General features: G+C 41.7%; 88 protein-coding genes and 1 tRNA gene (1 of these 89 running past the window's edge). 46 read left to right on the top strand and 43 right to left on the bottom strand.

The window, feature by feature from the left end:
• Positions 1 to 214 precede the first annotated feature (214 nt).
• The 19 genes from L1077_RS11955 to L1077_RS12045 all read right to left on the bottom strand — a co-directional run bounded on the left by L1077_RS11955 (position 215) and on the right by L1077_RS12045 (position 23,057).
• Positions 215 to 1,072 carry a tetratricopeptide repeat protein gene (locus L1077_RS11955; protein WP_237137060.1) on the bottom strand — a complete coding sequence of 286 codons (858 nt, stop codon included), beginning with the start codon at positions 1,070 to 1,072 and terminating at the stop codon, positions 215 to 217.
• A 76-nt stretch (positions 1,073 to 1,148) separates the two neighbouring features.
• On the bottom strand, positions 1,149 to 3,086 hold the full coding sequence (locus L1077_RS11960; RefSeq protein WP_237137061.1) for a DNA topoisomerase III: 1,938 nt from the start codon (positions 3,084 to 3,086) through the stop codon (positions 1,149 to 1,151).
• 136 nt (positions 3,087 to 3,222) lie between these two features.
• The gene (locus L1077_RS11965; protein WP_237137062.1) at positions 3,223 to 5,283 is read right to left on the bottom strand and encodes a methyl-accepting chemotaxis protein; all 2,061 of its coding nucleotides are present in this window, start codon (positions 5,281 to 5,283) and stop codon (positions 3,223 to 3,225) included.
• A 321-nt stretch (positions 5,284 to 5,604) separates the two neighbouring features.
• The gene (locus tag L1077_RS11970; RefSeq protein ID WP_269199996.1) at positions 5,605 to 5,931 is read right to left on the bottom strand and encodes a Na+/H+ antiporter subunit G; all 327 of its coding nucleotides are present in this window, start codon (positions 5,929 to 5,931) and stop codon (positions 5,605 to 5,607) included.
• Positions 5,932 to 5,943: 12 nt separating this feature from the next.
• Positions 5,944 to 6,213, bottom strand: coding sequence for a K+/H+ antiporter subunit F (locus tag L1077_RS11975; RefSeq protein ID WP_023397675.1), 270 nt, complete (start codon positions 6,211 to 6,213; stop codon positions 5,944 to 5,946).
• Entirely contained in the window at positions 6,207 to 6,743 is a 537-nt protein-coding gene (locus tag L1077_RS11980; protein WP_063361748.1) for a Na+/H+ antiporter subunit E, read from the bottom strand. The genes L1077_RS11975 and L1077_RS11980 overlap by 7 nt, the downstream gene beginning before the upstream one ends.
• Positions 6,744 to 8,255 (bottom strand): monovalent cation/H+ antiporter subunit D, encoded by a 1,512-nt coding sequence (locus tag L1077_RS11985; protein WP_063361749.1) that lies wholly within the window; start codon positions 8,253 to 8,255, stop codon positions 6,744 to 6,746.
• Entirely contained in the window at positions 8,252 to 8,623 is a 372-nt protein-coding gene (locus L1077_RS11990) for a Na+/H+ antiporter subunit C (RefSeq protein ID WP_046356586.1), read from the bottom strand. The genes L1077_RS11985 and L1077_RS11990 overlap by 4 nt, the downstream gene beginning before the upstream one ends.
• Positions 8,623 to 11,415: a monovalent cation/H+ antiporter subunit A gene (locus L1077_RS11995; protein ID WP_046356587.1), complete on the bottom strand. Its 2,793-nt coding sequence runs from the start codon at positions 11,413 to 11,415 to the stop codon at positions 8,623 to 8,625. The genes L1077_RS11990 and L1077_RS11995 overlap by 1 nt, the downstream gene beginning before the upstream one ends.
• Positions 11,416 to 11,653: 238 nt before the next feature.
• Entirely contained in the window at positions 11,654 to 12,826 is a 1,173-nt protein-coding gene (locus L1077_RS12000; protein WP_237137063.1) for a hypothetical protein, read from the bottom strand.
• Complete coding sequence (nlpI, locus tag L1077_RS12005; protein ID WP_237137064.1) at positions 12,827 to 13,720, bottom strand: lipoprotein NlpI; 894 nt, start codon at positions 13,718 to 13,720, stop codon at positions 12,827 to 12,829. It abuts the gene before it with no gap.
• A 106-nt stretch (positions 13,721 to 13,826) separates the two neighbouring features.
• Complete coding sequence (pnp, locus tag L1077_RS12010; protein WP_237137065.1) at positions 13,827 to 15,956, bottom strand: polyribonucleotide nucleotidyltransferase; 2,130 nt, start codon at positions 15,954 to 15,956, stop codon at positions 13,827 to 13,829.
• A 244-nt stretch (positions 15,957 to 16,200) separates the two neighbouring features.
• Positions 16,201 to 16,470 (bottom strand): 30S ribosomal protein S15, encoded by a 270-nt coding sequence (gene rpsO, locus L1077_RS12015; protein WP_036975065.1) that lies wholly within the window; start codon positions 16,468 to 16,470, stop codon positions 16,201 to 16,203.
• A gap of 103 nt (positions 16,471 to 16,573) precedes the next feature.
• Positions 16,574 to 17,509, bottom strand: coding sequence for a tRNA pseudouridine(55) synthase TruB (gene truB / locus L1077_RS12020; protein ID WP_237137066.1), 936 nt, complete (start codon positions 17,507 to 17,509; stop codon positions 16,574 to 16,576).
• Complete coding sequence (gene rbfA, locus L1077_RS12025; protein WP_046356591.1) at positions 17,509 to 17,913, bottom strand: 30S ribosome-binding factor RbfA; 405 nt, start codon at positions 17,911 to 17,913, stop codon at positions 17,509 to 17,511. The genes truB and rbfA overlap by 1 nt, the downstream gene beginning before the upstream one ends.
• A 106-nt stretch (positions 17,914 to 18,019) precedes the next feature.
• Entirely contained in the window at positions 18,020 to 20,698 is a 2,679-nt protein-coding gene (gene infB, locus L1077_RS12030; RefSeq protein WP_237137067.1) for a translation initiation factor IF-2, read from the bottom strand.
• Positions 20,699 to 20,724: 26 nt separating this feature from the next.
• Positions 20,725 to 22,224 carry a transcription termination factor NusA gene (nusA, locus tag L1077_RS12035; RefSeq protein ID WP_063361757.1) on the bottom strand — a complete coding sequence of 500 codons (1,500 nt, stop codon included), beginning with the start codon at positions 22,222 to 22,224 and terminating at the stop codon, positions 20,725 to 20,727.
• A 39-nt stretch (positions 22,225 to 22,263) separates the two neighbouring features.
• Positions 22,264 to 22,719, bottom strand: a complete 456-nt coding sequence (gene rimP / locus L1077_RS12040) for a ribosome maturation factor RimP (protein WP_237137068.1) — start codon at positions 22,717 to 22,719, stop codon at positions 22,264 to 22,266.
• A 261-nt stretch (positions 22,720 to 22,980) separates the two neighbouring features.
• Positions 22,981 to 23,057: transfer RNA gene (locus tag L1077_RS12045), tRNA-Met, on the bottom strand.
• 204 nt (positions 23,058 to 23,261) lie between these two features.
• On the opposite strand from L1077_RS12045, the gene L1077_RS12050 reads away from it, so the two are divergent.
• From L1077_RS12050 to L1077_RS12060, 3 genes are all read left to right on the top strand, one after another.
• Positions 23,262 to 24,047 (top strand): delta-class carbonic anhydrase, encoded by a 786-nt coding sequence (locus L1077_RS12050; protein WP_237137069.1) that lies wholly within the window; start codon positions 23,262 to 23,264, stop codon positions 24,045 to 24,047.
• Positions 24,048 to 24,290: 243 nt separating this feature from the next.
• Entirely contained in the window at positions 24,291 to 24,764 is a 474-nt protein-coding gene (locus L1077_RS12055; protein WP_237137070.1) for a globin, read from the top strand.
• Between the two features lie 66 nt (positions 24,765 to 24,830).
• Positions 24,831 to 25,337 (top strand): hypothetical protein, encoded by a 507-nt coding sequence (locus L1077_RS12060; RefSeq protein WP_237137071.1) that lies wholly within the window; start codon positions 24,831 to 24,833, stop codon positions 25,335 to 25,337.
• 44 nt (positions 25,338 to 25,381) lie between these two features.
• On the opposite strand, the gene L1077_RS12065 is transcribed toward L1077_RS12060, so the two are convergent.
• The 3 genes from L1077_RS12065 to dapE form a co-directional block, all read right to left on the bottom strand.
• Positions 25,382 to 25,774 (bottom strand): DUF3019 domain-containing protein, encoded by a 393-nt coding sequence (locus tag L1077_RS12065; RefSeq protein WP_237137072.1) that lies wholly within the window; start codon positions 25,772 to 25,774, stop codon positions 25,382 to 25,384.
• Positions 25,764 to 26,585 carry a MipA/OmpV family protein gene (locus tag L1077_RS12070; RefSeq protein ID WP_237137073.1) on the bottom strand — a complete coding sequence of 274 codons (822 nt, stop codon included), beginning with the start codon at positions 26,583 to 26,585 and terminating at the stop codon, positions 25,764 to 25,766. Before L1077_RS12070 ends, L1077_RS12065 begins: the two co-directional genes overlap by 11 nt.
• Before the next feature lie 459 nt (positions 26,586 to 27,044).
• Positions 27,045 to 28,214, bottom strand: coding sequence for a succinyl-diaminopimelate desuccinylase (dapE, locus tag L1077_RS12075; protein WP_237137074.1), 1,170 nt, complete (start codon positions 28,212 to 28,214; stop codon positions 27,045 to 27,047).
• Between the two features lie 300 nt (positions 28,215 to 28,514).
• On the opposite strand from dapE, the gene L1077_RS12080 reads away from it, so the two are divergent.
• Positions 28,515 to 29,165 (top strand): OmpW/AlkL family protein, encoded by a 651-nt coding sequence (locus tag L1077_RS12080; RefSeq protein WP_440589545.1) that lies wholly within the window; start codon positions 28,515 to 28,517, stop codon positions 29,163 to 29,165.
• A gap of 31 nt (positions 29,166 to 29,196) precedes the next feature.
• Here the strand turns inward: L1077_RS12080 and L1077_RS12085 are convergent, their stop codons facing one another.
• Positions 29,197 to 29,736 (bottom strand): thioesterase family protein, encoded by a 540-nt coding sequence (locus L1077_RS12085; protein ID WP_237137076.1) that lies wholly within the window; start codon positions 29,734 to 29,736, stop codon positions 29,197 to 29,199.
• A 165-nt stretch (positions 29,737 to 29,901) separates the two neighbouring features.
• Here L1077_RS12085 and L1077_RS12090 point away from each other — a divergent pair, with 165 nt between their 5' ends.
• The gene (locus L1077_RS12090) at positions 29,902 to 30,396 is read left to right on the top strand and encodes a hypothetical protein (protein WP_063361767.1); all 495 of its coding nucleotides are present in this window, start codon (positions 29,902 to 29,904) and stop codon (positions 30,394 to 30,396) included.
• Positions 30,397 to 30,412: 16 nt separating this feature from the next.
• Here the strand turns inward: L1077_RS12090 and tyrR are convergent, their stop codons facing one another.
• Positions 30,413 to 31,969 (bottom strand): transcriptional regulator TyrR, encoded by a 1,557-nt coding sequence (gene tyrR / locus L1077_RS12095; protein ID WP_063361768.1) that lies wholly within the window; start codon positions 31,967 to 31,969, stop codon positions 30,413 to 30,415.
• 248 nt (positions 31,970 to 32,217) lie between these two features.
• On the opposite strand from tyrR, the gene L1077_RS12100 reads away from it, so the two are divergent.
• The 13 genes from L1077_RS12100 to L1077_RS12160 all read left to right on the top strand — a co-directional run bounded on the left by L1077_RS12100 (position 32,218) and on the right by L1077_RS12160 (position 58,514).
• Positions 32,218 to 34,425: a CapA family protein gene (locus L1077_RS12100; RefSeq protein ID WP_237137077.1), complete on the top strand. Its 2,208-nt coding sequence runs from the start codon at positions 32,218 to 32,220 to the stop codon at positions 34,423 to 34,425.
• A 10-nt stretch (positions 34,426 to 34,435) separates the two neighbouring features.
• Positions 34,436 to 36,406 carry a hypothetical protein gene (locus L1077_RS12105; RefSeq protein WP_237137078.1) on the top strand — a complete coding sequence of 657 codons (1,971 nt, stop codon included), beginning with the start codon at positions 34,436 to 34,438 and terminating at the stop codon, positions 36,404 to 36,406.
• Positions 36,406 to 39,519 (top strand): poly-gamma-glutamate biosynthesis protein PgsC/CapC, encoded by a 3,114-nt coding sequence (locus L1077_RS12110; RefSeq protein WP_237137079.1) that lies wholly within the window; start codon positions 36,406 to 36,408, stop codon positions 39,517 to 39,519. Before L1077_RS12105 ends, L1077_RS12110 begins: the two co-directional genes overlap by 1 nt.
• Positions 39,506 to 41,797 (top strand): hypothetical protein, encoded by a 2,292-nt coding sequence (locus L1077_RS12115; protein WP_237137080.1) that lies wholly within the window; start codon positions 39,506 to 39,508, stop codon positions 41,795 to 41,797. Before L1077_RS12110 ends, L1077_RS12115 begins: the two co-directional genes overlap by 14 nt.
• Entirely contained in the window at positions 41,784 to 42,548 is a 765-nt protein-coding gene (locus L1077_RS12120) for a hypothetical protein (RefSeq protein WP_237137081.1), read from the top strand. The genes L1077_RS12115 and L1077_RS12120 overlap by 14 nt, the downstream gene beginning before the upstream one ends.
• The gene (locus tag L1077_RS12125) at positions 42,527 to 46,795 is read left to right on the top strand and encodes a hypothetical protein (RefSeq protein ID WP_237137082.1); all 4,269 of its coding nucleotides are present in this window, start codon (positions 42,527 to 42,529) and stop codon (positions 46,793 to 46,795) included. The genes L1077_RS12120 and L1077_RS12125 overlap by 22 nt, the downstream gene beginning before the upstream one ends.
• Positions 46,785 to 50,885 (top strand): poly-gamma-glutamate synthase PgsB, encoded by a 4,101-nt coding sequence (locus L1077_RS12130; protein WP_237137083.1) that lies wholly within the window; start codon positions 46,785 to 46,787, stop codon positions 50,883 to 50,885. Before L1077_RS12125 ends, L1077_RS12130 begins: the two co-directional genes overlap by 11 nt.
• A gap of 174 nt (positions 50,886 to 51,059) precedes the next feature.
• On the top strand, positions 51,060 to 52,268 hold the full coding sequence (locus L1077_RS12135) for a DUF642 domain-containing protein (RefSeq protein ID WP_237137084.1): 1,209 nt from the start codon (positions 51,060 to 51,062) through the stop codon (positions 52,266 to 52,268).
• 270 nt (positions 52,269 to 52,538) lie between these two features.
• The gene (locus L1077_RS12140; RefSeq protein WP_237137085.1) at positions 52,539 to 53,975 is read left to right on the top strand and encodes a peptide MFS transporter; all 1,437 of its coding nucleotides are present in this window, start codon (positions 52,539 to 52,541) and stop codon (positions 53,973 to 53,975) included.
• A 431-nt stretch (positions 53,976 to 54,406) separates the two neighbouring features.
• Entirely contained in the window at positions 54,407 to 55,453 is a 1,047-nt protein-coding gene (gene hppD, locus L1077_RS12145) for a 4-hydroxyphenylpyruvate dioxygenase (RefSeq protein ID WP_063367536.1), read from the top strand.
• A 133-nt stretch (positions 55,454 to 55,586) separates the two neighbouring features.
• Complete coding sequence (fahA, locus tag L1077_RS12150) at positions 55,587 to 56,900, top strand: fumarylacetoacetase (RefSeq protein WP_237137086.1); 1,314 nt, start codon at positions 55,587 to 55,589, stop codon at positions 56,898 to 56,900.
• Positions 56,901 to 57,022: 122 nt separating this feature from the next.
• A complete protein-coding gene (locus L1077_RS12155; protein ID WP_237137087.1) occupies positions 57,023 to 58,138 on the top strand; it encodes a M23 family metallopeptidase in 1,116 nt (371 codons plus the stop codon).
• A complete protein-coding gene (locus L1077_RS12160; protein ID WP_063361778.1) occupies positions 58,128 to 58,514 on the top strand; it encodes a bactofilin family protein in 387 nt (128 codons plus the stop codon). Before L1077_RS12155 ends, L1077_RS12160 begins: the two co-directional genes overlap by 11 nt.
• Here the strand turns inward: L1077_RS12160 and L1077_RS12165 are convergent.
• A complete protein-coding gene (locus L1077_RS12165) occupies positions 58,511 to 58,978 on the bottom strand; it encodes a hotdog fold domain-containing protein (RefSeq protein ID WP_237137088.1) in 468 nt (155 codons plus the stop codon). The two genes, L1077_RS12160 and L1077_RS12165, sit on opposite strands and share 4 nt — an antisense overlap.
• A 286-nt stretch (positions 58,979 to 59,264) precedes the next feature.
• Here L1077_RS12165 and L1077_RS12170 point away from each other — a divergent pair, with 286 nt between their 5' ends.
• From L1077_RS12170 to L1077_RS12180, 3 genes are all read left to right on the top strand, one after another.
• Positions 59,265 to 60,443 (top strand): multidrug effflux MFS transporter, encoded by a 1,179-nt coding sequence (locus L1077_RS12170; RefSeq protein ID WP_237137089.1) that lies wholly within the window; start codon positions 59,265 to 59,267, stop codon positions 60,441 to 60,443.
• Positions 60,444 to 60,696: 253 nt separating this feature from the next.
• A complete protein-coding gene (locus tag L1077_RS12175) occupies positions 60,697 to 61,335 on the top strand; it encodes a LysE family translocator (RefSeq protein ID WP_237137090.1) in 639 nt (212 codons plus the stop codon).
• 8 nt (positions 61,336 to 61,343) lie between these two features.
• Complete coding sequence (locus L1077_RS12180; protein ID WP_237137091.1) at positions 61,344 to 61,802, top strand: methylglyoxal synthase; 459 nt, start codon at positions 61,344 to 61,346, stop codon at positions 61,800 to 61,802.
• Here the strand turns inward: L1077_RS12180 and yegD are convergent.
• The 6 genes from yegD to sixA form a co-directional block, all read right to left on the bottom strand.
• Positions 61,799 to 63,160, bottom strand: a complete 1,362-nt coding sequence (yegD, locus tag L1077_RS12185) for a molecular chaperone (RefSeq protein WP_237137092.1) — start codon at positions 63,158 to 63,160, stop codon at positions 61,799 to 61,801. The two genes, L1077_RS12180 and yegD, sit on opposite strands and share 4 nt — an antisense overlap.
• A gap of 74 nt (positions 63,161 to 63,234) precedes the next feature.
• Positions 63,235 to 64,077 carry a DNA ligase gene (locus L1077_RS12190; protein ID WP_237137093.1) on the bottom strand — a complete coding sequence of 281 codons (843 nt, stop codon included), beginning with the start codon at positions 64,075 to 64,077 and terminating at the stop codon, positions 63,235 to 63,237.
• A 112-nt stretch (positions 64,078 to 64,189) separates the two neighbouring features.
• Positions 64,190 to 64,843, bottom strand: coding sequence for an HAD family hydrolase (locus L1077_RS12195; RefSeq protein ID WP_237137094.1), 654 nt, complete (start codon positions 64,841 to 64,843; stop codon positions 64,190 to 64,192).
• Between the two features lie 24 nt (positions 64,844 to 64,867).
• Positions 64,868 to 65,167 carry a hypothetical protein gene (locus L1077_RS12200; protein WP_063361786.1) on the bottom strand — a complete coding sequence of 100 codons (300 nt, stop codon included), beginning with the start codon at positions 65,165 to 65,167 and terminating at the stop codon, positions 64,868 to 64,870.
• Between the two features lie 134 nt (positions 65,168 to 65,301).
• Positions 65,302 to 67,620, bottom strand: a complete 2,319-nt coding sequence (locus L1077_RS12205; protein ID WP_237137095.1) for a TonB-dependent receptor — start codon at positions 67,618 to 67,620, stop codon at positions 65,302 to 65,304.
• 657 nt (positions 67,621 to 68,277) lie between these two features.
• Entirely contained in the window at positions 68,278 to 68,745 is a 468-nt protein-coding gene (gene sixA / locus L1077_RS12210) for a phosphohistidine phosphatase SixA (protein WP_237137096.1), read from the bottom strand.
• 144 nt (positions 68,746 to 68,889) lie between these two features.
• Here sixA and L1077_RS12215 point away from each other — a divergent pair, with 144 nt between their 5' ends.
• From L1077_RS12215 to L1077_RS12235, 5 genes are all read left to right on the top strand, one after another.
• The gene (locus L1077_RS12215) at positions 68,890 to 71,598 is read left to right on the top strand and encodes an insulinase family protein (protein WP_237137097.1); all 2,709 of its coding nucleotides are present in this window, start codon (positions 68,890 to 68,892) and stop codon (positions 71,596 to 71,598) included.
• Between the two features lie 327 nt (positions 71,599 to 71,925).
• Positions 71,926 to 74,010, top strand: a complete 2,085-nt coding sequence (locus L1077_RS12220; protein WP_237137196.1) for a bifunctional diguanylate cyclase/phosphodiesterase — start codon at positions 71,926 to 71,928, stop codon at positions 74,008 to 74,010.
• Between the two features lie 791 nt (positions 74,011 to 74,801).
• On the top strand, positions 74,802 to 75,200 hold the full coding sequence (locus tag L1077_RS12225; RefSeq protein ID WP_237137098.1) for an MmcQ/YjbR family DNA-binding protein: 399 nt from the start codon (positions 74,802 to 74,804) through the stop codon (positions 75,198 to 75,200).
• Positions 75,201 to 75,359: 159 nt separating this feature from the next.
• Complete coding sequence (locus tag L1077_RS12230; protein WP_237137099.1) at positions 75,360 to 77,192, top strand: choice-of-anchor I family protein; 1,833 nt, start codon at positions 75,360 to 75,362, stop codon at positions 77,190 to 77,192.
• Between the two features lie 69 nt (positions 77,193 to 77,261).
• A complete protein-coding gene (locus L1077_RS12235) occupies positions 77,262 to 78,254 on the top strand; it encodes an ATP-dependent 6-phosphofructokinase (RefSeq protein ID WP_237137100.1) in 993 nt (330 codons plus the stop codon).
• 11 nt (positions 78,255 to 78,265) lie between these two features.
• Here the strand turns inward: L1077_RS12235 and nhaD are convergent, their stop codons facing one another.
• Both nhaD and L1077_RS12245 read right to left on the bottom strand, forming a co-directional pair.
• Positions 78,266 to 79,711, bottom strand: coding sequence for a sodium:proton antiporter NhaD (gene nhaD / locus L1077_RS12240; protein WP_237137101.1), 1,446 nt, complete (start codon positions 79,709 to 79,711; stop codon positions 78,266 to 78,268).
• Positions 79,712 to 79,998: 287 nt separating this feature from the next.
• Positions 79,999 to 80,928, bottom strand: coding sequence for a DUF368 domain-containing protein (locus tag L1077_RS12245; protein ID WP_237137102.1), 930 nt, complete (start codon positions 80,926 to 80,928; stop codon positions 79,999 to 80,001).
• A 127-nt stretch (positions 80,929 to 81,055) separates the two neighbouring features.
• On the opposite strand from L1077_RS12245, the gene L1077_RS12250 reads away from it, so the two are divergent.
• Positions 81,056 to 81,928 carry a DUF3530 family protein gene (locus L1077_RS12250; protein ID WP_237137103.1) on the top strand — a complete coding sequence of 291 codons (873 nt, stop codon included), beginning with the start codon at positions 81,056 to 81,058 and terminating at the stop codon, positions 81,926 to 81,928.
• A gap of 5 nt (positions 81,929 to 81,933) precedes the next feature.
• Here L1077_RS12250 and djlA read toward each other — a convergent pair whose 3' ends face one another.
• Genes djlA through L1077_RS12265 form a run of 3 tightly spaced genes read right to left on the bottom strand, consistent with a single transcriptional unit; the run spans position 81,934 to position 84,510 of the window.
• The gene (djlA, locus tag L1077_RS12255) at positions 81,934 to 82,806 is read right to left on the bottom strand and encodes a co-chaperone DjlA (protein ID WP_237137104.1); all 873 of its coding nucleotides are present in this window, start codon (positions 82,804 to 82,806) and stop codon (positions 81,934 to 81,936) included.
• A complete protein-coding gene (murU, locus tag L1077_RS12260) occupies positions 82,796 to 83,473 on the bottom strand; it encodes an N-acetylmuramate alpha-1-phosphate uridylyltransferase MurU (RefSeq protein WP_237137105.1) in 678 nt (225 codons plus the stop codon). The genes djlA and murU overlap by 11 nt, the downstream gene beginning before the upstream one ends.
• A complete protein-coding gene (locus L1077_RS12265) occupies positions 83,470 to 84,510 on the bottom strand; it encodes an aminoglycoside phosphotransferase family protein (protein ID WP_237137106.1) in 1,041 nt (346 codons plus the stop codon). The genes murU and L1077_RS12265 overlap by 4 nt, the downstream gene beginning before the upstream one ends.
• Positions 84,511 to 84,606: 96 nt before the next feature.
• On the opposite strand from L1077_RS12265, the gene lptD reads away from it, so the two are divergent.
• From lptD to L1077_RS12300, 7 genes are all read left to right on the top strand, one after another.
• A complete protein-coding gene (gene lptD, locus L1077_RS12270; protein ID WP_237137107.1) occupies positions 84,607 to 86,862 on the top strand; it encodes an LPS assembly protein LptD in 2,256 nt (751 codons plus the stop codon).
• A 14-nt stretch (positions 86,863 to 86,876) separates the two neighbouring features.
• Positions 86,877 to 88,169 (top strand): peptidylprolyl isomerase SurA, encoded by a 1,293-nt coding sequence (surA, locus tag L1077_RS12275; RefSeq protein ID WP_237137108.1) that lies wholly within the window; start codon positions 86,877 to 86,879, stop codon positions 88,167 to 88,169.
• Between the two features lie 11 nt (positions 88,170 to 88,180).
• Positions 88,181 to 89,173: a 4-hydroxythreonine-4-phosphate dehydrogenase PdxA gene (pdxA, locus tag L1077_RS12280; RefSeq protein ID WP_237137109.1), complete on the top strand. Its 993-nt coding sequence runs from the start codon at positions 88,181 to 88,183 to the stop codon at positions 89,171 to 89,173.
• On the top strand, positions 89,170 to 89,976 hold the full coding sequence (rsmA, locus tag L1077_RS12285; protein WP_237137110.1) for a 16S rRNA (adenine(1518)-N(6)/adenine(1519)-N(6))-dimethyltransferase RsmA: 807 nt from the start codon (positions 89,170 to 89,172) through the stop codon (positions 89,974 to 89,976). The genes pdxA and rsmA overlap by 4 nt, the downstream gene beginning before the upstream one ends.
• Positions 89,960 to 90,349 (top strand): Co2+/Mg2+ efflux protein ApaG, encoded by a 390-nt coding sequence (gene apaG, locus L1077_RS12290; RefSeq protein ID WP_237137111.1) that lies wholly within the window; start codon positions 89,960 to 89,962, stop codon positions 90,347 to 90,349. Before rsmA ends, apaG begins: the two co-directional genes overlap by 17 nt.
• Positions 90,350 to 90,351: 2 nt before the next feature.
• A complete protein-coding gene (locus L1077_RS12295; RefSeq protein WP_237137112.1) occupies positions 90,352 to 91,152 on the top strand; it encodes a symmetrical bis(5'-nucleosyl)-tetraphosphatase in 801 nt (266 codons plus the stop codon).
• Between the two features lie 115 nt (positions 91,153 to 91,267).
• Complete coding sequence (locus L1077_RS12300) at positions 91,268 to 93,283, top strand: methyl-accepting chemotaxis protein (protein WP_237137113.1); 2,016 nt, start codon at positions 91,268 to 91,270, stop codon at positions 93,281 to 93,283.
• A 126-nt stretch (positions 93,284 to 93,409) separates the two neighbouring features.
• Here L1077_RS12300 and tkt read toward each other — a convergent pair whose 3' ends face one another.
• The gene (gene tkt / locus L1077_RS12305) at positions 93,410 to 95,401 is read right to left on the bottom strand and encodes a transketolase (RefSeq protein WP_237137114.1); all 1,992 of its coding nucleotides are present in this window, start codon (positions 95,399 to 95,401) and stop codon (positions 93,410 to 93,412) included.
• A gap of 262 nt (positions 95,402 to 95,663) precedes the next feature.
• Here tkt and metK point away from each other — a divergent pair, with 262 nt between their 5' ends.
• On the top strand, positions 95,664 to 96,815 hold the full coding sequence (gene metK / locus L1077_RS12310; RefSeq protein ID WP_237137115.1) for a methionine adenosyltransferase: 1,152 nt from the start codon (positions 95,664 to 95,666) through the stop codon (positions 96,813 to 96,815).
• Between the two features lie 41 nt (positions 96,816 to 96,856).
• Here the strand turns inward: metK and L1077_RS12315 are convergent, their stop codons facing one another.
• Both L1077_RS12315 and L1077_RS12320 read right to left on the bottom strand, forming a co-directional pair.
• A complete protein-coding gene (locus L1077_RS12315; RefSeq protein ID WP_237137116.1) occupies positions 96,857 to 97,702 on the bottom strand; it encodes an HDOD domain-containing protein in 846 nt (281 codons plus the stop codon).
• Positions 97,703 to 97,950: 248 nt separating this feature from the next.
• Positions 97,951 to 99,468 (bottom strand): CYTH and CHAD domain-containing protein, encoded by a 1,518-nt coding sequence (locus tag L1077_RS12320; protein WP_237137117.1) that lies wholly within the window; start codon positions 99,466 to 99,468, stop codon positions 97,951 to 97,953.
• A 328-nt stretch (positions 99,469 to 99,796) separates the two neighbouring features.
• Between L1077_RS12320 and L1077_RS12325 the strand changes: the two genes are divergently transcribed.
• Positions 99,797 to 100,420, top strand: coding sequence for a TIGR04211 family SH3 domain-containing protein (locus tag L1077_RS12325; protein ID WP_237137118.1), 624 nt, complete (start codon positions 99,797 to 99,799; stop codon positions 100,418 to 100,420).
• 34 nt (positions 100,421 to 100,454) lie between these two features.
• On the opposite strand, the gene L1077_RS12330 is transcribed toward L1077_RS12325, so the two are convergent.
• The 4 genes from L1077_RS12330 to L1077_RS12345 form a co-directional block, all read right to left on the bottom strand.
• A complete protein-coding gene (locus L1077_RS12330) occupies positions 100,455 to 100,784 on the bottom strand; it encodes a hypothetical protein (protein ID WP_237137119.1) in 330 nt (109 codons plus the stop codon).
• A 103-nt stretch (positions 100,785 to 100,887) separates the two neighbouring features.
• A complete protein-coding gene (locus tag L1077_RS12335; RefSeq protein ID WP_237137120.1) occupies positions 100,888 to 101,367 on the bottom strand; it encodes an FKBP-type peptidyl-prolyl cis-trans isomerase in 480 nt (159 codons plus the stop codon).
• Positions 101,368 to 101,375: 8 nt separating this feature from the next.
• Positions 101,376 to 103,787 (bottom strand): Lon protease family protein, encoded by a 2,412-nt coding sequence (locus L1077_RS12340; RefSeq protein ID WP_237137121.1) that lies wholly within the window; start codon positions 103,785 to 103,787, stop codon positions 101,376 to 101,378.
• A gap of 46 nt (positions 103,788 to 103,833) precedes the next feature.
• Complete coding sequence (locus L1077_RS12345) at positions 103,834 to 104,292, bottom strand: zinc ribbon-containing protein (protein WP_237137122.1); 459 nt, start codon at positions 104,290 to 104,292, stop codon at positions 103,834 to 103,836.
• A 343-nt stretch (positions 104,293 to 104,635) separates the two neighbouring features.
• On the opposite strand from L1077_RS12345, the gene leuS reads away from it, so the two are divergent.
• From leuS to L1077_RS12395, 10 genes are all read left to right on the top strand, one after another.
• Positions 104,636 to 107,224, top strand: a complete 2,589-nt coding sequence (gene leuS / locus L1077_RS12350) for a leucine--tRNA ligase (RefSeq protein WP_237137123.1) — start codon at positions 104,636 to 104,638, stop codon at positions 107,222 to 107,224.
• A complete protein-coding gene (locus tag L1077_RS12355; protein ID WP_237137124.1) occupies positions 107,224 to 107,784 on the top strand; it encodes an LPS-assembly lipoprotein LptE in 561 nt (186 codons plus the stop codon). The genes leuS and L1077_RS12355 overlap by 1 nt, the downstream gene beginning before the upstream one ends.
• Positions 107,784 to 108,842, top strand: a complete 1,059-nt coding sequence (gene holA, locus L1077_RS12360) for a DNA polymerase III subunit delta (protein ID WP_237137125.1) — start codon at positions 107,784 to 107,786, stop codon at positions 108,840 to 108,842. Before L1077_RS12355 ends, holA begins: the two co-directional genes overlap by 1 nt.
• Positions 108,842 to 109,471, top strand: coding sequence for a nicotinate-nucleotide adenylyltransferase (nadD, locus tag L1077_RS12365; protein WP_237137126.1), 630 nt, complete (start codon positions 108,842 to 108,844; stop codon positions 109,469 to 109,471). Before holA ends, nadD begins: the two co-directional genes overlap by 1 nt.
• Before the next feature lie 87 nt (positions 109,472 to 109,558).
• Positions 109,559 to 109,876, top strand: coding sequence for a ribosome silencing factor (gene rsfS / locus L1077_RS12370; protein ID WP_063361819.1), 318 nt, complete (start codon positions 109,559 to 109,561; stop codon positions 109,874 to 109,876).
• A gap of 1 nt (position 109,877) precedes the next feature.
• Positions 109,878 to 110,348: a 23S rRNA (pseudouridine(1915)-N(3))-methyltransferase RlmH gene (rlmH, locus tag L1077_RS12375; RefSeq protein ID WP_063361820.1), complete on the top strand. Its 471-nt coding sequence runs from the start codon at positions 109,878 to 109,880 to the stop codon at positions 110,346 to 110,348.
• 7 nt (positions 110,349 to 110,355) lie between these two features.
• The gene (gene mrdA / locus L1077_RS12380) at positions 110,356 to 112,227 is read left to right on the top strand and encodes a penicillin-binding protein 2 (protein WP_237137127.1); all 1,872 of its coding nucleotides are present in this window, start codon (positions 110,356 to 110,358) and stop codon (positions 112,225 to 112,227) included.
• Entirely contained in the window at positions 112,224 to 113,330 is a 1,107-nt protein-coding gene (rodA, locus tag L1077_RS12385; RefSeq protein ID WP_237137128.1) for a rod shape-determining protein RodA, read from the top strand. The genes mrdA and rodA overlap by 4 nt, the downstream gene beginning before the upstream one ends.
• A 3-nt stretch (positions 113,331 to 113,333) precedes the next feature.
• On the top strand, positions 113,334 to 114,089 hold the full coding sequence (locus L1077_RS12390) for a septal ring lytic transglycosylase RlpA family protein (protein WP_237137129.1): 756 nt from the start codon (positions 113,334 to 113,336) through the stop codon (positions 114,087 to 114,089).
• Positions 114,090 to 114,236: 147 nt separating this feature from the next.
• On the top strand, positions 114,237 to 115,343 hold the 5' portion of the coding sequence (locus L1077_RS12395; protein ID WP_237137197.1) for a serine hydrolase. The gene runs 57 nt beyond the window's last position; 1,107 of the gene's 1,164 nt are visible here — the first part of the coding sequence; the start codon lies at positions 114,237 to 114,239; its stop codon lies off the right edge, out of view.

Raw genomic sequence — 115,343 nt, forward strand, 5'->3', positions numbered from 1 at the left:
CATAACTTTGATCAAGTGTTTTTTTGAGAAAACTTTTAAAAAACACTTAAACGGTTAAAATTCAGCCCGAAACGTTTAAAAACACAAGCATTGTCATCATTTTTTAATCAAAATGTCATGACTTTTCGAAAAAGGAATTTAAGTATTGTACATATTTGAGAAGTTGCAAGAAATTTATTGGCGCGATCTTCACCACGCCAACATATCAAGGAGATTAGTAAAGAAGACTATATAATTTTCTACGGAAGCTGGCCGCTGCTGCGTCACCTTCCGGTAAAGATGCAATAATATCTAAAAAGCCTTTTCTTGCTTCACCAAACGCTAAGTCTTTGCTCAGGACTTTAAACAGTGAGTCTAAAGCATCTTCTTTTTTCCCTGCATCAACTTGTGCTTGAGCTAGTTCGCATAATAAAGCTAAATCTTCAGGGTTTTGTTCAACAGCTTGCGTCAATCTTTTTATTTCAGGAGATTCCTGCGCCTCTTGCGCTTGGATCAGCTTAGCTTGCAAGTTATTGTAATAAGCGTCATGTTGATCTTCTGGAATCGTCGCAAGTAATGCTGCAGCGTCCTCTGTTTTTTGTATTTGAATGCAAATGTCTGCAAAAACCAAATTTACTCTAGGGTTACCTTTAGCAATATCATATGCCTGCTTAGCATGTGAGTACGCAGTATTTAAATCCCCTGCTGTTAAAGATTGTTTTGCTTGATCTAGCAAAATCAACTCTGGCGAAGGTAAGTGCTCGGTAAGTACTTTCGTAATTTCTTCCTTTGTCTTAGCGCCAGCCAACACATCTACAGGCGAACCTGCCTTTAAAACAACTATAGTAGGTAGGGCTTGTAAACCAACTTGCTGCGCTAACTGCCCTGCTAACGCCTGCTGAAGATCACAATCCAATGTCGCAATGGTAATGCTACTTTTATACTGTGTTGCTAATTCATCTAATATAGCAGCTTGAGCCACGCAATCAGGGTGCTGAGCACTATAGAAGCTCAATAAGACAAGATGATCTGCAGAGGAAGATGATAGTACCTGTTGGATATTTTCAGGCGTTAATGTAATTTTGTTTTCCATAAATAAGGCATTCTTAATTTAGATTCTAATAGCTATATAGTGTCTTGTTTTTACTTTACAAGGTAATTATCACTAACTATTTACTTTTTCCTTTCGTATATGCTGACTTACGACGGGTTTTACGGTAGCTGCCTTTCTTTTTGAAAGCACTTGTTGTTGAGATCCCTTTTAATGCGTCTGTATTAATTGTTTGAGATAGCCCCACGAGTTCCGATAGCTCATTTTGCAGCGGTAACATAAACTGATTATACGAAGCCGTTTTTTGTGCAATGTTTGTTAATTGCGATTCCCACAGCGCTGTTCTATCAGGCAGTGATAGGTTATTGGGGATTGTGTTAATAAGCCCCCGTCCTAGCTCTGTAGACTTTATAGACTTCCCTTCTCTATTTAAAAAGTTCCTTTTAAAAAGAAGCTCTATGATACCTGCACGTGTAGCTTCGGTTCCTAAACCATCTGTTTCCTTCAGCACTTTTTTAATATCACTGTCTTTTACATAACGAGCAATACCCGTCATGGCACTTAATAATGTCGCCTCTGTATAAAAGTTTGGGGGTTGTGTATGTTTTTCAATTACTACACCATCTGTGCAGTGTAATGGCTCACCAACTTCAAGCATCGGTAGTTGCTTTTTATCCTCTGGCTCTTTTTTATTTGATTGATACAAAACCTTAAAGCCCATATCGATCACTGTATCTGCTTTGGCTATAAACTTACCACCAGAGATCTGTATATGCGCTTTAGTTTGAGAATATAAGTAAGCAGGGTAAAACTGTGCTAAATACTGCCTACAGATCAATCCATAAACTTGCTGCTCATGATGACCCAGCTGGGCTGTTTTTAGTTGTTTCTTTGTTGGTATAATTGCATGGTGAGCTTCTACTTTTTTATCATTCCAACATTTACTTTTTAAGCTTAAGTCCGCATTGTTGATATGCGACTCTTTTTCACCTTTGTTGTTCAGCATTGCAGCTAATATGTCATTGCGCTCACTGTAATGATCTTTAGGTAAGTATCTATTATCTGATCTAGGGTAAGTAATTAATTTATGCTTTTCATATAAGGATTGGCAGATGTCTAATACTTGCTTGGCTGACATAGCAAACCGCTTATTTGCATCGATTTGCAAAGCTGATAAGTTATATGGTAACGGCGGATTTTGCTTTTTTGGTATTTGCTCGAGTTCAGTTAAGTTTGCCGGTTTATCTTTTATTCTACTCGCTACATTCTCTGCCAGTGATTTCAATAACACCCGCTTTTCTTCATCCATGTAAGGTAAACATGCCTCACTGGGGATCCACTTAGCTTCAAACTGCTCACCAGTCTGCTTTTGAAGTATTGCTATCACTTCATAAAACGGTTTTGAGACAAAGTTTTCAATCTCTTCATCACGGCGCACAACCAAACCCAATACGGGCGTTTGTACTCGTCCAACTGATAGCACACCTTGAATACCTGCTTTTTGTCCAGCTAAGGTAAATGCACGAGTCAAATTCATACCATACAGCCAGTCTGCTCTTGCCCTAGCTAACGCTGAGATGCTTAAAGGCATGAATTCAATGTTAGATTTAGATTGGTTAAGCGCTTTTTTTACTGCACTGGGGTTTAAATCACTTATTAGTACACGCTCAACTGATGATTTTTTTGCTTGTGAAAGTTTAGCCTCTTGGATCACTTCATCAACAAGTAGCTGACCTTCTCTATCTGGATCTCCTGCGTGGACTAAAACACTCGCCTTTTTTATTAACCGCTTAACAGTAGATAGCTGTTTTTTTGTTTTTGGTTTAGCTTTAAATTTCCACTCTGAAGGCACAATGGGTAAATCTTGGATCAACCACTTTTTATAGCGCTCATCATAATCTTCTGGTTCAGCTTGCTCTAACAGATGGCCAATACACCAAGTAACGCAATCACCATTGCCTAACTCTATAAACCCATCCTGCTTTTTATGCGGTTTTGGTAGTACATCGGCAATTGCTCGCCCAAGTGAAGGTTTTTCTGCGATATAGAGCTTCATAAAATTCATTTACTGTATATAATTACAGTCATTCTAGCCAACTCATTTAAACAAATCTAGGGTCTACATATAATTGCGTCTTTTACTAAATAAGAAACTCGCTGTTTTTATCAAAAACAGCCCGTACTAGTGGGAGTTATGTCTTCAGCAAATTTAACTGCCCATGTTTTTGCTCGACCAATTGAGTCATCATACTCGCTGCCAGCTCGACTTCATCAGCAAACTGCGATAACTCACGAGCTGCATCAGCAATACTCGTCGTATTTGTATTAACTTCTTCTGTTACCATACTTTGCTCTTCAGCAGAGGTTGCTATTTGAGTCACTTCATGGGAGATAGTATGTAGTTCAGCCACAAGTCCTTTCATAGTGCTTGCTGCCTCCCGGCTTAAAAGTGTTGCATCACGGCCCTTGTTCACCGTATGTTCGATTATCTCTTCAGACCCTTTAATTTCGCTTTGTAAATTTTCAATCAATTTTGCAATGTCATCGGTCGACGCTTGTGTTTTAGATGCTAAAGAACGTACTTCATCTGCCACCACTGCAAACCCTCTGCCCTGCTCTCCAGCTCGCGCAGCTTCTATCGCTGCATTTAATGCCAGTAGGTTCGTTTGCTCTGCTATCGCTCTGATCACATCCAAGATTTGTGAAATATCATGACTGCGTTTAGCAACCTTATTAAATGCAGACTGAGCGATTGAAACTTGATCGGCAATCCCTTCAACCGTACTCGTTGTTGAAACGATTCTGCGCTCACATTCATTGACTGTTCCAACAGCTTTATCTGTTGTAGACGCTGCTTGTTCACAAGCTCTGGCCACTTCATTGGCCGTCGCGCTAAGCTCATTAATCGCTGTCACAACACTATCGATTTCAATATGTTGATTTGATACTTTATTTTTTATATTGATTGCCGCCTCTGTCGTAACATATGACTGTTGATACGACTGCTGGGCAAGCCCTTTTAGATCCTCGATCATGTGCCTTAATTTATTTGTAAATAGATTAAAGCCATTCGCCAAAGAGATTAATTCTGCGTGATGAGTGACATCTAGCTTATGTGTTAGGTCCCCTTCATTGGAGGCAAGATTAGAAACCCGAGATTGGATATATGAAAGAGGCTTAGTGATCGTATTGATCAAAAAGATACTCAAAGCCAAAGCCACAGTGACAATCACTATTCCCAGCATCAACATCCAGATCCCAAGGTCTTCAGTGGACTGATGCAACTGCTTCTCAATCATAAAGGCTGAAGATAAAACCTCTTGCTTTGGGACTTCAATAACTAAAGACCAGACCGCATTTGCCAATTCAATCTTGATTGGACTAGCAACAAAAATGGAGCTGCCAACTTCTTGATAGCCTTTATTCATATGCAAAGATGTGAGTTGCTCAGCAAGTGTGCCCTCTAAAATTTCAGAGAGAGGTTTACCCAAACTATCATGATGATGACTTGCACCTGCAACCAAGCCAAGTTCACTGAGTAATAATACCTTTCCTTGTCCCTGATAAAGCTGACTTGAAAGTTCTTGCACTAATCTCTGTAGACTTGGCAAGTTGACATCCACACCAATAATTCCCTTAAATCGTCCATGTTGTGTAATAGGCACAGTCAGTGATGTCATCAACATTTCATTGCCTTTGGAAATTTCGTATAGATACGGCTCCATAATGCATGGCAATTTACTTTCTTTTGCACATAAATACCATTCAGCCTCACGTATACCATAGCGATTGAGCGCTTCTGAATATTTTGCTGAGGAGGACATGACGCTATGTTGAGTAATACCCACATTATCCTGAGTAAAATACATTTCAAGTGCGCCACTCCCTAAAACCGAGTGCGCAGCATCATTAGTAAAATGCGCATCTTTCTGATCATAGGCATTTTCTTCAAAATGCACATATACAGAAGAAATATCTGGGCTTGCTTTCAAGGCACCTTTAAGCATTGATTGAATATCACTACGAGCAAGAGGAGCTGTTAATGTCGACTCTAATGCACCCACCAATGTATTTGGTACACGATATGCGGAGTTTAAAAACGCAGCAATTTTCTGTGCGTAATAATCTCCTTGAGCAGCCAAGCGGCTATTAATTTCCGATAGAATTACAGATTGTATTTGCTCACTTTGTTTTTTATTTTCATCTTGTAAATGCAACCATGTTGTTATCACGAGCATTGCTATTACTGCCATTATTATCGTAATAACAAAGCACATGAGTTTGTATTTAATTGAGATTTGTCGCATAAATGACCTTGTAATTCTAATTTGACTAACCACAGGTGAGTCTAAAAACGCACGAAGAGTGAACTGTTAGAAGTTGGTTCTTTAATTTCTAGAATTGATTATGCTACAGAAATATTAAAGATTAATTGACAATAAGTGTTTAAATTGAAATGTGCAAGAATAAATTAATCTGGATTAATTGCTTATTAAGAATATAAATATTTAAGAATAAAGTGATAGGGTAAGAAATAAAACTGGGTGCCGACACACCCAGCTTAATATAAGGGTTTAATCTTCTTCTATGTTGTCTTTGCCAGTCGTCTTATCAGTAGAATCAATTCGGTGGTGAATTGCAGACTTAATCAACATATAACCACTGATTGGCGCGGTAATAAGTAAAAACAAAGAAATTAGAATCTCTTTTAAACTAAGCCCATCACCATATTCACTGTAATGTGCCATCGCGGCAAAAAGCAAACATGCCATGCCTAAAGTGGTTGCTTTAGTCGGCCCATGTAGGCGCATGAAAAAGTCTGGCATTTTTACCAAACCGATTGAGCCTACTAGTACCAAAACCCCACCCATTAAGAGCAAAACTGAAATTACAATATCCACTTACATGGCCTCCTATTCAATAATATCGCCACGAAGCAGGTATTTACACACGGCAACCGTACTAACAAAGCCAAGTAAAGCAATTAACAACGCAGCTTCAAAATACAGCGACGTCCCCATGTTCATTCCATATAGAATAATTAACGCAATGGTATTAATGTACATGGTATCCAGTGCCAAAATTCTGTCTGGCACTGATGGGCCAACGACTAAGCGCCATAAGTTCAACAGTAGCGCCAAACCAATCATGGCAAAAACAATTAAGATGATCGTGTCTAACATTCAAAGATCTCCTTCAAAGGCGCCTCATAACGAGATTTAATGGTATTGATCAACGCTTGCTCATCATCCAAATCTAAAACGTGGATAAGTAAGTATTTTTGACAATTCGGTGCTTCACCCTCAACTGTCTCTGGCCAAGGGTATACCTCAGCACTAACAGTACCTGGCGTTAACGATACCGTGCTCGCTAGAATTGTGATAGGCATAGCCTCATTTAAATCTAGTGGCACTTTTACAAAACCCGGCTTCAGCTTTTTAGTCGGACCTAAAATCTTAATCGCAACTTCAATATTTGCAGTCAAGATATCATACAAAACCAACATTAAGTGGCTCAGCGCTCTAAACGGTCTCACAACCAGAGGTTGCTTGGTTCTAAAAGGGTGTGTGATCAATGGGATCACAATCGCCAAAATTAACCCTAAAATAACATGACCGAGGGCAACAGTATTATTGAGTAATAGCCATACCGAAAATAACAGCAAACTTCTAAACGGAGTAGGTAACCATTTGTATTTAGCTTCTAATCTCATTTACTTGCCTCCTAATACATGTTGGATAAGGCCGTAAAAGTTGTGCAGTTCAACTGCTGCAAACTGAGCATAGTCAGTAACTGGGCCTGCAAAGATAACCATCAATGGAGACGCCGCAACCAACATCAACACGGCAACCATCTGCACAGGATGTGCCTTTTCTTCGGTATTCGCTTCACCTTTACCGGTGTGATGCCAAAAAACAGTACTACCGGCTTTTGATACGGAAACCAATACTGCTAGACTAGCAATTAAGTAAATTGGCCAGAACCAATGTCCGTGTGCTGACTCCAACGTTGATTCTAAGATCCAAACTTTACCAATAAAACCTGACAACGGAGGCATGCCAATGACGGTTACTGCCGCAAAAATAAATGCACCACCAAGGAACAACGGCTGCGCTACAGGACGACCCGCTGTTATCCGGTCGCTCACTTTACCCCTTTGCTTACCCACTAAATCAGCAATTAAGAATAAAGCTGCTGAGACAAGTGTTGAATGAACTAAGTAATAGATTGCTGCGGCGCTGCTATCAACTGTTTGTGCAGCGACAAGTGCCACCAAGGTGCCAACAGAAACTACCACTAAGTTTGCAACCATCTTACGAAGATCTTGGCTTGCAAGCACACCGATTGCGCCCATTACGATAGTTGCCAGCGCAAGCCACCACAACCAATGTTGTGCCATATGGCTCAACTCTCCTGCTTGCTCACCAAAAATTAAGGTGTAAACGCGCATCATTGAATACACACCAACCTTAGTCATGATAGCAAACAAAGCAGCAACAACTGGCATTGCTGTCGAGTAAGTATTTGGTAACCACAAATGAAGCGGTAATAAAGCACCTTTTAGAGCAAATACGACCAGCAACAACAAGCCACCTATTTTAGCCAGATATACATCATCGCCTTGTAATTCCATCACGCGTGTTGCCATATCGGCCATATTTAATGTACCCAAAGTACCGTATAAAATACCAAGGGCAATTAGAAACACAGATGAACCAACCAAGTTTAAAATAACATATTGCAATGCTGCACGGGTATTGCGTTTATCGCCACCATGCATCAGCAATGAATAGGATGCAATCAACAATACTTCAAAGAAAACAAATAGGTTGAATGCGTCTCCCGTCAAGAAGGCACCGTTCACACCTAAAATTAAGAAGTGTAAAAGCGGGTGGAAAAAACTACCTTGCTCGTCATCACCAGCACAGCTATAAAGCGCACAAACTAAGCCTAAAAACGACGTAAGCGAGACCAGTAAAGTTGAGATAGGATCCGCAACCAACACAATACCAAATGGCGCTGACCAATCACCAATAGCGTACACTTGCGTCCCATTAACTTTTACATAAGCAAGCAACGACACAGATACCACTGTCGTTATCAAGCCCATCAAAACAGAGACGTAACGCCTAATTTTTAAATTTTTTCCACATGGCGGCATCAGCATAAGCACTGCCGCCAACATAGGTAATAAAACAGGTAAAGAAGTTAAATGTTGACTCATGCTTTACCCTGCTCCTTCACCTGACGAGAATTTGTTTTTGATTTATCAGGTACTACCCCATTGACGTGATCATTACCTAAATCAGCACGACCACGGATCGCTAAAATCACCACAAATGCAGTCATCGCAAAGCCAATTACGATGGCTGTTAAAACTAATGCCTGTGGCAGCGGATCTGCATAACTTTCGCTGTAACCAAGCACAGCGGCTTGGTTCATAGACAAACGTCCTGATGCAAATAAAAACAAATTAACTGCGTACGAGAGCATGGTTAAACCAAGGACAACCGGGAACGTTCTTGCACGTAAAATCAAAAATACACCGCAGGCCACTAAGAGGCCCACGCATGAAGAATACAAAAGCTCCATTAAATATTCACCTCTTCTTTGGGTGCATTTGCAGTCACTTTACCAAGACTTGCTAGTATCATCAGCGTTGCGCCTACAACGGTGATGTAAACACCTAAATCAAATACTAATGCACTGGCAAGCTCAATCTCACCAATCAATGGAATATCAAAATAATCAAACCACGTAGTCAAAAATGGACGTCCAAATACCCAACTACCTAAACCAGATAACATCGCTATCGCAATACCTGATGCGATAATCTTTCTGTAGTTCAAGGTAAATCGCTCTGCAATCCAATTTGAGCCATGTGCAATGTATTGCAAAATAAAGGCTATTGCTGTGACTAGACCTGCGATAAAGCCTCCACCTGGTAGATTATGCCCTCTCAAGAAAATGTAGAACGACACTAACAACGCGAGTGGTAACAAGCTTTGAGAAATTGAAGCCAATAGAAGCGGATAGCGCTCTTTCGCCCAAGGTCTACCCTCAGAGTCACTGCCTGGCATAAACAATGGTAAATGAATAATCAGTTTGTATATACCCAGAGCTGCAATCCCCAATACAACGATTTCACCAAGCGTATCAAAGCCCCTGAAGTCAACTAGGATAACGTTTACGACATTAGTACCACCGCCGCCCGTTTTCGCGTTAGCAACGAAGAAATCAGAGATAGAAGTCAAAGGTCGTGTGATCAGGGCATAACAAATACTGCCGATAATGACACCAATCGCTGACGCGATCCCCAAGTCTCTCAGCGTTCTAATCGAGCTAGACTCTTTTGGTGTTTTCTGCGGTAAGAAGAACAAAGCCAACATCAACAGAATAATGGTCACCACTTCAACCGTTAACTGTGTTAACGCAAGATCTGGTGCAGAGAAGCGCGTAAAGGCAACAGATACCATCAAACCTACAACTGAGATCATAAGCAAGGCAACCATACGCGTGCGGTGCCAAATCACAGTGCTAATCGCACCAATCATTAATAGTCCAGCGCCAATACCATTATGAATATCAACAGGTGTAAGTGTATTCTCACCCACTAATTGACTCATCTCAAATAAAGGCCAACCTGCGCTGACAAGCACAACCAACAGCATCAGCATTAAATAACGCTGCAATGAGCCATTTTCAATAGCGCTAATTTTGTTTTGACTCCAGATCACCACAGAGTGCATGGTCTTCTCAAAACCTTTTTTGGCATTAATTGGTGGAAGAGATGCTTGGAATTGGAATAGGTATTTGCGCTGAGTATATATCAGTAAACCACCACAAACAGCAATTGCACTCATTAGCAGGGGTAAGTTCAAGCCGTGCCAAATTGCGATGTAGAACTCAGGCGGCTCGCCACCTAAAACAGCGCCAGAAGCCAGTCTTAAAATGCCGTCGACAATAAAATTCGGGAACATGCCCACAATCAAACATAGCGCCACCAATATCTCAATAGGTACTCGCATATAACGCGGTGCTTCATGAGGCTCTTTTGGTAAATCAACCGGATCGCCATTAAAGAAAACATCGTGAATGAATCGTGCAGAATAAGCCACAGAGAAAGCAGCAGCAATGGTTGCTAAAATAGGGATAAGCCATGACATTGAACCCAGTAACTGCTGGTGCAATGTTTCTGCAAAAAACATTTCTTTCGACAAGAAACCGTTTAACAGCGGAACACCGGCCATCGATGCAGCAGCAACCATCGCCAATGTAGCGGTATAAGGCATAAAGCGCCACATACCATTGAGTTTACGCATGTCTCGGGTGCCAGTTTCATGATCAATAATGCCGGTCGCCATGAAGAGCGACGCCTTGAACGTAGCATGGTTAATAATATGGAAAATAGCCGCGACAGTAGCAAGCTCGGTATCCAAGCCCAGTAGCAGGGTGATAAGACCAAGGTGACTGATAGTCGAAAATGCCAGTAGACCCTTTAAGTCATGCTTAAATAAAGCGATATACGCACCAACAAGTAGCGTTATCAGACCTGTCAAACCCACTAAGATGAACCAAATTTCTGTGCCCGCCAAAGCTGGGTAAAAACGTGCAAGTAAGAAAATACCCGCTTTAACCATAGTTGCAGAATGTAAGTAAGCACTTACAGGTGTTGGCGCAGCCATAGCGTGCGGTAGCCAGAAATGGAAAGGGAATTGCGCGGATTTAGTGAATGCGCCTAATAGGACAAGTACTAATGCCACTTCATATAAATCATGAGATTGGATAAGCTCACGACTAGCCAAAATAATGTCTAAATCGTAACTTCCAACGATATTACCGAGTAATAGTAAACCAGCCAATAATGCTAAACCGCCGCCACCGGTAATTGCCAGCGCCATTTTTGCGCCTTTACGCGCTTCTGATTTATGCCACCAATAACTTATCAGCAAAAATGAACTTATACTGGTTAATTCCCAAAATACCCACAATTGCAAGACGTTGTTAGACATTACAATGCCTAGCATGGCTGTCATAAATAACATTAGATAAGCATAAAGCTTGGGCATTGAGTCATTTTCACTCAGGTAATAGCGTGCATAGAAAATAACTAATATGCCAATACCTAAGATCATAAATACGAATAAAAGTGCCAATCCATCCAAACGGAAAGACACGTCAAGATCGAGTATTGGTACCCAATCTAGCGTTGCGCGAACAGCTTCCCCAGCAAACACTGCGGGAGCTAAATCAATGGCTAATAAAAGAGCCACAGTAGGTGCAATCAAGGTGATTGCAGTAGACTGATTGCGAGAGAGTTTACCTGTTAACGATGAGAGTAAACTACCTAACAAGGATATCAATGGTATCCAAAGCAAAGTCATAAAGAAGCCTTATATCTTCGATGCCGTTCATCACTATTAAATGCACGTTATGATTACGTCATGGCGATCGTGTTCTGTTTATTTTTTACGTGCATTTTTATCACACATAACGTCTACCAGTTATACTTTATTAGTGTTTGACTTGTCTAGGGTTTCACGTACTGGCTGTTTAAATTGTAGACAAGATTAACAAACAATTCAGATCCTGTTCATAAAAGGTACGCTCATTTAACTCAGATCAATGCTTAGCATTTAGCTCGTTGAGATAAACTTGATAATCGCTGGGCACTGATAAAGTTCTATTTAATGACTTTAACCATAATCCTAAATAGTGGTTTGACAAGTGAATTTCGTGATATTGCATTTTTGATGCGATATGTTGCGGTTTGTACGACGCTAGCTGCCCAAACTTACAAGTCTCGCTCTTATACCATCCTTTTGGGGCACTTGTACCAACATATAAATTGGGGGCTTTATAGCCTGATGTTTTACATAGCCAATCAGCTTTTGCTTGAGGCACTGGATACTCATCTTCAAAATGAGCGAAATGCATCATTTCGTGTACAAACAGCTCATATTGGCTCTTATTATGAAGCCTCATCACACCATTATATACATTTGCCAAGCCTTGTTTATTTGTCATGATCACTAAATGTCTGGCTTGTTGCACTGATGACTCTTGAAGTAAATGATCAATATTGCATTTGATGAAGTTAGACTCTCCTCCTGAGCACTGTGTCAGGTCTCCAACATACAAAGGTTCAGATAAGCAATACGGAAGCAATTCAGATAATTGGCTTTGATTGTACTGTGCACTTAGGCGTTTAAGTTGCTTAATACCAGATAAGGTCTCCGCTAATAACATAATAGAATGTTTACAACTGACTGTTGGAGTATGCCAACCAAATACAGACACCCCTAAATCATCAACACTGGCCTTATTCAGGGTACTTATCGAGTTGCCGACTTCAAGACTGTATACAGAAACATAAGGCTCTACGACCTCTAGGTGCTCAAATATACGTATCATGAGTGCATACTCTCCTTGCTCCTCTAATAGTTCTAACAACCGAATACGTGCTGAAGATGTGCTCTGGTGCCAATATTTTTCGATTAAAAGCCACGCTTGCTCATAATGACTGTTTGCTATAAGCCTAATAGCCCATTCAAAAGCAAAAATAGGATAGCCAGTGCGCCTTAGCGATTGAACTTGCTCATCGGTGAGTTGCTCGGGGATTTGCTTGAGTCGCAGATAAGCATAGTTTGAGGGGTTGAAGTTTTGCGCAGCACGGGTGACGAGTATATTCAAATGAGGGCCTTTCATCTCGGCCAAGCCTGCTATATGTTGGCTGCTACTCGGAACAGCCATCAACAAAAAGACAATACCTGTCAGGTACTGACGTAACATCACTTAGCTAGCACTTGCTTTTAGCAATGCTTCCCGCAAAAGACGCAGCTCTAATTTAGCATATTTATGTTCGACAAATTCGTATACATTGGTTGCTAAAGTTAACCTAAAATACTCTGCAGCTTTCACATAACTACCTGTACTCAAGTGCCTTTTTGCAATGTAGAAATATGCTTCGCAGAGTCTTTCTGCATACTCTTTTTGAGTTTTCACACCCACTGCTATGCCATCTAAGAATTGCTCTTCACTTATCTCATTTAAATAAAACTGTACAATTTGCGTTGACCAAGCTTCGTGATTGAGTTGCTGACTGTTGGCTTTTAATTGCGCTTGCGCAGTAATCGGGTCTACAGAACTATGTGCTATATATAGCCAGAGCATCCTGTATGCATCCTCTGGTGAGCTTGATAAAAAGCGCTCAAAATCAGTGACTGCTATCTCTTTTCTACCACCATAATACAACGCAATACCGCGATTTAAATAGGCATATTCATAGCTTTCATCTAACTCAAGCACCGAACCAAAGCTTTCGTAAGCCTCACTAAACTCCTGGCGCAATGTATGATGTATACCAATGAAATTATATGTTTCAGCAAGATCTGGTCTGAGTTTCAGTGCACGATTGAAATCTATTTGTGCCAATTGCGCTAAACCCAAACTGTCATATAACTTACCGCGTATGTGGTATAACTCCGCTCTTTGATTACGAGTAAGCTCAGCACTATTTAATAATTCACTATAGCGGGCAACTTCAATTTGAGCGCGAGGGTTAGGTTGCATTGGCTCGGTGAAAGGGATTGGTAGCAGTGGTTGCAGTTTATCTTCAACATTCGCCTGCTGAGTGCTTTGGCAGCCCAATAAGCTCAATCCAAGTAAAGGTAATAGTAAAAATCTCAAGGTATATCCCTCTTTGGGCCAGATAATTATAGTGTCAGCCATTAAAGCACAAAAAAAGGGGCCATTCAGCCCCTTTTAACGAAACTTATTGTTTCTTTACATAAAATTACTCACCTTTTGGTGCTTGCTCTGCAGCAGGCTCCGACGGCTCTAGCGCTTCTTTAATACTTAGACGTACACGGCCTTGGCGATCTACTTCTAGTACTTTAACTTTAACTTCTTGGCCTACCTTCAGGTGGTCAGATACGTTATTTACACGCTCTTTGCTGATTTGAGAAATGTGTACAAGGCCATCTTTACCTGGTAGTACATTTACAAACGCACCAAAGTCAACGATACGGTTTACTTTACCATTGTAGATAGTGCCAACTTCTAGCTCAGCTGTCAGTGCTTCAATACGTGCAATCGCTTCTTTAGCACTGTTACCATTAGTTGCAGCAATCTTAACAGTACCGTCATCTTCGATTTCGATAGTTGTGTCAGTTTCTTCTGTTAGCTGACGAATTGTTGCACCACCTTTACCGATTACGTCTGCAATCTTCTTCGGTGGAATGTTCATCGTGTAAATACGCGGAGCGAATTCAGATAGCTCTTGTGAAGGTGCAGCAATTGCTTGGTCCATTACGCTAAGGATATGCATACGGGCCGCTTTAGCTTGTTTAAGTGCGATCTGCATGATTTCTTTCGTGATACCTTCAATCTTGATATCCATCTGAAGTGCAGTTACACCAGCGCTGCTACCTGCTACTTTAAAGTCCATGTCACCTAGGTGGTCTTCATCACCTAAGATATCAGAAAGAACAACGAACTCTTCGCCTTCTTTAACTAGACCCATTGCGATACCAGCAACAGAAGCCTTAACAGGTACACCTGCGTCCATCAGAGCCAAAGAAGTACCACATACAGATGCCATTGAAGATGAACCATTTGACTCAGTGATTTCAGAAACAACACGCACTGAGTAAGGGAATTCTTCTAAGCTTGGCATTACAGCTTGAACACCACGCTTTGCAAGGTTACCGTGGCCGATTTCACGACGCTTTGGAGAACCGATGAAACCAGTTTCACCTACACAGAATGGAGGGAAGTTGTAATGAAGCATGAAGTGGTGCTTGTGAGTACCAACTAGGTCATCCATCATCTGTGCGTCACGCTCAGTACCTAAAGTAGCAGTAACTAATGCCTGAGTTTCACCACGTGTGAAGATTGATGAGCCGTGTGTACGTGGAAGTACACCAGTCATTACGTCAAGTGCACGAACCATATCTGGTTCACGACCATCGATACGTTTCTCACCTGCAATGATACGACCACGAACAATTTTCTTCTCTAGAGAGCTGAATAGCTTACCAACTTCTTGCTCGTCTAGCTCTTCGCCTTCAGCAAGCTCAGCAGTTAGCTTTTCAAGTACTTCTGCTTTTGCTTCAGATAGAGACTCTTTACGCGCTACTTTGTCAGTAATAAGGTAAGCCGTGCCTACTTTTTCTTCTGCAATTGCAGCTACTTTGTCTGCTAGCGCAACGTTTTTCTCGGGTGCAGTCCAATCCCAAGCTGGTTTGCCAGCTTCAGCCTTAAACTCTTCAATAGCTTTAATAATAGCTTGAGACTGATCATGACCGTATACAACAGCACCTAGCATCTCTTCTTCAGTTAAGATTTCAGCTTCTGACTCAACCATCAGTACCGCATTTTCAGTACCTGCTACCACTAGGTCTAGCTTACTTTCAGCTAACTCTGTTACAGTTGGGTTAAGTACGTATTGACCATTGATGTAACCAACACGTGCTGCACCAATAGGACCATTGAATGGCACGCCCGAAATAGCAAGTGCTGCAGAAGTACCGATCAACGCGACCATATCAGGCTGAACTTCAGGATCTGAAGAAACAACTGTCGCGATAACTTGAACTTCGTTCACGAAGCCATCTGGGAATAGTGGACGAATTGGACGGTCAATTAGGCGCGCTGTTAGTGTTTCTGAATCAGAAGGACGACCTTCACGCTTCAAGAAGCCACCTGGGATACGGCCAGCTGCGTACATTTTTTCTTGGTAGTTAACCGTAAGAGGGAAAAAGTCCTGACCAGGCGCTGCTTCACGCTTACCAACAACAGTCACTAGTACTGATGTGTCACCGATGCTTGCCAAAACCGCACCGTCAGCCTGACGTGCGATTGCACCTGTTTCCAGAGTCACTGTATGTTGACCTAACTGGAATTCTTTAATTATTGCTTGCACAAAAATATTCCTTAAAAAATATATTAAAACGCCAACAACAACCAATTACAGTCTTAAATAGAACAACCAAAATTACTGGCTACTCATATAGTTCTACTTAAGCACTACAATTGGCAGAAGTATCGGCGCTTGCTCAGCACTATGCATGAGCGAGGGTAAGTATACTGCTAGTACACGCACAAAAAAAGGGGCGAATTCGCCCCTTTTTTATTGTCGGATAAAAATCCAACAATTCATCAAATTCTTAGCGACGTAGGCCAAGCTCTTTGATCAACGCAGCGTAACGTTCAACGTTCTTACCTTTAAGGTAGTCAAGAAGGTTACGACGTTGGCTAACTTTACGTAGTAGACCACGACGAGAGTGGAAGTCGTGTTTGTGGTCAGCAAAGTGGCCTTGTAGTTTGTTGATATCAGCAGTTAGAAGTGCAACTTGAACTTCTGGAGAACCAGTGTCGCCTTCTGCGCGTGCGAATTTTGCTACGATTTCTGCTTTTTCTTTGTTGCTTAGTGACATAATAAACTCCAATTTAAATAAATTTAATGCTTCAGCCGATCACTAATTCAGCCAAAGCGACAAAGCGGCGGCATTGTATCAGTAATTGATGCCGCTGACAAAGCTATTGTGCGCTAGATAGTGCTCTTTTTGCTTTTAGATGGCCATGCTTGTTACGTTCGCCAATACCGATAAACGTATCTTCAGCCATCACCTTTATAACGCCTTCAGGTACTTCACCCACCACCACAGTTTGCCCATGGCTAAAAGCAACGCCTTGCTCTTTGGTTAAAGTGATCGTCGGTAAGTCAACCAGAGCAGTATCCATCGGAAGAAGTAGCTCATCAATATATGTTGATGGCTCCACACCATCGACTTTAGCTTGTTGCAACTTTTCTTCTAACGCTTCAATGGTGATCATCTTTTCTGCTGGGTAGTGACCAACGCCACTGCGATGAAGCATGATCACATGTGCACCACAGCCAAGCTTTTCACCCAGGTCGTCAACAATAGTGCGAATATAGGTACCCTTTGAAACGTGCACGGTCATCTGGATCTGTTGATTGTCGCCATCGTATTCATCAAGCGTGATGCTATATACGTTTATTTTTCTGCATTTACGCGGCACTTCAATGCCTTCACGTGCATACTTATATAATGGTTGGCCTTGATATTTAAGCGCAGAATACATCGAAGGGTATTGATCAGACTCACCTAAAAAACTAGCAACTTCCTGCTCTAATTGCGGTTGCGTAATTTCCACAGGGCGTGTCTCAACGATTTCACCATCCGAGTCTGACGTCGTTGTACGTTCACCTAACTGTGCACGTACAACATAAGTTTTATCAGTATCCAATAGAAACTGCGTAAACTTTGTAGCTTCACCAAAACAGATTGGCAGCATACCTGTTGCAAGCGGATCTAGCGCACCAGTGTGACCCGCTTTTTGTGCAAAGTAAATACCTTTAGCCTGTTGCAAAGCTTTGTTAGATGAGATCCCTTGTGGCTTGTGTAAAAGTACAATGCCATCAACTGGGCGACCTTTACTACGACGGGCCATTACTCTTCACCACCTTCAACTGAATCCGTATCTTCACCACGCTTTTCTTTATCAGTGCGGATCACTTCATCAACCAAGTTAGAAATACGCATACCTTCCATCAGTGAGTTATCAAGTACAAATCGTAACTCTGGCATAATGCGCGCGCGGATACGCTTGCCAAGCAATGAACGGATATAGCCCGTTGCATCATTCAGAATTGCTAGGTTTTGCTTTGTATCCTCATCGCTTTTACTGTTTAAAACAGTTACAAAGATTTTTGCGTAGGATAAATCGCGAGATACTTCAACTGCTGATACAGTCACCATACCTAATCTTGGATCTTTAATTTCTCGTTGCAAGATTACCGCAATTTCTTTTTGAATTTGCTGTGCAACGCGATCCGTACGAGAAAATTCTCTCATTGTCACCACTTATATAAACTATTGATTTTTATGTTATAAAAATCCAAAAAACACAAACACAAATGGGGGCGAATGCCCCCATTTCAAGGTTTAGACCCTGTGAGAATTACAGTGAACGCTGTACTTCAACAGTTTCGAATACCTCAATTTGATCGCCAACTTTAACGTCGTTGTAGTTCTTAACGCCGATACCACATTCCATACCGTTACGAACTTCTTGTACATCATCTTTAAAGCGACGAAGTGACTCAAGTTCACCTTCGTAGATAACCACGTTTTCACGTAGTACACGAATTGGAGCGCTACGCTTAACGATACCTTCAGTTACCATACAACCAGCAACAGCACCAATCTTAGGCGACTTGAACACGTCACGTACTTCAGCAAGACCAATGATCTCTTGTTTGAACTCAGGCGCAAGCATACCAGCCATTGCTTGTTTCACTTCTTCGATCAGGTCGTAAATAACACTGTAGTAACGAAGGTCAAGGTTTTCAGCTTCAATCACTTTACGTGCTGATGCATCCGCACGGACGTTGAAACCAACGATGATAGCATTTGAAGCCGCAGCAAGTGTTGCATCAGTTTCAGTGATACCACCTACACCACTACCTACAATCTTCACTTTAACTTCGTCTGTAGACAGCTTAGTTAGTGAATCAGAAATTGCTTCGATTGAACCTTGAACGTCTGCTTTAAGTACAACGTTAACTTCAGAAATATCGCCATCAGTCATGTTAGTGAACATGTTTTCAAGCTTCGCTTTCTGCTGACGTGCAAGCTTCACTTCACGGAACTTACCTTGACGATATAGAGCAACTTCACGTGCTTTACGCTCGTCTTTAACAACCGTTGCTTCATCACCTGCCGCAGGTACACCTGAAAGACCTAAAATCTCTACAGGAATTGAAGGACCAGCTTGTGAAATTTCTTTACCGTTTTCGTCTCTCATCGCACGAACACGACCGTACTCAAGGCCACAAAGTACAATGTTACCTTGCTCCAGCGTACCGCCTTGCACAAGTACAGTTGCAACTGGACCACGACCTTTGTCTAGACGAGATTCGATAACAACACCTTGTGCCATACCTTCTTGAGGCGCTGTAAGCTCTAATAGCTCAGCTTGCATCAAGATAGCTTCAAGTAAGTCGTCAATACCTAGACCTGTTTTCGCTGAGATATGAACAAACTGCGTGTCACCACCCCACTCTTCTGGAATAACATCCAATTGAGCAAGCTCGTTTTTAACGCGATCTGGGTCGATGCCCTCTTTATCCATTTTGTTTACAGCGATGATAAGCGGTACTTCAGCAGCTTTTGCGTGCTGCACAGCTTCTTTAGTCTGAGGCATTACACCATCATCAGCAGCTACAACTAGAACAACGATATCCGTTGCTTTTGCACCACGTGCACGCATTGATGTAAACGCCGCGTGACCCGGAGTATCTAGGAACGTGATCATGTTACCATCAGTTTCAACATGGTATGCACCAATGTGCTGAGTGATACCACCAGCTTCGCCGTCTGCTACTTTCGCTTTACGAATATAGTCTAGCGTTGACGTCTTACCGTGGTCAACGTGACCCATAACAGTAACAACCGGTGCACGTGGACCAACACTCTCGTTGTCACTGCGATCGTTTAATACTTTCTCTTCAAGTTCATTCTCTTTAACAAGAACAACTTTATGACCCATTTCCTCTGCAACATACTGTGCAGTTTCTTGGTCAATCACTTGGTTAATCGTTACCATTTCACCAAGCTTCATCAGTGTTTTTACAACCTCAGCACCTTTCACAGCCATGCGTGATGCAAGCTCAGATACTGTAATTGTTTCACTAATGCGAACTTCTTGTTTAACTTCTGCCGCTGGCTTTTGGAAACCGTGCTGTAGAGAAGTAGGCGCTTTTAGCTTACCTTTTCTACCACGTGACTGTGCGTTAGAATCGCCTTTCGCCTGTGGCTTTTTCTTTTTCTTACGACGTGCACTTTTCTCTTCACGTGCGTCAGATTCGTCTTCTGCTTCACGTGCATATGTAGAAGTCGTCATATGGTGATCTGCAGAAGCTTCGCGTTTTTTGCGCTCTTCTTCTTCAGCTTTCCAACGTGCTTCATTCTCTTCCGCTAGACGACGAGCTTCTTCTGCTTGACGTTTTGCTTCTTCTTCAGCCTTTTTCACAGCTGCTGCTTCTGCTTCTGTACGAAGACGTTCTGCTTCGATTTTCTCTTGCTCTTGTTGGGCGCTATCCACTTCTTTACTCTGCTGTTCTTTCGCTTGACGTTCTGCTTCTGCTTTACGTTTGGCTTCTTCTTTAGCTTTGCGCTCAGCTTCCTCTTTGGCTTTTCGCTCTGCCTCCTGTTGGGCGTTGCGTTCAGCTTCTTCTTTCGCTTGTTGCTCAGCTTCTTGTTGAGCTTTCAATTCTGCTTCTTTGCGCGCAGCTTCCTCTGCAGCTAAGCGTTCTTGCTCTTTTTGCTGCTCGATTGCGCTCTTTTTAACGTAAGTGCGCTTTTTACGTACTTCTACCTGAACCGATTTAGCTTTACCAGTAGAACCAGTAACACTTAATGTACTCTTGCTTTTACGCTGAAGAGTCATGCGCTCAGGACCATCTGAACCTGTGCCACCATGTTGCTTACTCAAGTGGTCAAGTAACTTGGCTTTTTCAGATTCACTTACCTGATCGCCTTTGGCTTTGGTGATCCCTGCATCTGTTAACTGCTGTAGTAATTTATCGACAGTTGTACCAATGTTCTCGGCTAGTTTTTCTATGCTCACTTCTGCCATGCTATGCGTTACCTCCCGTTAATAAACTACTCTTCACTAAACCAGCAAATATTACGTGCAGCCATAATAAAGTCGCCCGCTTGCTGTTCAGATAATTCAGTGATCTCAACTAATTCGTCGATACCCTGTTCTGCTAAATCTTCTAGGGTGATAACGCCTTTGCTCGCCATCACAAATGCTAAGTGACGATCTAAACCTTCTAAGTCTAGTAGGTCTTGAGCAGGTTCAGCACCTTCTAAAGACTCTTCATCACGAAGTGCTTTCGTTGTTAAAGCATCTTTTGCACGTTTACGTAACTCTTCAACTGTGTCTTCGTCTAGCCCCTGAATTTCAAGGAACTCAGCTACTGGCACATATGCCACTTCTTCAAGCGTAGAGAAACCTTCGTTGATTAAAAACTCTGCAAAGTCATCATCAATATCTAGGTTATCAGTAAATAGGCTTATCAGTTTATCAGATTCTTCAGCGTTTTTACGCTCCATATCTTCAACTGTCATTACGTTCAGTTCCCAACCAGTTAACTGGCTAGCAAGTCGAACGTTTTGCCCGTTACGACCAATCGCTTGTGCAAGATTATCTGCTTCAACAGCGATTTCCATTGTACGTGTATCTTCATCCATCACAATTGATGCAACTTCTGCTGGAGCCATTGCATTAATTACGAACTGAGCTGGATTGTCGTCATATAGTACTATATCAACGCGCTCTCCGCCTAGCTCTGTAGACACTGCTTGTACACGTGCACCACGCATACCTACACATGCGCCTACTGGGTCGATACGCTTGTCATTTGATTTAACCGCAATTTTTGCACGTGAACCAGGATCACGAGCTGCACCTTTGAGCTCGATCATCTCTTCACCAATCTCTGGTACCTCAATGCGGAATAATTCCATCAGCATCTCTGGCTTAGAGCGAGTCACAAATAATTGCGCGCCGCGCGCTTCAGGCTTCACTTCATACAATAGACCACGAACACGGTCACCTGGACGGAAGCTTTCACGTGGCAGCATATCTTCACGATAAATAACCGCTTCAGCATTGTTACCCAGATCAATCACAACTGTATCACGAGACGCTTTTTTAACTACGCCCGTAACAAGTTCACCTTTTTGATCTTTATATGCATCAACGACGAGTGCACGCTCAGCTTCACGTACTTTCTGTACGATAACTTGCTTTGCCATTTGAGTTGTAATGCGGTCAAACTGAATAGACTCAATTTGCTCTTCAACATAGTCACCCAGTTGTAACTCTGGCTCTTCTACTTGTGCAGCTTCGATGGTAATTTCAGAATATGGATTTTCTAATGAACCATCTTCTAGCGGCTCTGCAACCTGCCAGCGACGGAACGTATCGTATTCACCCGTTTTCCTATCAATAGAAACGCGTACTTCAATTTCACCGTCATGTTTTTTCTTTGTTGCAGTCGCCAGTGCGAACTCTAACGCCTCAAAAATTTTCTCTCTTGGGACTGCTTTTTCGTTGGATACAGCTTCTGCAACCAACAAGATCTCTTTTGCCATAGGTTTTGCCTCGCTTGCCCTGGTCCTTCGCACTTAATCTTAAAATTTGGCGATAATATTAGCTCTCTCGACGTTACTAAGCATAATGTGATGCTCGTGTCCGTCGACAGTTAGCGTAATCATATCGCCTTTAACTGCTACTAGGTCGCCTTTAAAGTTGCGACGACCATCTTGTGGAAGTTTAGTGCGCAAACGCACCTCTTCACCTTGCGCGTCCTCATAATGAGCTTGTTTGAATAATGGTCTATCCACACCCGGTGAAGACACTTCTAAGTTATATTCATTTGTAATGGGATCTTCTACATCCATAATCGCACTAATTTGGCGACTTACTTCTGCACAATCGTCAACATTAATGCCATTCTCATGTTCAATGTACACTCTAAGTGTAGAATGACGACCAGCTTGCACAAACTCTAGACCGAGTAGCTCAAAACCGCACGCCTCAACAGCGGGTTCTAGCATTGCGGTTAAATCTTGCTCGAGTTTTGACACAAATTACCTCCATACAAACAAAAAAAGGGCTCATGGCCCCATCAATTCAGCTGCATGTTCTTGGGCCTACTTTGCTAATATCTAGCACCAGACACAACAACGCCCCGAACCAAGCGGGGCGTCACACCAAAAACAAACTGTGTGGCCAAAGGCCGTGCTTGGTTGCGGACTGTACCAGCCTAAATTAAGCTTGCGCTTAAACGCAAAACGCGCATTACCATGAATGCGCGACCTTTAAGAAATATAGAAACTTCTTAATATTGGTTGCGGGAGCCGGATTTGAACCGACGACCTTCGGGTTATGAGCCCGACGAGCTACCAGGCTGCTCCATCCCGCGTCCACATGCAGCAATAAGCTGCTCAATTGGCGTGTATTATAGAGATTGTTCCATTAATACGCAACCACTAACTAGATAAATTAGCTAGCCATTCTAATACAGTCCAATTACCGATTAGTCCTTTAACAATCATTAACATACAGCGCTTGTACCTATTTTAGTTTTCTTTATACTTCACATTTCTTACAATTAGGAGACAATAAAATGAATAAAAGGTCATTTCAGGCAACAATCGCTGCACTCTCGACATTAATTTTTAGTGGTGTCGCAACAGCAAACTCATGTGCGAAGGCTGGCCCACAAACTCCACGCGATATTGATAACCTAGCAGGTGAAAATAAGCGCATCTTTAGTCTCGCTCCTCCTTCATCACAAATGAATCTTTGTAATATCCACTTTCACAAAAATGCAGAGCACAAAGCAAAAGACTTTTCGGTATTTGCGGGCGATGGAAAATACGGCGGTTATCAGTGTAATGCGACTTCAAGCCTTACACCTGCTGAACTAAAAGCGCCAAAAGGCAAAGTATGTAAAAATGTCAAACCCGGTGACACTATCGAAGTACATTGGGTACATAGCTCATGTGATGTCAAACCAGGTAAAGGATTAGGATCATGCCTTAATGAGCAATGTGCAAACCCAGATCTACGTGTAGAAACGCAAGTATTCTTGGTCGTAAATGATAAAAATGCGCTTGATTTTAATGACTTAAGCTATGACGGAAATATCGTTAATGGCTATCACCAACCAAAACATATTCCAAATACAACGGGTAAGCCGGTTGAGTTTTTAGGTTCGACAACTGGACCAAGTTACAATGACAAGCAATGTTCTCCTCTACAAGTGACTTGGAGCGTCCGCCCAGCTTGCGCGAAAGTTGACATCAACAGTTTAGCCGAGTGGTGTGAAGATAACGCCTTTGAAGAAGATCACGCACATGGTGTTAGACAGCTAGTTACAGATCCTAAGCTATTGTCTCCAATTAAGTAAAATTAGTTTGTTATGCAGAAGTGGGCTATTCTCATTTCTGCATTAATGATAAATAAGTTTGCAATCATAAAAGTCTCATGGCTATACTTAAGAAAAGTGTGCTTTTTAAACAAAATTGAATGCGCACGAATTGTAATTACCCAAGTTTAATTTGTTTTGTTTGTTGTATCAGTTGAGTGATGGCAAAGCAGATTTGATTAAAAACTTGAGCATGGATCCGCTCTAATCGTAATTGGAGCGATTATGAGTATTTCACCCTATCAATATCAACTGCTAAGTCAGTCTTTTGCGACTATTAAACCTAACTTTCACTGCTTTTGTGTCAGTTTCAACCATCGCCTAAAAATGCATCCTATGTCGATGGCCATACCCAACGCCGAATCACAAATTTTGACAATCGAATATCAGTTACGAGCTTTTATCCAACAAAGCTTGATCAGAATGGCAAATCAAAAAGAGCTTTGCCGATATATCACAGATAATATCACCACTATAAAATCACTGCGACCATCCGCATGTGATATCAGAGTTTTGTGTAACTGCTTTTTAGATACCCTTAAAGTACACCTTGGTAAGCAATTCACACTCGCTGTCAGAAATGCTTGGAAACGCGCTTTACATATCGTTGCAAATGTTCTTAAAGCGGAGCTGTTTGGCATGTCAAATATTGTTTACTTAGATCAAATTAGACAACAAAAGCAAATCGGCCATTCCTGAAGTTATAATGACAACCATAGCACTAATGAGTAAACTGGACCTAATTTAGGTTAATTAGGTGAGTTTATGAAACGTATCGCTGTTTTAATGGGATTGAGTGTATTTTTTACCACTGGATGTGATGTATTTGAAAACTCTAAAGCTCAAATAGAAGCGCAATATTTGTCGGAGAACCATGAACTTCAAGCGGTTATTGAACAAATCCGTGAGCAAGGACTTGAAGCTATGGCACAAAGTGCACAAGCTGGTACTATGGCCAGTTGTGTTGCAAGCAAACTTGATGGCGACCCTATGGGTGCATTGGTTGAAGTAGAAGGTGCTCTGCAAGATGGCGCAAGCGTCGCGGAATTAGCAAATTCAATTGCCAGTTTGACAGAACAAGAGATCAGTTTGGAGAGCATCCCCGAATTACTTAAAGCAGGTGCTGAGACAGTTACTTATTTAAGAACTTTATTAGAGACGTATGACTTGGCTGAGCTACAAACACAGTTCGCAACAATCCTTGAGCAAGGTCAAACAAAAACAGAAGATATCGGCACACACTTACGTGGATTAATAGAGCAGTGTAATTAAGTACGGCAGTGGACATGCATAACGCATGACCACTGCTTATCAGGCTAGAAGAGACGCCAGCGTCTTTTCTTAGTACGCACCTTATGTACCCAATTGACTTCAATTGTGGTCACTGCTAAAACATCACTATGCGTTTTAGCAATCAACTCATAACTTACGCTCTCTACAGAGCCGAAGTTCAGTGTATATGTGAAGTTGTCAGTATTAGCCCAACACTGCAAAATGCGTTTAGATTCACTTTCTCTAAGGCAATAGTCCCCTGCTATCGGTGCTGATATATCAAACACAACATCAGCATAGCAAGTACGTCCTTGGTTCAGCGCAACACATTTTGTAGGTGATGCATTTAATATCCCTTTACGCGTTTCGTTAGCCATTGACTCTGGTGCCAATGTAATAACCAAAACCATAATTACCCAAGTAAATCTAAAATACATACTTCACTCCAGTAAAAAATACTCGAGCATAGTTTGAATCAATCAGTGGGCTACTTTTCACACCACCTGACCCAACCAAAATTGAAGCCCCTGCACTATATACCCAATCTTGTGCAATAGGATAATTAACTTGAGTTTGAACAAATGCTGTCGCGCCATCCCCAGCAGTAAAGCCATACAAATAATCATTTACTTCAGAAGGCGATACACCATAAAAGTAATTATTAAAATTTTGAGAGTAATAGTTAGCGCCAAAGTTCAACCAAAGATCCCAATTACGTAACTCAAAGTTACGCGTCGCTTCGATATGAAAAACCCAGCCATTTGAGTCACCAAACACATCATAGACTAATTCAGCAACGGCTAAAAATTCTCCAACATTTCGATAATAAGCAAGGCCTATAGATTGGTCGACTTTACGACGATTAATCGTTTTTAACTTTTCTACTTTATCATCCTCGTTCGAATAATAACCTGTATCAGAGAATGGGATTTGATAATTGCCAAAAATCGCATCTAACCCCCAGTTTTCCTCTTGGATCAACTGATAGCCTAAATCAGAACCACCAAAAAAATCTCCTGAATGCGTATTCAGATAGAATTGTTTGTATTGGATTTTGGCATCTACCAAGGGGGAAAGGGAAGAAAATTCATTTTTGGCGCCAATTAGCTTTGGTAGTTTAGTATTGACATAAAAAGCACCTACACTTAGCTGCCATTCAAACTCATCTTCATCGTACCAAGGCTCAGCATGTGCTTTACTTGCAATAGTCATACACATCGCAAGCAGCACTGACGTTATTTTTTTCATTACTTATTATCTTTATTGCGCGTTTGTGCCGAATTCAATTCCAGATCATACCTGAGCATTTCTCATACAACAAGTAAACATTAAAATCAATTACACCAAGCTTTTATACAAAAATACGTTACTGACTGTATAAGGACTTTCCCCAACGACATGTCAACACGGAGAAAAACAATATAATGCAAAATTAAACTCCTATATGAAACATTGCCACAGCGTACTGATCCGATAAGAAGGATATAATAAGTCGAAATAATTTACCTAAGAATTAGCGATGATAATTACTCAAGTCAATAATGCCTGTAACACGATAAGAAACCCACGCTTCTTACATTTTTAGCACAACTCTTTTCTCACAAAAAAAGAGCTACGATGCACAGTGACGCTAATTGTTGTTACCACGCCTTGGAGAGAACAACATAAAAATCACTATATTCAATATATTAATAAAAAATTTTGCAATTACTCACTTAAATAAGCATATAGAATCCGCTTGTATATCTGCTCAATTGAGCGTAAATCCGCGATAGATACGTGTTCATTCACTTGATGTATTGAATCATTTTTTACGCCACATTCCACTACTTGTGTATGCTCATTAGCAAAAAAGCGGCCATCTGATGTACCACCAGCTGTGCTCAGTGCAGGGAATTGCCCAAGCTCTTCAGCAATTACGTTTTCTATTAAAGATAAAAAGCAATTACTTTGTTTTTTTCCAGTATAGAATGACTCACAAGGGCGCTCCCAAGAAATATCAATATCAGCATCAAAACACTCAACAAGCGCAGTCAGCCTCTGGCAAATATCACCACTTTTATAGCTGTGACTATATCGCACATTAAATGTCACCTCGCATTCTGCGGGGACCAAATTATCAACGATATTAGGCACCGTTATCCCTGTTACCTGCAGCGTCGTTTTAGAGCCGGGTTTATCCAAAGACCAGTTTAAGCGAGATAATTGAGTAACTAGGTCACCTGCGATATGTGCTGCATTGACTGCAAATTCAGGGTACGCAACATGACCTGCTTTGCCATTTATAATAAATCGGCCGGAAATTGCGCCTCTTCGACCATTTTTTATGATGTCCCCGACTAGTTTATGCGACGTTGGTTCACCAACCAGACAAGCATCCAATACCACCCCTTTTTTCTTTAAATACTCAGCAATAAGAGCAGAACCATCAGTTGCCTCTCCTTCTTCATCTGATGTGATCAACCAATAAAATGAGCCTCTTTTCTTGGTGTTTGATTGACAAAAGTCAATGCTTGCATTGAGCATGGCGGCCACTGAGCCCTTCATATCTGCAGCGCCTCGGCCGTAAATGATATCATCTACAATCTCACCCGAAAATGGGTCAACAAGCCAGTCTTCAGGTGTAGCAGGAACAACATCCACATGTCCAGAATACGCAAAAACGGGACCATTGCCGAAATGCTTACGGGCAATTAAATTTTTTACCCCGTTAGATTCAATCAGATCGACCTCAAAATCACATCTCTGTAATTGCTTTTGCAAAAATGCCATGGTCCCTGCATCATCAGGCGTAATGGAACGGGCTCTAATCAAATGCTGTAAGCTCTCTACAACTGAAGGAATAGTTTGAATACGAGTTTGGAAAGGCAGAGGCATGCTTTATCACCAAAAAAACGATTTTCTTCATTAAACGAGCCAAAAGTGTCCAATTCATGTCGAATAAATTGCACATTTATTACTAAATATCTAACCCCCAAAGTGAGTCTTAGATTACACAGCAGCAAAATACAGCAAACTTTCAACACAAAACGATATCAAAACTTATTCCAAATCAAACTTTCAGATATTTCTGAAAGATGGAAAGTCAAATTTGATCTAGAACAGCTTTTTAATTACCGGAGCCTTTACTATAGAGCCATTAAAGAGAACCAACTGGTATAGGTTCAGGAGATGAAAATGAATAAACTAACAGCTGCTTTAATTTCAACTTTATTGGTAACAGCGCCACTCGCTCATGCACAATTTAGCGTTAACATCGGTGCGATTCATGTAAACCCTATCGACTCAGCATCAGCGATCAATGAAAATAGAGCTCTGGGGCTATCAGCTGATTCTGACACACAATTAGGTATCACTTTCGACTATCACTATAACGATAACATCGTATTTGAATTAGTCGCAGCAACGCCATTTTCTCACACAGTGCAAGGCGAAGGTGGCTTAGCAGGAAATGACATCGCTAAGATTAAGCACTTGCCCCCGACACTTTTAGCTCAGTACCACTTTTTTGATAAGAGTGCAAAGTTACGACCATTCATTGGTGCAGGTTTAAATTATACAGTCTTCTTTGATGAGGAACCGAGTGCAGCATTAAAGCAGACGTTAGGTACAGATGATGTAAAAGTCGAACTAGACAGCTCATTTGGATTGGCATTACAACTAGGTTTGAATTACGAAATCAATGACAAATGGGGCTTGCACGTAATGGTGTCGAAAATGGATATCGACACAGATGCAACCGTTTATGCAAATGGCAGCCAAGCGCTGACATCTGATGTTGAAATTGACCCATTTGTAGCGATGATTGGCGCTAAATACAAGTTCTAATACTTAAAATAGATTTCTCAATCTTGGCCACTTATGTGGCCTTTTTATTGTTCGCTTTTTTCTGTTCCAACATTGCTTTCCAATGCACAATTTCGTTGGGTAGCTCAGGCTGAGTTCCTTTAAACTCTGCAAGCTCCAATAAATCTTCAACCGCAACGATACCTTTTCGACTTTTAAATACCCCTCTGACGTAGGCAATAGCATGTAAACCTCTTTCAGAATGAAACTTTTGCTCTATATAAAAGTACTTATGATCCCAACCTACCACGCGTGTCGTCACTGAAAACTTTTGCATAGGTTTAATGTCGCGAATATAAGTGATCGCTGTGGCATTTACGATAGGAAACCATTTTCTCTTGAGGATTTTATTGAGCAAGCCTAATCGCTCGGTCATCCAAGTTCTAGCAATGTCCATCATTGCCAAATAACGTGAATTTGTTAGGTGTAAATTAATATCACAGTCCGTTGGTAAGGCTCTAAAGTCAATACTTGTTGGGTCCAACATCCCTTCATAAGTTTTATTTTGTTTAATTTTCCAAAACAGAAGCAATAAGCGAAAATATAAATTCATGTTCCAATTGGTCTAACCAGTAATTTGTCTTGCCAGTGTATCATAGCCTTTAATTGCAACAAGCGTGTTCAGTTATATATTTAATGACTTGTTAAATTTTGAGCAACTTGCTTTATGTTATAAACTGAATTAAGTTTTCTTTATCTTCAAGATAAGTGTTTATTTATGAATAATATATTCAAACTTGGCTTATTCATCACAGCGCTGAGTTTCAGTGATCATGTACTTGCTAACTTTGACTTGTCCGGGAAAGGGGTTGTTACTTACCCAACTGGCATCACAAAAGATTTTGACTTTGGTTTTGGCTGGCAAGCATCAGACAAAAAATTCCGCATTGGCAAAAAAGCCTATTCAATGTCTCAACTTCCTGAGTCTTACTCTATTGCTTTGACCCTAAGTAAAGACGATTCTCGAGTTTGGATCCAAGAATTTAATGCCGGCTATATTGAAGCCTTTCAATGGCAAATTGGTAAAAACAAACTAGAGTTGGCAAAGAAAGAGTTTAAAACCCCAGTTAAAGGGAATTATGTGCTTACACTCAATAATGTCGATTACTTTTTAAGTAGAAATAACGTTAGTATTGACGTGCATTTTGATGATTCTGGCGTCAAACATGTTCGCTTAGAAGGCGTCACCAGAAGTATGGGCACCAAGAAGTAGGCGCCCAGAAAACACATTATACCTTTACAGTTTTTCTATTGATGCCATATTCGCGTAACTTGTTTGCTACCGCAGTATGGCTCAGACCCAAGCGCTTCGCTAACTGTCTTGAGCTTGGATAAGCAGGATAAAGCTTTCTTAATAACGTTGCTTCAAAACGTTTAACGGCTTGCTCAAGCGTGCCTTCAAAGTCCGATTCCAAATAACCTAAGTCATGTGTAAAGGTTGGCAATTGCATATTTTCAATACGTAGCTCTTTATCATCTAATAAGGACACTGCGCGATAGATAGCATTTTCCAGCTGGCGTACGTTACCAGGCCACGGGTATTGCTCTAAAAACTCAAGGCACTCAGGGTGTAAAGAAGGAACTGCTTGACCATTTTGCTGTGCATATTTTTGAATAAAATGCTCTGCCAATGGCTTAACATCCGCTTTGCGATCTCTCAGTGGTGCTATTTCTAAGGTTAAAACATTAATGCGGTAGTAGAGGTCTTCTCTAAATCCGCCTTCTTGTACCATGGCAGGCAAGTCTTTTTGAGTCGCGGCTATTATGCGAACGTTAACTTTAACTTCGTTTTCGTCGCCCACCTTTCTAAAGGTGCCATCTTGTAAAAAACGCAGTAACTTTGTCTGTAACTGTTCAGACATTTCACCGACTTCATCAAGAAACACGGTGCCACCATCCGCTTGTTCTAAAACACCACGTTTTGACGGTACTTGCTCATCAAAGCTTGCGTAGCCGAACAGTTCAGACTCAGCAACATCATCAGGCAGTGAAGCACAAGACAAAGCAATAAAAGGTTTTAACGAGCGGTTTGATGCATAGTGACATGCTCTTGCTAATAGCTCTTTTCCAGTTCCCGTCTCACCAGTAATTAAGATAGGCGCCTCTAGCTGAGCCATCTTGCGCGCTTCACGCACCACACGTCGCATCGCTGTGCTTTGGTTATGTATGGTTGCAAAGCTTTCTTGTCCATAACGTCTAAACGCGCTTACTTGCTGGCCTAAACGGCTCTGAGACTTAATATTGATGACCGCACCTGCCAAAACATCTCCCTCAGTAGCCTGAGGTACAGAAATAGGCAATATGTCTGCAATAAAGTCTTCTCCAGCAACTTCAACACGTGTTGTCTGTCCCAACACCTCACTGCCTTCTAACCAGCGCGTAAAGTTAAAGCCTTTCAATAGCAAGTTGATACTGGTGCCAATCACTTCATCAAGTGATAAGTTTAAGTCTCTACATGCAGCATCATTACAATGCCTCACGCCACCTTTTGCATCAATAGAAATGACCCCATCAGGCAATGCACTTAATAACGTATTGAGTTCATTATGCTCACGCTCAGAAGGCAAAAACGCCGTAGTGCGAACATCTTCAACACCATCAATTAATCGAATTTCAGGCATGATTTTCTGAAACTGTTCAAACTCAATGGGGGGAAAGCTCACATACATACGGCAATTTACCGAGTCAACTTCAATCCCCTTTAAATCAACTCGATAGTTAACCAATATATTGAGTATTTCTTGTGCAATACCAATACGGTCGGCGCAATGAATCTCTAAACGCATCTGTTCCTCAAAACGGTTTTTTACCTCTGGCCGGATCATACTCTAAGAATAGTCTTCAGCCTAGCAAATTGTAAACATTTTTGGACAGATATTTTCTAAGTCAAAATTAATAATAATGACCTATAATAAACACATGATATTTAAGGTGTTTAATTCAGAATAAATGATTGCAAGTCGTTCAGTACACACTTTATAATACTAAATAACTAAATAACTAAATAATGTTAATATAAATGGTGAGAGAGCCAATGAAAGCAAAAAAACTAGCTGTAGTTCTAACATCCATTTTTCTTAGCGCTTGCTCCGTTGAAGACCCTTATGAGACGGGGCCAACCGAATCTCAGCAAGCTGAACAAACCGAGCAAGACAAACAACAAAACGAATCGCTGCAATGGCAGATCAACATTGCAGATACGTCAAATAATAATATCACCGACGCGACAGTCATTATTGCTGGCAACACCTATCAAACCAATAGCAGCGGTGTTATTGCTATACCCACTTTAAAACCCGGTAATTACAGTATTTCGGTTTTCAAAGAAGGGTTCGAGCCTTTACTCACCACAGTACAGGTATCAAGTACCAACACACAGCTCAATTTGCGCTTAGTCGCCAAGCCCGAGGGAGCAATCACCTTATTTTTTGCTGGTGATACCATGTTTGGTAGACGCTATATGGACCCAAGTTTAACCACTATGGGCAATTCGGTTCCAGATGTTGAAGGCGCACTCATTCGTGCCAGCTCGGCGGCTCAAAATGCCATTGAGATCACGCAGTATATTAAGCCCTTGGTTGAACATGCAGACTTTTCATCAGTTAATCTTGAAACCCCTATTCTAGATACTCCCACCAGTGTGCACCCAACCAAAGAGTTTGCTTTTTTCTCCTTGCCTGAAACATTACAAGGGCTCACAGAAATCGGCGTCGATTATGTCGCTTTAGGTAACAATCACGTTTATGATTATTTGCAGCCTGGCTTAGCAGATACCATCAAATATGTATCAGAGGCTGGCTTACTGTACAGTGGCGTAGGCAACAACAACACAGAAGCTTATGCCCCCTTAATTACCTCGGTAAATGGGTTTTCACTTGGGCTCGTTTCTGCAACATCCATTACTGGTGATGACAACCCCATTAATTATATTGCAGAGGAGCAAAAAGGCGGTGCAGCAGATCTCACCCAAAGCCAGCAAGCTACTTCGGCTGTAGAGCAAGCAATCGCACAAAGTGATTATGCCGTAGCACAGCTACATGGCGGCGATGAATACTCATATGCACCCACGCGTTATATTAGTAATCGATTTAATTTACTCAGTGAGCTAAAACCTGATTTACTGATTGCGCACCACCCTCACGTTGCACAAGGTTTCAGCCTGCAAAACGAAACCCCCGTGTTACTCGGATTAGGTAACTTTGTATTTGAACAAAACCGTATAGAAACCTTGCTCGGCGTCGCTGTGACATTGGAGGTTCAGCCAAATGCAACCCCTAAAACCACACGCGCTCGGGCTTACCCTATTTACCTTGAAGACTATCAGCCCAAATTAGTCACTGGCTTTTTAAGTGACTACCTTATGAGACGACTTGGTGAGTTCTCTCAAGGCGGTGTGTCAGTCATTCCTCGCACCGGTTATGCGGAAATTGATTTTTATAATAGCCGTACGCCAGATCTTGTAGAAACCGCCCAGATCTCACTCAGTGCAGGTCAGCATATTATTGATTTAAGAGAGTTTGTACCGAGTAATGCCTTTTTGACTAAGGTATCATCCAGCGGTTCTGCAGTACTAAAATTGGGTAGAGACTTGATGTTATTTGGTGACTTTGAAGATTGGGATAACGATGACACATTTGGGGAGGTTTCTCGTTGGGAAAATGACAGCGAAAATATCACCCCGTGCTTAACAGGCGCGCGTAGTGGCAAACAAGCCATGTGCCTAGTTCGTACCCAGTTCGACAATAGGCCTTTACGTATGCCCTTTAAACATACAATTCGCACTATGCCAATTACCCCCAATGAATCTACATTGCTGGCATATCATGACATGAGCCTCTATGGATACAATAAAGGAGTGAACGCAGGTGCACTGGATGTTGAACTCTCCATCACCACATCGGAAGACAACCTGCTCTTCTCAGAGCAAACCATTCGCCTTGCTGAGCCTGGGGAATATAATTGGCGCAAGTTTGAATATAGCTTTTCACTACCTGACGATACAAATACGCTTGGCCCTGAACAACTACCGGCTCGTGCAGTTAAATTAACCTTTGCACATTCACCGCCAGATGATGGCGAAGCAACGCTCATCTTAGATGACTTAGCCCTTATATCATGGCAAAAAGATATCTCGTTGTCCGATAACGTTTGGCAAAGTAATGTCATTCACGGGTTGGATTTTTTACGTGTCACAACACAACAGGACGTTACCTTATCTTTTGAGTTTTCGGCATTTAACTAGGTAGCCTAACATGTCGATAAAGCAGCAGTTTTTTATCATCAAACGACAAAAGACTTTTTGGTCTACGATGCTGCTGTGCGCCCTGATTTTATTAGTCACCTTAAGCGGAACGCTAGACAAGCTCAATGCACTTATTTATCTCGAGCTTAGCCAAAACCTCAATCGGCAAAATACCCAAGTCGTTGTGATTGAGTCTGACAACCTCGTAGCGCAGCAAAGTGACATCATTTCAAAACTGCGTAAAAATAAAGCCAAAGCCATAGTGATATTCAGCCATGTCTCTGGTGAGCAGCACCTCTCTTTTGACAACGTGTATTTCCCATACGCCGACTCTAGATACTGTTTACCCAGCTTAGAGTCGTGGCTTGGCTATGAAATCGTCATTAAAGATGCACCAGAACAATGTAAAAGTGTTTGGCAACATGTATTCGACCCTCAGTACAAAGCACAAGGTCAATTGCTTGATTTTTCACTTGCGCCACAAGCCCTCACTAAATTTAGTGCAACACGACTGCTCTCAGATGATGTATTTTTAGCTCAGCTACAGGATAAAGTAGTGCTCGTCTCTCAGCGCCAATTAGCGTTTGCTCTGCCAGTACGTGCGCCAAAAATAGATTCTTTCAAAGACCCTATTTATCTTCACGCTTATATTGCTGATAACTTTGCTGAGCAGACCTTAGTAACTTTAATGCCTATCACATATGCTGCAGCCCTACAGTTATTAATATTAACGATTTTGCTCATCACCTATCAAAGGTGCAGCTTTAACACAGGGATTTTAATCGCATGTGCAGTTATCTTGCTTTGTATCGCTTCGGTCTATCTTAGCGTTCGTTTCTTTGATTACTTTTTACCAGCTGGACAAATTATTTTTACCAACCTTGTTACGCTCTTATGGGTGTTCTTTTCTCGAAAGTGGGTTGAAGAAATTGAGTTAAATGACATCATAGGCAACGTTCAACAACGGATGATGGGACGTTACTTGCCGCAAGCTTTTAGCGCGCAAAGCAGCCCTTGGGATGCAATTATCACACTGGTAAATCAGCAGCTTGCCTTAAATCGTTCGATATTTCTTGCCCGCACTGAAGGCGACCATAGGCTCCATGAAATACGCGCCATTAATTGCAGTTTATCCGATATCCACGAGATGCGCAGAGACTATGAACGTCCTCCCTACTCGGACGCCATCAAAGCATTTGGTGCTTTACATATAACGAGACCATTTTTCAATGACTTAAAAGAAGCTGAGGCACAATATGTGGTGCCTTTGATGTATGCAGGAGATATTCGAGGCTTTTGGGCAATGACGGTTGAGCCCAATGAGTACTTTGACGAAGAACGATTCGTACAAAATGTAAATCGCTTTGCAAACCAGATAGGCGAGTTACTTTTTCACTTTCGGATATTTGAAAACCAACAAAAAGCCAATACCAGTGCACTTACCAAGGTATTAACCTTGGCGCTGCAAAAACCTTTGAGTCAACAAGTTAAATCCTCCATTGGCGATATGGAGCAAAAACTATCGACGCTTGAGCATGTATTTAACCAGATCCACACTGCCGCGATCATGTTTAACCTCTTTGGACAAGTAGTGCAAACTAACCAGAAAATAGAAGAAATCGCCAAGCATAATGAAATGTCTTTATTTGAGATGACAGCATTAGACTTGTTAGAACGCGTCACCCACCTTGACAGTGAAAAAGCCAAAGGGAAATTACGCTATATCACCTTACAACAAGGCGAGTTATATATGCCTGCTCAATTAGGGCAAGCAACGTTTATTTTGAGTATTCGTTCATTGCGATCATCTCGCTCCACCAGCAGCATTGGCGAGCCTTTTGAAGTAGGCGGAATATTATTTGAATTTATCGATATCTCCTATCTAATTAAACAGCTAGATGACCCTGCTCTACTGTTAAAACAATTAGAAATGATGCAACCACTCGACCCAGAAGAACATCATATTAAGGTGCAGACTTAATGGATTGGGTGCTGCAACTCTTCCCGACCGGCAGTGGCTTAGGACAGTCTGTGATTACAACAGTCTGGGTTGGCATCGCCGTTGTTTGTATGTTGAATTTACGCTTTGGATTTCCGCTTACTGGACTCGTAGTTCCAGGCTACCTTGTGCCACTTTTCATAGTTACGCCAATATCAGCGGTAGTTATCATCATAGAAGCTATCGTTGTTTATGCTGTGATGTTATTTAGTGCTAAAACAATCATGGAGCGCTTTGGGTTTAGCGAAATGTTTGGCAGAGACCGTTTTTTTGCCATCATCCTAATCAGTATTTTAGTCAGAGTGGTGATGGATACGCTATTTTGGCCGTTAGTTGCCATGTACTTAGCACAATGGGATATCACGTTTGACTACTCCAGCCAACTCTACAGCTTGGGTCTGGTGATCATCGCTTTAACTGCAAACGTCATGTGGAATGGTGGATTTAAATATGGCATGCGGGTCACACTAATACAGCTCTTTGTGACATACCTGTTAGTCCGCTTTGTGCTCATGCCTTTCACCAATTTTAGTATTGCCAATCTGGCAATCATGTATGAAGCTGTTGCGGCCTCTATTGTCGCAGCGCCCAAAGCCTATATCATTTTAGTGATCACTGCCTTTATTGCCTCTCGTGCCAACATCAAATACGGCTGGGAGTTTAACGGCATCATGCTGCCTGCACTGCTCGCGTTGCAGCTCATGCAACCGACGAAATTACTCACATCCTTTGCTGAGACCGCTGTGATCCTGATACTTGGCGGCTCCATATTGACCTTCACTCGATTGCGCCACGCAAACTTTGAAGGGGCGCGACTATTACTATTCTTTTTCAATATCGGCTTTTTATACAAAATTATCTTAAATTATGTTGTTGTACATTATTATCCGACATTAAAAGTGACTGATACCTTTGCTTTTGGTTACATGCTGTCCACCCTATTAGCGCTAAAAATTTACCAAAAAAATGCTTTAGGACTGGTGATCCGCGCAACTTTCCAAACCTCAATAGTCGGCGGATTAATTGCCATAACCACTGGCTTTTTAATCATGTTTATCCCTGCGATATTCGCAACAACTCCTGCGCAGATCAATTCAAGCGACAACACTGATATTGCGCTCAGCCAACAGATCAGCGCCTATAAAAGCTACCTTTATACGCAACAAAGTGAACCTGTCTCTATAAGCCAATATCAACAGGCTCAGTCCATTCAACACTTTATGAGTGCAATTCGAGTACTTAATCGCAACAGACAAGAGCGGGAAAACGTTCTGTTAGCTAGGCGACTATTATCACAGGCACAATTTTCTTTATATGAAGACGAACAGTACTTGTATATTAAGGACACAGACACAAGTGCAGTAAGGGGCTTTTTTGCCTTATCAAAACAACCAAGTAAGTCTCATATTATCAGCGTCCCCTACCCTTCAAGTGAGCGAGTCGCCAGTGATGCTGCGGGACTTTTATTTGAATTACTTGGTAGTGATGCACTGGTACTAGGCACGCAATTCACGCCTTCAATCGCAACACAGCAAGTATCCCAGCAAAGTCCCTATTACAGTGCGTTTTTCTCGGTTTTTGAGGAGCTGGAAGTACTGCAAATACGGTCAGTAAATCAATATACCCGGGTTCACTTACAATTGAGCCCCTACGGGGTAAATAGTCAATTTTGGATTTTTAATCAGTTACCTACTTCATTATCTCAGAAGCAACTTACCAACCTCATGGGATTCGAGCGAGGCCAATTTGGTATGTTGCACACCAGCAGTATGCCCACGGCTGATTTTAATGGAAAAATGGTTGAAGCCTATATCGATGGCGCGAGTTACTCCAACTTGCTTTCAGAGGTTGTTCTTAGCACCAGCAGCGGCAGCAATGTCGCTGCCACCTTTATTGACACTAGCCTAGATGAGGTCATCGAAACCTTCGCTCCCTATATCAGTGCCAAAGGCAGCAATCACTACCAAGAGCTGACAAATAATGAAGCGGCACTCTGGGAATTTGAAATTCTCGGTCCACTGTATAAATTAGTGGCTCAGCAATCAGATAGAGAATTTGATCAGGATGAGCTAAACCGTCTAGCCCGAATTAATCACATTGCTAATATGATGGGTTATCAGCTGCAAATCATAGATAATGACCAAGCCCAGTATATTGTCTTGGCTCCACTGAGCAACCAAGAGAGTTTACAGCAGGGCCAAGGACTATATGTTATTAACCTGCACCCAAGTGCCATGCTCAATATCCAAGTTCCAAGACCTTTATTTGAAAGTAATACGCTAAAGTTCTCAGGTGATCTATTTGCAAGTACAGGCGCCAAAGCACTGTCAATCGCTGGCGCTCACCCATACGCGAATGAGCAAGCTAATGTCATGGCCCCGGGTAATGTGAGAAGTCTGTTTAACGTCGTACATCAGAGTACACTACGTTACTTCGCTGAACAGCCGATTTTAAGCTTACAAGTGCGCAGTCATAGCGCACCTTCATACGTTAGACCCAGTGCAATCGCATTTCAATTCACAAACCCAGATGAACAACACGCTAACACATTGAAAGAATTACAATACACATTAATTGACTTGGGTGTGAATACACAAGTTGTTAGCGGGCAAGTGCAAACAAGAGGGCTTGAGATCGGTACGTCACCGCAATCTGGCTACCGCTTATTTAGCCCAATCAGTGAACTTGCTACCTTGTGGCTGGCCTCCGATTTTAAACAGCATTTTGCCATCTCAGAGCAAGCGCTCTTGCAACGCCTGCTCGCAGTATCAAGAGATCCCCAAGTAAGAGCTTTAAATACCTTAGTGTTGAGCCCCAATGATTGGCTACTAGACAACCCCCCCTCGTTAGAGAAGGTGCTGCAACTTGCAGAACAGTACTCGCAAGATCAGCACTTGCCACTGCTATCAGAGTTTTGTCAAAAATATCCAAAATGCCAATTACAAGCCGTACGCATAGAGCAATCACAACAGCTTGCTCTGACAATTAAGCTACGTGATAAATTACTTGCTATTTACACCCCCACCAGCAATAAAGTGCTGACAATCAGGGATTTTAACTACGCTACAGGGGGGCTAATGCATGTATTGGATTAAAAAGCTGTTACACCTTAGCGCGACTGGATTTTTGCTCTTAGTCTTATTATGGGTGAGCTTTAATGGCGTTACATGGCTGGCATCTGCTGAGCAGTTAGAAGAGCGCAGCGAAGAAGAAACACGCTCAGTTGTGCACTGGTTACCTAGTGACAAGTACATTGCATTTAATTTTTCAGCATCCAGAACGCGCGCAGTCAGATTGCTATCAAACGCCATTTTTGAGGGACAACAAGTATTTGACGAACCTGTAAACTATGCAATCGAATACCAACTGTTTGATAGTCAGGGCGTACAACTCAATAAACACACTTACCACCACGCCTCAAAACTGGTGCTTGCAGCGCAAGAGCAGCAAGTAAAGCAAATTATAGAGGATAGACAGGCGCTGTCGGTGGCCTCTGGGCAATCTTTTTATATCGATGTGTCACGCTACCCGAATGCCAGCCAAATCAAGCTCAAGCTTATCCCTGAAGAAGATACACTTAGAGGTGTTGTCGTCAGGCTTCACGCGCAAACATCTACAGATACCGATGACAGTCAGCAAATATGGTTGAAGTTACCACTTGATTGGCGCGAGAGAATGCTCAATTACCATACCCTAGGAGGCAATGCGCTCGCGCCGTGGGAGCTTACCAACGCAGTAAGATATGATTGGCAAAAACTGGCGCCTCAAGGCATACCCAATATCGATTTCGTCAGTGACATCTTATACGAAACACTGCCGTATAATGTCATCACTTATGATTTTTCTGCACAACAGTGGGATCTCGATAGCTTTTACTCAGCGCCAGACCTCACAGCCACTTTTAGAGTTAAAAGTACCGCCCCCCTTCATTTTACGTCGACGGTGCCTGTCAGTACATTACGCCTAACATGGCATGACTTGAGCCAACAACTGGCGCCTATTGAACTAAGCGCAGTGGAGCTCGAAGATAATAGCTATAAAATAGAAGATATTAGGCCTGGTTTAGTGACTGTGCAATCCAGTTTACCCGCCTTAACCCAGTGGTATCAACACGCGCAACCAATTGCACCCTTACACAGTTATTACTACGTATTAACCCCTGATACCCCTGTTGATTATGCTGTTTCAGGTGGTAGTGATGTGGTCTTCGATATTCGGGATTTAACCCCTGAGGACTCACACGCGATAGTCTCTTTATACGACGCACAAGGTCAGATTTTTGCTCGCCACAAAATAAGTTTGGAATCGCGGCTATCACAATTCGATCGGTTAATAACACCTGAAACACTGCGCCAAGCCGTTAATGAAAGTGAAAAATATTATCTCCGCCTACCTGATGAAGCCGTTAAATTAAGAATTTCTAGCAAAACCAGTGTTGCTGTAAAGCTACAAAGCAGACATCGTGATTTTCATTATCAGAATGTGGTCTGCGAACAACTGTGCGATAACCCTTTAACTGGCTTTGTTGAAATTGGCGCTTGGTTTGCACAAAAAGCAACTAATGAGTTTATTTTTACAGAGTTACAACAAATCCTAAAAGTACGACTATTTGAAGCCCCACCTTTACCTGTTATTAAAGAGACAGATTATGCATCTGAATCGCTATTTGACCGGCATCCAATTTCGAATACCGCATTAATTTACAGCCCTGCTAACTATTTCGAGCCGCCCAGTGAGCCAACACAAGTTCACTTTAGACAACTCGATGATATTCACTCAATTAACTCGGATCAGGACCCTTCTCTCAAGATCCCAAAAGTGATCGCATTAAAAACACAAGCCCCCACATACATTGAGTTTGATGCAACGAGCAGTACCACTGACAACTCGATCATCACCAGTGCAAGCCAAGCAAATCATGTATTTATTAACCAAGGTGAGCAGCGTCACTTCATTAAAACGCGTCTGTACAAAATCAATCGCGGCGATACTTTATCTTTAGACTATCGCGGTAAAAACAGGCCTCTATCGATTGTCATTAAGCCTTTTATTTATCCAGCTGCAAAGAATGGACAAGCGCCTCTCATTATCAATACTCGCCTTAGTGGAAGATATCAAATCGGCATCACGGATGAATATACGGTGGCAACTAAAAGGTATGCGCTCATACCATCGCAAGTTCCTGCTTTTATGCTGCATCCGCAATCGACCAATATCGTTAGCTATCCGCCTGTCACAATCAAAATAGGAACAGATATTCAAACACTTGAAAAATTTGCGATATCGGCTGAAGATGAAATGTGGATAAGTATTTTAGAAGAACATAGCGCACAACCACTTACCCCTTTATGGTGGCAAAATGAAAATACATAAAATAATCATCGCGCTCATCAGCATTACAAGCTTTAACGGCTTTGCACAATCACAATTAAGCTGGCAGCAAATTAATAGCTGGATAGCAAAGCCGCAAGCGATTGAGCCATGGGAATATCAACAGCAGGGGAAATTACGCAGCCCTGTACATACACTGACTGCCACTTCGCCCATCAATGGTGGAGGTGCACTCATATATCGCGTAGCGGCTTCCCCTTGCTTTGTGTCTATTCCTCATCAATTTCACGACAAGTACACATTCAAAATTGGTCGGGCACTCTTTGAATCTAGCTGCAATATGATGGTTTTTAATACCCATCACAGGCATAGCCAAAGCCTAGATGAGCTGCCAATGGATTACTCCAAGCGAAAGCGTGGGCTGCATGTTGCTGCCATCAAAGCCTTTCACTTTGCTCACCCCAACGCCGCCATTTTTCAAATACATGGATTTAATCAAAAAAAGCGCAAATCCCCCGAAGGGAAAAAGGCTGACTTTATACTTAGCCAAGGTCGAAGCTACAATGCAAAATTGGCAAAGTTGCAGCGCTGTTTATCGGGTTTAAGTAATCATACCTATATTTATCAAAAAGATATTTTCGAGCTCGGTGGCACTAAAAACATCCTGCACAAGATAGGACTCGCCCCACATCGGTTTATTCATATCGAGATCAGTAAGCCGATGCGCAAGCGACTGATCACTCAATCAACCAGTATGGAGCAATTTAATTTATGCCTCTCATATTCACGTTGATTGCGTTTCTAAGTTTGACAAGCTCCGTTTGCCTAGCACAAACTGCCAACTTACAAGCTGATGTGCAGTGGTACGATGCCGAGACTTTAGCGCTGGAGCGCAGTGCTGCTGATATTAGTCTCACTCATCAGCAGGCTAAGTACTTATTCTTACCTGCAGGACAGTGGCTTGTAACCCCCCTTAAAAACCTTGAATCACTGGCATTTTGGCAAGGGCAAACATTAAATGCCTTTATGCAGATCACCAAGCAACAATGGCTATGCCAGCAGCACATGTGTCAATTAAGTGCCTCTGCAAGATCGCGGATTTTAAAAGTTTACAACCAGCAGCAAGATGGAAAGTTTGAAATATGGCGTGGTTATCAGCACTCCCACAGAGATCCATTTCGTCGCGCAGTCAAATTCCCAATGCCAGGCAAAACCGTTGCACTGGCACAGGAACATACCACTTTATATCCATTACATAGCCAGCAAAGTGTGAAGCTGTATTTTGAGCAAGCAAAGAAGCTAAAACTCACAGTACATCGCGACCTGTATGACCTGCAAAAAGGCGGCAAGGTTGTCGCCTTGGTAAATGATGCCCCAATCAGTATCATTAACGTCTCCGATGCACAAGCTCAGGAATATACACAACACAAACTTGGTGTTGGCAATGTCGATTATCTCGCTGTGCCAGCAAACAGTTATTTGACCTTAAAAAGCAGTACTAAAACCTGGGTTAAATTAGAGCAAATGCATCGCGCCATTTATGATCAAAATGCGGGGATAAAACATCAAGAAAAATTACTCAGTCCATACTGGGTCAATAATTTGGACAGTGCACTAAACAAAGTTTACTTTGAAAATAACATCAACCAACTCACTCAATTTAAGCCTGAGAGCGCCAGCGCACTTGAGTTAAGACGCCATCAAGACTTTATCAGTACAATATCAACAGGCACGTTTTTAACGCCGACCAGCAATGCCCAAAAGCCACTCACAACACACAAAAGGCTAGTTTCTGTATACCAAACGGCAAGAACAGCAAAGCAGTACTTATTCCAAAGCCAAACATCCAGCATGCTGCAATATAACCGCTTGAATAAATCGCTCAAGTTTGATTTGAGTCAGGAACAGAGGATCACAAACAGTGCGATTTTATATGTCAGAACTAATCGCGCGGCGGAGCTGATAGTAGAAATCAACGCGATGCGTCATAAAATCGCTGTGACCCCAAAACAAGGGTTTGTGCCTGTTAATTTAGACGTAGATATGGATGTAGAACAAATCACTATTTTCTCAGCCAGTGATGCAAAAATAGATATCGCACTGCAAATTCGTACCTTGCTGCCGCTACCAAATAATGAACTTCTTTACGCCCAGCCCGGAAAATTAGCATTGAAGAGTCCAACTATTTCGGCGCTGCTCGCTCGTATCCAATCAGATAAAGCCAAAAGTTACATCAATAGTTTGTCTAACTTCAAACTACAATCAGACCCACCCCCCCCTTATTTATCCCAGTACACAAAGAATCATTGGATGTACAAACTTGGGGAGATTGAGCATTTGGCCAAACACGCGCCAACCAAAGCACTGCCCAAGCTTAGAATGTTATTAAACAGCCCCCATGCTGATGTGCAGCTACGTGCATGGCAATTGCGGTTAGCGGTTCTTACACGACTTGACCGTAGCAATGCTGTACTGCGCTACTTAAGTGCTTTATTGCAAAGCTCGAATACATTATTGAGCGATTTTGCTGCAAAAGGGTTACTGAGCCGCTATCAACAGACCAATCAAATATTTAATATCCAAGGTTTATGTGCACTAAAGCATAAACTTAAAGGGTGTCCTCAGTTACTCACCAGTACTTTGCTATCACAAGGTAAGTTACTTGAGACATTGTGGTTAGATCACGATCAACAACAAGTATCCAATGCACTTTTTGATAGGTTGGGTTACACAATCTATGGTGGTCAGCGCCGAGATATTCAGCCAAGATATGATATTGTCCACCGCAAACAAGTGCAGTTAGTGGCTGAAACGGCTTCATATAAAGCCTACAAAATAGGTGAGCAGCCTGTTTCTATCACAGCCCACTCAAACATCAATATCCAAATTAGCGCCCGCAGTTTTGGCTTAGAAACTGGAGAAAACAACATTGCTTGGCTGCATGTTGATAAAGACAGTGAGCTGTATTTTATGCCAATTTACAGCGACATATTGTCGACTACTTCCGTTACCAGCCCAATTGAGACCCCCTTATCTGTGGCATCCAGCAGTATGGTAACGTTACGCGCTGGTGAGACTTTAACTTTGAGCAGCAAACAAACTACCTTTGCGCAGCTTCAAATCTTTGATGAAACACACTTTAACCCTTACTCAACACAACAACTCAGTGAATTTGCATTAGGCACTTCTTTTTTGGAATTACTGCATACGACTAACGCCCAAAACACAGCCGCATTTACTAAGTTACTCAATAACAGCTTATTTAGGCTAGAAAACGCAACCCTAGCAGATCATGAGTTTACTGCGTTATTCTCAAAACTAAACGGCTTGGATATTCCTGCATCTTTATCCAAACTTCATGACCGTGTGCAAAGCTATGGGCACTGGGTACCACTGCAAAAATATCTTAACTACGCTGGCACTCAACTTGTCGACCTGTCCCCTATTGAAACGCGCAGTATCGCAGAACAGCTTAGTCGCCACACAGCCAAAAGAGACGATGTAAAAGGGATCACAGTACGTCCTTATCACACCCTTTCACTCGATTTTAGTGAATTAAAATCAATGCAAATGCGTCTAGTGTTTCACTTTTCTGATGCGGAGCTGGTATCCAATGCTGCCACCTTAGTCGCCATTGAAACAGGCAATGGCGAGACGGCATGGCCAATTTCAGACCAGCAAAGTCAGTTTGGCTTAACGCAGAGTGAGTTAAGTAATGGGCTAATTAAAATACGTTGGCTAAATCCATATTTATCACAAATCCTGCAAGTAGAAGTGCAAATTCGTCAAGGCAGACGCTGGCAAAGCATCGAGCTAGACCAGCGCCAGTTGTTTTATTATGCCACCGCATCACAATCAATCTTAGCGAAGCTCGATAAAGACGCTTTGGTTAAAATTGAACGCTTCGAGAAAAAGCAACGCCAAGAAGATATTGGGTTCTACCCTGCTGGTAATATTGAGATCCCAAGTGACTATGCGCGTCTTGCGCGATTATTTGCTTGGCGACTTAATACGAACCGTCAAAAGCTAGCGGTCGCCCCCCCTGTTACCCCTCTAAAACTGAATAGAGCAGAATTGAAATTTGAGCGGCTTGCCAAGCACTTCAATGAACCGCTGATCAGTGCCAACGGCAATAGAACACATATTGAGGGGTTTATGCGCTATGACAGAGACGGTATTTTTCAAACCAATGATCCCATTGATACCGCTCACCGACTCGATTTCGGGATCCGTTTGAGAAACCGCTATAGACAGCACTGGTATCGGCTAGAAGGCGCATATCGACTTAATAATTTACGCTATGAGTCTTTGGCGGTTAACGGCATATACAATTGGCTAGATCACGACAGCCCTTGGTTTGGTGAAGTTGGACTCTATAACCGCTGGCAAGAGGCTGAACTTGCACAAGAAAGCCATTTGACCAGCCATATTGACGCGACCATTGGTCAAATTTGGCGAGATGATCTATCCGTGAGACATCAATGGTGGTGGCAACCCTATTACTATTACACCAGCATAGCAAAACAAGAATACCTAGATGACCCGTTTATTAGCCAAGACATGTACAATTTTTATCGCGCAAACCATATGCATGGCTGGCAAGCAGGATATCGAATTCGCTATCAACCTTGGGTAGACAGTCAATTTAGTGCGCAAATTAGCACCACCTCCAATGAAGACTGGACCAGCCTAGACACCGCTACACTGAGCGGGAATTGGCAACAATATTATGAAGGGCATATTTTCACATTGGGACTCAGTAGTAGTTATGTCTTCGCAGATCAAAACCGTCCAAATGCAACTTGGCAGTACTTAACCTCGTTGAGCTGGCAAACCTTGTTTGATTTTAGTAAGCAGACCGCGGGGTGGATCAGTCTTAATTGGACACAAGATTGGTTTAGAAACAACCATAACATACGCTTTGAGGTGACTTTAGGTAACCTACAAAATACAGGCTTTGCGCCTTTTGCACATGATGAAATTATTTTTGAATCACTACAACTAACACACTTCCTAGAGCAAGATATTAATGGCAGATAAAACGTTAAAACGACAGCTTCAAGATCTCTTATTTGCCGACACAGAACAATTTTGGCTCAACCTATATCAGCACAAATATCAAACTCTCGTCGATGAGTTAGCTGATTGGGAGCTAGTAAAAAACAAACCAGAACAAGAACAAGCATCCTATTGGCAATTATTACAAACGATTGCGTTTTTACGTCATAAAATTGAAAGTCATCATGGTAATTTGCAAGCCATCGAGGCAGACTATAAAAGTTTCATTGAACGATTAAACAAAGCAGAGTTAAAAGCCGAGAGAGAATTACACATTTTAAAGTATGCAGAGCAACTCGGCGCCTCACGATTAGAACTGCAAAAAGACAAGTTGGCCTTTTCACGCTGGTTCGATGAAGGCGCAGTCATCGCGCGCTATCAGTCAAAAGTGTCTGAAATTGAACAAGACTTAAAATTTTTAATTGCAAAACTTGGGGCGCTGACCAACCGCTACCTTCGTTCGAGTAAAGATGACCTGAATACCGCTTGGCAAAAGCTCGACTTACAACCGTTTTTTATTCATTTGCTGGCGCACAGTAACAGCCTGCATATTCGTCACGGTATGATCCGTGCACTGGTTAACCAAGTTTCTCTTATTCATGAATTTAGTGCCGATCCTGAATTAGATGCTGAGTTGGTAGCGCAACTTATTGAGCTTTTAGAGGCTGACAATACACCTTACCTCGCCATCATAGATATACTGGAAATATTGATACACCAAAGGCCGACATTTATTCGCAGCTTTATGTGGGCAAAAGTTGCAGAGTCTGTGAATGACTTCCCAGATAAACCAAAAAATAATGATCAGTTATTTATCTTAGCTGCTATGCCAAAAGTGCTGATACAGCAAAGAGCTTTAACAGACTCCGACATAAAGCTGATACAACAGCTGAGCACTCATCCATACCATAGAGTAAGACAAGCAACGATTGAGTGTATACCAAGCTACGAAAATGAGTTTGCCACTCAATTATTAGAAAGCAGATTTCGCTACGAAACAGAAAACGCGATACGCTTTACGCTCGTTAAGCAGTTAACTGCCGCCAGATTTAGCGAAAATGGGCTGGCATTCAAACACTGGAAGCGCTGTCTACAAGGTGAAGAAAGCTTCGAGATAAAGCGCATCATTTTAGAGCAAAGCGCTAGGCTGATGCTTAATATGCAACTAGAAACAGATCAACCTGAGTCTATTTTTAAACAATTCATTGATGTACTCAATTTGCAATTAGAACAAGACTCAAGTACCGCAGTCAGACGCTTCATTACCAGAACTCGAGAGCAACTAAACAGTTTTTATATACAAGAACTTATTGTGAGTATCGAAGATCAGCTGGCGCTAGGAGAGACCGTCACAATTTCCACTGATGCCGCTCATGAAGAAATCGGCAGAGCACTGAGTTTCATTGCACAGTCCGAGCTTGGGTTTAATGGCTATCAACATGGTGATCAATGGCAGATCCACAATGGTACATTAAAGGGCCGAAGGTTTTGGCGGATCTGGCACGAGTTTTTTACGCCAAGTACAGATAAACGACAAAGTTATAGCCATACTAAAGCGCAAAAACCGTCTGCTGAGCTGCATGTCACGAGCTGCTCAACCGCTGAAATAAGTGAAACCAATGTACCTGGTGAAGCGCTTTATAACCTAAAAGAACATAGCGCGAGACCCTATTTGCCATTACCTGACTATTTGCTTTCTATCCTGAGTCAAGATCAATTACCTGCGCAAGCTAAAAGTTACACACCTGATGGCATTTTATTGATCACACGTCCACATAAGCTCATTCAACGTATACGTGCCTATTGGCAAATCTCTATCAAGTTTTCATCACTGGACCGCCTAAGAAAAGGCGGAGAGCTTGAGCAACAAAACTACTTGGACGCGATTCGAAAGCTTGGATTTCAAATTGAGTTTATCGGCTATGGCTCCACGCACAAAGCTCAATTCCCAGTTGAAAGCGGCATTAGACAATTGTTTAGTCGAACGTCCATCACCACCGCACTGGTTAATATTGGCTTAGGGTTTAAAGAGTATTTATATTCCATCTATCAAAATAGCATTGGCCAACTGGTGTTTTTTGTCTGCGCCTTTATGGCCTACTTTTGGTCTCGTCATATTAAAGTGAGCCAAGATATACAACGAAATCGAAAACAGATTCCTATCTCTATTGGCGGTTGGGGAACACGTGGTAAATCAGGGACCGAGAGATTAAAGGCAGCGCTATTTAGTAGTATCGCGCTAAAAGTGATCACCAAAACAACTGGCTGTGAAGCCATGATGATATATACCACCAGCAATGGAGAACAACATGAGCTGCCATTATTCAGGCCTTTTGATAAAGCCAGTATTTGGGAGCAAAGCGACGTATTGGCATTTGCTAAATCAGTAAAAGCAGACGTGTTTTTATGGGAATGTATGGGACTGACGCCAAGATATGTGCGGATCTTACGTCGCTGGATGAATGACAACTTCGCGACAATCACTAATGCTTATCCTGATCATGAAGATATTTTAGGCCCAACCGGTTTAGATGTCGCCACTGAAATGTCGTCATTTATTGGCTCAAACACCCAAGTCTTTACCGCTGAGCAAAGCATGTATCCAATTCTTAATAAGTCGGCAGAACAAAAAGATTCGACACTTATTCAAGTGCATTGGGGTGAAGGATTTCAAATCACGGATGACATTCGTGCACTCTACCCCTATGAGGAGCACCCAGATAACATCGCACTGGTATGCAAAATGGCGCAGTATATAGGCATAAATAAAGATTACGTATTTAAAGAAACTGCCGAGCGCATTGTGCCTGATATTGGTGTTTTACAGCATTTTGAGCAAGCGCCCATCGGGGCACTCACCCAGTCTTTTGTCAATAGTATGTCAGCCAATGAACGCCTTGCTACAATAGAAAACTGGCGACGCTTAAATTTGTTTGGTCAAAGCCAGCAGCCCAAAATCCAGACCATTGCGCTAATCAATAATCGCAATGACCGCATTGCACGCACCAAGGTATTTGCGCAAATACTGATTGAAGATCTCACCTTTGATTATATCGTCGTTATCGGTACTAATGTGGATGGCTTCCTCGCTTACTTTAACCAAGCATTGAGCGCACGTATAACGCGTATTATTACGAATAATGACCGAGAAGATCTCGCCAAACTACTCGAACAGTTTAAATGCTTAGTATCTGATCAAATGCTCTGTGATAAGTTAAATGTGCTGCTCCCAAACACCCAGTTGGACTGTAAGACACTACAGGACAAATCTAGGATGGCAGCATTTTTTGAGCAGCATGTAGATAGTGGACGTCAGCGCCGTTATTTTAATCACTTAGTTGAAAGCTGGCATTTGGCCAATGACATAATGTCCATAGAGGATTTGCAAGCACACGCTAAAGAAATAAGCGATCACTTAAATACACTACTTGCGGCGCGCACGCGGCTAATAGAAAACCCCTACATTAGCGCCGATGAACTCACTCGAAAAATTGCCAAACTCGGATTAGATGGCCAACATCAACTTATTGTGGGTATGCAAAACATAAAAGGCGCCGGTCTTAACTACGTTTATGCGTGGCAAAAATGGCATCATCTACATCAAACCTGCGATCATTTGTTAAATCACCACATCAGCCAAGCACAGTTTAGACAAGGGTTGATGAAACTCGCACAAACCTCACGGATCGGCGTAATAGAGCACGACTACTTTAATGACTTTCTTGGTAAGCTCAGTAAATTACCCCATGCTCAAAACGAATTTAGTCAGGCTGAAATCGCCCATCTAAAAGAGCGCCTGCAAAGTAAAGACCCCAAATCAAACAGTGAGGAAGAAGAGGTAAAACAAAATCGTGTGACCCGCTTTGTCCTGCAAGTCGTGGAGTCTTTTTTAGATGCCGGTGCTGCTGTGAAGCGCAAAAAAACAGCTCAACAAGTTTATAAAGACATCGCATCACAGCGTATCACGCTCGAAAAAGCCATTGCAGTTTTGGCCGCACTCAATCGCAGCCAGAAGCCAGGTTGGCTGGCTCTACAACAGAAACGTAAAAGAATCCCAAGCTCCAAAAATTAGTACTTTTTAACTAATTTAATCTAGAATAAAATTTAAGGAATAATAAATTCCAATCATTTTTTGTATTTTAATTGACCTGAGCACTCAAAACTAGGAAAATAAGATTAGACAAAGGCATTTTAATTTAACATTTTACTAACAACGGATGTTATGTAATCAAGTTGGGAGTAATATATGAAGCTATCCACGTCATCTGTATTATTAGTTACTGCATTGACAGCGAGCCAGAATGTTCTGGCAGAGAATAATTTAATTGCCAATGGTTCATTTGAACAATCAGGAAACATTTCAGGGACTTGGAAACTCTTCGATAACCTTTCAGGCTGGCAGCGCACAGGCGCACGTTTTGAAATTCAAACCGATAGACTCGGCCTTATTGCACCACAAGATGGTTCACAGTATTTAGAACTAGATTCAACCAGCAACTACACTGCATATCAAAACATTGCTACTGAAGCTGGGAAGCGTTATGTGGTCAGTTTTTATTACTCTCCGAGAGTACGCAACAACACCCAAACAAATCAAGCAACGGTTACTTGGAATGGTCAAGTTATCGCGAATTTGAATGGCGCTAACCGAGGTTGGCAGCACGTGACAGTCACAGTGACAGCAAACAGTGCTCAAAGCACACTGGCGTTTTCAGGTAGTGGCACATCAGATTCATACGGTGCCTTATTAGACAATGTATCTGTGACAGCAGATTGCGTAACAGGTTTATTTGGTATCAATAACTATGGCAGTGCGGGTGATGGATATATCTTCAATTTCAATTTAGACACCATGACTTACAGCAAAGTTGCTGGTGTGTCTCATACCGCGTCAAATATCGCAAGCAAAGACGGCGTGTTGTATTTCATGGAACAAAATGACAGTCAAACCAAAGCCTCTACATTATGGTCACTTGATTTAGATGGTAATGTTGAGACAGCCGTTGCCAATGCGACATCATGGCCTATTTACCGCTCTGCGGTCAGTGATGACGGTATACACCTTCGCGCTACAAGTAAAACTTACATGTATGACTACAATTTGCAGACTGGTGAAAAAACTGTATTAGGTAAGCTGAAATACGCTGGCGATGAATTTAGTCATGGCGATATCGCTTACTCAGCTGACAACAACACGCTATACGTATTAACCGGTAAAGCACTATATACGCTAGATACCGCAGACATGAGCCTCACCAAGATTGGAGAGCATGGCGTAAATTGGGCGTCTGGCCTTGCCATTTCAGACACTGGCTCTTTGTACGTGTCAGGCCGTCAAAGTGGCCAGAATGCAAAAATTTACTCACTTAATCCAAATACAGCAGTCGCGACAGAGCTGATGGAAGGCCCCGCGCATATTAACGACCTAACTTTTGTCGATAATTATTGCCGTTAATAATTATTAATCTTAAAAACCAGCCTCTTGGCTGGTTTTTTTATGCTAATTCGCCTCTGAACCTATCTGGTAAGGCTTCCCCATAGCCACCTTGCTGGGTATACTGACGCGTTTTTCGTGAATAGTTAGTCAATACCAACTTCGCACGTAGAGCTTTTGGGAACTGGCCTCCCAATTAAAAATAGATGGGTTCACACTTATATAAGTATGAATTTGTCGATGATATAAAGGCCATACAACACACATGTGATAAATCTGGAAGTAATAAATATGAATTCAATACCTAATCGAGGTGAGTTTTTAGGCCATCCTAAGGGCCTATTCTTACTATTCGGCACGGAGATGTGGGAGCGGTTTGGCTACTACGGTATGCGTGCAATTTTAGTACTTTATCTAGTAGCTCAGGTACAAAGTGGCGGTTTTGGCTGGACGAATGCCGACGCACTTAGCTTATACGGCACCTTTACCATGGCCGTATACTTAACTCCGCTATTTGGCGGCTGGCTAGCAGATAACGTACTGGGACAACGCAAAGCCATCATCATTGGTGGTATTTTAATGGCAGCAGGTCATTTCATCATGGGGGTCCCACACAGTGTAGTTGCTGGCCAAGAAGAAAATGTCTTCTATATTGGTCTAACACTGCTGTGTATCGGTAACGGTTTATTCAAGCCAAATATCTCTACCATGGTGGGCGACTTATATGAAGAAGGTGACAAGCGTCGTGATGGTGCATTTACCATATTCTACATGGGCATTAACTTAGGTGGCGCATTAGGCCCATTGGTCGCAGGCTATGTTGCATCTGAAATAAACTGGCAAGCCGGTTTTGTTGCGGCAGGTATTGGTATGGTGATCTCTGTCGTCATGCAAATGTTACTAAGTCAAAAGTACTTGGGTGATATTGGTGTCATTCCAGCTGCAAAGCTATCACAACAGCAATCAGAATCAGGCACAAAAGAGCCATTAACTAAAGTGGAAAAAGATCGTATTCGCGTGATCTTTACCATGTCTGTATTCAGTATCATCTTCTGGATGGGCTTTGAACAAGCCGGTGGTTTGATGAACTTATTCGCCAATGATTATACAGATCGCATGTTGATGGGCTTTGAAATCCCAGCGTCTTGGTTCCAATCTTTAAACTCCATTTTCATCATCATCTTTGCACCCATTGTTGCCATGATTTGGTTAAAACTGGACAAACGTGAGCCAAACTCGCCAGTTAAGTTTGCCATAGGCTTGGTGTTTTTAGCGCTTGGCTTCCTAACTATGATGTTCGCTTTAATGACCGAAGGCGCAGCACCTGGAGACACACTGCAAATCAGCATGATGTGGCTAGTCCTTTTCTACCTATTTCATACTCTGGGTGAATTATGTTTATCTCCAATTGGTCTATCCATGGTGAGTAAACTGGCACCACTTCGTCTTGCATCCCTGCTTATGGGTATTTGGTTTCTATGTACGGCAGTCGCAAATAAAATCGCCGGCTTTGTCGGTTCGTTCATTGGCGAAGGCCAAGAAGCAATGGGGAATGCAATGGGTATCTTTATTGGCTTAGGTGCAACAGCACTCATTTCTGCTCTGGCAATGTACTTGCTCAGTAACAAGCTGGTTGACTGGATGCATGGTGCTGAGGGTGACAATGAACCCCACACGCAAGCACACTATCTTGAAAAAGAGCTCGAAGTGACTGGCGAAAGACAATAACCCATAAATAAAATTTACGAAAAAGCCGCACTTTTCAATGCGGCTTTTTCATATCTCAGCCTAAAAATGTACAAATAAATTTACAGCATGCCCCGTAATTACCTGGTTGATTCACATCGCTCATATGACTGTAGACTTCTTGAGCAATCATATCAAAAACATAAAAAACCTATAAAATCATAACGTTGAAGTTATATCTTTTTCTAAAATAAGCGAATTAACAACCTGATTTTCAGTTTAATTACAGCTTTTCAATCTAAAAAAATTGTCTGTTTTCATTTTGTCTTAAAACGGCACCAAATGTGCAATCAAATTTACAAAACAGCCATGAGTGAATTGATGTTGAAACCTTTCACTTTAGGTCATTTTGATTAATTATCCACTGCATAAATTACAACAAGCAATCCAGTGCTTAATGCAGGAGAATGACAATGAGTGAAGTAAATAATCCTCTTGGACTTGTAGGTATCGAATTTACTGAATACGCAACCCCAGACGCAGATTACATGGACAAAATCTTTGCTGATTTTGGTTTCTCTAAACTTAAAAAGTTTAAAGGTAAAGACATCGTTCATTACAACCAGAACGAGATCCATTTCTTACTAAACAACGAGCGTGACGGTTTCTCTGCTGAGTTTGCTAAGTCACATGGTCCAGCAATTTGTTCTATGGGCTGGCGCGTAGAAGACGCACAAAAAGCGTTTGACATTGCTGTAGAGCGTGGTGCAAAACCAGCGACTGATTCTGCAAACAAAGACCTACCATACCCTGCTATTTACGGTATTGGTGACAGCCTTATTTACTTCATCGATGTATTCGGTGATAAAGGCTCTATCTTTGAAAATGATTTTGAAGACCTAGAAGAGCAAAACATTGTTGAAGACAAAGGTTTCATTCGCATTGACCACCTAACTAACAATGTTTACAAAGGCACAATGGAAACATGGGCAAACTTCTATAAAGGCGTATTTGGCTTTGAAGAAGTGCGTTACTTCGACATCAAAGGTCAAAAGACTGCGCTACTTTCTTACGCACTTAAGTCACCTTGTGGTACTTTCTCGATTCCAATCAATGAAGGTAAAGATGACAACAACAACCAGATCGATGAGTACCTAGACGAGTACAATGGTCCGGGCGTACAGCACCTTGCATTCTTAACGAACGACCTTGTTGGCTCTCTAGATAAGCTAGACAAAACAAACATCGCGACTTTAGATATTGTTGATCACTACTACGATACAATTTTCGACCGTGTACCTTGGGTTGCTGAAGATAAGCAGAAGATCAAAGAGCACCAGATCCTAGTAGATAGCCAAAGCGAAAACTGCTACCTACTTCAAATCTTCACCAAGAACCTGTTCGGTCCTATCTTCATTGAGATGATCCAACGTGTTGATGACGGTGGCTTTGGTGAAGGTAACTTCCAAGCTCTATTTGAGTCAATTGAACGTGACCAAGAGCGTCGTGGTGTGATTTAATCACTTACCAGTTAAGACAAAATAAAAAGCAGCTTTTCTAAGCTGCTTTTGCTATTTAAACTTGGCCATATTCTGGCGAAAGCACAAATAAAAATGCATAGTCATATGCAGCTTGTAGAAAAAAGGAAAGACCATGTCTTTTATCAATGAAACACACGATATTAATTTAAAAAGCTGGGTTGCAAGTGCAAACCAGGCTGGTAACGATTTCCCAATTCAAAACTTACCGTTTGCGTCATTTCGTCGCAAAGGCAGCAATGAAGAATTCCGTGGCGGCGTAGCAATTGGTGATCAAGTACTAGATCTAGCAGTCGTTGCTGCTGCAAACATCTTTGACGGTGCAGCGCAAGAGGCGGTTGAAGCGGCAAATGCACAAGCACTAAACGAATTCATGGGTCTAGGTAAAGCACATTGGTCAGGCTTACGTTTAGCACTTTCTCGTGCATTACGTGAAGGCTCTGAGCACCAAGGTGCCCTTGAGAACGCACTTGTGGCACAAGATGACGTTGAATATGCACTTCCGTGTCACATCGGTGATTACACTGATTTTTACACATCAATCTATCACGCAACTGCAGTAGGTAGCTTGTTCCGCCCTGATAATCCACTTCTGCCTAACTACAAGTGGGTACCAATCGGCTACCATGGCCGTGCTTCATCAATTGATGTATCAGGTCAGACTTTCCCGCGCCCTAAAGGTCAAACTAAGGCACCAGATGCTGAAGCACCATCATTTGGCCCTTGTAAGCGTCTAGACTACGAGTTAGAACTAGGTATTTACCTTGGTAAAGGCAATGAGCTAGGTGATGCGATTGCAATTGAAGATGCAGAAGACCACGTATTCGGTTTCTGTCTATTTAATGACTGGTCAGCACGTGACCTACAAGCATGGGAATACCAACCTTTAGGTCCATTCCTTGCGAAGAACTTTGCATCAACAGTCTCACCATGGATTGTGACAACGGAAGCGTTAGCTCCATACCGCACTGCGTGGCACCGTGACGAAAACGACCCACAACCAATGAGCTACCTGGAGTCTGCACAGAACCGTGAAACTGGTTCATTTGATATTCAAATGGACGTACTTATCGAAACAGATAAAATGCGCAGCGAAAATGCAGCGCCAAGCAAAGTTTCTGAGTCAAGCTTCAAGCACAGCTATTGGACAGTTGCACAAATGGTTACACACCACACAGTCAACGGGTGTAACTTCTTACCAGGTGATATGTTAGGTTCAGGCACACAGTCAGGCCCAGAACATGAAGAAGCAGGTTCATTACTTGAGCTGTCTCGCGGCGGTAAAGAATCGATTACTTTAAGCAATGGCGAAGAGCGTAAATTCCTTGAAGACGGTGACAAGGTCATTATGCGCGGCTGGTGTGAAGCTGACGGCTTCAACCGCATCGGCTTCGGCTCAGTAGAAGGCACTGTGCTTCCTGCAAAATAATTGAATAAAATAATTTCATTCAAATCAAAGGCGTGCATAAACACGCCTTTTTTTTATGATTTTATACTGGCTTTTTGTATAAAAATTGTTAGAGTTAGGCGTTATCTAAATTTTTAAGTGTTATGTTAAGCGTTATCAAAAGCCTAGTTTTAAAGCTATTTCAACCCAAACAAGTCATGCTACGTCAAAATGGCGAAGTAAGCTTATTGGCTATACCAGCTTGGGTGCAAATCACGATTATAGTATGCCTAATCACAACTTTGGCATGGCTTGGCTTTACAACCTCACAATATTTCACACAAAAAACACATTTACTTGCACTGTCAGATGAAGTTTCAAGCAAAGAAGCTGCTTTTCTTAGTAAGCAAGCCGCACTTGAAGCGCAACTTGCCCAACAACAAACACGCATAGCACAGCTCGATGCACAGCATGCAGTACTAAACGAGCTTATGGCTTCGCTCCCCAATACGCTGACTGAAGGTGAGGTGAGTGACACAGCCCCTCTCCCATCAGAACCTAATGAAAATCGCGAAGTGAATACCGAGTCATTAGAGCTACACGAAGAACATACTGAGTCATTTCATCATCATGCCACTGAATTAAACAACGCACAAAGCCAGCTGCTTAACCAATTGCACAATTTGATCGCACGCAGAAATCGAGTTTTACTCGCGGGTATGCAAGAAGCTGGCATCAAAGCAAACACCTCAAATGAAGCGCAAGGTGGTCCTTATCACCAGGTTCAAAGTGATAAACTGCCTCAATCATACCTCAACGCAATTGACAGCTCTGTGCAACTAAACCAACTGGAACGCTTAGTCCAAAAGCTGCCAGCAAGCATGCCAGTTAAAGAAGACAAATATTATATTTCTAGTGCATTTGGCTATCGAAAAGATCCAATTAACGGTCGCCGCGCCTACCACAAAGGCGTCGATTTAGCTGGGTGGCACAAAACAGAAATCATCGCACCTGCAGATGGCAAAGTTATCAGAGCCGGAAAATATGGCGGCTATGGCAAATTTATTGAAATTCAACATGTCAACGGGATCACGACACGTTACGGGCATTTACACACAATTAAAGTAAAAAAAGGCCAAAAAGTTAAGCAATCAGACGTAATTGCATTAATGGGCAGCACAGGAAGAAGTACCAGTACACACTTGCACTACGAAGTATTACAGGATAAAAAGCATATTAACCCTGTTAAACTTGCAAGAGTACTCGAACGTGTTCAATAAATTAAAAAATAATAAATCCTCAGCGCTCTACGTCGCCATGATCTCCCCAAACACCAAAGTCATTGGTGACATTCACTGCGAAGGTGAAATTCAAATTGATGGCATTGTTTCTGGTAATCTCGACGTCGAGCACTTAGTAATTGGTGAGCAAGGGACCATTGAGGGTAATATTAAAGCCACACAAGTTCATGTGAAAGGCACTGTCAACGGTTGTATCACTGCACAGCAAGTCCGTTTAGAGCCTTCAGCTAAAGTACACGGCGATATCATCCATGATACCTTGAGTATCGAGGCTGGGGCACATATTGAAGGTCAGCTCACACACAAAACAGACCTTTCAAATGTCACCCCAATTGAAAAGCAAGAGCAGGCCTAGTTTCTCGCAGTTATATACATTGTTACATCGGCGTGAAACACTTTCACGCCCTCAGCATTAAACACTTCAACTGGAACGATTAAATCTTCTTTATCTTGCCACTGATGTGGCAATGGGATCACCGCTTCAGCTTTAAGGTCACTATCCGCTTTTTTTAAGTATTGTACTGTCATCCCCTTGGGGATCCACCTATGAGTATTCACAGGAACTGTTGCGTCAGTCACGACTCCAGCACATAGCTCTGCCAAATTACACTGGGCAATGGCATGCACTGTACCAATATGATTATGCACCGCACGACGATTAGGCATTTGCGCGCAAATTCTACCGCTACTTAAATGCGTGATTTTAGGTTTAATGGTCGAAAAGTATGGCGCTCTCTTACATACCGCTTTACTAAATAACCAATTTCCAAATGGTAGCCAACGAAATTTTTTATAAGTATTTAACAATGAACCTGCCATAAACTATCCTGCCTTTTTGCTTAAACCTAACACATCAGACCAGTTAACTCTAGTGTTATCAGTATATAAAAATATCCATATAAGCTATTCAAGAAGTAAGTACCTTTTAGAAAAAAAGCACAATAAAAAACCTGAGCCAATAAAAGGTAAAGCACTGTTTTAATGATTATTATTCATTCAAAATTCTTATTAAACCCTTTCGATTAATAAAATATTATTGTATTACGGCGATTTGTCCTGTCTTTTTTTTTTGCGCGCAATACAATAGCGTCGAAAAGGAGACAGCATGCAACACCACACCAGTAAATCACTTATTTTCATCCTCGCCCTATTAGTCATATTTTGCCCGCTCGGTATTGATTTATATTTGCCCGCTTTTGTCGACATGCAAAATGCACTAGCAGTAAGCGAAGCTCAAATTCAACAAACTGTCAGTGTTTATATGCTTGCTGTGGGACTCGGGCAATTAATTGCTGGGCCATTGGCAGATAAGTATGGGCGTAAACCGATAGCCCTCTCTGGTGTAAGCCTATTTATGATTGGCGCAGCGTTGGCCACAGTTGTGGATACATGGGAGTCAGTGATGTTTGCTCGAGTACTTCAAGGTCTTGGCGCATGTGCTACTTTTGTCAGTGCTTTTGCCGTTGTGCGAGATAGCTTTGGTAACAAAGGCAGTGGCCAAATGATCACATATTTAAATGGCATCGTCTGCTTTATTCCAGCATTAGCACCTATTTTAGGGGCATGGCTAACTGTGGAGCTTGGCTGGCGCAGTAATTTTGCGTTTTTATTTGTCTTTGCGGTATTTGGCCTTATTTTATTATTTTTCATTTTTAAAGAAACGAAACCTGAGGACTCCATTTACAAAGGCCACATCCTCGATCTTCGCCGTTTTGGCCCTATGCTCAGTAGCCCCAAGTTTATGTTTAACGCATCAATTACCATGGTGTGTATGTCGGCAATGCTCGTGTTTGTAGTCGGTGCACCGGGGTGGATAATGTCTCATTTAAATCTCCCTATGACGGACTTTACTTTCTGGTTCGCGCTTAATGCATTTATCAGCATCGTATCTAGTTTTGTAGCACCGCAATTTATTAAACGTCATAGTCGTCGCGCTTTGCAATTTGGACTCTCTTTATTTTGTAGTGCAGGTGCCATCATTCTCATACTGCCGCAAATAGCAGCCGCTTATTACATGCTGCCAATGTATGTAGCCTCAATAGGATTTGCTTTTACCATTGGTGCAGCGGCAGGCAATGCGTTAGCAGAGTTCCCTAAACAAGCTGGTACAGCTTCCGCATTAATTGGCCTTATGCAAATGAGCGGTGCCGGGCTATTAGCTGTATTGACTCAGCCGTTAGGACTGACTGCACCATTGCAATTAGCACTGCACCTGTGCATGGGATTGCCTTTTTTAATGTTGTTGTTCTCAAAACATCGCCAAGCGTTACACAGTGCAAATTAACGTGACACTTTTTGCTAACTAGTCGTAAAACTGTCACATCAACTCGGCATACTGTGTCTAATAGCTGCACAGGCTGTTGTTGAGAAGGCATAAGACTTCTTTTTTAGCATTTATTTATATTGAATCAAAATCCCCCAACCTTGTTATGCGGGTTCATACGACCCGCATAGTTTTAAAAATACCGCAATAAAGCATTTTCAACTTGTTCCCGAGTGATTAAACTAGCATCTAACTGTATTACATTTACTCTATTATGCTAAATCCTGAATTTTTGATTTCATTCTTGTTTGCGAGCTTCATTATTGCTATCGCACCCGGGCCCTCCAATGCATTTTTAATGGCGCAAACCTTTACCCATGGTAAAACCGCGGGGATGCAAAGTGCACTTGGCTTTGCTCTCGGTGGCGTGGTACACACTATTTTTGCCGTCATTGGTTTATCAGCTATTTTGAAAGCGTCTGAAACGGCCTACACAGCAGTCCAGTACCTCGGTGCCGGATATCTTGCTTATCTCGGGATAATGACCTTTAAAGCAACCTTAACGAACATCAATGACGAACACTCTGAGGGGGATAATAGTACACCGAGCAAATCCAGTAAGAACGTGACTTTTCAGGCAATGATGACCGAAGTACTGAACCCTAAAGTTGCGCTGTTTTTCATCGCTTTTATCCCCCAATTTGTTGATACCAGTTTAGATACATCCACAACAGTTCAATTAGCACTATTTGGTCTACTCTACCCCATCTTGGCTTTTCCTGTTGATTGTGTATACGTCTATGGTGGAGATAAAATTGCAGGCTACTTTAGAAGTCATCCACAAGCGCCTATATGGATAGATAGAATATCTGCAGCCATTTTTATTGCATTGGCTGTTAATCTATTGCTGTAAGGAAACTTATGAAATACACACAAGCTAAAATTCCTGCGACCAAGCGCATTGCTTTAGTTGCCCACGATGGCAAAAAATCAAGTATGGCTAATTGGTGCAAAAAGCACAGAGCCGTTTTAGTACAGCATATTTTGAGTGCGACCGGCACGACAGGCGCACTGATAGCTTCAAAGTCAGAGCTAGAAGTAACACAGTTAATGAGCGGGCCAATGGGTGGAGATCAGCAAATAGGCGCCAAAATTGCTGAGCAACAAATAGACATGTTGATATTTTTTTGGGACCCTTTGTCATCTCAGCCCCATGATCCAGATGTGAAAGCGCTATTGAGACTGGCTGCTGTTTGGAATATTCCAGTTGCGTGTAATGAAGCCAGCGCAGATATGCTGCTGACTTCAACTTTGATGAATACTGAGCTGCCAAGAACACAGCCCGATTATTCAGCATATATTTCTAATCGTATTCGTTAACGATAAATACGCTCAGCCCACTTTGTTAAGCCTGCGGTGACACTACCAAAGTTGTCACCATTCAACATTGGAATATCGCCCAACTTTGCTTGTAATGCACTTTTTAGCAACGGTGATTGTGCACTGCCCCCAGTCAAATAAATGGCATCAGGCTTAGTGCCTGCATCTAAAATCGCTTGCTCGGCAAGTGCCACCACCTGTTGTAAACTCGACTCAACAGACTCGGTTAATTGAGTAAGATTGAGGTTTTGCTCCAATTCATTTTCAATAAATGATAAATCAACTTGATGCACGCTATCATCGCTCAATGCAATTTTCGCTAGTTCAGCCTGCCTAACAAATTGATGTGTCATCTTGTTTTCCTGGATCACTTGCAAGCGCTTTAGCTTTTCAGGCTCACAGACATCACGTAGCATGGTATTGAGCTCACGGCCGAAGGCACTGCTGTAAAAATCACTCTGCAATTGAATGTCATTGATTTTGCATGCTTGCCAAAAAGCTTGCTTTGGTAAAGGCAAACCAGATTTAAATTGTCCACCTAAACCACACACAGGCATTAACTTATGAAACGCCAAAGCAATATCTAAATCGTTGCCACCAATCCGCTTTCCCGTATGAGCCAAGAAGTGAGCACTCCTATCTTCACAATCTCGATAACTTGGGCCCATTTGTACAAATGAGCAATCACTTGTACCACCGCCAATATCAACTACGAGCACTTTTTTATCCTGTTGCAGATCTGATTCGAAATCAATACCTGCTGCCAGGGGTTCATAGAGAAACTCCACATCAGTGAAACCCGCACGTTTCGCCGCTGTAGTTAAAATAGATATAGCTTGACGGTTACTATCCTCTCCACCGACCGCTTGGAAATTAACCGGACGACCAATCACCGTTTGCGTTAGTGCTGAACCTAAGTGCTTCTCGGCTCGTGTTTTCAGCGCCATGATCATGGCTGTGGCAATATCTTCAAAAAATGCGATTTGCTCAGGCTTTAGCCCTATTGCGCCAAAGAAGGACTTAGGCGATTTAACAAAATAGCCCTCTTCTGGCATAGAGATGTATTCTTCAATCGCTTCTTGACCAACAAAAACACCACTTTCTTGTGGCATCAAGTCTAAGTCGCTACGAGCAAACTGTGCGCTTTTCAATATGCCACTTCTCTGTGCTCTGTACTGGGACTGGGCACTCTCCTGAATGCCTTTTGCAACATAGTCAGAAATAAGCGAGTTATGTAGTGCATATAGCGTAGAAGGAAGGTAATACTTAGAGTTTTCCAAAGGGATCAACTCTACTGCGCCTGCACGCATTACACCCATTGCACAATTTGAGCTACCATAATCAAACCCAACGACCATTCTTACCTCGCATCCGCTCGCAAAAAAGGACGAAATTTACCATAGCTCAGATCGATTTTAAAGGATATCCCTCCTTACAAAGCGTCACGCATTCGCAAAAAACTCGCGAATCTCGGTTTGCCGTATTTGGTAAACCCTTGGTATTGAAATGTAATTGTACTTCCGATGGCTGGCGGGGAGACACGCTGCTCGTCTGTAAATCCCGTTCCGATGTTAAATATGACCCCTTCCATCGTTTTTACCCTAATTGCCCCCATCATTCCTTGATACTTACCTCTTCCTGGCAAATGAGCGATAACAACCGCTTCAGCATCAAACTTAGGCTTGTATTTAAGTACTTGAGCGGTTCTGCCAGCCTGATGGGTAGCAGCCTTTTCATGTAGCATTACCCCCTCACCACCACGCAACAATACTTGAGTATAAAATTCATCTAACTGAGCTTTATTAGTAAAATGGTGCTGAGGAATTGGCTTCACATGGATACTGTGTAAGCCATTCACGATACCTTGATATTTCTCAAAGCGTTGCTCAAACGTCAGCAGTGGATCTGGGGCATCAAAAATGAGGTAATGAACCTGCTGCCAATTCTCATGATCAGGGACTTTTCTGCGCACCAAACTACTAACAAACGCAAAGTTGTTATACCCAGCCCATAATTCGCCATCCAACCACCGGTTAGGTAATACAGCCGTAAACCATTTTGGCGCATGAATAATATGCCCGGTTCGGGTTTTAAGCAACTTGCCATCCCAAACTGCACGTACGCCATCATACTTTTCACTTACCAAATAATCGCTGACGGGTTTTTGTTGCGTATACACTTTTGCGAGTTGAACATCAGGTGCAATATTAGAAAAAGAAGTGGGACTGGCGCAAATAATGGCGGCTGTACACAGCCAAAAAAAGACGTGTTTCATGCTACTTTCCTTTGCAGATAAAAACAGACAATAAAGACCATCACAGCTAAAACACCTTGTTAGCGTTTCAATGGCTCTTTTTAAAATAGCACCTTTATCGGACTTGTACAGTTTAACTTGGCTTTACGATTTGCTGCCACATCGCTTCCAAGCTATCACTTCGCCACGCAGCTTTGGTAAAATCTTGGCCTGCTGAGTGTAGGTGAGAGATCACCACCGTTTTCACTCCTGCAGCAGTAGCAGATGCTAGCCCTGTTTGTGAATCTTCTACGGCAATCGCTTCTTGTGCGCTAATATTGAGTTTAGCCATGGCCAAACAGTAAGGTTCTGGGTGTGGTTTAGGGTTGGTTACATCATCTTTGCAAACAATATAATCAAAAAACTCGCGCAGTTGATAATGTGTTAATACGGGAAACGCTTCTGCTCGTGTACTGCCAGTAACCAAAGCCAATTTATAATGTTGTGCACAAAGAGAGAGCACGTCCATAGCATGTGGCATCAGTTTAGGCTTCTCAGTAGCAGCAGTTTCTACAAACTGTGTATTTTTTAACGTTGCTAACTCATCCCCCGAATAAGGAAGGTTGTAACGTTGCTGCAAAATATGGCCGGTTTTAACAGTAGGCACACCAGAGAATTCATCGCAAAACTCAGATTCACTAATGAAAATATTAAATGGTGAAAGTACTTTGCACCAACTGGTGTAATGGAGTGTCTCTGAGTCTACTAAGGTACCATCAAAATCGAATAATATTGCCTGTAAACCCATAAACACTCCTTATCATTTTTTTATTTAGCCTTTCAAAGCTGCAGGTGGCTCAGCGTACGCCTCTTCGCCCGTCTCCACTTCAACTAACTCGTAACCACGTTGCTTGCGAACAACTTTTAATACTGGCTTTTCAAACGCTGATTTAAGTCTATCAGAATCAGCTTGTAACTCTTCAATCGTGTGACCAAAAGGAGCTGCACCTGTCTCTGACCAGTTAGTCACTTTACCATTGATATTGTATTCAACTTCATGAATTTGGTATAGCGGTGATTCACTATCTTTACCCTCACAAAAAATCACGCGATAGTTCCAAAACCCAGACATGTATAACTCCTCTTACTTAAACTACGATGCGACTGTATCAGCTAATTCCGACAGTTGCATTAAAGAAATAAAAAACCCGTGTTATTTATCCAATAACACGGGTTTAAGATTAACTAATTCATTTCAGTTACAAATTAAAAGAAACGAACCTTGAACTCAGCACCAATAAAGCGCTCTTCATTTAACATACCAGTGTTGTTATTGAAATCTACACCACCGATAACAGCTTGCTCATCAAACAAGTTACGTACGAATACAGATGTTTCGTATTCGTTGTCACCAGACGCCCATGCATAACCCGCTCTCACGCCTGTTTCAAATAAGGCTTTGCCTTCAAACTCAACTGACTCATACAAGAAGAAGTTAATTTTGCTACGGTAAGAAGTATCAGCGTATACGAAGAAGTCACCGCCTTCTAACTCTTTAGTGTAGCGAAGCGTTGCGTTTGCAATCCACTCAGGTGCATGTGGAAGGCTATTACCATCCAAAATTGCTCGTGCTTCAGGTCCATTAGGGCCTTCAACCATATAAGTAGGGTCTGTCACTGTACATTGATTACATACCGCAACTGCTAAGTTTGCATCATCGAGTTCAGTGTTGTTATAGCTCAAATTAAACGTCGCGTTTAATTCATCTGTAAGTACCCACTCAGTATCCAACTCAAAACCATAACCGGTTGTTTTGTCCGCATTGATTAGGCGGTTAAAGTTAGAACCACCACCTACAGCCGTCAGCTGCTGATCATCCATTTGGTAATAGAACACAGTCGCATTCACACGACCTTGACCATCAAGTACATCTGATTTAACACCGAACTCAATTGAGTTTGTAGTTTCAGACTCAGCGACAGTTACTTCATCACCAAATACAATACGACCTTGAACACTTGGTGCACGGAAACCATTTGCTAAGCGACCGAATAAGTTAATATCGTCAGTCAGCTTGTATGTTGCACTTAAATCCCAGCTCACATGACTGTCACTAGGGTTTGCGCTGCCTTCTAGGAAGTCAGGAGAACCATTCCAAGGTGTTGGGTTATCTGTTCTTTTCGCATAAAACTCTTTTTCATCATCTGAGTAGCGAAGACCAAGAGTCACATCTAACTTTTCAGACAGTGTGTAATCAAAAGAGCCAAATACAGCCCATGCTGAAGTGTCTTGATTCTGGATAGCATAGCCATTTTGTAAGCCATATTGGCCCGCTGCTGTATCAAATACACCAGTGTCAAAGCTGAAGCTTTCGATGGTCATTTCTTCTTCAAATAAGAACACACCTACTTGGTAATTAAAATCACCTGAGTAGTTACTTGAAAGACGTAATTCTTGTGTATATTGGTCATGGTCTGGAAGCGCATCTGCTGTTTCAGATGAGAAAGGGATTTTACCCGGTCCCATAGTCGGTGCAAATTCATTGCCATATGCACCATCAATGTCCGCACGCGAGTATATCTCAGCGCTTTCCCAAGCGGTAATTGACGTTACAGTGTGCTCTGCAAGATCCCACTCAAGTTTTAAGCTTAAGCCCTGAGTTTCAACTTCTTGTGTAGCGCGAGACGCTGCATCATGATAAACAACATCATTATCATAAATAGGGTTGATGTTATTCGAACCTTTCTCGATTAGATTTGCACGGAAAGGAATTGGACGACCGTCAAGGTCACGAACGTGATAGTTTAATAAACCTGTAAAGTCATCACCTTCGTATAAAAATTGAATACGTGCTGCTTTTTCGCTGTAGCCACCTAGTGAATTATCTTTTGCAAATTCATTGGTAATGCCTTCAGGAGAGCGAACATCAATGTAGTCTGGCTTCTCTTGCCACAATACAGATACACGTGTAGAAATTTTGTCAGTTAGACCTGTACCTACAGCACCTTCAAAGTCAACAGATTCGCGGCTACCATACGCAACTGAAGCGTAGCCATCAAATTCTTGACTTGGTTTTACAGAATCAAATTTAACTAGACCAGCTGGCGTATTACGACCAAATAAAGTGCCCTGTGGACCGCGTAATACTTCGATACGCTCAATATCAAAAACAGGGAAACCTTTTAGGATAGGGTTTTCTTGAACGACTTCGTCAACCACTAGTGAAACTGGCTGAGATGCATTCAAATCGAAGTCTGTGTTACCAAGACCGCGAACATAAAAGCGCGGGAATGTACGTCCAAACGAAGATTCAACCGATAAACTCGGGATCTTAGCGTTCATAAAGCGGATATCCATACCAGCAGAACTATAGGCGTCTAAATTATCACCTTGTAATGCAGACACTGAAACTGGCACTTCTTGTGCATTTTCAACACGCTTACGCGCAGTAATTTGAATCACTTCCAGTTGATTGCTTTTCGCTTGCTCTTCTTCAGCGAGCGTAGTGAATGAAGTACCTGCCACAGCAGAGAACAACGTTGCATTGATTAAAGTTGCTAACGTAGATCTTTTCATTGCTTTCATGTTGGTTTTTGACCTTATTAATGCACTCTTTGAGTTCAACGGTATATTTGGGCGCCGTATCACATTGGCTATGGCGTTCAATTTTGCGCGTTGATGACAAACAACGCGGACCTCGCTCACGAGAGTGCAAAACGCTAAAACGAGGCTGAACGCAACGGGCGTAATTATAGCAGCATATTTTTAAAATGCTTCTAATAAACACATAAATTACACACATTTTTACAACGTTCGACGACGTTAGGTAAAACTTTACAACTTTTCGCTACAAAAAGCGGACATTTGTCCTTATAAATTCATCAATACTATGGTCTGGAAAATATTTTTTACCCAATTAATATACATAAGATCAATATTTCGTTGATAAAGCAAAATTTGCAAAAATTAGACTTTGCTAAAGAAAACGAAATAAATATAAGTTACACAAGTTCACATCGCCCAAAATGGTAACCGGTGTCATGAAAGCATATCTATACTATCGAACTGCTCAAGGAGATAAGAGGACATTAGACCTCATTAGGCAGATAACGACATAATGATAGAACACAATATTTAGAAAAAGTTCCACGAAAAGGATAAAAAAGCTTACAGCTTTTCAGTAGAGAGAAGCACATTTGCAAAGGAATAAGCATTCAGCTTTATATACGAGCTGGGCGGGTATTACATGCGAGGAGCTTGTAAACCTTTATAATTTGACTTGTGTGTTTTCGGGCAATATTCGATCACCGCAACACCCGCTGTAGGAAAAATAGGCATCTCACCGTGCACTAACTGATCAACCATATAACTAACAATTGGCATATGCGCTATGACTAACCAGGTATCTACTTCTTCGTGCATACTTATCAAAGTTTCTAAATAATCAATAGCAAAGGAAGCACTGCCACTCGGAATAATATCAGAACATGTTTCTTGATACGTAAATTCATTGCTTTGTTTCACTGCATCTGCTGTTTGCTGTGCACGCACATATGGACTGACTAAAATCGCACCAGGATTATGAACCCGAGATAACCATTCGCCCATATCAAACGCCTGTTTTTGCCCTCGCTCAGTTAATAAACGTGCAGCATCATCGGCTTGCATTGGACCTGCTTCACCATGACGCATAATCAGTATTGTTTTCATAGCTCTCCGAAAAGTATTGGTTTTTTATCTCTATTCAGTAGTAAACCTAGCTCTATGTCCGCTATATTAAAACAAATTACTTAGAACTGGTAAGCAGCTTACTACTTTTAAGACTGTCTCACTTATTATATCGGCGGCGTTAACTTGAAATTAAGCAACAATGATAATAAACAATATAAGCACATAACACTGGACAATGGTCTTAAAGTTTTACTTATATCTGACTCCAACAGTGAAAAATCTGCAGTCTCTTTGACAATCAACGTGGGTCACTTCGACGATCCTGTTGGACGTCAAGGTATGGCTCACTTTATTGAGCATATGCTGTTTTTAGGTACAGAGCAATACCCAATTAAAGGTGAGTTTTCTCAACTGGTCAATCAACATGGTGGCAACAGCAACGCATGGACGGGTACTGAGCATACCTGTTACTTTTTTGATTGCTTAGCAACTAAGCTTGACACTCTCGCTCCCCGTTTCGCCGATTTTTTTATTGCCCCAAGCTTCGAGCAAAGTGCACTACTTGATGAACGTAATGCAATAGATGCTGAATTTAACCTTAAAGTAAAGGATGATAACCGCCGTATCATTCAAGCACATAAAGAAACAGCAAACCCTGCGCATCCATTCACCAAATTTTCAGTTGGTAATCACGATACTTTGGGAGATAAACACGGTGACATTCGCAGCGAAGTCATTCAGTTTTTCAAACAACATTATCAGGCACAATGGATGACTCTTGTCATTGCAGGCCCACAAACAATCGTCGAATTTGAAGAACTTGCCCAAACACATTTCGACGCCATTCACGGTGACGTCAACCGGCCTAAGCCAAAGATTCAAGTCCCCTTTTATCGGCCGCAAGATCTTGGGTTAAAACTAAACATAAAGCCCAGAAAACATTTACAAAAGCTCATAGTAAGCTTTGCTATGCCAAATATAGATGAACTATATCGATACAAAAGTTTAAGCTTCCTCGCGCATCTATTGGGGTACGAAGGTGAAGGTTCTTTATATGCAATACTGAAAAAAAATGGCTGGATCAACGCCCTATCTGCAGGTGGCGGTGTAAATGGCAGTAACTTCAAAGACTTTAACGTGAGTTTTGCACTCACTGATTTAGGTATAGAGTTTTATGAAGATATTGTAGAAATGTTATTTGAATATATTAGTCTGATCAAAACAGAACACCACACTCTTCCAGCATTATACGCTGACAAAAAGCAATTAATGGAATTAGCTTTTGACAATCAGGAAGTTAATAAGCTCATTGACTGGGTCAGTAATGTTAGCGTAAACATGCACCACTATAGCAAAGACTATACGCTTTATGGTGACTATTGCATGGAGCACTTTAATCAGACTCTACATGCCGAGTTGATGGGCTATTTGATACCAAACAATATGCGTTTGGTACTTATTCACCCGACGGCAACAGATGAAACAGATGCAACAGATGCAACAGATGCAATAAACAGAATTGCACAGTGGTATAACACTCCATATCAAGTCGTAAAAATCAACCAACAGTGGTTAGATGCACTTGGGCGAATAACTGACCCACTACCAGAAATGCGACTACCTAATGTAAATCCCTACCTTAGCGAAGAAAATGCGCTATTCGACATCGAATCCACTGCGCAGTTCCCAACTCGATTGCAAGAGCGACCTGGTTTTGCTTTTTGGTTTAAACAAGATGCAACATTTAGGGTCACTAAAGGTCATTTTTATCTTGAAATAGACTCTGAGACATCTATTTCAAATCACACCACAATGGCTTTGACCAGATTATTCGCAGATTTATTCATGGATAGCGTCGCTGAACAGTTCTATTCAGCAGAGTTGGCAGGCCTCAGTTACCATCTAACATCACACCAAGGCGGGCTAACATTGCACACAGCTGGGCTCTCGTCCTGTCAATTAAAACTAATTTCTCAACTGATTGAAGCTTTACAGAAGCAACCTATCAGTGCAGCAAGATTTGCCGAATATAAAAAGCAACTCATACGGCATTGGCAAAACCATAATAAGAACAAGCCAGTAAGTGAGCTGTTTAGCATTTTAGGTGCTAGACTTATGCCTTGGAATCCCACCCCAAATGAGCTAGCTTCCGCGCTGCAAAATGTTTGCTTTAACGAATTTAATGCGTTTAGAGATGCATTTTTCACCTCTATTCATGCAAAGGCATTCTTACATGGTAATTGGCAGTCTAAGCATGCAATTGCAACTGAACAGCAGCTACTGTGTAACTTTGCGAAAAGTGAAATACTAGAAGATCTAAAAAAGCCACTCATGACAATTAAACAGCAGCATACTGAGCACTTTGATAATGAGCAGAGTGAACATGCTTTTGTACACTATATCCAAGCGCCTACTCTCGATGTACAAGATAAAATAAAGATAATGGCTTTCAACCAGTTGGTTAGTCAGCATTACTTTGAGAAACTGCGGACTGAACAACAACTAGGCTACCTTGTAGGTGCTGGCTACGCACCTTTTAATACTCGAGCCGGTATTGCTTTTTATATTCAGTCTCCCAATTACCACAGTGCAGACTTAATCAGGTACCACCAGCTATTTTTAAATGACTTCGTTTCGAATATCGATACTTTAGATGGGAAACATTGGCTAGATGTGAAAGCTAGCCTCAAGTCACAAATAGCAGAAAAAGATAAAAATTTGCGTCTTCGTTCACAACGCTTTTGGATAGCAATAGGCAACGATGATCATACCTTCTCGATGCAAGCTCAATTACTTGATGCACTCAATGAGCTTACATTTTCAGAATTGAAGAGTTTCATTTGCCAGGCCACTGCGAGAAACTTTCCAAGTATCACCCTAACCATCAATTAGCTTTTCCTTTACGTGGCTCATATAGCATGAGGAAAAGTTAACTTTATTTCCTTTCAATAATGCACAAAATAAACAGTCTTATCCGAGTCTTTCCATATTTCGTCAATTAAGCTTTGACTCGGGCCTGCTGTTTCGATTAGATTAACAGTGAATGTATTAATCTTGTACACTATGGTATATAAAAACAATATAAGAATTCTGTTGGCTCTTATTTATCTTTTTGCTTTGAGTACCCCTGTACACGCATCTGCACTTTTTGAGCCCCTATATCATGCACCTCTGCCTTTTTTGGTTGTGGCAGTGATTTGCGCCATTCCGTTTTTCATTATGCTGCTTCTAAATAGTAAATCCAAGCGTAAGCTAGAAAACCTTCAAATGTCTGAAAAATGGTTGAAAAGCACAGTTGAAGGCAGTGGTGACACACTGTGGGATTGGAACATTCAATCAGGTGATATCATTCGCATAAATGATAAGTACGCACTAAACGAGGAAAAAAGTAGTCACTTTATCCCTAATGCTAAAAGAATACACCCACAAGATATTCCACTTGTTGAGAAACAGCTCAAGTTGCATTTCGCAGAAAAAACAGCATTTTTCGAAGCTTCCTATCGGTTAAGAGATAACCTTAACCAATACCACTGGGTGCTGGATAAAGGCAAAGTAATCAGTAAAGACGACAACCTTAACCCGCTTCGAATGACCGGCACTGTGAGGGATATCAATCACTTAAAAAGTACCGAAGAACGTCTGAATTTATTTGCCAAATGTGTAGAGTCACTCACTGATGCCATTGCGATTTATGACCATAACTTCAAACTTGTCGATCTTAACCCAAGCTATTTAAGAGTCTTTGGTGGAAAAAGAGCGCAATATATCGACTCAGATTTTCAGCTTCCAGGTTATGACAATCGCTTTATCAGACAAATAAAATCTGCACTTAAAGAAACGGAACACTGGCAAGAAGAGCTGAAAATCTACGATCATAAAGGCAGCATGCTACCAATTGAGGTGACTATCGATGAGATTAAGAACAGCCATGGCCACGTGACCAATTATGTTGTCGTCTTTTCAGATTTAACGGAAAGAAAAAAAGCAGAATCGCAGCTACACAACCTATCAAATAGAGATAGGATCACAGGGCTACCTAATCGTAATTTATTTTTTACCAATTTAAAAAAGCTCTCTCAGCAAGGTACCCATCATGCCTTATTAGTATTCGACTTAGACAACTTCAAAAAGATAAACGACTCATTAGGACACCAGCTAGGTGATAGTTTGCTCTCAAAACTCTCTATGAGGCTGAATAAGTTATGTCGGCAACAAGATACTTTCTATCGTTTGGGTGGCGATGAGTTTGCACTCGTCATGTCTGGCACTAATGACATTCATACAATCACAAAAGTCGCAAAACAGTTTTTAGCAGCTATTGCGACGCCATTTAAAATGGCAAATCATGAATTGGTGATCACTTCATCAGTCGGTATTGTACTCTTTCCAGAAGATGGTAAAACACCTGAAATTCTTTTAAAAAATGCTGATACAGCTATGTATCATGCAAAGCAAAAAGGTAATCACTATTTATTTTTTAATGATTCTATGAATGAGCAAGCAGTCAAGCGTTTGCAAATAGAAAACCTGATGCGTTTTGGCCTAAAAGAAGATCATTTTATAGTTTACTATCAACCCAAGATGGATATAAGAACAGGAAAACTTGTTGGTATGGAAGCATTGGTCCGTTTTATTACGCCTAAAAAAGGCATTATAAGTCCAGGGGTCTTTATACCAATTGCAGAAGAGACCGGCCAGATCATTGAAATTGGTGAGGTGGTACTGGATAAAGCCTGTAAAGACGTCAAACGCTGGGTAGATAAAGGTCTTTTCAATGGTCGAGTAGCTGTCAACCTGTCTGCCAAGCAATTTAGTTTACCTGATTTAACTGCCCGCATTGATATTATCTTGCAAAAAAATCAACTTCCTTCATATTTTCTTGAGCTTGAAATTACAGAAGGAACAGTTATGGACGATCCTCAAGAGGCAATTTCAATTATGAGGTCGCTTAGCTCTCGTGGTATTCACCTAGCAATGGATGATTTTGGTACTGGATACTCCTCATTAGCCTATTTAAAGCAATTTCCGCTTAATACGCTAAAAGTTGACAAGGCTTTTATCGATGATATGGGCAGTGAGCGGGGCCGCAATATGGTGGATTCAATCGTCACTATTGCACATAACTTAGATTTACATGTCGTTGCTGAAGGTGTTGAGGAAGAAGAGCAACTGACTTTATTAAAACAGTTAGAGTGTCAAACAATACAAGGTTACTACTACTCCAAACCACTTTCTAGTGACGAGTTTGAACGCTTCTTGCAAGCAGAAAATGAAGTAAAACCCAGCCTACAACTTGTTAATTAACTGCTCAATCATCTAAATTCTATTATTTCAACCTATCAATAGCTTTCAGCGTGCCAAATTATGCCTGTAGAGGTAATGTCACAAACTCAGTATGAAAATAGTACAAAACCATCATTTTACGGATAAAAACCAATCAAAAACATAAAATTGTTGCAAAATATTGCATTATTTAATTTAATACCAGCCTTGAAGAAACAAGTTACTGCAAAATACTTAGTGCTAAAACAGGGACAACATGGTCCATGAAATGAAAAACTCTATAATAAACAACTTATTATTAGAGTTTAGTCATTAATTACCGCTTTATTGCATCATAAAAAAGTGTAACCAGATACAATTTAGCTGCAAATTGCGACAAGGGCAGTGACATGCATACACTGTTTCGCCATGTAAAACCAAGTTTGGTAAATCGTAATAGTGTATTTACGAATACTAGACTAAAGTTAGTAATAAGTAGTTCAGGTAGTACTTGTTAGATCAGTCGGTCATGGTGTAGTTTGCAGCTACCCCAAAAGTAGCGCATTTAATGCCTACTTGAGATAGTTTAATGATGAGAAAAGTCTATTAGACATATTTTTCGAACTTATCTTTTCTAATTTAATAAATTTCAATGGATTGTAAATTTGATTTATGTAATTAGATGGATAGTATCGGACCTGTATTTGTCAACTATGTTTGTTATTTCATGACATTTTACATAAGAAGCCTTACTCATTACAGAATTCTCTCAATAGCTGCTAAAATTAGCCCCATGTTGTTTTAATTAATATAGTTTTTCAAGGACACGGGCTATGGATCAGAAGAGTGTACATAATTATTTACAGGCAAAGCCTGGGACCTTTATTACCAAGCCATTTGCACAAGAAGTAGATGTGTATAAAGTGCAACACAAAATGTTTGCAACACTTTATGAAGGTAAAGAAGGCCAAACAAACGAAAATGGTGAGCCAGTTTGGTGGCTAAACTTAAAGTGCGATCCAGATGAAGCATTGTTACTGCGTGACAAGTATTCGTCGATTGTGCCTGGGTACCATATGAACAAACGTCTTTGGAACACCATCGTGCTTGATGGCAGCATTCCAGAAGATGAGTTAAAAAAGTTGATTGATGACTCTTATAATATTGTTGTAGACAACCTGCCTACGGCACAGCGTGAAGAGTTGAACCGTATCACCGCTGGTGATAATTAATTGGCCTCCCTCGCACTCTGTGCGAGGGCCATTTAACTGATATCAGCCCCCCTTAAAACATGTCTTTTTTGTGTCTAAACACGTCTTTGTCACTTACCTGTAAATTATTTGTGTTTAATTATGTTCCTAAATTCAATAATATTTTGGGACTAAACAAAAATGAAACAACTTGTAATTCCATTACTTATCTCAGCTTTACTCGCAGGCTGTACTTTTGATGGCGAAGATGGCAGAAATGGAGTCGATGGTAAAAATGGTAGCAACGGCCAGATCGGAGAGACTGGTAGCACTGGCGACAAAGGAGATAACGGGGAACCAGGTACAAACGGTGTAGATGGTGCACCAGGCTTAGACTCACTCCAACAAATTACTCCTAAGCTTATTGGCCGAGCAGTGCTCAACGCAGAAAGTCCAGAAGGCGCTGCAGAGATAGTTGCCTACCACGCTCAAGGTCAGCGTATCTTTGCCCTAAACAGCTCCTCTTCACCAGCTACAATTGAAATAATCAATATCGCGGACATGGACCCACAAACACTGACGAATAATGCAGAAGGTGTGGTAACCAATACCAATTTACAGAGCAATGCCAGTATCAACCTGAGTGAATTTGAAACAGGCGATGCAAACAGCCTAGCTATTCACGATAATTTACTCGCGGTTGCAATCGCCAAAGACACCGGCCAATCAGGTAAAATCGTATTTTTCGATATTGCTAACACGCCTAAGTTTATGAAATCGGTGACTGTTGGCAACCTGCCAGACATGGTTACATTTAGCCCTGACGGGCAAAAAGTCGTAGTCGCAAATGAAGGAGAACCTAAAGGGGATTATAGTATCGACCCAGAAGGTAGCATCGCAGTCATCGACATAAATAACGGTCAAATATCCGATACCGCAAGCATTTTAAATTTCAATCAGTTTGATAGTCAGTTGGCTGTGCTAAAAACCCAAGGTGTTGTATTTGCAAATCCGACGGGGCGTACAATCAAAGGTAATACCATTAATACGACTGTATCGATGGACCTAGAGCCTGAATATGTCACAATCAGCAAAGATAGCCGCTATGCCTATGTTTCACTGCAAGAAAATAATGCAATCGCCAAAGTCGACTTAACTGACAATAGCCTCTCCATACATGCTCTTGGCTTCAAAGACTGGGGTAAATCGACACTCGATGCATCAGATAAAGACAACGCAATTAACTTCGCAACTTATCCTGGATTGTACGGTATGTATCAACCCGATACGATCGCAGCCTATCAATGGCAAGGTGCCAACTTCATTATTTCTGCTAATGAAGGCGATGGTAGGGAATACTTTTTTGACTCCCCTGACGAAGCAACTTGTTTAGCTGAAGGCGGCCTGGAATTCGACAATGATGACGGCTGTCTTGCTTACACTGATGAGGTAAGAGCTGAAGACTTAACACTTAGCAACAACTTCGACTACCTTAACAATGATGATCAAGATATCGGCAGGCTGAAAGTAAGTACCGTATTAGGTGATTCAGACAACGACAACCAATATGAAGCGCTTTACACTTATGGTGCTCGCTCATTTTCAATCTGGGATCATCATGGCCATAGAGTTTATGATTCAGGTGATGACATTGGGAAAATCACAGCAGCCATCCATGGCGAAGCTTTCAACAATGATGAAGATGAAAACAAGGGTGATACACGTTCAGACGCTAAAGGTGCCGAACCAGAAGCGCTTGCTATTGGCCAAATCAATGACCGTACTTATGCATTTATAGGCTTAGAAAGAATGGGCGGCATCATGGTCTATGACGTTACCAATCCATTTAATGTCACCATGAACACTTATATGATCAACAGAGGGTTAGAAGCCGATACGCAAATAAGTGGAGACCTCGCCCCAGAAGGAATGATTTTCATTGATCAAGCACAAAGCCCAACAGGAGAAGCTTTGCTAATTGTAGGTAATGAGATTTCAGGTAGTGTGTCAATTTGGTCTTTATCCAGTCAGTAAACAACTTTGACATTTATGCATCGCTGTCTAGGCTAAAATTTGCATGCTCCTTTTTTATTGAGGGAAATAATGAAACGCATAGCAATTATCACCAGTGGCGGCGATGCGCCTGGCATGAACGCTGCAATACGCGCTATTGTATTTTCATGTCATGATCAACAAATCGAATGTCTCGGCTTCTATCATGGCTATAATGGCCTTATAAATGATGAATTCACATTTCTAATTCCCGCTCTAGTTTCACCTATTATCCAGCGCGGGGGCACAATTTTAAAAAGTGCTCGCTGTAAAGAGATGCACCAGGATGAAGGGGTAAAGCAAGCTGCCAATACACTCAACAAACACAAGGTAGATGCCCTTATCGTCATCGGCGGGGATGGTTCGTTTAGAGGCATGATGGCACTACAGGGGTACTGGCTTGGGAACCTTATTGGTGTGCCCGCGACCATAGATAACGATATTGCTTGTACAGATAAAACGATTGGCTTTACCAGTGCCGTTAATACGGCAACACAGGCTATAGATAAAATTCGTGACACAGCCAACGCATTTGAACGCGTTTTTATTGTCGAAGTCATGGGTCGTCGTAGTGGTCATATTGCATTTAATGTCGGCTTGGCAGCAGGTGCTGAAGCCATTCTTTCATTTGAAAACTGCAACCTCAATAGTTTGGAGCAAGCCAAGTCTCACCTGATAGCTCAAATACAATCGCAACTATTGGAGCAACATACAGGCTTTGTGATTGTACTAGCTGAAAACCTGTGGCCTAAAGGGCCCCATGGACTGCAACAAGCCTTGAGAGACACCGCAAATATTGAAAGCGCAGTATGTGTATTGGGGTATATACAACGCGGTGGAAGCCCCTGCCCTGAGGATCGTATCTTAGCCACTGAGTTAGGTATTGAAGCAGTGAGTGCAGCCAAACATAATACCGGGATCATGGTGGGCAAAGTCAATGGTCAAATTTCACGGCACTGTATTATCAGAGCCACTGAACAAAACAAGCCAGTAGACCGAGCACTACACTCGGCCTACCACCATATATCTAAATTAAACCACTAAATAGATATGTGCTAGCCATAAATAGTGAATAAATCAGCATTTAACCAAAGATGTACTGCGATGCTGGCAGCATAACCGAGCGCAATGACTGGGGTCCATTTTAAGTGACCAAAAAAAGTGTAGTTACCTCTAGCTTGCCCCATTAAGGCGACCCCTGCTGCAGATCCGATAGAGAGTAGGCTTCCGCCTACACCTGCGGTCAAAGTTATCAACAACCATTGTCCATGGGACATTTCGGGTTGCATTGATAATACTGCAAACATAACTGGAATATTATCAATGACAGCAGAAATAACGCCTAAGAATACATTCGCCCCTGTTGCAGACCAGCCACCATACAGCACATGGGACATGAGATTTAGATACCCTAAGAAACCAAGCCCCCCAACACACATAACGATGCCGTAAAAGAACAGCAAAGTGTCCCACTCTGCCCTTGATACTTTGCTAAAGACGTCAAAAGGCACAACACTACCGAGCTTTTTCAATCGCTCTTTATCGCCTTCACGCTCTGCCATCGCCATTTTGCGAGCCAGTGACCCTGGCAATGTCACTCTTAAAAAGTAACCGAAAAACTGTAAATACCCCAACCCCATCATCATGCCAAGCACAGGGGGTAAATGTAGTAAGCTATGGCACATTACTGCCGTAGCGACAGTGAGTAAGAAGAGTGTAAGAATACGCAGCGCACCGCGTTTAAGCTCTACACTTTCGCAACTTGCGGCAGGCTTCTTATCTGCAACAAAAAAGCTCATAATTGCCGCTGGGACAACATAATTGGCGATCGATGGCACAAGTAAAACAAAAAACTCATTAAACTTAACCATGCCAGCTTGCCACACCATCAAGGTAGTAATGTCACCAAAAGGACTAAATGCACCACCTGCATTTGCAGCAACAACAATGTTTATACAACTCAAATTAATGAACTTTTTATCGCCCTCTGCTACTTTCATTACCACAGCACACATGAGCAAAGCGGTCGTTAAGTTATCTGCAATTGGGGATATAAAAAATGATAGAAATCCAGTTAACCAAAATAGGGTTTTATAATTAAACTCTTTTCTCACCATCCAAGCACGCAGCGCATCAAACAATCTACGTTCTTCAAGCGCATTGATATAGGTCATCGCAACCAGTAGGAACAGCATCAACTCAGCAAACTCGAGTAAGTTATGACGAAACGCATGCTCAGTCGCATCCGGCATACCTTGCTCAATGTAAAATGCACCAATTAAAATCCAGATTAAACCTGCAGCGACTAAGACCGGCTTGGATTTACGCATATGGAGTTTTTCTTCAAGCATCACCAGTGCATATGCAACGACAAAAATAGCGATACAAACAAACCCTAGTGTATTCGCAGTCAAGTCGAGTTGGGTGGTAGAAGCGAACGCTGAGAAATTAATCCCCAGCAAACAGAACAATAGCAGGCAACTGATCCCTACAAGTTTCATTTCAAGGTGTTTCCTTGTTTAGTGAGTACATCTTCGCCAGAAAGTAACACACATTTTACACTTGCGACATTGTACTCTAGTCTAATTTTACAGCTAATTTACGAAACTACAGGTTAAAGCATGGTATTTTATCTTGCATTGTATGATAAACAACGAATGTGATTATTTTGTTACCTTGGTTTTATTGCATACCACAAAATAAATAGCACGATGGGAATAAAAACAGAGGAAGTAGCAAGAGTAGCACGTTGCATTTGGGCTTGATGAGCAACGTGCTAATGACCGAATTAATCCTGATGACTAAGTTTATCCAGAGCAAGGATTAAGCAGAGTCCAAATACAGCGAGTGCAATACAAATGCCTAATTGCGCATCTTGGCCTGTCAACTGAGAGAACTCCATAGGCGAGATATTTTTTTGCATCAATGGCTTCTCGATTCCACTTGAGTTGACGTAAGTAGAGACGACTTTTTTCCATGGCCACAACATATTAAGAGAGCCGATTAAAAAGCCAGCTAACAAGGCAAAAGTCACTTGTTCAAATCTTGCTAATAACCAAGATAAAAACCTTGAAAATACCATCAGCCCACATACACACCCCATCAAAAACAAACCAATGAGCATAAACTCTCGTTCATTGATTGCCGTTAATACATGACCGTACATACCCAGAAGTAGCAAAATAAAGCTACCCGAAATACCTGGTAGTATCATCGCACAAATAGCAATGCTTCCCGCAACAAAATAAAGCCACGGTTGTGCTTGTGCTTCAGCCGGACTTAACGACGTTATCAATACTGCAATCACTATACCGAGTGAACAACTGATAATATGCTTTAACTGCCAACGCTTAACTTGTTTGGCGATATAAACAAATGAGGCAATGATCAAGCCAAAAAAGAACGACCAAACAAAAGTTTGGTGATGCTCAAGTAAATAAGCAATGATTTTTGATAGAGCTAATGCACTTGTAAATAAGCCACCAAATACTGCAAGTAGAAAATTACCGTCAATATGTGACCAAGCTGCCTTAATTTGGCCCTTCAAAACCATTTTTAGTACTGCAGTATCCACACTGTTAATGGCTGCTAATAGACGAGCATAAATACCTGTAATAAAAGCCACGGTCCCACCAGATACGCCAGGTACAAGGTCGGCAGCACCCATACCTGCACCTTTAAAAAACAACCAAATGTAATCGCGCTTGCTATCTGCCATATTTTGACATCCTCTCATTTCCATTACTGCATATTTGCCCATTGTATCAAATTCCCAAATTAAAATGCTAAAGCTAAGTGGCTTTTAGCCGATAGTAAAATAAACAGCATATCTATTTACTTGCACTATGAGAAAACAGACTAAGTTATATTTGGCGCTTTACTTCAGTGTCATATTGGCATTTCACAGTGTCAGTCAAGCTGCGGAACACATTGAACCGCAACCGAAAACTGAGGTAATCAAATCTGATTTGGGATACTGGCTATCTAATGACTCATTTGTAACCATCAAAGACGACGAACGAGAAATACCAGTGTTGTTTTCTGAATATATGAGTAGCAATAAGCGCGGTATTATCGTTATGCTTCCTGGTATTGAGCAATCTCCATTGCAAGGTAATGGGTTAAGTTACCTAAGAGAAGCGCTTAATGATGATGGTTATGACACATATGTTATTCCATCACCAGAGCTGAATATCAACGCAAATATGATTCAAGATGGCATTATTGACACAGACCAGAATCAGCCAACGTCGAGGCAACAAAATACAATTTCCTTTGTGAGTGAATCAGCGCTAAATGATTATAAAATGGAGTTAATAGCGCGCTTTGATGCACTTTACAAAACGCTGGCACTGAGAAAGAGCGAACATATTGCCATTTTAGCTTTTGGTAACAGTGCAGGGCTTTTTGCAGAACACCTAGCAACCTTGCCACAGATAAGAGTTGATGCTTTAATCACTGTCAGTGCACAACTTGCTCACCCAAACAGAAATAAACATCTTGCAGCCAGTCTATCTTTAGTGAGCCCAGCATTATTAGATGTTTTTTACTCTTATGATAACCCTGCTGTGCTCCACACAGTAAAAGATAGACGTCGCTGGGCTAAAAGAAACAGTAAATACGATTATCGCCAACGTGAATTATTTGGTCAGAACACACAAAAAAACCAGCATTACAGACTACAAAAAGAATTGGCTGGTTTTTTACGACAATTATAAAAACACTACTTTTTTAATACCTCATAAGCAGCTTGTATATTTTGCGATTTTGCTTTTGCAACTTCCATCATATGCTCAGGTAACCCCTGAGAAACTAATTTGTCAGGGTGATGCTGTGCCATGAGCTTTCGATATGCACGTTTTATTTCTTTCTCGCTAGCTCCTTGCTCCAACCCAAGTACAGCCAATGCCTGCATTCGAGAAATTTCAGGCTCAGGTGTCACTGTGTTGTGGTGCGATTGTTGATATCCACTACTCTGTGATTTATTAGACCGCTGATTACTTTGTTGAGACTGCCACTGTGCGCGCTGTTGACGAAACTTAAATTCTGCCTGATAACGTTTCAAAACAAAATTAAAATGCTTTCCGCCAATACCTAAGTATTTACTTACCAGCTTCAAAAGCTCTAGCTCTTTTGATGATAGGTGACCATCAGAAAAAGCCATTTGAATTTGAATTTCTAAGAATAACTGCAACAAATCGTATCGCTTAGCAAATGCTTCCTTAAAATCGTATATAGCCTCTTTAATAGAGAAATCGGCATGCTTACCTGCGTTAAAAGCACTTTGCGCTTCCTTTCTATCATCCCCATGTAAGGACATTTCATCCATAAAGGCAGATGCTGCTTGGATATGCACTTCACTCACTCTACCGTTTGATTTTGCAATATGCCCCATCACGGCGAAACAGCTGGAAAAAAACAGTGCTTGGCGTTCGTTTAGATCATCCCCACTAAAAAAGCCTTGAAACCCCCCCGCTTTGTCGAAGTCCTGTTTTAAGCTTTTATCAAACAAATGGCCCAGATAAAAGCCCAAGATCGCACCTAACCATTTGCCAAACAAAAAACCAAAACCTGCACCTAGCAGCTTACCCCACATTAATCGACTCCATCACAGCATTGATTTCTTTAAGCCGTTCAGGCGTGCCAATATCATGCCACTGACCTAAAAAAAGCTCACAAGATAACATATGCTCATCTATCGCTGTTCGCAACATCGGACCTAGCGGTTTTTTTGCAATCACCTCATCTTTAAAAAAATCTTTGTGGTACAAGCCTATGCCAGAAAATGTGTAGGTCTGTTCATTGAGCGGTTGATGCGTCAAGCGAAAATCACCGTTGGGGTTATGTGCTGGGTTTTCTACCAATACGATGTGTGCCTCACCAGCCATCAGCTGCAATTGAGTCAAAGCATGCAGGTCATAATCAGTAAAGATATCACCGTTTATAACCACAAAAACATCTCTCTCTGTACATAACTTAGGTAGTGCCATCGCAATACCGCCAGCGGTTTCAAGCCCGCCTTCGGGTTCATGGCTATACTCGATGTGCATACCCAACTGGCTACCATCACCGAAATGTTGTTCGATCTTTTCCCCTTGCCACGCTAGATTAATGACAACGTGATCAATACCAGCACGCTTTAATCTCTCAAGGTGATACGCGATCAGAGGCTTGCCTGCCACTGTTAACATCGGTTTTGGCATGTGTGCGGTTAAAGGCATCATACGTTGGCCTCGCCCAGCAGCTAAGATCATTGCTTTCATAAAGACTCTGCTAGTTTATCTTTTACCATAGGTATTATCTCGGATTGAAGCCAAGTTGCAAGCCATTGATAATCCGAATATACACCAGCAGCTTCCACAATATAATCTAGAGTAGGTAGAATATTGGGTAAGTATCCGGGCTTACCATCACGCAGATTTAACCGAGCAAAAATGCCCGCAGCTTTTAAATGCCTTTGAAGACCTGTCAGGTTAAAGTAATCAACATAATGCTCATATTCCATGCCTTCTAAAAGCCCATTACTCAACAATTGCTGATAACTTACTTTTTTTAATCTTTCAAATTCGTCTGCAGGTAACTTTACGTAGCAGTCCTTTAGTAGAGAAACGGCGTCGTAACACACAGGGCCAACGACTGCATCTTGGTAATCTATTAACCGATCATTACCTTCATGATACATCACATTTCGACTATGGAAATCACGATGCATTACAACTTGAGGCTGAACCAGCATAGACCGCGCTAAACTATCTGTTAAACACTGCCATCTATCGTTTTCTTCGTCATTTAACTCATAGCCTAGCCATTTTTCTAACAACCAAGATTTAAAAATATCCATCTCTTGTAAGACAAATGCCAGATCATATTCTTTCATCCATTCTGATGCAGGCAGCTTAGCTATTCTCGGCAACCAAGATAAAAGCCGCATATAATGAGCTTCTCTGTGCTCAGTTTCGATTAGGTCGGCAAGATGAACGGCCCCCAAATCTTCTAGTAGTACAAACCCTAATTTATCATCAAAAGCCAATACCTCAGGTACCGCCAGTCCCCCTTGTGAAAAGACTTGATTTAAATGTACAAACGCAGAAATTTCACCTTTATCGGGAGATACATCCATCAAGATAAATTGGGCTTGCGCACACTGAACACGAAAGTAAAGCCTAAAACTCGCATCACCTGTTATCGCCCGAACATCGATCTCTCCAATATCTCCTACCAACTGTTTAATATGGGTTTCTATAAACTGTTGTCTATTTTGCTCTCTTTCGAGCCCATCAAATGGACTTAAACTCGCCATATTTTCACCAATTCCTGATCTTAATTACTGTATTTAACCCTGTTTTCATTTATCATGTCTGGCTGAATCGTGGTGCAAGGTAGACAAGGTCGATAAATGAGCAAAAATTGGGGCATTTTAGTCCTACCCCTTATTAGTACACAAGTTTTAGCTAATTCGAACACTGTTAGCGGACTCTGTAAAGACTATCTGCAACCAAAAGACTGGCAACCTATGGAAGGTATCCTGCCTGACACCATCGATATTCAAGCAAATAAGGTTGAACTACAAGGCACAGATAGTGCAGAGTTTTCTGGCGATGTTGAGGTCAATACAAACACGATGACCGTGACCGCAAAAAGTGCGTTGGTCGACAAACGTAAAGGTCTGCTAAACGCATCTGGCCCATTGTTATTTCAAGATGATTATACAATGGTTAACAGTACCGGCATGTATGCAGACCTCAACCACAGTGAATTTAGCTTGCTTGGCGCACGGTATCAATTGACACAGCAGCAAGGTAAAGGACAAGCAGAGAAACTAAGAGCAACCAGTTCGCAAGTAGATTTGTTCAACTCTAGCTTCACTACATGCCCAGGACAATCACCTTTTTGGGAAATTGAGGCGAGTACAATCACGCTTGACAAAGAAAAGGGCTGGGGTGAAACATATAATACGGTATTAAAAATATTAAATACGCCTGTTGTCTACGTACCCTATTTCACATTTCCCATTGATGACAAAAGAAAATCTGGACTATTGACCCCAACGTTATCGAGCTCAAATCGTTATGGTGTAGAAATTGTAACTCCTTATTATTTTAATCTCGCAGAAAACTATGATGCCTTACTCACCCCGAGATATATGTCGAACAAAGGCCTGCAACTGCAAGCAGAATTTAGATATTTAACTGAGCAACACACAGGTACTTTTGCAACAGAGTTTCTTGGCAATGATAAGTCAGAGCCTAATTTAGACGAGCGTTATTTGGTTCATTGGCAACAAAAAAGTTATTTCAATAATTTATGGCGTGCCAATATTGATATAACCAATATTAGCGATGACAATTACTTAACTGATCTTGGCTCTAGCTACGCAAATCAAACTGACACCCAATTAGCTAGAAAAGGGCAACTGAGTTACTTAGGCGAAGATTGGCTTGTTGATCTGCAACTACAAAACTTTAAAGTACTCGGTAACCATGCTGAGTCTTACTCTGCACTGCCAGAAATTACCATCAAAAATCGTACCCCAGAAGAGTATTTTGGCTTGGACTGGCAGTTCACAGGTCAAATGAGCCACTTCAAGAATAATGAGGCTACGATTACAGATGCAACACGTATCCACCTTGAGCCAAGTGTGACTTACAACCTCAGTGATTACGCATGGTCATTTGATTCAAAATTATCATTACTACATACTCATTATGAGCAAAATGGTGATTTTAACGATAACGAATATAAGGACTCAACGTCTCGCACCTTGCCACAGGTACGTCTTCATGGTCAATTAAACTTGGAACGTAGTACACATTTCTTACTTGAAAATGGCATACAAACATTAGAGCCACAGATCCAATATTTATATACTCCAGAAAAAGATCAGAGCAAAATTGGTTCTTACGATACTGTAAAAATGCAAGATGACTTTTTTGGTTTGTTTAGAGAACGTCGTTTCTCCGGGGTAGATTATATTTCAGAAGCAAACCAAGTTACGTTAGGTGCTACTACTCGTTTATTAGATGATAAAAATACTGAGCGCTTTAGCTTAAGTATCGGCCAAATTATCTATTTAAGTAACTCAGTCAAACCAACTGAAACTACACTAAATAATCGCTTTGACGGCAATAACTATAACGCATTGTTTGCAGCAGAAACCAAAATACACTGGCATCCAAGATGGTATTTCTCTGGCGGAATACAATATGACGCAGATGAAAAAGACTTGATCCGCTCGCACATGACAATTGATTATCGAGGTAATAATAAAAAGCTGGTACAGTTGAACCATCACTACGTTAATGATGTCTCAGGTAATGAGATTGATCAGGTCGGTATCTTCACAAGTTTGCCAATTGACGACAGTTGGCAAGTTGTAGCAAGTTATCACCGGGACTTAACAAGTAAGCGAAGTGTTGAGGTATTTGCAGGCTTGCAATACGAATCTTGCTGTTGGGCTATTCAAATTACAGGAAACAGAACGATTGAGACTGATTTGAATCAATCCACCAATTTTCAAGACCCTGTTTTCGATTCAAGCATAAACTTTAATTTTGTGCTAAAAGGGTTGGGAAGTAAATCAAGATATGATGCGAGCCATTTACTAAAACAAGGTATTTTCGGTTATCGTAGACCCTATTTTTTAAATAATTAACAACAAAGACTCTTATGAATTTCAAAAAGCTGTTACTCATTCCCGTTTTAAGTGTTGCGCTATGTAAGCCAGCATTTGCTGAACGTATACAAATAGACAAAGTCGTAGCCACGGTTAACGAGGGAGTCGTACTTCAAAGTGAAGTGGACCAAATTATAAACCGAGTTAAAGAACAAGCTACACTGCAAGGTACTGAGTTACCATCTGACAAGGTTCTGCGTATTCAAGCTACAGACAAACTCATTGATGAAACGCTCATTCTCCAACTGGCGAATAGAATGGGAATGATCATTTCTGATGCTCATTTAGATCAAACTCTCGCAAATATAGCAAAAGAGCAAGGCGGTACAGTTAGTGACTTACGCCGTTCAATTGAAGCCGCAGGTGATAGCTTTCAAGCATACCGAGAAGAGATCCGAAAAGAGATCACAATTGGTCAAGTTAAGCGCAGTGCAGTTGATAGAAGAGTGTATATTAGCCCACAAGAGATAGATAACTTAAATAAAATCTTAGAGCAGCAAAGCGGTCAGACCGAAGAATACAATGTTGGTCACATCTTGATTAAAATAGACAGTAAAGCGAGCCCTGAAGAAGTCGAAGATGCGAGAAAGCGTGCTGAAAACGTGATTAAATTCTTAAATGAAGGTAGGGACTTTAAACGCATTGCTATCGCTTCATCCAGTGGTGCAAATGCTCTAGAAGGTGGCCAACTAGGTTGGATGGGCATCAATGAGATGCCAACGCTATTTGCAGAAGCAATTAAAGGCAAGAAAAAAGACGAACTTGTCGGCCCTTTACGTTCAGGCGCTGGCTTCCATATAGTCAAAGTGCAAGACGTCCGCGGCCGTGAAGTTGTAGAAACAGTTGAAGTACGTTCTAGACATATTTTATTGAAGCCTTCAATTATTCTAAGTGAAGAAAAAGCACGAGATATGCTTGCCGGATTTGTTAAAGGTTTAAGAGCTGGTACAGCGAACTTTGCAGAACTTGCAAAGGAGCACTCTGAAGACCCAGGCTCCGCATTGAAAGGGGGTGAATACGACTGGACTGATCCAACCACATATGTGCCGGCATTTAGAGACACTTTACTCGGACTTGAACAAAATGAGATAAGCGAGCCATTTCGAAGTACATTTGGTTGGCATATTGTAGAACTTCTAGACAAACGTGTTGCTGATAAGACTGAACAAGCGAAAATGAATCGTGCACACCAGCTATTATTTAGAAGAAAATTCAAAGAAGAAAGCTTCAAATGGATGAGAGAAATGCGAGAGCAGGCTCACGTTGAAGTACTTGAGAGCAAATAAGAAGAGCACATATGAGCTTGAGAATAGCGATTACGCCTGGTGAGCCAGCTGGAATTGGCCCTGACTTAGTTATCAAATTAGCCCAACAAAGCTGGCCTGCCCAGCTTGTTGCTGTTGTTGACCGCACCATTCTAGAGCAAAGAGCAAGTGAACTTGGTCTAGATATCGAGTTGCTTGCGTTTGATCCTCAAGAAGAAATAAAGCCAGCCGCAGAAAAGCAGCTATATTATCTTCAAGTCGACAAAGGCTGTGACGTTACACCGGGACAACTTGATGAACAAAATGGGCAATACGTACTTGATACGCTTCGAATTGCCTCAGAGAAAAATATGGATGGCACATTTGATGCCGTTGTTACAGGTCCTGTTCACAAAGGTATTATAAATAGAGCAGGTATTTCGTTCAGTGGCCACACAGAGTATTTTGCTCACCAGTCAAATACACCAGATGTTGTCATGATGCTAGCTACAACGGGGCTACGAGTAGCATTGGCTACAACACATATACCTCTAGCCTATGTGTCAAAGGCAATTACGCAAGAGCGACTAACCAAAGTCGCTAATATTTTATACCACGACTTACAGACAAAGTTTGGTGTTGAAGACCCCCGCATACTTGTTTGTGGACTAAATCCACATGCAGGAGAAGGCGGACATTTAGGTAATGAAGAAATAGATACAATTTCGCCAGTACTTGCAAGACTCAATAGTGAGGGGAAAAACTTCATTGGTCCACTCCCTGCGGATACTCTTTTCCAAGCCAAGTATCTTGATAATGCAGATGCGGTACTGGCGATGTATCACGATCAAGGATTACCTGTGTTAAAATATAAAGGATTTGGTAACTCAGTTAATATTACTTTGGGATTGCCGTTTATTAGAACTTCCGTTGATCATGGCACTGCTCTTGATCTTGCAGCATCCGGTGATGTTGAAGTTGGTAGTTTTGAACTGGCAATTCACGAAGCAATTAAGCTTGCAAGCAAGAAAATACAAAATTCATGACAGATAAAGTACATTTGGGCCACCGTGCCCGTAAAAGATTCGGCCAAAACTTTTTAAATGATGACAACATCATCGACAAAATAGTCACGGCTATAGATCCAACACCTAATGATAACCTTGTTGAAATTGGCCCTGGTCTAGGTGCTATCACCGAACCTGTGGTCGAACTGAGCGGCAAACTGACGGTAGTTGAACTTGATAGAGATCTTGCAGAACGCCTGATTGCTCACCCAACAATGGGCAATAAACTCAACGTTCATCAAGGCGATGCAATGAAGTTTGACTTCTCAAGCCTAGTTAGCGAAACAGCAAAGTTAAAGATATTTGGTAACTTACCATATAACGTTTCAACGCCCCTATTATTCCATCTATTTGAGTTTGCAGACAATGTCGAACACATGCACTTTATGCTACAAAAAGAGGTTGTGAATAGAATGGTTGCTGGTCCTGGTTCTAAAGCATATGGTCGATTAAGTGTCATGACACAATATTACTGCCATGCTATGCCAGTCATTGAAGTGCCACCTACCTGTTTCAAGCCTGCACCAAAAGTGGACTCGGCAGTGGTTAGATTAATTCCTAAAAAAGCAGAACAACGTAGTGCAAAAAGTACCAAAATACTTAATACCGTTTGTCTAGAGGCTTTTAACCAAAGACGTAAAACTCTGCGAAATAGTCTCTCAAATCTGCTTACAGTAGAAGAAATAACACAGCTTGGGATTGATCCGTCACTGCGTGCGGAAAATATCTCCCTTTCTCAATTTATTGAAATCGCAAACTGGATCTATGACAACAAACAGTGAAATAGGCACGCCTATAAAAGTCTCTGTTGAGACTTTTTATGTGGAGGCGCAGTCTCAACCAGAAAAAGACAAGTACGTTTTTGCTTACACTATCACCATCAAGAACCATAGCCTGTGTAGCGCAAAGCTTGAAAGCCGTTATTGGTTAATCACTGATGCAAATGGCAAAGAAACAGAGGTTGAGGGAGAAGGCGTGGTTGGCGAGCAACCGACGATTCGTCCAGGAGAAAGCTACCAATATACCAGTGGTGCCGTATTAGACACCCCTGTAGGAACGATGGAAGGCTACTACTTAATGCGCAATGAATTCGGCTCTGAGTTTAAAGCGCCAATTAGTGTATTCAGGCTTAATCGTCCAGATATACTGCACTGATAATGGCAAGCTATGTAATAGGTGATTTACAAGGGTGCTATACACAATTTAAGCAACTGTTAGAGATGGTTGACTTTAACCCAAGTAAAGACCATTTATACTTAGTCGGGGATCTAGTCGCTCGAGGGCCTGATTCCCTAGCCTGCATGCAGTATGTGTACTCCTTACAAAACTCCGTCACTGTTACCTTGGGTAATCATGATCTTCATTTAATGTCGACAGTGATTAATGGCAAGCAAGCCAATCCCAAGGATAAACTAGACGCGTTGATTTCTAGTGCGTCGCTACCAAAATATCTATCTTTTTTGCAATCACAACCCCTATGCACTTACCTACCGGAGTTCGATTGCTTCATTTCACATGCTGGAATACATCCCCATTGGACGATAGAACAAGCAATTGAGTTGTCAAAATGGGGACAATCTTGTTATCAGGGCGCTAAGTCTGCGCAATTTTTAGCAGGTATGTATGGTAAAAATTCAAATATTGATTTGCCAGACGACGATCCACAAATGAAATTCAATACTACAGTCAATGTATTCACGCGAATGCGCTTTCTAACACAAGACTGGCTTCTTGACTTTGATAATAAAGGTACGCTCCATGATAGTAGACAGCTAAAACCTTGGTTTACACACCCACGTTTTAAGGCAAGCAAAACTTGTTTCGTTTTTGGTCACTGGGCTGCGTTAGAAGGTAATACACATCTAGATCGGGTCATTGCATTAGACACTGGTTGTGTATGGGGTGGTCCAATGACCTTGCTTAATTTGTCCACAAACGAACAAATTAACAGCAATTAATCAAAACCTATCCGTTTTTACTGAATTTTATATTCACATCTGCTATAAAATACTTAACTAATGCGCAATAAATCCGATAAGTGGTTGTACTGCTTTAACTTGATGGTATCTTTGTATGAATTTAACCGTTAGCCAACGTATTTGGGGTGGCTTTATAATAATTACCCTGCTTTTATTGTCCATCGGAGTGAACTCGCTGCTCAGGATCGCAAATATCGATAGTTCAACTCAGCTGGTCAACAATCTGTCTCTTCCCGCGCTAGATAGGAGCGCAGCTTTACAAATCGAATTTACTCAAATGAGTAAAATTGCACAAGCCAGTTTTTACACTCAGTCCAGTGATGAATTGAGCAGTTTAAAATCTGCTTTCAATGCTCGTCAGAAAACCTTTGAGCAAAGTTATTCAGCTCTAAACCAAATTGTCCAAGACGAGCCTACACTGTCAGGCAGTAGTCAGGATGTCGCTGAAAGCTTTGGGACATTCTCTAAATCGGTTACTTCACTATTTGCCGACAAATCATTAGAAATGAGTTTAAATAAACAGCTTATAGCACAATTAGAAGAAGCAGAAATTGCCGCTGACGATGCTGCTACCGTTGTGGTTGATATTTTAGACTTGGATGGCTTTGAGTCGTTAAACTCACGTGCATATCAAGCTGCTAATAAATTAGAAAACTCATTTAGTTCATTGGCCACCAGTAGCGCGGATATACTCACCATCAATGAGTCAAGTACCTTGGATATCGTCAAAAAAGAGCAAAGCTACGTATTTGAGGATATAGATCGTAATATCGAACTAATGCGCTCGACCGTTGCACAATTAGATGAAGACTTGCTTAATGACCTTGATTCATACTATGGAGCGCTCAAAGAGCAACTTCAGGGTAGTGACAGTATTGCAAATAATCGTCAACGCTTAATCACTGCGCGCATTAATACACAAAATGAGCTTAATAGCGCAGAGCAGGCAACTAAAAAAGCACTTGAACAACTCGGTGAACTGGTTGCGCAATCTAAACAATTGGCCTTTGAAATCCAAAGCGAAGTAACCGAAGATGTATCATCTGCCAACATCGCTACTTGGACAGGAATGATTGCAGCTACTCTGCTAGCTATAGGCATTGCTTATTTTACTGTTAGCCGCATCACTAAACCACTTGCAGAAGTAAACCGCGTGTTAGATATCGTTGCCAGAGGTGATATGACACACTCACTTGATGCCTCTGCAAAAGATGAATTTGGAGAACTAGCACAAAGCTGTAACACGCTTATCACCAGCTTAAAAGAATTGATCACAGGTATCGTGTCACGTTCAACACAATTGGCAGCTGCCTCAGAACAAACATCAGCAATTACTTCTGAGTCTAGTCACGCAATTAAGAGCCAACAATCTCAAGTAGAGCAAGCCGCGACAGCAACAACAGAAATGAGCAGTACGGCGCACGGTGTGAGCAACAGTGCCCATCAGGCACTTGATGAAATTAAAAACGCAGATCAAGAGGCTGAACGCGTTAAAGGCATCTCACATGATAACAAGAGAACCATCGAGCAGCTGGCTCATGAAGTGGAAGAGGTTTCTACCGTTATCAATAAACTCCACCATGATAGTTCTGCTATTGGCGGGATCTTAGATGTTATTCGTGGAATTGCCGAACAAACTAATTTACTCGCGCTAAATGCTGCGATTGAAGCTGCCCGTGCAGGTGAGCAAGGCCGTGGCTTTGCGGTAGTTGCAGACGAGGTACGCTCTTTGGCAAGTAAAACACAAGAATCAACTCAAGAGATCCAGTCAATGATTGAATCATTGCAAGCTGGGGCTGAAGAAGCGGTTACCGCGATGTCAAAAGGACAACAGCAAGCAGAATCATGTGTGGCACAGAGCGATATCGCCAACGAAGCACTGAACTCTATCACTGATGCGGTTTCAAGAGCACACGATGTGAGTGAGGAAATTGCAACTGCAGCAAACGAGCAGCAACAGGTATCTCAGGAGATCAGTGAACGCCTTGAATCAATTGTAACGATCGCCGAGCAAACAGCTGAAGGCGCAAATCAAACTTCAACTTCCAGCTCAGAAGTCGCAAAACTTGCCGAAGAGCTACGTCAATCTGTATCACAGTTTAGAGTGTAAATAGACTGACTTAATTATGCGATAAGTCCATATTTTTCATTTGGGCTTATCGTTTAAAAAATAGAGTAAAAACATACACACAAAAAAACCGCCTTACTGGGCGGTTTTTTAATTGCTGAAACGCGATTAGAATAAAGCGGTTGCTTTAGCCACTACGTTTTCAACAGTGAAGCCAAAGTGCTTAAATAGTTCACCAGCAGGTGCCGATTCACCAAAAGTACTCATACCAACAATAGCACCATTTAAGCCAACATATTTGTACCAGAAATCTTCAATACCCGCTTCAATTGCAACTCGACGAGTTACCGATGCAGGTAATACTGATTCTTTATACTCTGCAGATTGCGCATCAAATACATCTGTTGAAGGCATTGAAACAACACGTACTTTTTTACCTTCTTCACGCAATTGCTCTGCTGCTTCTACAGCTAATTGAACTTCTGAACCAGTTGCAATCAGGATCACCTCAGGGTTTGTATCACAACTTAATACATAGCCACCGCGCTTAATTGCAGCAACTTGCTCTTCAGTACGAGCTTGCTGTGCAAGACCTTGACGCGTAAATACCAAAGATGTAGGACCGTCTTTACGCTCAATCGCTTGCTGCCATGAGACTGCTGACTCAACCTGATCACATGGGCGCCAGCTAACTAAGTTAGGTGTCAAGCGCATATTAGCAAGTTGCTCTACTGGTTGGTGTGTTGGTCCATCTTCACCTAGACCAATTGAGTCATGCGTATAAACAAAGATACTTGGTTGCTTCATTAATGCAGCCATACGCACTGCATTACGTGCATATTCCATGAACATTAGGAATGTAGCGCCGTAAGGAATAAAGCCTTTATGCAGGGCAATACCATTCATAATTGCAGACATACCAAACTCACGCACACCATAGAAGATATAGTTGCCTGACGCATCGTCCGCAGTTAGACCTTTAGAGCCTTCCCAAATTGTTAGGTTAGAACCTGCAAGGTCCGCTGAGCCCCCCATAAACTCTGGTAAAATTGGGCCAAATGCATTTAGTGCATTTTGCGACGCTTTACGTGTTGCAGGGTTAGCAGGGTTTGCCTGTAGCTCAGCAATGTAAGCTTCAGTTTGTTCAGTCCAATTTACTGGTAATTCGCCTTTGGTACGACGCTCAAACTCAGCAGCAAGCTCTGGGTAATGCATCTGGTACTCTGTAAATTTAACCAACCATTCGCTTTGAATTTGCTGACCGTGTGCCGCACCATTCCATTTAGCATAAACATCTTCAGGGATCTCGAAAGCATCATGCTTCCAACCTAAAAACTCACGCGCTGCTTTAATTTCATCATCACCTAATGGCGCACCGTGACAATCATGGCTACCTGATTTGTTAGGTGAACCATAACCAATAACAGTTTTACAACAAATCAATGTTGGCTTGCCTGTTTCAGCTCGCGCAGCTTCAATCGCTGCTTTAATAGCTTCGCTATCATGACCATCTACAGCTGGAATGACATGCCAACCATAAGACTCAAAGCGCTTAGGTGTATCATCACTGAACCACCCTTCTACTTCGCCGTCAATTGAAATACCATTGTCATCCCAAAATGCGATTAACTTGCCAAGGCCTAAAGTGCCTGCCAGTGAACATGCTTCATGAGAGATGCCTTCCATCAGACAGCCATCGCCTAAAAATGCATAAGTAAAATGGTTTACAATGTCGTATTCATCACGGTTAAATTGTGCCGCAAGTGCCTTTTCGGCAATTGCCATACCGACAGCATTAGTAATACCTTGTCCAAGGGGGCCAGTTGTGGTTTCAATACCAGGTGCATACCCATATTCAGGGTGGCCAGGTGTTTTAGAGTGCATCTGACGGAAATTTTTCAAATCATCAATCGATAACTCATAACCGCTCAAGTGTAATAAAGAATAAATTAACATTGAGCCGTGGCCATTTGATAATACAAATCTATCTCTATCTACCCACTCTGGATTATTTGGATTGTGCTTCAAATAATCGCGCCAAAGTACCTCTGCGATATCTGCCATGCCCATGGGAGCCCCAGGGTGGCCTGATTTAGCCTTTTGTACAGCGTCCATGGATAGAACGCGAATTGCGTTTGCAAGTTCTTTGCGAGATGGCATGGATTCTCCTACCTTTAAGTGTTTGCACGGTGATTTTTAAAGGCCCATTCTTACCTAATAAAATTACCACTGCAATTAAAATCATAAGAAAAACGATAAATTCACATTGTTTTTAATAAGTAAATTGCAAGCAGATAAAAATAGACGTCTAGGCGTAAAAAAACTATGCATATAACCCTGTTTTAGTTAGAATAACGCCCTAGATTTTTCCAGCGCTGTTTTACGCATGTTCGCGAAGCGCACTTTTTGTGAGTATAAAATAATGGCGAAACACTTATTTACTTCAGAATCAGTTTCTGAAGGCCATCCGGATAAAATTGCGGATCAAATTTCAGATGCAGTACTAGATGCAATTCTTGAGCAAGACCCGAAAGCACGAGTAGCGTGTGAAACCTATGTAAAAACAGGTATGGTCATGGTTGGTGGTGAAGTAACCACAAGCGCTTGGGTAGATATCGAAGAGCTTACTCGTAAAACAGTTCGTGAAATTGGTTACACGCATTCAGACATGGGTTTTGACGCCGATTCATGTGCTATTTTAAATACTATTGGTAAGCAGTCACCTGATATTAACCAAGGTGTCGACCGCTCTCGCCCAGAAGAACAAGGTGCTGGCGATCAGGGTCTGATGTTCGGTTATGCATGTAATGAAACTGACGTTTTAATGCCTGCGCCAATTACTTATTCACATCGTTTAGTTCAGCGTCAGGCTGAAGTACGTAAAGACGGTACTTTACCTTGGTTGCGTCCAGACGCTAAGTCACAGGTAACATTTGCTTATGAAAATGGCAAACCTGTGGGTATCGACGCAGTTGTGCTTTCTACTCAACATTGTGACTCAGTGTCTCAAGATGACCTAGTTGAAGCAGTGATGGAGACCATCATCAAGCCAACTCTGCCAAAAGAGTTGATCACTGACGCGACTAAATTCTTTATCAACCCAACGGGTCGTTTCGTGATCGGTGGCCCAATGGGCGACTGTGGTTTAACTGGTCGTAAGATCATCGTTGATACTTACGGTGGTATGGCTAGACACGGCGGCGGTGCTTTCTCAGGTAAAGATCCATCTAAAGTTGACCGCTCAGCAGCTTACGCTGGTCGTTATGTTGCTAAAAACATCGTTGCTGCAGGTCTTGCTGACAAATGTGAAATCCAAGTTTCATACGCTATCGGTGTTGCAGAGCCAACGTCTATCAGCATTGATACATTTGGCACAGGCAAAGTAGATGAGGCCCGTTTAATCGAACTAGTTCGTGAAAACTTTGACCTTCGTCCTTACGGCCTTATTACTATGCTTGACCTTGAGCGCCCAATTTACCAGCCAACTGCTGCTTATGGTCACTTTGGCCGTGAAGAGTTCCCATGGGAAAAAACAGATAAAGCAGAAGCACTTAAAGCTGCTGCAGGTCTTTAATAAGTCATTACTTATTATTAAGGCGCCTTTGGCGCCTTTTTTTATCCTATCAAATACTCTTCTACATCTTCTTTTATATCTGTATAGTCATCATCGCTCAAATCTAAAGCAAGCATCACATCATCTTTAAATGTATGCCAATCAGCACAACTCCTAAAGTGCTTTATTTCAAAACAAAAGTTTTCCGCGAGCTTCAATGTCGCCATGATTTGTTTTTCAACCTTAGAGTCACTATCTTGAAAAAACGACGGATCATGATGTCGTAAGATAATTTGGCATACTCTTTTTGGCAAATGCCAAGAACTTGCTAAATAATACCCCACCACAGTATGATTTGTTGCGTACTGCTGTGCTTCATATTCTATCAAGGAGTGCTCAGGACGTTGTGCAGCACGCATCAACACTTCATTATAATCCTCAAAGCGCATTGCCATTGCTGGCACCCCAGCGTCATGGAACAGACCAAGTAACTGTAAATCCTCAATTGGAATTGCCGAATTTGCTTTTTTTCCGATGAGCATGGCCACTTGTGAAATATCAGACGCACTATCCCAAAAGCGCTGTAATGAAATACAACAATCATCCTGCGCAAAAGCACTTTTTAGCAAATGCCCAGTAACGACTTGAGTAATACAGTTCATACCCAAAAACATCACTGCCTGTTTAATATCCGTCACAGTTCTCGACATACCGTATGCAGGAGAGTTGATAACTTTAAGTACAGCAGCAGACGTAGCAACATCTTCTGTAATAATAGCTGCGACCCGATTTAATTCAGGTTCATCTTTGTTTAATTCATCTTGGAGGCTTTGTAAAATTTCTGGCTTGGCTGGTATACTAAAACCTGACCTTAAGTCTGCTAAAACTTTGTCATCAATATCTATCATAGGTCACCTATGTAGCGGCTTTGATTTTAGTGTAGTAGATCAACTTTGACCTGTCGCAACTATTTCATAATCTATAACAATGCATGTTGCATGATTTTGAAAACCACGACTTTAAAACTGATACATGACACTAATTATGAAGCATGCTTATATACAAGCTCTTTGAATGTAAAAGAGATTACGCTAGCGAACTGCGCAAGTAATTATGAAGTAAGGCGTGTGATCACGCCTTTATAAAAATAGGAGACTTACCAATAAGGCTCACAACTCACAGTTGCTCGTCTACTTTGCTCCATTGCACTGATTAAAAAATCTGATTTCTGCTGTAGCCAAGTGAGTATATCTGAGAAAGGTTGGGCTTCTTGCCCCTCACATAGCTGCTTCAAATAATGTAGAGTCTCTAATTCATAGACACCCGATAGAATATCCATCCACGGAGCACGAAAGTCTATTCTTGACTCTTCATTAAATAAGGCACCGAAACAGCTCCCACTCAACAACATTTCTTCAATACTGGTTCGCGTCTGAATATAATCTGATACGCCCATCTGAGACTTTTCCGGATATAGATTACGAAGCTTTTTCCATTCACCATCGAAAGTTTTCTTAGCCATTGTTCTGATACTACTTTGCGCTGCGTTTATTGCATTTTGATCCCATTGCTGTCGCCAATTTTTTTCAATCAACCATCGCGTAAGTGAGAGTAGTAGCTTATTATACCTTGGACAATGAAAAAGGTCCTCTAAATCAGTTTTTGTCGGTTGTACACGCTTTAAATCACCTATAACATCAGAAAGCTCTGGTGCACTGTGAATACGCTTATAATATGCGTGCCTCTTAGAGGTATAAGTTTTTAAATAAATTGCACTTTCTACCCAATCGAGCTCACCTAGCAGCCATTTAAGCTCTTTGCGTAAAGTGTCTGTGGTTTCTCTGGTGACAAACTCTTCGAATAGCCAAAATGCATGTTTTATTAAACGTACACCATCAATGATGCGCTTCAGTGTTTTCAAACTCGGGTCATTGAGATAGCACTGCTCATGTTTTTGAATTAGTTCAATAGCATAGTTAATCGTTTTTATAAAAGCTTGCTCTTGATTCATATCTGTAGAGAGTGACACAAATCCAATTTCTGCATTCGGTTGTAAAGGTTTATCATCTGCTAAGCGATACCCTCTTGCAGCTTTTGAGTAAAACCCTAGTCTCACACCTATTTGAGACACAAGTTGCTCAGCTAATAAAAATAGATCTGAGCGCTCTCCTTCAACCAATTCAAATTCAAGTTCAGAGATTGATTCTGATTTACCACTAGCGCAGATCTCCCCCTTATCTAAGACAACCTCGATCAGACTACCGGCCTCGGTCTCAATGAGCCAGGTTCTTCTAATGAAGTTAGTGCTAAATATAGGGAAAATGTTTTCAGCAACAGACTCTAATCTCATTCCCATTGGCCAAATATTAGAATCAAATGCAAATAGGTCTGGCTTTCTCGATTTTAACGGCAGGTTATACTCTGGACGTTGGTGAAGGCCCCCGATCACCTCCCCTGAGAGTTTAATCGTCTGCTCACAGTCACTGTTCATGCAACGTGTTCTTAAACCAATATCAAGAGCTCTCAGCTCTCTACTAGGTGTGTCATAATATGCATTTTCTAAATTTTTAGCTGGCTTATTATTGACCCGCTTCGCAAACTGTGTGATCAATGCAGGAATAAGCGGAACTTCATTATCTGAAACTAAAAACTTCAGTTCTATTTCAGTGTCCATCAGGGGGTAGGTTACCTATATAATATGAGAAGGTTCAAAATATACAATGACACCTATTTTTGCAATCTTTTTACTATAAACAATGGAGAAATGAAGTTAAATCACCACATCTTGTTAAGTACCTTAAATATTGCCAGTTCATTTACTAACAACATCGTGAGGGTATTATTCCCACAAGATCCAAACGAGCCATGTTCAGATCGAATTCATTTTACTGCTTGATTTGAAATAAAAAATGACGATTAAGCTTTAAGCCCTTGCCAAGCGCTTTTTAAAGCCATACTATTTTCATAAATTCATACAAACCTTAAAAAATAAGGGCTCGCGAATGATAAAGTACCTCGCATTGCCACTTCTGCTTGTTTTTTCGCCCCTTACGCTCAGTGCGCAAGATAATGATAATACAAGCACCACTGAACAAGCGGCACAACAGATAACACCTAACGGCTTTATCGTTGATAATCTCTACCTGTTTTTACACTCCGGCCCTGGAAAAAATTACCGTATTCTAGGCTCTGTAGAGGCGGGTGCCTCCATCCAGATAACCAATGAACAGGAAAACAATTTCGTCAGGATTATTGACAATAAAAATAGAAGTGGTTGGGTTGAATCAAAGTTTGTTACTGCTGAAGCTGGTCTTCGACAGCAAGTGATAGACTTAAATACTTCTTTAGCAAGTGCTCAGCAACAGCTTGATAGTTTAGAAGAGTCGGTGCCTAGCTTACAAAATGATTATGCACTACTAGAAACTCAAAATATTGAATTGCAAAACACCATAAAAGATCTCAACGCACAACTTCAACAGCAAATTGAATCAAATCAGAACAAGGTCGAGCAAGAACAACATAAACTTCTTTCGTATGGTGGCGGTATTGCACTTTCGGGATTAATTTTAGGCGTGATCCTAACTTTGTTTTTATCCAGACGAAAAAGGTATGATGGTTGGAGCTAAGAAAAACCCACTTTGGCAGCCAAAGTGGGTTTTTTTATATACCTAAAACCAAAATAGATAAAAAAAGTGCCGAGCCGACAGAGAAAAAAACCACGCCTATATCGGCTAAATGTAGCTCAAAGACGTGCTCTTTTAACTTTGCATCGTTTAAGTTTTGTAATTCACCCGCCGATGAAAACTCAGCTAAGTTATAAACAAACGAGTATTTTTTACCAATATCAAATCTATCAGACGAAAGTCGTCTATAAAAGTTGGGATAAGCTGAAGAAAAGTAGCCCTCTATTATACTTAATTTGTGACTGCTCACTTTCCTACAAATCAACACCCCTGCAACATTGGCTAATATCAAAAACAGATATGTCAAGTATCACCTCCTTGCCATGACGATACCTGTTCCCATTAAAATAACAAATCGAGTAAATTGCAAGCTGAAATTAACAATAGAGAAACAACAAGTGTAATGCAACTTAGTTTATAGCGATAAGTTCGACATCGAAAATAAGCAACGATCCAGCACCAATTTTACCGGCAGATTTATTTCCGTATCCTAAATCCGGATGAATATAGAGCCTAAATTTATCACCAACCACCATAAGCTGAAGCGCTTCTTTCCAGCCTTCAATAACCTGTTTGGGGGTAAAGGTTATCGCTTGTCCTCGTTCAACTGAACTGTCAAACACCATGCCGTTTAACAAAGTTCCGTGGTAATGTACACGCACACTGTCGTTCATTGTGGGAAAAACATCCCCTTCCCCTTTTTCGATTACTTCATATTGCAACCCACTATCGGTGGTAATGACACCTACTTTTTCAGTATTATCTTTTAAGAAAGCTTGCGCATCTTGTCGATTAATTTCTGCAATTTTTTTTTGCTTTTGGTTTCCACTATAAATAAACCATACCAACCCAAGCACTAAAACCGTAACTACAATACCTGTCACAGACATAACTACTCCTACTCACTGTCTTCAGATGATTCTTTTTCATCACCATTTACAACTTGTGCTATTTGCTCAAGCCTTTCCAGCGCCAACTGGTTGATTGTACCTTGAGGGTATAAGCCTTCAATGAGGTATCCAGCTTCTTCACCCATCAGAATCTCGAGCGCCTCATCAACACTTTTAACTGCAAATAAATGAAATTTTTTGCGCTCTATAGCTTCAACAACTTCATCCTCTAAAACCAGATTAATCAAATTCGAATGAGGTACTATTACCCCCTGACTCCCAGTTAAGCCTCGCATTTTACATAACTTAAAAAAGCCTTCCACTTTTTCGTTCACGCCACCAACCGCTTGTACTTCTCCATGCTGGTTAATAGATCCCGTTAAGGCCAAAGATTGATCAATTGGAAGTTGCGTGATCGCAGAAATCAAACCACATAATTCCGCTAAAGACGCACTATCACCATCGATATAACCATAACTTTGTTCAATCGCAATATTTGCACTTAAAGTTAAACTGAATCGCTGCGCGTATTTATTACCTAGATAACCAGTAAGCAACATAACACCTTTAGAGTGAATTGATTTGCCCAACTCAGCTTCACGCTCAACATCAATGACGCCATCAGAGCCCGCATACACTGTCGCAGTGATCCTCGCAGGGGTACCAAAAGCAGTATCACCAATATGGAGTACGGTCAGGCCATTGACTTTGCCAACCGCTTTGCCCTGTGTGGCAATCAAGGTGTGACCCTCTTCAATGTCGCTCAGCATATTTTCACTCAGCTGACCCGTACGATATTGCTTGCCAACTAATGCTTCATTGATATGATGCTCATCTATGGTCTCTGCGTTATCCTGCTTTGCGTAATAACTGGCTTCTGCAACAAGTTCTAACACATCCGCAAAACGGGCAGATAATTTACTTCTATGTTCAGCTTGACGATAGCTGAATTTTAACAATCTGATCAACGCTTCGGCAGATAGGTTACAGTTCAGAGTTTGCTCGCAATATTCTTGTACTTTGCTGACAAACTGATATTGCAATCGATCGCTTGACGGTAAGTAATAATCAAAATCAGCCAGTACTCTAAACAGCTCACCAAACTCTTCATCATACTCACTTATGGTGTAATAAAGATCTCTGGAACCGAGCAAAATGATTTTCACATCCATCGGGATTAACTGAGGTTTTAGCGTGAAGCTACTACCCACAGAGCTATCTTGAAATGGCAAGTCATTTTTTATCTGATGCGTTTTCAATGAAAGTTTCAACCCATCCCACACTTGTGGCGATGACAGCACTTTCTCCGCATCCATAATTAAGTAACCGCCATTAGCTCGATGCAAAGCCCCTGCTTGAATGGAGCGATAACTTGTGATTAACGACCCTTGAGCACTTTCATACTCAATTTTGCCAAAAATATTACCGAACGTCGGATTCGGCTCATAAACAACTGGTGCTGGCGCACCTTCTTTGTATTCGATTAGAATATTTGGCGCAAAAAAGTCTGTGAGCATACCTTTGGCATCAAAGTCATCTTTTTGCTCGTCCGTACCGGCTGAATCATCATCCAACCAGTCCAAGACAGCTTCAACTATTTCGACACGCAAATCTTTTAAATATCGAATAACACCAATATGGCTAGCATATTTATGTTCAAGCGCCTTTAAAAGTGGTTTCGTTGCCAGCTCAATAGTAGTTTTTTTTAATTTTCTAAGCTTTTCAGAAGACTCTCTTTTCCATCTAGGAAGTTCAATTAATGCCTCAATTAACCCATCTTCTAACTCGTCAATCGCATCGTAAAACTGTGTCTGCGCCTGTTCACTCAAAGCGGCAAATTCATTGTCATCGAGCTGCTTGCCATTCACCACAGGAACAAAGCTCACAGCACCATTTTCTTCAAGCATTACAACACTTTTTTGTATAGCTAACTGTTCAACGGCTGTGAGTGCTGCATTATATTTGTTGTCAAAATCTCTATCGATTGACTTTTTCTTACGCTGATAGCCAGGGTTGTCGAATGCAGCAGGGAACGTATCAACTACTTCATCTAAAAATGCATCAATATCATCAGCGAGCTGCCGACTCTCGCCAGGCTGCATAAACATAGTTATCGGCTCTCGGTGATCGTCGTAGTTATTTACATATAGCCACTCTTTTGGCGTCGGGCGAGTCTTACTGTGCGCCTCTAGTTTGTCTTTGACCATGGTAAAGCGCCCTGTGGCCGCTTCGCCCATGACAAAAACATTGTAACCGGGTAGCTCCATACCAAGCGCAAAGTCAAGCGCGCTCTGCGCGCGTTGCTGGCCGATAAAAGGTAAAGACTCTGGATAGGGGTTTTGCATACATGAACGTATATGCTGCAAAGAGACAGTCGGAGTCAATTGATCCGAACTCAGTGGCTTATTTGTTTTAGTCATTCCTGATTTCTTTATTGTTCACCTTAGTAAAATCAAAGCACTTTGGCTAAGGCGTGAGCGCTTTTCTTGAAAACGTATCATGTCCACATTCGCTGCACGCTTTTATTTCAATAGAGTGATAAACATCGATTTTGTTGCCGCAATTCTTACACACTAATTGCCCCAAAGCTATCCATTCACCCTCTTTATAAATACCGTCATGCGCAAAATCATTCATCAGTGCATGCCACTCAAGCTGAGTCCTATCTTCTAAATAAGCCAGTTCATATAAAATTGACTCTTTGAACTCTTCCCACGCCACGCCTTCATAATGATCTTGAAACTCAGAAACATGATGTAGGTCACGTTTAAAATAGTGCCGATAATCACTTAACTTGTTCTTCCCAAACTGCCGCCACTTTTCCTCTTCTTGTAAAAAGTCCTCCATCAACTTTTTAAGTTCATGTTCTTTGACATCTTTACACCATTTAGAAAAGTCACTTAGCCATTGTTGATAATCTGCCATGCCGCCCCCTACTCAACGACACTTCACATTTAATTGCCTACGCTACTCCGATAAAAATCCGAATATCATGCTAACTAGCTGTTGAAGCAATTGGCTTGTGAAGTCATCACAACCTGTGTTGGATAGTTTTGCATATATCAACCAAGTATAGAGCACCTTTGAGAAAGGGCCATTGAGCCTACATCAAGTTACTTTTTAGCATGCAAAGAGTGAAACCAATCGAAATCCACTAAAATAGAATTAATCAGCTGAAAATGCTTATCAGACGCTGTGATCAAGCTTAGTTTTCGGGTATGCTATTGACCAATTTTACAATCAGTTTGCAAGAAGTCTGGAAACGTCAATGCAAGAGCAATACAACCCACAAGAAATCGAACCCAAGGTTCAATCCTATTGGGAAGAAAACAAAACATTTAAAGTAGTCGAAGACGAAAGCAAAGAAAAATACTACTGCTTGTCTATGTTCCCTTACCCAAGTGGTAAACTCCACATGGGCCATGTCCGTAACTATACGATCGGTGATGTTGTGTCACGCTTCCAGCGCTTGCAAGGCAAAAATGTCATGCAGCCAATGGGTTGGGATGCATTCGGCCTACCTGCAGAAAATGCGGCAATTAAAAACAATACAGCACCAGCAAAGTGGACCTACGAAAATATCGATTACATGCGTGGTCAGTTAAAGCAATTAGGCTTTGGCTACGATTGGGACCGTGAGATTGCGACTTGCCACCCTGAATACTACAAGTGGGAACAGTGGTTCTTCACTAAGCTTTACGAAAAAGGCTTAGTATACAAAAAAATGTCTACAGTAAACTGGGATCCCGTTGATCAAACAGTACTTGCGAACGAACAAGTTATTGATGGTCGCGGTTGGCGTTCAGGTGCACTCGTTGAACAAAAAGAAATTCCTCAGTGGTTTATTAAAATTACTGATTATGCACAAGAGCTATTAGACGATTTAGACAAACTAGATCACTGGCCAGAGCAAGTAAAAACCATGCAACGCAACTGGATTGGCCGCTCTGAAGGTTTAGAGATCGATTTCAAACGCGCTGACAACAACGAAAGCTTCACCGTATACACAACACGTCCTGATACATTCATGGGCGTAACCTATGTTGCTGTTGCGGCAGGTCACCCAATTGCTTTGGAAGCTGCACAAAATAACGAAGCAGTTGCTGCCTTTGTTGATGAGTGTAAAAATACCAAAGTGGCTGAAGCTGATTTAGCAACAATGGACAAAAAAGGCATCGCGACAGGCTTTACTGCGATTCATCCATTAACAGGCCAAGAAGTACCAATCTGGATCGCCAACTTTGTATTGATGGATTATGGCTCTGGTGCGGTGATGGCTGTACCAGGTCATGATCAACGCGACTATGAATTTGCGACCGCTTACGGCCTTGAAATCAAACAAGTTATCAGCCCTTCTGCAGACGCTGAACAGTCAGCTGATTTAGCCAAAGAAGCATTCACTGAAAAAGGCGTGCTCATCAACTCTGGTGAGTTTGATGGTCTTGACTTTGACGGGGCTTTCAATGCGATTGCAGATAAGCTTGAAGCTCAAAATGCAGGTAAGCGCAAAGTAAACTTCCGTCTTCGTGATTGGGGTGTAAGCCGTCAACGTTATTGGGGTTCTCCAATCCCAATGCTAAATAAAGAAGATGGCTCTGAGCTTGCTGCAACTGAAGATATGCTGCCAGTTCGCCTACCTGAAGATGTCGTGATGGATGGTGTAACGTCACCAATCAAAGCAGATCCTGAGTGGGCAAAAGCAACTGTGAATGGCGAGCAAGTATTCCATGAAACAGATACATTCGACACCTTTATGGAGTCTTCTTGGTACTATGCACGTTACTGCAGCCCTCGTTATGATGAAGGGATGCTAGAGCCAGGCGCTGCTAACTACTGGTTACCTGTTAACCAATATATTGGTGGTATTGAGCACGCAATATTGCACCTACTTTACTCTCGCTTCTTCCACAAGTTACTAAGAGATTTCGGATTAGTTAATTCTGACGAGCCGTTTGAGCGTCTACTATGTCAAGGCATGGTACTGGCTGATACTTATTACCGCAAAGACGAAAAAGGCGGTGATATCTGGATTTCTCCACTTGATGTGGAAACCGAAAAAGACGACAAAGGCCGTATCATCAAAGCATGGCACAAAGACGATGGCGAGCCTGTGATGTCTGCGGGCATGGGTAAGATGTCTAAGTCTAAGAACAATGGTATTGACCCACAAACTGTAATTAAACAATACGGTGCAGATACTGTTCGTTTATTTATGATGTTTACAGCGCCGCCTGAGCAAACGCTTGAATGGTCTGATTCTGGTGTTGAAGGTGCACAGCGATTCCTTCGCCGTGTATGGAAATATGCAGTTGATGTGAAAAATGCTGGTAAAGCAGACCTTGACCTAAGCAAGCTTTCTGGCAACCAAAAAGCACTACGTCGTGAAATCCATAAAGCCATTGCTAAAGTTTCTGATGATGTTGAGCGTCGCCAAACGTTCAATACAGCAATTGCTGCAATCATGGAACTGTCAAACAAACTGCTTAAAGCGCCACTTGAAAACGAACAAGATATCGCGCTTGCAAATGAAGCGCTCAATGCGATTATCATTATGTTGGCGCCAATTACGCCGCATATGTGTCACGAGTTATGGCTACAACTTGGCCATGAAGGTGATGTATTAGATGCATCTTGGCCTGTTGTCGATGAAAGTGCTTTAGTTGAAGACGAAAAGCTTATTGTTGTTCAAGTTAACGGCAAGCTTCGTGCAAAACTCACTGTCGCAGCTAATGCAACTCAGGAGCAGGTAGAAGCGATTGCATTTGCCGAAGAAAACGTAACTAAATTCACTGACGGAAAAAACATCCGTAAAGTAATTTATGTACCTGGCAAACTACTCAATGTGGTTGCAAACTAATGATTGGCTTTGTTCAGCAAGTCATTTCAACAGCGGGCCAAATTGGCTCCGCTGTTCGCTCGCTTGCAGACATTAAAAACGGACTGGCAATTTTGCTGGTCTGTTTTGCTGTCTCTGGCTGTGGTTTTCACCTCAAGCAAGCGTCTTATATCCCAGAAGATTTAAGAGTGTTGCACCTCACTGGAGATGACCAGAAATCTGCATTATTCGAACAGCTAAAGTACGAGTTACAACGTTCACAAGTAAAAATTAACGACCAAATTGAACATAAACAAACAAAGTACACTGCAGAGCTGCACTTATATCAAGATGAACTAAATAGGCAAACATTAAGTTTGTTTCCAAATGGCCAGGTTGCTCAGTATGAACTTGCTTATAAAGTGTCATACCGTCTCGTACGCCCTGATCAAGACCCTATTGAACAAAGCTTTGAGTTATATCGTAATTATCAAGATGATCCCACTAACTCGCTTGCTAAATCAAAAGAGTTAGAAATTATTCTTGGTGAAATGCGTAAGCTTGCCACCAAACGAATTATTCGCGAACTATCACAACTCTAATGCGCTGTTATGCAAATCAATTAGCAGGTCAATTAAGTAAAGACCTGCACCCATTCTATCTGGTATTTGGCGAAGAGCCATTCCAAGAAAACAACTGTGTGCTCAATATTCGTCAAGCGGCTAAAAAACAAGGTTTTGACGAAGTAATTAAGTTTGCCCTGCTGCCAGGCTTCGACTGGCAAGAGTTAATCGCACAATACAACAGTATGTCTTTGTTCAGCGCTCGAACGATCATTGAACTCGACCTAAACCAACAAAAACCGCCAACACAAGGTGTAAACATACTCAAAGAACTCGCGGCGAGTATCAACCCAGATGTTATCCTCATCTTAAAAGGCGCAAAAGCCAGCCAAGATATTCAACGTTCTGCATGGTTCAAAGCACTCGATAAAAAAGGGTTGTTTGTCCCTTGTTACGCATTAACTGGCTACCATTTAGAGAAATGGCTGGATGAAGAATGTAAGCGATTAAAGGTGAACCTAAAAAGTGATGCCAAACGCAGCCTTCTACTTGCAACCGAAGGAAACTTGCTCGCTACTTCTCAAGAACTAGAAAAACTGTCTTTGCTTCATAAAGATGCACTTATCGACCAACAGCAGTTAATGAGCGGGCTGTTAAACCAAGCTAAATTTGATATTTTTGATTTAAATGACGGCTTACTCAAAGGTAATGCAAAATACATTATTAAAATACTGAACAAGTTGGCCAAAGATAATATCGAGCCAACCAGCGTTGCATGGACTATCCAAAACCAAGCACAAACACTTTTAAACATTAAACGCGCGTTAGTCCAAGGTCAGCCAATTAATCAACTGTTTAAGCAGTATAATATTTGGAAAAATCAGCAAGCATCAACGCAACAGGCGTTGGATAGATTACCAATAACACAGCTAGAAACCATCATTACTTTACTGGCACAATTTGACTCTGCATATAAAAGCAACTTGCTCAGTGCGCCCTTCCAAGGTTTGGCCCATATTGCCTTAAGTTTTTGTCAACCGGTTAACTTCCCAATGCCATTTTCTGATGAGAGCAATCAAATTGGAGCGGCCCGGTAATGATAGCACTATTTGGTGGCACCTTTGATCCTATTCATTTAGGCCATATCAATATGGCAGAGCAGTGCTTGAATGAGCTTTCTTTGAGTACTTTGTCCTTTATACCTAATGCCACGCCCGTTCATAAACAAGGGCCTAGCATCACCACAGAGCATCGTCTAGCCATGTTAAAACTGGCAACAGAGACTGAGCCTAAATTCGCTATAGATACCAGAGAAATTGTTAGGACAGAACCTTCATATACAGTTTTAACCCTGCAAGAGCTAAGAAATGAGCACCCAGATACCCCTATCGCCTTTTTAATGGGTATGGACTCATTCAACAGCTTACACACCTGGTATCAATGGCAAGCAATCACCCAACTTTGCCACATTGTTGTTTACGCAAGACCAGGGGATACATATGCGCCTTGTGAGCAATTGGCATCATATTTAGCAAAGGCGCAAGTATCCGCTCCAGCATCTTTGCAACAAGCTACAGCTGGTAAGTGCTATTTTTTAACTGGTCAAACATTTTCCGCGGCTTCCAGTGAAATACGCTTAGCAATAAAATCTGGTAAATCCATTGAACCTTGGCTGTCACCGAAAGTCATAGCTTATATTAATAAGAATGGGTTGTACGCGCATTAATCGCTGCTGATCCGCTTGGGAATTCTGTTGGAAATCATGTTAGAATTGCGCCCTTATTTGAAGTGTATATTGTAAAGAGACCCTGATTTGGATTCAAAACAACTATTAGACTTTGCGCTTGATAAAGTCGACGATATGAAAGCCCGTGATATTGTAAAGCTAGATGTGCGAGAAACATCTTCCATCACAGATTATTTGGTCATTTGTTCTGGCAACTCAAAACGTCATGTTCAATCTATTGCTGAGCACGTCGCAAAAGAAGCACGTCATGCCGGTGAAACACCACTTGGCCACGAAGGACAAGACAGTGGTGAATGGGTGCTTGTCGACCTCGGTGATGTTGTTGTACACGTTATGCAAGACCAAACGCGTGATTTTTACGACTTAGAAAAGCTTTGGGGCTAGTGTGAAAATTCAGTTAATCGCTGTTGGTACAAAAATGCCTGCATGGGTTGAAACGGGGTTCAAAGAATATCAACGCCGTTTCCCCAAAGACATGCCACTAGAGCTGATTGAAATTACTGCGGGTAAACGCGGTAAGAACGCTGACATCAAACGGATCTTGCAACAAGAGGGTGAAAAAACCCTCGCAGCAATCCCAAAAGGCAATAGGATCGTTACCCTAGAAGTCACGGGAAAACCTTGGGATACACATCAATTGGCGAACAACATGGAAAAATGGCAGCTGGATGGCCGTGATGTCAGTTTACTGATTGGTGGACCTGAAGGGCTGGCACCAGAGTGTATTGCTGCATCAGAGCAAAAGTGGTCACTCTCCAACCTAACTCTGCCTCATCCGCTGGTAAGAATTGTCGTAGCTGAAAGCCTCTATCGTGGTTGGAGCTTAAACAACAACCACCCTTATCACAGAGAATAAGTATTTCATGATAAAAAACCGGCCAACGATCCGCGACCACAGCGCTGAAGCCAATTTATTTGCGCGCCGCGCGTTTGTTGGCTTTGTTTTTGTCGTGCTCCTTATCGGAGTGCTTCTTAATAACATCTATACTCTGCAAGTTGAGAAGCACGAGACCTATCAAACGCGTTCGAATGATAACCGGATAAAGGTCATTCCTATCGCGCCAAATCGTGGCTTAATTTACGACAGAAATGGCGTCTTACTTGCGGAAAACAGGCCTGTTTATAATCTTGAAGTGATCCCAGAGCAAGTAACAGATCTAGAGCAATCTTTAGAGCAGCTCGGTGCAATTATCAGCATTACCGATACACAAAAAAACGCCATCATAAAAAGTAATCGTCGCTCTAGGCGCTTTAAAAGCCAAGTTTTAAAGGCCCGCCTGAATGAACAAGAAGTAGCAATTTTTTCCGTTAACCAGCACCGTTTCCCTGGTTTCAGTGTTGAAGCCAGACTTGCCAGACATTACCCATACGGTGATGCACTGACGCATGCGCTGGGCTATGTCTCCAGACTCAATAAAAAAGAGCTCAGTGAACTAGAATCTCAAGGGCTTGCTAAGAATTACCGCGCCACACATGATTTTGGCAAGTTAGGCATAGAAAAGTTCTACGAACAGCGCCTGCATGGCCAAGTTGGCTCGCAACGTGTTGAAGTCAATAACCGCGGTCGAATTATTCGTTCTCTCAGTATCGAGCACCCGAAACCTGGTGAAGATTTGGTGCTCACCTTGGATATTGGTTTACAAAAAATAGCCCAAGAAGTGCTTGAAGGCGTTAGGGGCGCAATCGTGGTGATGGACCCTAAAGATGGCGGGATCTTAGCCCTCTATTCAAATCCAAGCTATGACCCCAATTTATTCGTACATGGCATTAGCAGCAAAGATTACCGAGCGCTGCTCAACCCTGACAGACCTTTGATCAATCGCGCAACGCAAGGTAGGTATGCACCTGCTTCTACCGTGAAGCCACACCTTGCCATTTTGGCATTAGAGGAAGGTATCGTAAAAGAGGAAACCAAAATTTGGGACCCCGGCTTCTTCCAAATTCCTAATGTAGAACACCGCTGGCGTGACTGGTTAAGGTGGGGACACGGACATGTTGATGTCTATGAAGCAATAGAACAATCTTGCGACACCTATTTCTATGAGACCGCTTATAAGCTTGGCATCACAAAAATCAGTAACTTTATGAGTCAGTTTGGCTTTGGCGATCTGTCCGGTATTGATATTCATGAAGAAACAGCTGCCATCATGCCAACCACAGAGTGGAAACGCCAACGCTTTAAAGAATCTTGGTGGCCTGGCGACACCATATCTGTCGGCATAGGGCAAGGTTATTGGACGGCTACACCTATGCAAATTACCAACGCCGTTTCAATTTTAGTGAACAAAGGGATACACCGCCCTCCACACTTGGTGCAAGTTGCAAAGCAAGACAATGATGTTGAGCAAATGTACACGGAAGAAAAACCGCCCGTCGTATTAAAAAATCCGCACCATTGGAAGATAGCTTTGGATGCGATGCACAACACAGTGAAAAAAGCCCGAGGTACAGCCCATAAAGCTTTCTTAGGGGCGACTTATGATCCGGCTGGAAAGACAGGGACAGCTCAAATTGTCAGTATCGCACAAGGTGAAGAATACGACGCAGAAAGCCTCAAAGAAAAGCACAGAGATAATGGCATTTATGTTGGCTTCGCTCCATACAATGACCCACGTATCGTCGTTACCGTGATTGTTGAAAACCAAGGTGGCGGTTCAACCATTGCCGCACCAATTGCGCGAAAGCTCATGGATTATTACTTCGAAACTTACCCAAGTCATACGGAGGGTAAATGAATCAATTAAGGCAACGACGCTCGTTCTGGCAACGAATTCACATTGACCTGCCATTACTTATCGCACTACTCGTCATGATGGCTGGAAGCCTTGCGGTCGTTTACAGTGCCAGCGGTCAAAACATGGATATGATGGCTCGCCATGCAACTCGCATGCTCGGTGCTATTATTGCACTTTTTGTGATGGCTCAAATCTCACCAAATACGCTCAAGAGACTAGTATTTCCGCTCTATACAGTGGGGTTGATCATGCTTATCGGCGTATTCTTTTTTGGTATTACGATTAACGGTGCTAAGCGCTGGTTAGACATTGGCATTACACGTTTTCAGCCTTCAGAAATCATGAAATTGGGCGTACCCATGATGGTAGCATGGTACATTGGTCGGCAGCAGTTACCACCCAAAATCTTACATATCTTTATTGGCTTTGCCATTGTGCTGGTACCTACTATCCTCATTCAAAAGCAACCAGATTTAGGCACTTCTCTGCTCATTGCAAGCTCAGGCATCTTTGTTTTATTTTTATCTGGTCTAAGCTGGAGATTGATCGGCAGCAGCGTCCTATTGGCCATCCCCGGTGCATTTGCCATGTGGCACTTTGTCATGCACGAGTATCAAAAGCAGCGAGTCTTGACCTTACTCGATCCCGAAAGCGACCCTCTCGGCGCCGGTTATCATATTATTCAGTCAAAAATTGCCATCGGCTCCGGTGGCATTGAAGGAAAAGGCTGGTTACATGGCACACAGTCCCAACTTGAGTTTTTACCTGAGCGCCACACAGATTTTATATTCTCAGTACTAAGCGAAGAATTCGGCTTGCTTGGCGTTGTTATGCTATTGAGTGTTTATCTATTTATCATTGGTAGAGGGCTATACATAGCAGTCAATGCACAAGAGGCATTTAGTAAATTACTCGCTGGGGCGCTCACACTCACATTTTTCGTCTATATTTTTGTCAACATTGGAATGGTCTCAGGATTATTGCCCGTGGTTGGCGTACCTTTACCGCTTATCAGCTATGGCGGTACCTCAATGGTTACACTGATGGCTGGTTTCGGTATCATCATGGCGATAGCAACAGATAAAAAAATGCTACTAAAATAATCTATGAATAAAACATTACTTCTCCCTTTAAGTGCCATTTTACTTTTGAGCGCTTGTAGCAGCAGATACCATACAAGCCAAGATAAGGCGCCTTTACGTGCGCCGACCGAGCTTGAAATGCAAGATGCAAAAGTTACCAACGAACCAAAAAGCGTCAGTGCGGGTCGACCTTATACTGTACTGGGCAAAAGTTATACCCCTATCTCAGATGAAAAAGGCTTTACACAGACAGGGACAGCATCATGGTATGGACGCAAATTTCATGGTTACTACACCTCCAATGGTGAAACCTTCAATATGTTTGATATGACAGCTGCGCACAAAACACTCCCTTTACCTAGTTTTGTTAAAGTCACTAACTTAGCAAATAATGTCAGCGCAATTGTCAGAGTAAATGACCGCGGCCCATTTCATGACGACCGAATCATCGATCTCTCTTATGCAGCCGCTTACAAGCTTGGATACCATTTGCAAGGTACAGCGGAGGTTAAGATTGAAGCCATTACTATTGACCGTAAAAATCCACGTTTGACGTATGTACAAGTTGCAGCTGGCAGTAACATGGAAAATGTGAAGGCGTTGGCTTCTCAGTTGTCTAATAAATTTGAATTAGGTACCCCTATCGCTTTTGAAGATAATCTTTACAAATTGCGACTTGGACCGATTTTAGATGACCAAACAGCACAAAAGGTGCTAAAAACCTTACAAGAAGGTGAATTTAACAAAGCCTTCTTGCTTTATAGCGAATATGAACTTTAAAATATTCGTAATCTGAATTACGTAATTTTTGTTCCGCGACTTAAAGCCAACATGTAAGTATACTGAATGGCATGTAGAACAAAAATAAAACCTGCTGGGTAGTGCAAAAGCAAGTCACTGCCCAAACTAAATTAAAAAGCGAGCATGATGACAGTATTTAAACCAAAAGTAGTTAAAAAAATCCTTGGTGTCGTGTGTTCTTTGTCATTATTTTCGGCAAGCGCACAGATCATACCTTCTCCACCGCAAATGAGTGCAAAAGGTTATTTCCTCGTCGACTTTACAACCGGTAAAGTGATTGCAGAGGGTGAAGCGGATACCAAGCTTTTGCCTGCTAGTTTAACAAAAATGATGACCAGCTATGTTATTGGTACTGAAATTCTAGCTGGCAACATCGCGCCAACAGATATGGTGACCATCAGCGAAAAAGCTTGGGCGAAAAACTTCCCTGAATCATCAAAAATGTTCATCGAAGTCGGTAAAAAAGTCAGTGTTGACGACTTAAACCACGGTATTATCATTCAATCTGGTAATGATGCGTGTGTTGCCATGGCCGAACACATCGCTGGCAGCGAGAGTGCATTCGCTGACTTAATGAATGCACATGCTGAAAAGCTAGGTATGACCAACAGCTTCTTTATTAACAGCCACGGTTTAGATGCGCCAGAACAGTATACAACACCAAGAGACATGGCAACTTTAGGTGCCGCACTTATTCGTGATGTACCTGAAGAATATGCACTGTACAAGCAAAAGTCATTTACTTTTAACGGCATTAAACAATATAACCGAAACTCACTATTGTGGGATGCAAGCTTAGATGTTGACGGTATTAAAACTGGCCATACTGCGGAAGCGGGTTATAGCTTAGTCACTTCAGCAACCAAAGGCGATATGAGATTGATCGCAGTTGTCATGGGTACTGAAAGCGAAAGAGCCAGAAAAGTCGAAAGTAAAAAGCTATTAAACTACGGCTTCAGATTTTTTGAAACAATCACACCTTACAAAGCTGGTGACAGCTTCGCCGATCAGCGCATCTGGATGGGTAATAAAGAAACAGTCTCTTTGGGTATCACGCAAGATACGCCAATTACTATTCCACGTGGTCAGCGCAAAAACTTAAAAGCACATTTTGAGTTAGACCAAACGCTGACTGCCCCACTTGCTAAAGGTAGTACTGTAGGTACGCTATTCTTGCAACTAGACGGTGAAGATATTGCCGAGTATCCACTCGTCACACTTGAAGAAATTGAA

It is taken from the genome of Pseudoalteromonas luteoviolacea (assembly GCF_021654285.1).
In the GTDB taxonomy this organism is placed as follows: Bacteria; Pseudomonadota; Gammaproteobacteria; order Enterobacterales; family Alteromonadaceae; genus Pseudoalteromonas; species Pseudoalteromonas luteoviolacea_J.

Excerpts from the sequence above, each read along its gene's own strand:
- L1077_RS12320 (WP_237137117.1), bottom strand. The coding sequence starts at position 99,468 with ATGGACACTGAAATAGAACTGAAGTTTTTAGTTTCAGATAATGAAGTT.
- L1077_RS12070 (WP_237137073.1), bottom strand. The coding sequence starts at position 26,585 with ATGAAAAAAATAACGTCAGTGCTGCTTGCGATGTGTATGACTATTGCA.
- rbfA (WP_046356591.1), bottom strand. The coding sequence starts at position 17,913 with ATGAGAGAATTTTCTCGTACGGATCGCGTTGCACAGCAAATTCAAAAA.
- yegD (WP_237137092.1), bottom strand. The coding sequence starts at position 63,160 with ATGGTCGTTGGGTTTGATTATGGTAGCTCAAATTGTGCAATGGGTGTA.
- L1077_RS11965 (WP_237137062.1), bottom strand. The coding sequence starts at position 5,283 with ATGGCAGTAATAGCAATGCTCGTGATAACAACATGGTTGCATTTACAA.
- L1077_RS12250 (WP_237137103.1), top strand. The coding sequence starts at position 81,056 with ATGAGAAAACAGACTAAGTTATATTTGGCGCTTTACTTCAGTGTCATA.
- L1077_RS12140 (WP_237137085.1), top strand. The coding sequence starts at position 52,539 with ATGAATTCAATACCTAATCGAGGTGAGTTTTTAGGCCATCCTAAGGGC.
- L1077_RS12155 (WP_237137087.1), top strand. The coding sequence starts at position 57,023 with ATGTTAAGCGTTATCAAAAGCCTAGTTTTAAAGCTATTTCAACCCAAA.
- L1077_RS12170 (WP_237137089.1), top strand. The coding sequence starts at position 59,265 with ATGCAACACCACACCAGTAAATCACTTATTTTCATCCTCGCCCTATTA.
- L1077_RS11975 (WP_023397675.1), bottom strand. The coding sequence starts at position 6,213 with ATGTTAGACACGATCATCTTAATTGTTTTTGCCATGATTGGTTTGGCG.
- L1077_RS12345 (WP_237137122.1), bottom strand. The coding sequence starts at position 104,292 with ATGGCAGATTATCAACAATGGCTAAGTGACTTTTCTAAATGGTGTAAA.
- rodA (WP_237137128.1), top strand. The coding sequence starts at position 112,224 with ATGAATCAATTAAGGCAACGACGCTCGTTCTGGCAACGAATTCACATT.
- fahA (WP_237137086.1), top strand. The coding sequence starts at position 55,587 with ATGTCTTTTATCAATGAAACACACGATATTAATTTAAAAAGCTGGGTT.
- metK (WP_237137115.1), top strand. The coding sequence starts at position 95,664 with ATGGCGAAACACTTATTTACTTCAGAATCAGTTTCTGAAGGCCATCCG.
- L1077_RS12090 (WP_063361767.1), top strand. The coding sequence starts at position 29,902 with ATGAATAATATATTCAAACTTGGCTTATTCATCACAGCGCTGAGTTTC.
- L1077_RS11960 (WP_237137061.1), bottom strand. The coding sequence starts at position 3,086 with ATGAAGCTCTATATCGCAGAAAAACCTTCACTTGGGCGAGCAATTGCC.
- L1077_RS12120 (WP_237137081.1), top strand. The coding sequence starts at position 41,784 with ATGAAAATACATAAAATAATCATCGCGCTCATCAGCATTACAAGCTTT.
- L1077_RS12245 (WP_237137102.1), bottom strand. The coding sequence starts at position 80,928 with ATGGCAGATAGCAAGCGCGATTACATTTGGTTGTTTTTTAAAGGTGCA.
- L1077_RS12085 (WP_237137076.1), bottom strand. The coding sequence starts at position 29,736 with ATGAATTTATATTTTCGCTTATTGCTTCTGTTTTGGAAAATTAAACAA.
- L1077_RS12110 (WP_237137079.1), top strand. The coding sequence starts at position 36,406 with ATGGATTGGGTGCTGCAACTCTTCCCGACCGGCAGTGGCTTAGGACAG.
- mrdA (WP_237137127.1), top strand. The coding sequence starts at position 110,356 with ATGATAAAAAACCGGCCAACGATCCGCGACCACAGCGCTGAAGCCAAT.
- L1077_RS12235 (WP_237137100.1), top strand. The coding sequence starts at position 77,262 with ATGAAACGCATAGCAATTATCACCAGTGGCGGCGATGCGCCTGGCATG.
- rsmA (WP_237137110.1), top strand. The coding sequence starts at position 89,170 with ATGACAGATAAAGTACATTTGGGCCACCGTGCCCGTAAAAGATTCGGC.
- lptD (WP_237137107.1), top strand. The coding sequence starts at position 84,607 with ATGAGCAAAAATTGGGGCATTTTAGTCCTACCCCTTATTAGTACACAA.
- tkt (WP_237137114.1), bottom strand. The coding sequence starts at position 95,401 with ATGCCATCTCGCAAAGAACTTGCAAACGCAATTCGCGTTCTATCCATG.
- L1077_RS12065 (WP_237137072.1), bottom strand. The coding sequence starts at position 25,774 with ATGTATTTTAGATTTACTTGGGTAATTATGGTTTTGGTTATTACATTG.
- L1077_RS11985 (WP_063361749.1), bottom strand. The coding sequence starts at position 8,255 with ATGAGTCAACATTTAACTTCTTTACCTGTTTTATTACCTATGTTGGCG.
- nusA (WP_063361757.1), bottom strand. The coding sequence starts at position 22,224 with ATGGCAAAAGAGATCTTGTTGGTTGCAGAAGCTGTATCCAACGAAAAA.
- L1077_RS12340 (WP_237137121.1), bottom strand. The coding sequence starts at position 103,787 with ATGACTAAAACAAATAAGCCACTGAGTTCGGATCAATTGACTCCGACT.
- apaG (WP_237137111.1), top strand. The coding sequence starts at position 89,960 with ATGACAACAAACAGTGAAATAGGCACGCCTATAAAAGTCTCTGTTGAG.
- L1077_RS12295 (WP_237137112.1), top strand. The coding sequence starts at position 90,352 with ATGGCAAGCTATGTAATAGGTGATTTACAAGGGTGCTATACACAATTT.
- L1077_RS12050 (WP_237137069.1), top strand. The coding sequence starts at position 23,262 with ATGAATAAAAGGTCATTTCAGGCAACAATCGCTGCACTCTCGACATTA.
- L1077_RS11955 (WP_237137060.1), bottom strand. The coding sequence starts at position 1,072 with ATGGAAAACAAAATTACATTAACGCCTGAAAATATCCAACAGGTACTA.
- infB (WP_237137067.1), bottom strand. The coding sequence starts at position 20,698 with ATGGCAGAAGTGAGCATAGAAAAACTAGCCGAGAACATTGGTACAACT.
- murU (WP_237137105.1), bottom strand. The coding sequence starts at position 83,473 with ATGAAAGCAATGATCTTAGCTGCTGGGCGAGGCCAACGTATGATGCCT.
- hppD (WP_063367536.1), top strand. The coding sequence starts at position 54,407 with ATGAGTGAAGTAAATAATCCTCTTGGACTTGTAGGTATCGAATTTACT.
- L1077_RS12060 (WP_237137071.1), top strand. The coding sequence starts at position 24,831 with ATGAAACGTATCGCTGTTTTAATGGGATTGAGTGTATTTTTTACCACT.
- nhaD (WP_237137101.1), bottom strand. The coding sequence starts at position 79,711 with ATGAAACTTGTAGGGATCAGTTGCCTGCTATTGTTCTGTTTGCTGGGG.
- L1077_RS12335 (WP_237137120.1), bottom strand. The coding sequence starts at position 101,367 with ATGTCTGTGACAGGTATTGTAGTTACGGTTTTAGTGCTTGGGTTGGTA.
- L1077_RS12165 (WP_237137088.1), bottom strand. The coding sequence starts at position 58,978 with ATGGCAGGTTCATTGTTAAATACTTATAAAAAATTTCGTTGGCTACCA.
- L1077_RS12190 (WP_237137093.1), bottom strand. The coding sequence starts at position 64,077 with ATGAAACACGTCTTTTTTTGGCTGTGTACAGCCGCCATTATTTGCGCC.
- L1077_RS12115 (WP_237137080.1), top strand. The coding sequence starts at position 39,506 with ATGTATTGGATTAAAAAGCTGTTACACCTTAGCGCGACTGGATTTTTG.
- L1077_RS12220 (WP_237137196.1), top strand. The coding sequence starts at position 71,926 with ATGCTGCTTCTAAATAGTAAATCCAAGCGTAAGCTAGAAAACCTTCAA.
- dapE (WP_237137074.1), bottom strand. The coding sequence starts at position 28,214 with ATGCCTCTGCCTTTCCAAACTCGTATTCAAACTATTCCTTCAGTTGTA.
- L1077_RS12180 (WP_237137091.1), top strand. The coding sequence starts at position 61,344 with ATGAAATACACACAAGCTAAAATTCCTGCGACCAAGCGCATTGCTTTA.
- L1077_RS12230 (WP_237137099.1), top strand. The coding sequence starts at position 75,360 with ATGAAACAACTTGTAATTCCATTACTTATCTCAGCTTTACTCGCAGGC.
- L1077_RS11990 (WP_046356586.1), bottom strand. The coding sequence starts at position 8,623 with ATGGAGCTTTTGTATTCTTCATGCGTGGGCCTCTTAGTGGCCTGCGGT.
- L1077_RS11980 (WP_063361748.1), bottom strand. The coding sequence starts at position 6,743 with ATGAGATTAGAAGCTAAATACAAATGGTTACCTACTCCGTTTAGAAGT.
- L1077_RS12135 (WP_237137084.1), top strand. The coding sequence starts at position 51,060 with ATGAAGCTATCCACGTCATCTGTATTATTAGTTACTGCATTGACAGCG.
- pdxA (WP_237137109.1), top strand. The coding sequence starts at position 88,181 with ATGAGCTTGAGAATAGCGATTACGCCTGGTGAGCCAGCTGGAATTGGC.
- L1077_RS12225 (WP_237137098.1), top strand. The coding sequence starts at position 74,802 with ATGGATCAGAAGAGTGTACATAATTATTTACAGGCAAAGCCTGGGACC.
- sixA (WP_237137096.1), bottom strand. The coding sequence starts at position 68,745 with ATGAAAACAATACTGATTATGCGTCATGGTGAAGCAGGTCCAATGCAA.
- L1077_RS12205 (WP_237137095.1), bottom strand. The coding sequence starts at position 67,620 with ATGAAAGCAATGAAAAGATCTACGTTAGCAACTTTAATCAATGCAACG.
- djlA (WP_237137104.1), bottom strand. The coding sequence starts at position 82,806 with ATGTGGGGTAAGCTGCTAGGTGCAGGTTTTGGTTTTTTGTTTGGCAAA.
- nadD (WP_237137126.1), top strand. The coding sequence starts at position 108,842 with ATGATAGCACTATTTGGTGGCACCTTTGATCCTATTCATTTAGGCCAT.
- L1077_RS12175 (WP_237137090.1), top strand. The coding sequence starts at position 60,697 with ATGCTAAATCCTGAATTTTTGATTTCATTCTTGTTTGCGAGCTTCATT.
- truB (WP_237137066.1), bottom strand. The coding sequence starts at position 17,509 with ATGGCCCGTCGTAGTAAAGGTCGCCCAGTTGATGGCATTGTACTTTTA.
- L1077_RS12300 (WP_237137113.1), top strand. The coding sequence starts at position 91,268 with ATGAATTTAACCGTTAGCCAACGTATTTGGGGTGGCTTTATAATAATT.
- L1077_RS12355 (WP_237137124.1), top strand. The coding sequence starts at position 107,224 with ATGATTGGCTTTGTTCAGCAAGTCATTTCAACAGCGGGCCAAATTGGC.
- rpsO (WP_036975065.1), bottom strand. The coding sequence starts at position 16,470 with ATGTCACTAAGCAACAAAGAAAAAGCAGAAATCGTAGCAAAATTCGCA.
- surA (WP_237137108.1), top strand. The coding sequence starts at position 86,877 with ATGAATTTCAAAAAGCTGTTACTCATTCCCGTTTTAAGTGTTGCGCTA.
- L1077_RS12195 (WP_237137094.1), bottom strand. The coding sequence starts at position 64,843 with ATGGGTTTACAGGCAATATTATTCGATTTTGATGGTACCTTAGTAGAC.
- L1077_RS12325 (WP_237137118.1), top strand. The coding sequence starts at position 99,797 with ATGATAAAGTACCTCGCATTGCCACTTCTGCTTGTTTTTTCGCCCCTT.
- L1077_RS12055 (WP_237137070.1), top strand. The coding sequence starts at position 24,291 with ATGAGTATTTCACCCTATCAATATCAACTGCTAAGTCAGTCTTTTGCG.
- L1077_RS12105 (WP_237137078.1), top strand. The coding sequence starts at position 34,436 with ATGTCGATAAAGCAGCAGTTTTTTATCATCAAACGACAAAAGACTTTT.
- L1077_RS12390 (WP_237137129.1), top strand. The coding sequence starts at position 113,334 with ATGAATAAAACATTACTTCTCCCTTTAAGTGCCATTTTACTTTTGAGC.
- L1077_RS12130 (WP_237137083.1), top strand. The coding sequence starts at position 46,785 with ATGGCAGATAAAACGTTAAAACGACAGCTTCAAGATCTCTTATTTGCC.
- L1077_RS12125 (WP_237137082.1), top strand. The coding sequence starts at position 42,527 with ATGCCTCTCATATTCACGTTGATTGCGTTTCTAAGTTTGACAAGCTCC.
- L1077_RS12315 (WP_237137116.1), bottom strand. The coding sequence starts at position 97,702 with ATGATAGATATTGATGACAAAGTTTTAGCAGACTTAAGGTCAGGTTTT.
- holA (WP_237137125.1), top strand. The coding sequence starts at position 107,784 with ATGCGCTGTTATGCAAATCAATTAGCAGGTCAATTAAGTAAAGACCTG.
- L1077_RS11995 (WP_046356587.1), bottom strand. The coding sequence starts at position 11,415 with ATGACTTTGCTTTGGATACCATTGATATCCTTGTTAGGTAGTTTACTC.
- L1077_RS12080 (WP_440589545.1), top strand. The coding sequence starts at position 28,515 with ATGAATAAACTAACAGCTGCTTTAATTTCAACTTTATTGGTAACAGCG.
- leuS (WP_237137123.1), top strand. The coding sequence starts at position 104,636 with ATGCAAGAGCAATACAACCCACAAGAAATCGAACCCAAGGTTCAATCC.
- L1077_RS12265 (WP_237137106.1), bottom strand. The coding sequence starts at position 84,510 with ATGGCGAGTTTAAGTCCATTTGATGGGCTCGAAAGAGAGCAAAATAGA.
- tyrR (WP_063361768.1), bottom strand. The coding sequence starts at position 31,969 with ATGCGTTTAGAGATTCATTGCGCCGACCGTATTGGTATTGCACAAGAA.
- L1077_RS12100 (WP_237137077.1), top strand. The coding sequence starts at position 32,218 with ATGAAAGCAAAAAAACTAGCTGTAGTTCTAACATCCATTTTTCTTAGC.
- L1077_RS12200 (WP_063361786.1), bottom strand. The coding sequence starts at position 65,167 with ATGTCTGGGTTTTGGAACTATCGCGTGATTTTTTGTGAGGGTAAAGAT.